Raw genomic sequence first — 115343 nt, 5'->3', positions numbered from 1 at the left:
ATCACTGATGCCAATACATCTTCACGGTTGTGTTCGATCATCTCGCTGATATCGTCAGAGCTCATCAGTTCATCACGAAGCTCATAAACCACTTTACGTTGGTCATTGGCTACATCATCGTACTCAAGAAGCTGCTTACGAATATCGAAGTTACGACCTTCAACTTTACGTTGTGCTTTTTCAATTGAGCGAGAAAGCATCTTAGATTCGATCGCTTCGCCTTCGTCCATACCACTTTGGATAAGACCAGCCATACGATCCGATGTGAAGATACGTAGCAGAGAATCTTCCATTGATAGGTAGAAACGAGAAGAACCCGCATCACCTTGACGACCAGAACGACCACGTAGCTGGTTATCGATACGGCGAGATTCATGACGCTCAGTACCAATGATGTGCAGACCACCTGACTCAAGCACTTTATCGTGGGTTACTCTCCAGTCAGCTTTGATCTTCTCGATCTGCTCTTTGGTTGGATTCTCTAGCTTCTCAACTTGTGCCTGCCAGCTACCACCTAATACGATATCGGTACCACGACCAGCCATGTTAGTTGCGATAGTTACCGCACTCGGCATACCAGCTTGTGCAACGATCTCTGCTTCCATTTCGTGGAATTTAGCATTTAGAACGCTGTGCTTAATTTTTGCTTTTTTCAGTGCGTTAGACAGTAGTTCAGACTTCTCGATAGAAACCGTACCAACCAATGATGGCTGACCAGCAGCTACACGGTCTTTGATGTCTTCAATGATCGCATTGAACTTGTCTTCTTCGGTACGATAAACCACATCTGGCATATCGTTACGAACCATAGGCTTGTTGGTTGGGATAACCACTGTTTCTAGGCCGTAGATAGACTGAAATTCGAAAGCTTCTGTATCGGCTGTACCTGTCATACCTGACAGTTTTTCGTATAGACGGAAGAAGTTCTGGAATGTAATCGATGCTAGCGTCTGGTTTTCATTCTGAATCTTCACACCTTCTTTAGCTTCAACAGCTTGGTGTAAACCTTCAGACCAACGACGACCTGGCATAGTACGACCAGTATGTTCATCAACGATAACCACTTCGCCTTCTTCAGTAACGATGTAGTCGACGTCTTTCTCAAACAGTACGTGTGCACGCAGCGCTGCATTAACATGGTGCAATAGGCTGATATTAGTTGGAGAGTAAAGCGTGTCACCCTCTTCCATCAGGCCGTTTTTGACCATTAGCTCTTCTACAAATTCTTGACCGTTTTCAGTCAGGTGAACCTGTTTCGATTTCTCGTCCATGGTGTAGTGACCTTCACCACGGTACTCTTCAGAATCTTCTTTATCTTGGCGCTCAAGGTTAGGGATCAACGTGTTAATACGCGTGTAAAGATCTGAACTATCTTCAGCTGGGCCAGAGATAATAAGTGGAGTACGAGCTTCATCGATTAAGATTGAGTCAACCTCATCGACAACAGCAAAGAAGCGCTCACGTTGAACACGATCTTCAGCACGGAAAGCCATGTTGTCACGTAGGTAATCGAAGCCAAACTCGTTGTTTGTTCCGTATAGGATATCCGCTTGGTACGCTTCTTTCTTCTCTGGTGGAGCCATGTTTGGCACGTTTACGCCAACAGTCATACCAAGGAATTCAAATAATGGGCGGTTTGTTTCCGCATCACGCTTCGCTAGGTAGTCGTTCACCGTTACTACGTGAACACCTTTGCTAGGTAGGGCGTTAAGATAAGCTGGTAGGGTTGCTGTAAGAGTCTTACCTTCACCAGTACGCATTTCTGCAATTTGGCCAGCATTTAGAACCATGCCACCAATCATTTGCACGTCAAAGTGACGCATGCCGTAAACACGCTTAGACGCTTCACGTACCGTAGCAAATGCTTCAGGTAGAAGTTGGTCTAGCGATTCACCTTTATCTAAGCGCTCACGAAATTCAACCGTTTTTGCTTTTAGTTCTTCGTCTGAAAGTGCTTCAAACGTTGGTTCGAAGTTATTAATTTCTTTTACAATTTTTCTAAGGCGGCGCAGTGTTCTGTCATTGCGACTGCCAATTACCTTTGTCAGCAGCTTAGTAATCATGTGCTTGGAATCTCTTCGTTCTCAGATCGTCCGCGATCTATTTTAAATGCCGTCAGTGTCTCTACTAGCTATGAACTAGTCTTCAGTTACTAACCAAGGATACTGAGATAAATCTAGTATCTTTGATATTGTACTTGAGAGTAGAGTTTTCAAGGCTTGAGTTAAAATTAATGCCCTTTAGTGTAAGTAATTTTCACACCAACAACCATTTATAACCCCATTTGTTTGATGTGCTTGGAACTTTTCTTTCTAATTGCTGATGGATTAGCCAGACTGCAGCTCATTGGGAGACAACTTTCGGATGTTGACGACACTGTATCTGGAAAATAGATACAAAAAAACCAGGTCAATGACCTGGTTTTCGAAATCTTATATTGCTGTAAACAACAATTACGCTAGAACCATTCCTGGCTCAGCAAATGCAACAGGAGAGCCTACTTCTTCTTCGAATGTTGCCCATTCCCAAGCTTCTGCGTCAGCAAGTACTGCACGTAGTAGTTGGTTGTTTAGGCCGTGACCTGATTTGTATGCACGGAACTCACCAATAATAGCGTGTCCACACATGTACAAGTCACCAATCGCGTCTAGTACTTTATGAGTTACGAACTCATTGTCAAAACGTAGACCTTCTTCATTAAGAATTCGGTATTCGTCCAGTACGATAGCATTATCAAAGCTACCGCCAAGTACTAGGTTTTGAGATTGTAGATACTCAATGTCGCGCATGAAGCCGAAAGTACGAGCGCGAGAAATTTCTTTCACAAAACCTTGTGAAGAGAAATCAAACAACAAACGTTGCTCATCAGATTCAATAGCTGGGTGGTTAAAGTCGATCTCAAAGTCCATACGGAAGCCGTTAAATGGAACAAATTCTGCCCACTTATCGCCATCTTCAAAACGGATAGGCTTTTTGATACGAATAAAACGCTTCGCTGCATTCAGTGTTTCTACACCCGCTTGCTGTAGCAAGTATACGAATGGGCTTGCGCTACCATCCATAATTGGGATCTCAGGTGCATCTACTTCAACAATAATGTTGTCGATGCCCATACCCGCTAAAGCTGCGTTAAGGTGTTCCACTGTAGAGATACGTACGCCTTCGTCATTAACAAGAGCTGTACATAGCATAGTGTCACGAACTGACGCTGGATCAGCTGGGAAATCTACAGGTGGATTTACATCTGTACGACGATAAACAATACCTGTATTTGCAGCTGCCGGGCGAAGAGTAAGTGTGACTTTACGACCAGAGTGGAGACCCACACCAGTTGTTTTCACAATTTCTTTCAGAGTACGTTGTCTGATCATCTGCTTGCCTCGTTATCAGTGCTACAAATCACGGTCAGTATTTACCGACCGCGAATTTTACCATTAATTCGACGATAGTCAAATTTTGGGTATTTGTTAATCAGCCTGACGTCGTAAGAATGCTGGAATATCTAAGTATCCACTCTCTTTCTCAGCCTTAGGTGCTGCACTTTGGCTAGCGCCTGTACCTGAAGAAACAGGTGACGTTGTTGGTTGCGGCTTAACTTGAGGTTTAACCTCAGTTTTTTCTTGCAATGGTTGTGCCACTTTCTCTTCCACTTTTGGTGCAGTTTGAGCCGCTACCTGTGGTTGAGGAGTTGGTGCAACCTTAGCTTTACCACCAGCAACTAATGTAATGTCTGGTTTTTTCTCTGTGCCGATACCTGTTGCAACAACAGTTACGCGGATTTCATCTGTCATATCAGGGTCTAGAGAAGTACCAATCACAACTGTTGCATTATCAGATGCGAATGCCTTAACTGTATTACCTACTGTTTCGAACTCATCTAGACGCATATCTAGGCCTGCAGTGATGTTCACAAGAACGCCACGCGCGCCAGCTAGGTCGATGTCTTCTAGTAGTGGGCTAGAAATTGCTGTTTCAGCAGCTTCTTCAGCACGGTCTTCACCTTTTGCGATACCGCTACCCATCATTGCATGACCCATCTCAGACATTACGGTGCGAACATCCGCGAAATCGACGTTAATCATACCAGGGCGAGTAATTAGCTCAGCGATACCTTGTACAGCGTTTTTAAGTACATCATTGGCACTTGCGAAAGCTTCTAGCAGAGTTACGCCGCGGCCAAGTACTTTAAGTAGCTTTTCATTTGGAATCGTAATTAATGAATCCACATGTTTAGAAAGCTCTTCAATACCTTGCTCAGCAAACGCTAAACGCTTTTTGCCTTCAAAGCTAAATGGCTTAGTTACAACAGCAACCGTCAGCACACCCAACTCTTTCGCAACTTCAGCAATAACTGGAGCAGCACCTGTACCAGTACCACCGCCCATACCAGCTGCGATAAATACCATATCGGCGCCAGTTAGAACTTCTTTAATTCTTTCTCGATCTTCGAGAGCTGCATCACGGCCTACTTGTGGGTTTGCACCAGCGCCCAAACCTTTAGTGATATCACCACCAATTTGGATCACGCTGCTCACGCTTGTTTTACGAAGTGCTTGTGCATCAGTGTTAACACTGATGAATTCTACGCCTTCGATTGATTCACGTACCATGTGCTCAACAGCGTTACCGCCACCGCCACCAACTCCAACGACTTTAATTACTGCATCGTCAGACATTTCCATCATCGGTTCAAACATGTGTTATCTCCGTTTTTTCCTGCAACTCAGGTTAAAACTCTTTTTGTATCCAATTACGCAATTTGCCAAATAAACCAGACATAGAAGGTGCTGAACGCTTAGGTTCGCTGTAATCACCTTCATCACTGATCTGACAATCTCTTGCGTAATGAAGTAAACCAACCGCCGTAGAATGATACGGCTCTTTAACATAGTCAGTTAAGCCACTAACTTCTAACGGCTTACCAACTCGAACTTGATTGCGGAAAACACGTTCCGCACACTCTACCAATCCGTCAATTTGTGCCGCTCCACCAGTGAGAACGACGCCAGCTGCAAGGTGGTGTTTAATACCTTCATCTCGTAGCTGTAATTGAACCGTATCAATAGTTTGGTTAACGAGACCCATAAGTTCAGTGTAACGTGGTTCAATCACTTCCGACAAAGTTTGTCGTTGCAAACTTCTCGATGGGCGACCACCAACACTTGGGACGTTAACAGAGTCATCCTTGCTTACGAGTTCACTCAGAGCGCAACCATGGTTTACTTTTATCTCTTCAGCATCGCTCACTGGCGTGCCGAAAGCGAAGGCAATATCACTGGTTACTGCATTTCCTGCGTAGGAAAAGACTTCTGTGTGTCGAAGTGCGCCGCCAGTCCAAATGGAAATATCCATTGTACCCGCACCGATATCGACAACACATACTCCAAGCTCTCTCTCGTCTTCAGTAATTACCGCATTGCTTGAGGCAAGTCCTGAAAACACGATTTGTTCTACTGTGAGACCACATCGTTCAACAGCTTTAATAATGTTTCTCGCCATGTCGCTATGGCAAGAAATTAGGTGAACACTGACTTCCATTCGAACACCAGATAAGCCAAGTGGGTTCTTAATCCCTTCTTGATAATCAATGGTAAATTCTTGTGGGATCACGTGCAGAATTCTCTGCTCATCACCTATTTTAATTGATTTCGCGGTATGGATCGCTCGATCCATATCGTCTTGAGACACCTCTTCATCAGAGATAGTGCCCATGCCTTTTTCAATTCGGCTTGCGATATGTTTACCCGATAGCGAGATAAATACATTGCTGATTTGGCATTCCGCCATCAACTCTGCTTGATCAATAGCTCGCTGAACCGACTTAACTACCGACTCTAGGTCGTTTACACCACCTTTATCCATACCTCTGGATGGGCTTTGCCCAGAACCAATGATATTGATTTGACCATCAGGCAATATTTCACCAACCAGAGCTGATATGGTCGCAGTGCCTATATCAAGACCAACGATTATGTTGTCATCTGCGGTCTTAGTCATCTGTGCTCTCTTCTAACTCTTGCTCTGGAAACCAGCCTACAGCGGCTCCCGTATCATACCTGAGGTCGATGTAGCTCACTTGATTCGCTTTACTACCAAGTTCGTTGTAAAGCGAAATGAAGCGTTCAACACGCTCATCTAAAGAATCTTTACCTAGTTCTAAACGGATACCGTTATCTAGGATTATTTGCCAAGCGCGACGCTCATTGAGAACGAGAGAGGTAACGGTTAACCCTAGACTGTTAATCAAAGGGGTTATCTGTCGCCACTTTTCTATCACTTCTTGGCTGGTGCCGTCTGGGCCGTAAAGCTTAACTCTATCGCCCTTCAACAGGCCGATATCACCATTAAACACCTGACCATCGTCATTCAGCAGCATGTTACCGTTCCAGATTGCTGCCGCATGGTACTCAGTCAAAAATACTTTTATTGTGTCTGGCCACTGCTTACGAATGGAGACCACTGAAACCCAAGGTAACGCTTCTAAACTGTCTTGCAACACACCGATGTCTTGCGACATGAAGGTTCCAATGTGCTCTAGCTCGCTAAAGGCATGTTGAACATCACCAGCGGTTACGTAAGTTAAGTCGCCTTGAAGTACTATTTTGGAGAGAGGCAATCGCTGATCGTCCCACATCCAAGTTAGTGTGGTATAGAAAAGAAACCCAATGAATAGCAATACCATGACAAAAAAAGACCCGCCTAAGGCGTGTTTCTTGAGCGACGGTAAACTGAATAGGTGGCGGTTTTCGCTAAAAGTACTTTCTACCAAAGCCCGCATTCCCTGTCGTTGGTTCGCAATTCTATTCCCTATCTTCGTAATAGAGGTAAAAGCACTTACTTTAACCTATGAATTATACTGAGCAAAATCAAACTATCAAACGTTGATAATAAGATTTTTGGTCAATTTTAGGTCAATCGCAAGAAGTGAGCGATTGACCACAGTCTGTAGACAGTATTCTGTTACGCGTTCTGCATTTTATTAATGTCTAACTGTAACGATTCCAACTGCTTCGCTACTCGACCAACATCGCCTGCACCCTGCGTTAAAACAAGGTCACCGCCTTGAATTACGTTGGCTAAAGCCGATGGCAGTGCGTTGATATCGGCAACAAAGATTGGGTCTATCTTACCACGCCCACGAATAGTTCGACTTAATGAGCGTCCGTCAGCCCCTGCAATAGGTTTCTCACCTGCAGAATAAACATCTAACAGAATTAGGACATCAACCTGCTCAAGAACGTTCGCGAAATCATCATACAGATCGCGAGTACGGCTATAACGGTGCGGTTGGAAGATCATAACAAGACGTTTATCAGTCCAGCCACTACGAGCAGCTTGAATCGTCACATCAACTTCGGTTGGGTGATGACCGTAATCATCGACCAGCATTGCAACGCCTTTACCTGTTTCATACTCACCTAGGTGATCGAAACGGCGACCCGTGCCTTCCGTTCCCGCCATCGCTTTGAGAATCGCTTCATCGCTGATGTCATCTTCTGTTGCAACAGCAATCGCAGCCGATGCATTCAATGCGTTGTGGCGACCTGGAATGTTCAACGTGATATCTAAGTTAGCTTTACCTTCACGTACAACCGTAAACTTGCCTTGTTGACCTTCTTGTACGTAGTTTTCAATACGAATATCTGCGTCTTCAGATAAGCCGTAAGTAATCACTTGGCGGCTCACCTGAGGGATAAGTTCACGTACAACAGGATCATCTACACACATCACAGCCTGGCCGTAGAACGGCAGGTTGTGTAGGAAATCGATAAATGTCTGCTTTAGCGTTTCGAAATCGCCGCCGTAGGTATCCATATGATCCGCTTCAATGTTAGTTACGATACTAACCATAGGTTGCAGATGTAAAAATGAAGCATCACTCTCATCGGCTTCAGCGATAAGAATACGGCTTGAACCTAAACGTGCGTTAGTGCCAGCACTTTTAACCAAACCACCGTTTACGAAGGTTGGATCTAGGCCGGCTTCCGAGTAAATCTGTGTCACTAGCGCAGTCGTGGTTGTTTTACCGTGCGTACCTGCCACAGCAATACCGTGACGAAAACGCATCAGCTCAGCCAGCATTTCTGCACGACGAACGATCGGTGTGCGCGCTTCACGAGCTGCAATAATTTCTGGGTTTTCTTCGTTGATAGCGGTTGAAACAACCACCACACTTGCGTCGGCAACGTTACTCGCTTGGTGACCGATATAAACGGTCGCACCCTTGCTAACTAAACGATCAGTCACTGGGTTTTGAGCAATATCAGAACCCGTGATCTGGTAGCCTTCATTTAGCAAGACTTCAGCAATCCCGCTCATTCCGGCACCACCAATACCAATGAAGTGGATAGATTTAACACGGCGCATCTCTGGCACCATTGCACGGATTTGCGCTAAGTCTTGGGTATGTTCAATCGTCATCAATTCAATCTCATTATTTTGCTAAAGCTTTAATCGCTTCAGCGACGGTCACATCAGCATCAAGCTTGGCGGCTTGACGAGCTTTTGTTGCCATCATTTTTAATTCATTTCTATCAAGCTGCGTGATAGTGTTCGCTAGCTTATCAGCCGTTAGTTGAGGCTGTTCAATCATTAACGCTGCGCCACATTCAACTAAATGGTCGGCATTCAACGCTTGTTGTCTGTCTTTGTGCATAAACGGAACGAAGATAGAACCGACACCTGCCGCAGACACTTCTGATACGGTTAATGCACCTGAGCGACACACTAATAGATCTGCCCACTCATAAGCTTGCGCCACATCATCAATAAATTCAGTCACTTGAACATTACCAACAGAATGTGATTTGTATTGCTCAATAACTTGTTGTTGATTGTTCTTACCCGCTTGGTGCATCACAGTGAAGCCTTCACCAAGCTGCGCCATCGTTACTGGCAAGGTATCGTTTAGGATTTTTGCGCCCTGACTGCCGCCCATAACCAAGATGCGGATGTCACCATCACGCTCAGCCATGCGTTGCTCGGGTTCAGCTAAGGCAACCACATCTTCGCGTACTGGGTTACCCACCACTTCTGCGGTAGGGAAAGCACCAGGGAAAGCTTGGAAAACCTTTTTAGCAATCTTAGACAGCCATTGGTTGGTTAAACCTGCCACTGCATTTTGTTCATGGAGAACCACTGGAATGCCAGACAACCATGCCGCGATACCACCCGGGCCACTCACGTAGCCACCCATACCAAGTACCACATCAGGCTGCCATGCTTTGATGTGTTGCCTTGCTTGAAGTATGGCATTAATAATCTGGAACGGCGCTTTAATTAACTTGCTAATGCCTTGACCACGCAGGCCTTTCACTTTGATGAAGTCGATTTCAATGCCATGCTTTGGCACTAAATCCGCTTCCATTCTGTCTGCTGTGCCTAACCAGCGAATTTCCCAACCTTGTTGCTGAAGCTTTTTCGCTACTGCTAACCCTGGGAAAACGTGACCGCCAGTACCACCAGCCATCACTAAAAGTTTTTTGTTTTGTTTCATCACGTTAGATTCTTATTCTACTAATTCGTTTTGACTATCAGCTTGTTCTTTTTGTTGCATTCGGCATTCGTGGTCAATGCGCAGCAGCATTGATACCGCCACAGACATAACAATTAAACTCGAACCACCATAACTGATTAGCGGTAGGGTTAGACCTTTGGTCGGAACGATGCCAGATGCAGCACCTACGTTAACAAGCGTCTGAAACGCAAACCAAATACCAATACCAAAAGCCAGATAGCCGCTGAACACTTGATCGTGTTCAAAGGCTTTTTTACCTATCAGAATGGCTTTTAACACCAAGCTGAAGATCAACATTAATACTAAGGTAACACCGACAAAGCCAAGCTCTTCAGCCAACACAGCAAATACAAAATCGGTATGCGCTTCTGGTAAGTATTCGAGTTTTTGAATCGAGTTACCAAGCCCTTGCCCCATCCAATCACCACGGCCAAACGCCATCAATGACTGAGTTAACTGGTAACCACTGCCGAACGGGTCGTTCCAAGGTTCCCAGAATGAGGTAACACGTCGAACACGATAAGGTTCTATAACAATCAAACCGACGACCGCGGCAATACCTGCCACCATCAAGGCGATAAACTGTGAAAGCTTGGCACCAGCAATGAATAGCATGCCGAACAGGGTCACTAGCATTACGACCACAGTACCTAAATCGGGCTGGCCTAGCAGCAGCACGGCAAAAGCGCCGAATACCATGATCGGTTTACCAAAACCACCGAAGAAGGTTTTTCTCACTTCATCTTGCTTCCGAACCAAGTAGCCCGCCATAAAGATAAACAGCGATAACTTGGCGACTTCAGCGGGTTGTAAGTTAAATAGCCCTAATGGGATCCAACGCGATGCGCCGTTAACCGACTTACCGACGGCTAATACCACAATCAGCAAGAAGAAGGACAAGCCCAGTAGATACATACTGTATTGAAACCAGCGTTGCATCGGGATTTGCAATATGACGCTAGAGACACCTAACGCCAATACAAGGAAGATGGCATGACGGAACATAAAGTGAAACGGCTGATCGGTTAAACGAGCACTGATGGGGAACGAAGCAGACGTCACCATCACCAAACCTGTCAGCATTAGCCCAAGAGCAATCCACACCAATTGACGATCGTAAAGCGCCTCGGGAGTAGCACGGTTTAGCCACTGCCAGATGGATTGATTAATCTCTTTGACTCTTTGCACTGAATGTTAGTCCTTCAACACGTTAAGCATACTCATGAGCAAGCTCAGTGAACGCATCACCTCTTGCCATGAAATTATTAAATTGATCGAAGCTTGCGCACGCCGGAGACAGCATCACCATATCTCCAGCCACCAGCTGTGGCGAGATAGATTCGATTATCTGCTGCATGGTATCGAACTTTTGTGCCGATGGGTGCAGAGGCATGAATTGATCTGCATCTTCACCGAAACAACACAGCTGAACACGCTCAAGTTGCGCCAATACTGGTTCAAGCTCACTAAAGTCAGCACCTTTACCAACGCCGCCAACCAAAAGATATAACGTACCTTGATACTCCAACCCAGACAGGGCTGCCAATGTGCTGGCTACATTTGTTGCTTTGGAGTCATTAACCCATTTGATTTCGCGCTTGTCAGCCACGACTTGGCAACGATGCGTCAAACCGTTATAGGCCTTCAAAGCATCAAGACTTTTGCTGTAGTCGATACCAACTTGCTTCAATAGTGCAAGTGAGACTAACGCATTCGCCACATTGTGACGTCCAACCAATGTTAAATCTTGGGTAGCAAGGACAGGTTTACCGTGATCGACCAACCACTCAGTACTATCAATCGTTGATACACCAAACTCTTGGTTATCTAGGCCAAAAGTCAACAATGGCATTGTCTGGTCAGGGTAAGTCTCTTTGTCTTCACGATTAACAGTCGCACACTGCGCGTTATTAAAGATTCTTAACTTGGCCTCACGGTAATCAGCCATGCCTTGATAGCGATCCATATGATCTTCAGACAGATTTAAGAATGCCGCAGCGGCAAGTTTTAAATTCGATGTAGTTTCTAGCTGAAAACTTGAAAGTTCAAGGACATATAAATCCGCATCAAGTTCTAGAAGGTCTAGGGCAGGAATGCCAATATTGCCGCCAACGCCAACATTAAGCCCAGCAGCCTTAGCAAGCACACCAGTCAAATCCGTCACGGTACTCTTACCGTTTGAACCAGTAATCGCCACAACAGGCTTATCTACAGCCCAACCAAACAGCTCGATGTCGCCAACGACAGGCGTACCCGCTTGAAGCACATCTTGAATTTCTGGCGTCGCTAAAGCAATGCCTGGGTTAGCAACCACCAGATCAGCCTCAGCTAGCCATTGGCCATTCCAGCTTCCAGAATGCAGCTCTACCGACTCAGGCAAAGATTCCTTTCCTGGCGGTAGCTCTCGCGTATCAATGACCTTCACATGCGTATGAGGTTGATATTTTACGAGATGTTTAACGACAGAGAGCCCGGTAATACCGAGCCCCACAACCACTACATTTTGAATATTTTGCCAACGTTCCATTTAAACAAGATGCTCTTAATAGTTTTAAAGAACCTCTAATACAGAGGCTCGCATAGGATTAACGAACTTTCAGTGTCGCTAGGCCAATCAGTACCAATACCATTGAGATGATCCAAAAGCGCACGATAACACGCGGTTCTGGCCAGCCTTTCAGCTCATAGTGGTGGTGAATCGGTGCCATACGGAAAATACGCTGGCCACGCAATTTGTAAGAGCCCACCTGCAGGATTACTGACAAGGTCTCCATTACAAACACACCACCCATGATCACTAGTACCAACTCTTGACGAACGAGTACCGCAATCACACCTAACGCACCACCCAGTGCTAGAGAGCCAACATCGCCCATGAATACTTGTGCTGGGTAAGTGTTAAACCATAGGAAGCCAAGGCCTGCACCAACGATAGCAGTACATACCACAACCAGTTCAGAGGTGTATGGGATGTATGGAATGTGTAGGTATGCTGCAAAGTTAACGTTACCTGTCGCCCAAGCGATAACAGCAAAACCCGCTGCAACCATAACCGTTGGCATAATCGCCAAGCCATCTAGGCCATCAGTTAGGTTTACCGCGTTACTGGTACCCACAATAACAAAGTAAGTTAGAACAATGTACAGTAAACCAAGTTGTGGCATCACATCTTTAAAGAAAGGCACCACTAATTGTGTTGCTGCAGTGTCTTGCCCGTGAGCATACAGAGCAAATGCCACTACCAAAGCAATCGCCGACTGCCAAAAGTACTTCCAACGAGCAATCAGACCATCAGTGTTCTTACGAACAACTTTACGATAATCATCAACAAAACCAACTGCACCGTAACCGCCTAGCACGACAAGTACGGCCCAAACGTAAGGGTTTGATAAGTCAGCCCAAAGTAAGACCGTAATGATGATCGCAGCAAGGATCATCACACCACCCATGGTTGGTGTACCACGCTTACTGAAGTGAGATTCTGGGCCGTCATTACGAACAACTTGGCCAATTTGCAGCATTTGCAGACGCTCAATTAAACGAGGTCCCATCCACAGCGACAGACATAAAGCCGTCAAAATGCTCGCGATTGCACGAAACGATAAGTATTCGAACAAACGGAAAAAAGAAAAGTGTGGCTGTAGTAGCTCTGCAAGCCAAATTATCATGAAAAGTTCTCCTTTAAAGCAGCGGCTATTTTACTCATTCCTGCACTATTGGCGCCTTTTACCAACAAGGTATGTGGCGCGTTTTCTGGCAAGCTCAAGTGCTGCTCTATGTGCGCGATCATCGCTTCATGCGTTGCAAAGTGAGTGCCGTTACACACTTCACTAATCACCTTGGTATCATCACCGTAAGTGAGTACATGCTCAAAAGCGAATGGGGCAGCATATTCACCGACTTGACGGTGAAGTGCAAGGCTTTCATCGCCTAACTCAGCCATATTGCCTAAAATCAACCAACGCTGACCTTTGAAGCTCGACAACAATTTAGCTGCAGCCTTCATTGCCGGTACACTGGCGTTGTAACTGTCATCTATCAGCTTGATATTCTGACTTAATTGTTGAACCTCAACTCGGCCTTTAACTGAGATAAGATTCGCTAAACCGCTTTTAATTTCTGCAAGCGTGGCACCGAATTGAATGCTCAGTGCTGCTGCGGCTAATGCGTTGGCTACATTGTGCTGACCAATAATGCCAAGTTCGACATCGATAGCGCCTTGCGGGGTCTGCATATCAAAGCAAGCTTCACCCTGCTCGTTGATGCGAATATTCGTCGAAAAGTAATCCGCCGTGTCATCACTTTCAGAAAAGGTCAGTACGTTTTTGTCTGCAAGCACATCTTTCCAGAAGTCACCACCATTGCTCTCTAGGTTAACAATAGCAGTATCACCAGCAGCAAGCCCCTGAAAAATTTCGCCTTTCGCTTGTTTAACACCATCAATTGAGCCAAAGCCCTCTAGATGCGCGGCAGCAACGTTATTCACTAAGGCCACCTGTGGTTTCACAAGCTGCGTGGTATAGGCAATTTCACCAATGTGGTTCGCGCCCAGTTCTATCACGGCATAGTCGTCATTGGGTTCACTGCGCAGCAAGGTTAGTGGTACTCCAATATCATTATTGAAGTTACCCGCTGTAAACAGCACTTTGCCACGTTGTTGTAGAATACTCGCGACCATCTCTTTGACGGTCGTTTTGCCACAGCTTCCTGTTATCGCCATGGTTGGCACGTTACATTGTTTGTGGATCCAAGCACTTAGCTGACCTAAAGCAAGTTTAGTGTCTTCAACAACAACTTGAGTAATATTTAGGTCAAGTTTTCGTTGAACTAATAACGCACTCGCATTGGCCTCAACAGCCTGACCACAAAAATCATGCGCATCAAAACGTTCACCTACAAGAGCAACAAACAGTGCACCTTCTTCAACGGTGCGAGTATCGGTAGAAACCGCATTGATCAAACTATTGCTCGATTTGCCAGCCTCTATCAGCTGACCGTACACCGCTGAGCAGATCTGCTCGAGTGATACATCAATCATTATGAAATACCTAAAAGTTGTAGTGCTGACTCTCGATCCGAATAGTGGATCGTTTTGTCTTTCAATACTTGGTAATCCTCATGGCCTTTACCTGCCAGAAGAATAATGTCGTTATTACCCGCCTGCTCTAGAGCAAACTTAACCGCCTGAAAGCGATCGTGTTCAACAAAGGCGACTTCAGGCTCACTTAAACCTGCCAGCATGTCTTTAACAATCAATGCCGGGTCTTCACTGCGAGGGTTGTCATCTGAAATAATAATGTTATCGGCGAACTGCTCTGCGGTAACCGCCATCATAGGGCGCTTGCCTGTATCTCGATCACCACCGCAGCCAAAGATTGCCCATAGCTTTCCAGAGCAATGTACACGTAGTGCTGCCAATGCTTTCTCTAATGCGTCAGGTGTATGCGCGTAGTCGACAACCACTTTCGCTTTGTTCGGCACTTGGAACAATTCCATACGGCCAATCACAGGTTGCAATTGAGGTGCTGTGTCGATCAAGGTTTGCTTGTCGATGCCTAGTACAAGTAGGGTCGCGAAAGCAACCAATACATTTGATGCGTTGAACTGGCCAATTAAAGGAACAGACAGTTGTCCCTGCCCCCAGCTACCATCAAAAGCGAGTTTGATACCCGTCTCTGCATAAGCAACATCCGATGCCCATACTGACTGCTGGTAGCCCGATAACGGAAGCAATGACACAGCTACTGCATTGGACAGATCAGCCATCCAAGCTTTACCGACTTCATCATCAACATTAATCACAGCGTGCTTACACTTATGCTGAGTAAACAAGCTCTTCTTAGCCAGAGCGTACTCTTGCATCGTGCCGTGGTAATCCAAGTGGTCACGGCTCAAGTTAGTAAATACACCAGCCTCAAAATCCAATGCCTTAACTCGGCCTTGAACCAAACCATGAGACGAGATTTCCATCGCGGTATAAACAGCGTTTTCTTCAGCCAACTCACTCAGCGTACGTTGTATTTCAATCGCACTACCGGTCGTATTCGCCGCCGTTTTAAGGTTGTCTAGAAAACCGTTACCCGTGGTGCCCATTACCGCAGAGCGTTGGCCGACTAAATCTAGCCACTGAGCAATCAATTGGGTGATAGTGGTTTTGCCATTGGTGCCGGTAACACCAATCAGCTTAGTCGCCTGAGACGAGTAAACACGACCGGCCAACTCAGATAACACCAAGTTAAGGTCTTTAATGTAAACAACCGGAACAGCATCCAACCACTCAATCAGACCATGGGCCTTTTCAGCATCAGCTTGTGCGATAACGGCATTGGCTCCCTGTGAGACCGCTTTGTCAATGAAACGACGGCCATCAACAGCATGCCCAACTACAGCAACAAAAATATCGCCGTCTTTGATGGCACGACTATCCAACTCCAACTGTTCAACGGCAATCGCATCCAGCTCAGGTGAACTAAAGTCACTCCAAGGAGAAAGTAAAGATGACAGCGTGAGGCTATTACTCATATTGAATCCTGATTGGCTCTATTCTTGAAACTTGTTTTCATCAGCAGGGACATTCAGTATTTGCAATGCACCCTTCATGATTTCAGAAAAAACGGGGGCAGCAACTGAACCGCCATAGTAAAGGTCACCTTGAGGCTCATTGACCACAACAACCAGCGCGACTCTTGGGTCACTAACCGGGGCAAAACCTGCAGTAATCGCAATGTATTCGTCGCTGTATCCGCCAGCTTCAGCCTTACGAGAAGTACCCGTTTTTGCTGCAACTCGGTAACCAGGAACGGCCGCTCTTGTTGCTGTGCCGCCTTTTTGAGTCACCCCTTCGAGCATATTCAAAACCAGTTCAGCGTTCTCGCGCTTGATGATCTGCTTAGAAAAGTCTTGGTCGTTACTCTTAATAATATGAATCGGTTCATACATGCCTTTGTTGGCTAGCGTCGCATACGCATGGGCCAACTGCATCGGTGTAACAGACAAACCGTAACCGAATGATAGTGTTGCAATTTCAAACTTAGACCAGCGACGACGATTCGGGAAAATACCGCTCGTTTCACCGATTAAGTTCAGCCCAGACATTTCGCCCAGACCAACAGAACTGTACATCCCTAGCAGAGCTTCTAAAGGCATGTTAAGTGCCAACTTCGCCACACCTATGTTACTCGACTTCTTGAGGATCAGCGCTAAATCAGCCTTACCGACTTTAGACGAGTCTCGCACACGACTGCCACCGATCTGCATGATGCCGTTGCCAGTATCAATAACGATATCTGGATCAGCTGTACCGTTCTCTAGCGCTGCTAAAACCACAAAAGGTTTCACGGTAGAACCGGGCTCCATCGCATCGGTAAGTACGCGGTTACGCATCTTAAAGCTTTGTAAGTCAGCACGATTGTTCGGGTTATAAGAAGGCGCATTAACCATCGCCAACACAGCGCCGGTTTTTACATCCAACAAAATCGCTGAGCCAGAAGTCGCCTTGTGATCGGCTACCGCCTGTTTAATCGCTCGATAAGCGATGGCTTGTAAGCGCTGATCGATGGTCAATTCGAGTGGTTTACCTTCTTCACGCTCTTCTAGTGCAATGTTTTCAACTACTCGCCCGTAACGGTCTTTACGGATTGTACGTTTACCTGCTTCACCCGTGAGCCACTTATCGTAGCTGCGCTCGACACCTTCTAGGCCGTGTCCATCAATTCCGGTCACACCAATAAGATGCGCGCTGACTTCACCGGCTGGGTAATAACGACGTGATTCTGCTTTAAGACCAATACCCACCAGCTTTAAGTCGCGGATGTATTTCGCCATTGCTGGGCTAACTTGTCTTTGTAGGTAGATAAAACGACGAGATTTGTCGCTGGAGATCTTGTTGATCATCGATTGTCGATCTAAGCCAAGTACATCAGCTAGCGCATACCAACGATCAATTTGGGCCATGCCATTTTTATCGAAAATCGTTTTAGGATCGGCCCATACCGCCTCAACAGGCACACTGACGGCAAGTGGTTCGCCATTGCGGTCTGAAATAATACCGCGGGCAGAAGGAATAGCCTTAACACGTACAGAACGAAGGTCGCCCTGACGAATTAAGTTATCTGGTTCAATGACTTGGATGTAAGCCACACGACCTACTAGTACAGAAAAGGCAACCAACACAAAAGCAATAACGACGTTGAAACGCCATTTAATCAGAATTGGATCCGAGTCCTTTTCGCTCTTCACTCGCTCTTTCGTTGGTTTCTTAACGGCTTTCGCGGGGGCTTTTTCCTTTTTTCCGGTCATTTCAGTGTGATCACAACTTCTTTGTCGGAGTCTGGACGTTTCATGTCTAGCTCTCGTTTTGCCGATGCTTGAACGCGGCTATGTTCAGCCAGAGCCGTCTCTTCAAGCATTAAATTTCGCCATTCATTATCAAGCTGTTCACGCTCACTCAATGCCATGTCTTTTTGCGTGATTGCCTGACGTGACATGTGTGTCGTGAGAACGACCCCCATCGCGCTCGCGAAGATACAGATAAGCAGCACCAATGGGACTTTACCCACGGAGATCAAATCAAAAAATATTATCTTGGCTAAGTTAGGTTTGGAGGTCTTCATTGACTATAGCTTTTCTGCGATTCGTAATACTGAGCTGCGTGAACGAGTATTTTCATCCACTTCACCTTTAGAAGGCTTGATCGCTTTACCAATTGGTTTTAGATCGGCACTGCCTAAAGCTTTAATTTGATCTTCTGTTAATGGTAAACCATGAGGTACCTGAGGGCCTTGACTCTCTTTACGGATGAAGCGCTTCACCATACGGTCTTCAAGAGAGTGAAAACTGATAACAGAGATACGACCTTGGGGAGCAAGAATACTTGCAGCGCCTTTCAGTGCGGTATCGATCTCTTCAAGTTCACTATTAATGTAGATACGAAATGCTTGGAAAGCACGTGTCGCTGGGTGCTTTTTCTCTTTAAAGTTCTTTGGAGCGACATCAGAGATAAGCTTAGCCAATTGGCCAGTACGTGTTAACGGTTCGTTCTCTTCGTTCTCTTGATAAGCAATGATGCCCTTCGCGATACGACGAGCGTGTTTATCTTCACCGAACTCACGGATAACCCATGTGATGTCATCAAGATCCGCATCAACTAGCCACTGAGAAACCGGAATACCCGTCGTTGGATCCATACGCATGTCTAGCGGGCCGTCTTTCATGAAGCTAAAGCCACGTTCAGCATCATCTAGCTGTGGTGAAGACACACCTAAATCCAGTAAAACACCATCCACTTTACCCACTAAGTCATAACGCTCTGCATATTCAGCCATACCTGAGAATGGGCCGTGAATAATCGTAAAACGGGGGTCATCAATCTTCTGAGCTTCAGCAATTGCTTGTGGATCGCGGTCGATACTAAAGAGTCTTCCATTCTCGCCCAGTTTAGACAGGATTGTACGGCTGTGCCCACCACGGCCAAAAGTACCATCGATGTAGGTACCGTCAGGTTTGATCGCAAGTCCGTCAATAGATTCGTTAAGCAATACTGAAATATGTTTGAATGCTTCTGTCATAGTCTTCTCAGTGAGTGGATTGAGCCATTAGTTCGGCAATAATTTGTTCTATTAACGTTTTAGTGTACTGATTTCACGCTGTATCTCCACCATATTGTGTATAGGCATTTGGAATTTTTGACCCAAGCTTATATCAGGGTGAAAGATTTTAAGGAAATCTAAATAATTTACGTCAATATAAAGCAAAAAACCCATCACTACGGTTAAGTAATGATGGGTTCTTTATATAGGTGGAGTTGACACATACGCCGGGTTCTGTTCCGCTTGCGCGGTGGTAACCATTCGTCTAGGCCTGCAATCGCTCACAGGCTCAAGCAATCTACCCGCCCCCATACGCGAGCAACGCAATGTGAGGGCCTATTTGATCTTGCTCCGGGTGGAGTTTACCTTGCTACGAACTGTTGCCAGTCGCACGGTGCGCTCTTACCGCACCCTTTCAGCCTTACCTGTGCCCCTTCCGAAGAAATGAGGCCATCGGCGGTCTTCTCTCTGCTGCACTTGTCGTGGGCTCGCGCCCCCCAGACGTTATCTGGCACCCTGCTCTATGGAGCCCGGACGTTCCTCCCCTCTACCAGTCTCCCGAAGGACTTCAACGTCAGTTTCCCGAAGGACCTCAACGTCAGTCTCCCGAAGGACATCAGCAAAGCAGCGATTACCCGTTCAACTCCGAGGGCGGATTGTATAGAGATTAGAGTGCAGTGTCTAGCGAGATCACAAATATGCTGCAAACCGCTAAGTAAACGCATGAATTTCACACAATCCAGACAAAAAAAGAGGAATGAAGGGACGACCTTCATTCCTCACAAGCTTTAAAATAGCACTCTAGCGACTTATACACTGAGCAGCTATTTATCTATTCAGCGTTAACCATCTAGGTGCTCAAGGCCCCACTTGTACAGCGCGTTCTTTTTCAGGTTGTAGATTTCAGCTGTCATTGCCGCCGCTTTTTTAAGAGGCAACTCTTTAGTTAGGATACCCAGAGTACGAGTCGCTTCGTCTGGCAGTTCTGTGCTCGCTTCTTCACGATGACCATGAATCAGTAACACCATCTCACCGCGCTTACGGTTCGAATCTTCTTCAATCCACTCAATCAACTCACCCAGTGGCAATCCTTGAATTGTTTCGAATGTCTTAGTCAGCTCACGTGCCAAGACAACTTCACGGTCTGGGCCTAAGATCTCAAGCATATCTTGTAGAGAATCTGAGATTCGATGTGGTGATTCGTAGAAGATACACGTGCGCTCTGCTTTCGCGATCTCTAGGAACTTATCTTTACGACCTTTGCTCTTTGGCGGTAAGAAGCCTTCAAAGCTGAAACGATCCGACGGCAGACCTGACGCACTGAGTGCGGTAATTACAGCACAAGCACCGGGAAGTGGCACAACTCTCACACCCGCTTGACGACATTGTGAGACAAGATGGTAACCTGGATCACTGATTAAAGGAGTACCCGCATCAGAGACTAATGCGATAGACTGACCTTCTAATAACCTTTCGACTAGAACTTGTGCTTTAGTTTGTTCATTATGATCATGTAAAGCGAACGTTCTGGTTGATATATTGAAGTGAGCAAGCAGCTTACCCGTGTGGCGTGTGTCTTCGGCTGCAATAACATCGACACTTGATAAAATTTCAATTGCTCTTTGAGTGATATCTCCCAAATTTCCGATTGGGGTTGGCACAATGTAGAGAGTTGGGCTCTCTGTGAGCAAGGTTTTGTTATCTGTCATTTGTTTACCATCACTTCAACGATTAATATAGATACAAATTTATACGGAATTTAAAGAACTCATGGCAACGATGAACCATAAGAGACTCAGTGTACCACGCTTACTAACTCCAATTGCATTAGCAATTACATTGGCGGCTTGTTCTTCAGGTCCTCAAGCACCAACGAGCGTTGATATTACACTAGATCCAGCGCAATCAACTGAAAGTTATATGATGCAGGCGGATAGTAGCAAAGGAAGTCTACAAAACGACTGGTTAATCATGGCGCTTAAGGCTTCTGTGCAAGTTGGAAAAACCGATCAAGCAACTCTGCTGATTAAACGCTTAGCAAAACAAGAGCTGAGCGAAACGCAACAAGCGGAATGGCAATTAGCGCGCGCTCAACTGCTGGTGAATAACTCGCAGCCTGAACAAGCTTATAGCCAACTGAACTTCCAGCCTTGGTGGAAACTTCCGAACGAGCAGTGGAAAGATTATCACGAGCTACGCGCGAACATTTCTGAAATGCAAAGCGAGTATTTTGAAGCAAGCCGTGAGTTAGTTCTTTATTCAGAATATCTAGACGCTGACGACGAGCTCCAACAGCAAGCTGCTGACCGTATTTGGCAGAACCTAAATAGCTATTCTCAATATGAGATTCTAGAGCTTAAGACGTCGCCTACAGAAGACGTTCTTGCAGGTTGGTTACAGCTGGCGATTTACATGAAGACGCTGAATTCAAACCTTCCAAACCTGCAGGAAACCCTGTCTGATTGGCTAGCAGAGAATTCTCAGCACCCAGCAGCAACATATACACCTCAGGCGATCACTGACATCTTGGCGCTAGAGATCAACAAGCCAACCAGCACTGCACTATTACTGCCTCTAACCGGTAAGTACGGCAAGCAGGCACAACTTGTGCGTGACGGTTTCATCTTTGCGATGATGAATGACAAAGAGCGCGAAGAAGATGCAACGCTGACGGTAATGGATACCAACGTGCAAAGTGCCGCTGAGATTAAAGCGACACTGGAAGAGAACAATGTTGATTTCATCGTTGGCCCGCTGATCAAGAGTAACATCACTAAACTTCAGCAAGCGCAGAAAAACCACGAGAATTCGATTCCAGCTTTAGCTCTGAACATTCCAACACAACTAGAACCTGATACTAACATTTGTTATCTCGCTCTATCGCCAGAACAAGAAGTTGCTCAGGCAGCGAAACACCTATTTGCTCAAGGCTACAAGTATCCGCTTATCCTTGCGCCAAGAGGACGTTTAGGTGAGCGTGTTGAGCAAGCGTTTAAAGAAGAGTGGAAAAAATACAGCAGCAACGATGTGGCTATCAGCTTATTCTCTGACAAACGCCAACTGCAACGTAATGTGAATCAGGTATTCGGCCTGCAAGAGAGCCAACAGCGTATCGCTCAAATGGACGGGTTACTGAACCTAGACCTAGAAACAGAGCCACGCAGCCGTCGTGATATCGATTCTGTTTACATTGTGGCTAAGAACTCAGAGCTAACGCTAATCAAACCCTTCATTGAAGTTGCAATTAACCCTGATGCTAGCCAGCCCGCTCTTTTCTCAAACTCACGCAGCAACAGCGGTGATAAGCAGTATGAAGACCTAACCGGCGTGTTCTACAGCGACATCCCACTATTGGTTGAGAACAAAAACGAGCTTAATAAAGAGCTAAACGACCTATGGCCTGCACACTCAAACGGCCAAAAGCGTCTGCAAGCACTGGGAATGGATGCATACTACCTAATGGATGCACTGCCACAGATGAAAGCCGTACAGGGTTACAGCATTCCAGGTGAAACGGGTGTGCTAACCATCGATAACAACTGTGTGGTTCAACGTGAAATCAGCTGGGCAGAGCATGGGGCTTTTTAGCCGAAAGTTCCTATCCAAACCAACCATCACCCACAAACAAGTGGGTGATAAATACGAGGCCGTGGCAAAATCTTATCTGATTAACCACGGTTTATCGTTAATAGAAGAAAACTTCATAGCAAAATGTGGCGAGATTGATCTTATAATGCGCCATAACAATACGGTTGTGTTTGCTGAGGTAAAATACCGCAAGCAAACCCGCTACGGACATGCCGCTGAAATGGTGACTGCCAAGAAGTCACAGAAACTGCTCAAAACAGCCAATGTTTGGCTTATGCAGCAAGGATTGTCGGTGCACTCTACAGATTTCAGGTTTGATATTGTTGCCATTGAAGGGCCTAATGACACTATCGACTGGATTCAAAACGCGATTACCCAAGGATAAACATGCTAGACAGCATTAAAGAAAGTTTCACAGAAAGTATTCAAATCCAAATTGCGGCTGCAGAAGCTCTGCCTGACGCAATCACGCATGCCGCTCAAGCAATGGTTGCGACCTTGCTTAACGGAAACAAAATTCTTTGTTGTGGTAATGGTGGTTCGGCGTCGAATGCTCAGCAATTTGTATCGTGCCTACTCAACCGGTTTGAAACAGAGCGCCCTAGCCTTCCAGCAATGGCACTCACAGCAGACAACACCACGCTAACGGCTGTGGCTAACGACTACCACTATGAAGAGATCTTCTCTAAGCAGGTGCGTGCATTCGGTCAAACTGGCGATATTCTGTTGGCTATCTCGACTAGCGGTAACAGCAAGAACATCATCAAGGCAATGGAAGCGGCGGTAACTCGCGACATGACCATCATCGCCTTTACCGGTAAAGATGGTGGTGAGATGGCAGGTTTGCTTGGTGAACACGATGTAGAGATTCGTATCCCGTCACACCGTACAGCGCGCATTCATGAAGTACACATGGTGACACTGCACTGCCTATGTGACCTAATCGATCAAGTACTCTTCCCTGCCCACGAAGAGTGATATACGGAGCATCACAATGAAATCATTAACCTCTATGAGGCTGTTTAAGCTGATTAATGTTTCGCTACTTACACTGTCTCTGTCTGGTTGTGCTGGCATTTTCATTGCTGGTGCTGCAACTACTGCAAACCTAGTCACGGATACGCGAACAACCAAAGAGATTTGGAACGACAACAACATCGAATTTGAAGTTGCAGCGATTACCAATAAACAACCATTCCGTGGCAATGTACGTGTCACCGCAAGCTCATACCGAGGTTCAGTGGTGTTGATGGGGCAAGCAACCACAGATTCAGAACGTCGCGCTTTTGAAAACCAAGCCAAAGAAGTGGCTGGCGTTGAGAGCATCCACAATCAAGTTCGAGTGAAAGAACCTTTGTCTGTAAGTGCTATCAGTAAAGACAGCTGGATTACCACTAAGGTGAAATCAGCTCTGCTTGCGAATGCTGAGCTTAACGGCATCAAAGTAAAAGTGATTACTGAGGATTCTGAAGTATTCCTACTTGGACTCGTGACTAGAGAGCATGCCGATATCGCGACAGAAGTTGCGCGTAACATATCTGGCGTAAAACAGGTTATTCGAGCGTTTGAATACGGTGAAGAAGAGACGGCTGTTAACTAGCCGTAAGCCAGTCAACTAAATGCGATATAGCAGAAAAGAAAAAGCAGCGACGAGTCGCTGCTTTTTTATTTGGTTCGTTATCTAATACCAATCGTAGTAAATAATCTATCATTCTAGCTTGTTAAAAATCTCGATAACTGCGTTAGAATTTTTGATTGTAGAATAACTACTTATCAAAAAATTCCGCCTTGCTCTCAAGCTTTTTTCCTGCGCTATTTCTGATCACTTACTTACTGTGATTGGTATAACTAACGTTATTTGATAACACGAAGGCTTGGGCGACCTTTCGCTGGACGAGGTGGCTCAGGATCTGAGTCTGGCTCTTCAGCATCTACGTCTGCCGTTGCTACGCTCAAAGATGGGCCTTTTTCTGGTTCTTCAAAAGGACTTTCTTCAATCCCTTCTTCAAACGCTTCCATGTAAGCCTCTTCAGGTTCAAACATGGTACCAGCACCATTTTCACGAGCATAAATCGCTTGTACTGCGTAAAGCGGAACGATCACAGAGTGTGGACGACCACTAAAGCGAGCACTAAACGTCACAGCTTCGTTACCCAGTTCAAGTTGTCCAACCGCACGAGGCGCGATGTTCAGAATGATCTGACCATCTTGAACAAACTCTTCTGGAACTCGCACACCCGGTAATGTTGCTTCAACAACAAGGTGTGGAGTTAGTTCGTTATCAACCAGCCACTCATAAAATGCACGAAGCATGTATGGTCGGCGTGGAGTCATATTAGAAATATCCATAAACGCTTAGCGAACGAGTCGCATCTCACGCTCAGCTTCAGTTAGAGAAGCTAGGAATGAATCACGTTCGAATACGCGGTTCATGTAAATCTTAAGCTCTTTAGAACCAGGACCAATTAGTTCGATACCAAGCTCAGGTAAACGCCATAATAGCGGAGCTAGGTAACAATCAATTAGGCTAAACTCTTCGCTCATGAAGTATTCATACTCAGCGAAGATAGGAGCAAGAGTCAGTAGGTCGTTGCGCAGTTTAACGCGAGCTGCTTCAGATTCTTCAGCGTTGCCTTTAACGATCTTCTCTGCAACTGAATACCAGTTACGCTCAATGCGGTACATCATTAGACGGCTGTTACCACGAGCAACCGGGTATACAGGCATCAACGGTGGGTGAGGGAAACGCTCATCTAGGTATTCCATGATGATCTTCGAGTCATATAGAGCAAGCTCACGATCAACAAGAGTAGGTACTGATTTGTACGGGTTCAGTTCAACAAGCTCTGCTGGTAGATTTTTTTCATCAACCAACTCAACTTCAACACTTACGCCTTTTTCAGCAAGAACGATGCGCACCTGATGGCTATACATATCAGAAGCACTTGAGAAAAGAGTCATTACAGAACGTTTATTGGCAGCTACAGCCATGGAGCCCTCCAGTACACTTTAAATAAAAACAATGGAGGCCTAAAGCCTCCATTGAACATTAACATAATTTGGGAATTAGCACGGTATTATAGCACAATTAGTGCACATCACGCCAATACTCTTTCTTCAGCAAAATCACGATGATAGTGAAGATTACTAAGAAGGCCATTACCCACCAACCCATAGCGTGACGCTCAAGTTGAACTGGGTCGCCCGAGTAAACCAAAAAGTTAACAAGGTCACGAACTGCTTCGTCGTATTCACCAGCACTTAATTCGCCAGAGCCGTCAGTCTCAGTGCCAACAACAACCGTCACTTCCTCGCCATCTACCATATGAGTATCGTAGATTGGTGTTGGGATACCTTGCAGTTCTTCAAGAACGTGCGGCATACCAACGCTTGGGAAAACAATGTTGTTCACGCCAAATGGACGAGACGGATCTTCATAGAAAGTACGAAGGTAAGTGTACAGCCAGTCTGCGCCACGAACACGAGCAACCAATGTTAGGTCTGGTGGCGGAGCACCAAACCAACTTGCCGCTTGATCAGAAGGCATAGCATTAACCATCAAGTCACCGATTTTAGCTTCAGGGTCGAAAATCAGATTTTCCTTCATAAGATCAACGGGGATCTCTAAATCATTCGCAACACGTTCATAGCGCTGGTACTGCGTTGAGTGACAAGCGAAACAGTAGTTCATGAACATCTTAGCGCCATTTTGCAATGAAGCTTTGTCTGTTAAATCATTGTTCGCTTTGTCTAATGGTACGTTTGCACCCGCTGCCATCACCAGTGACGGCAACATAGCAAATAAAATTACAATCCACTTTTTCATTTGAATGTCACCCTTTCTGGTAATGGTTTCGTCGCTTCATTTTTACTGTAGAACCACAGTAGAACGAAGAACATGAAGTAACCTAAGCTAAAGATTTGAGCCAGTAGCGTGTATGTTGGCGTTGCTGGAAGCGCACCAAGTACACCAAGCGCAATAAAGCTTATTGTGAATTGGATGATGTTAATCAAATGCAGTTTGCTACGGTAACGGTAAGAACGCACTTTACAACGGTCGAACCATGGTAGTAGGAATAGCACAACAATAGATGCGCCCATTGCTACAACACCTAGCAACTTATCAGGAACAGCACGCAGAATTGCGTAAAACGGCGTGAAGTACCATACCGGAGCGATGTGCTCTGGTGTTTTCAGTGGGTTAGCAGCTTCAAAGTTTGGCGGCTCAAGGAAGAATCCACCCATCTCTGGGTTAAAGAACAGCACATAACAGAAGAAGAATAGGAAACCGGCCACACCAACCATATCTTTCACGGTCCCGTATGGGTGGAAAGGAATAGAGTCAATGATGTCGTATTTCTTAGTGTAATCCTTGTGGAATGGGAACTGCGTTTTGTAGTCGTCGCCCATTGTGCCTTTAGGAAGTTTCGTCTCAATACCGTCTGGGTTGTTCGAACCCACTTCGTGCAGTGCTAGTACGTGAAGTACGATAAGCAGCAGAAGTACAATTGGTAGAGCGATAACGTGCAGTGCGAAGAAACGGTTCAGCGTTGCACCAGAGATGATGTAGTCACCACGGATCCAAAGCGTTAGGTCATCACCGATAACAGGGATCGCACCAAACAGAGAAATGATTACCTGAGCACCCCAGTAAGACATTTGACCCCATGGTAGTAGGTAACCCATGAAAGCCTCAGCCATAAGCACTAAGAAGATCAACATACCGAAGATCCAAAGTAGCTCACGAGGCTTTTGGTAAGAACCATAGATTAGGCCACGGAACATGTGCAGGTAGATAACAACGAAGAATGCCGAAGCACCTGTTGAGTGCATGTAACGTAGTAGCCAACCGTATTCCACATCACGCATGATGTATTCAACAGAAGCAAATGCACCCTCACCTGACGGTACGTAGTTCATTGTTAGCCAAATACCCGTAAGGATTTGGTTAACCAATACCAACATTGCCAAAGAACCGAAAAGGTACCAAAAGTTAAAGTTCTTAGGCATTGGGTATTCAGATAAATGCTTTTTATACGCATTCATCGCGGGTAGACGTTTCTCTACCCAATCAAGCAATCCTTGCATTACGCGTCTCCCTCGTCCACACCGATCATGATCTTAGTGTCACTCAAATACATATGCTTTGGTACAACAAGATTCAATGGAGCTGGTACGCCTTGGAATACTCGACCTGCCATATCAAACTTTGAACCATGACAAGGACAGAAGAAACCAGACTTAACACCCTGAACTTGTTCTGCAAAAGAATCCGGCAGGTAAGTTGGAGAACAACCTAAGTGCGTACAGAAACCAACAGCAACGAAGAATTCCGGCTTAATTGAACGGAACTCGTTCTGTGCGTATTCTGGTTGTTGTTCAGCTTCAGATTGAGGGTCACGAAGTTGACCACCGATCGATTTTAGGTTTTCTAGTACCGACTCAGCACGGCGTACAACCCATACAGGTTTACCTTGCCACTCGACACGAACCATTTGTCCCGGTTCTAACTTACTGACTTCCACTTCCACCGGCGCGCCCGCAGCTTTCGCCTTGGCACTCGGATTCCATGATTTAATAAAAGGCACGGCTACAGCAGCTGCTCCTAAACCACCAACAACGGCTGTTGTTGCGGTTAAGAAACGCCTGCGACCGTTATTTAAAGGCGCGTTGCTCATCCAAACATTCTCCCATTTGCTCCTTGTGGATTGAAATAATTCCGATTAAAGAGCATGGCTAACAAAATATGTATTTAGTTCTATTTATTGACGGCAAATGATAAATAAAACCCTACTTTTTGACAAGATAAAGCTACCTTTTTGTAACAATCATGAGGCAAAGCGCACATTGGGTTACAAAAGCTTTCAAAATATAAGAATTTGGAAATAAAACGAGGAAGGGAAAGCGTTTAGAGGGGGTATAAAAACAAAAAGCCCGGCATATAGCCGAGCTTTGAACCACAATTCCAGTCGTAAAACTGGGGGCGTGTACTTTTTCGTAAAGAAAAATTAACGCTTAGAGAATTGAGGTTTACGACGTGCTTTACGTAGACCAACTTTCTTACGTTCAACGCAACGAGCGTCACGAGTAACGTAGCCAGCTGCACGTAGAGCAGGACGTAGAGTTTCATCGTACTCCATAAGAGCGCGAGTGATACCGTGGCGGATTGCGCCAGCTTGACCAGAAATACCACCACCAGAAACAGTGATGTAAAGGTCAAGTTTCTCAGTTAGTTCAACTAGCTCAAGAGGTTGCTTAACAACCATACGAGAAGTTGGACGACCGAAGTAAACATCAAGGCTACGCTTGTTGATTACGATCTCACCAGAGCCTGGTTTGATGAAAACACGAGCTGCTGAGCTTTTGCGACGACCAGTGCCGTAGTATTGATTCTCTGCCATTTTCATAATCCCCTTAGATGTCTAGTACTTGTGGCTGTTGAGCAACATGGTTGTGCTCAGTACCAGCGTACACTTTAAGCTTACGGTACATCGCGCGGCCTAGAGGACCACGTGGAAGCATACCTTTAACTGCTAGTTCTAGAACCATTTCTGGTTTCTTAGCAATTAGCTTTTCAAAAGTGATAGTTTTAAGACCACCTGGGAACTCTGAGTGACGGTAGTAAACCTTACCCTTAGCTTTGTTACCAGTTACAGCAACTTTCTCAGCGTTAACAACGATGATGTAATCACCAGTGTCTACGTGAGGAGTGTATTCTGCTTTGTGCTTGCCGCGTAGGCGAGAAGCGATTTCACTTGCTAGACGGCCAAGAGTTTTGCCTTCAGCGTCTACAACATACCAGTCGCGTTTTACAGTTTCTGGTTTAGCAACGAAAGTTTTCATGCTAATAATTACCTATTTAAAAAATTTACACTTAAGGAATACTCGCGTATTCCCACTGTCTAAGAGTTACCATTCATCACCCCTTCGAGTGTTGGAAAACTCTTGGCATAACGTGATTTTACTCATCGCTAGAGGCCCGCAGTAACGGTAGGTCGCAGGATTATAGAGAAGAGCGAAGAAAAAATCACCTCTTTTTGAACAAAATCACGATTTTTTTAATTCTATTTCTTATTCGAGATAATCAAAGCTAACTTAAGTGTTCTTTTGCCAAATATTCATGGCTCTGCATTTCAATTAAACGCGACTGACAACGTTTAAATTCAAACTCTAGCTGACCATGGGTGTATAGCTTTTCTAGCTCCACTTCCGCTGAAATAATCAGCTTCACATTGCGCTCGTAGAACTCATCAACTAATGCAATGAAGCGCCTCGCAGCGTCATCTGAAGTCGCGCCCATTTGCAATACATCCGCCAATAGAACTGTGTGATAAACCCGAGACAACTCAATATAGTCGTTCTGGCTACGAGCCGACTGACAAAGCTGAGCAAAGGTGCCATGCAGTACGCCATCACTCGCTTCGACTACATCTAATTGACGGTGGTTAACCTCTATCTGCTTAAGCTTCTCTTTATCTTCACCAACGAGCTGAGCGTAATACTTTTCGAGATTAATATTCGCTTGGCTATCTAGCGGGTAATGGTAAATCTCAGCCTGTTCTAAGGTACGTAGACGATAGTCAATACCACTATCGACATTAAGGATATGACAGTTGTCTTGAATGAGCTTGATGGCAGGTAAGAAACGCGCTCGCTGTAACCCGTTGCGATACAGATCCGCAGGTGGAATATTAGAGGTCGCAACCAAGATAGCGTTTCGAGCGAATAACTCTTGGAACAAGGTTCCTAGGATCATCGCATCGGTGATGTCTGAAACAAAGAATTCGTCGAAACAGATAATGTCCGCTTCTTCCTTCAACTTGTCTGCGACTAAAGGCAATGGATCACTCACATTACCTAGCGCCTTTAGCTCATCATGAACTCGATACATAAAACGGTGAAAGTGAACACGCATTTTTTTAGTGGTCGGTAAGGCATCATAGAACGTATCCATTAGGTACGTTTTTCCTCGCCCTACGCCACCCCAAAAATAGAGACCTTTCGGTGGTTGTGGCAGTTCTGGCTTTTTGCCTAGTAATTTCTGGAAGCGAGTCAGTTGAGGAATGGGCGTATTCATGTAATCTTGAAATTGATGAAAGAGTTCATCTAAAGATTTTACGGCTTGCTCTTGTGCTGGATCTCTTTGAAATCCATGTTCTTTTATATCTTGTTCGTATTTTTTAATGGGATTCATGACGACATTTCCACAATGAAAGCAATATCAGACAACAACTAAAAATGAGCCCAAACAGTACGAGGAATAACGTGATGTGGTGAATAATGCAGCATCAAACTGCTAACTAGCGCACACGCATTTCTCTTTATACTGCGGCTTTCTCATAGTACCATGGAGCCGTATCACGTGTAACTAAGCAGTAACAAACATGTTAAAAAACAATAATAAGGAGCTGTTATGCCTTGGATGTATGCCGTTGCCGGTTTACTAGTCGGAGTTATTTTAGGGGTCGCTATTTCTCGTCTCATGACACCTGAATACAAAAAACAAAAGAACGTACAGAAAGAATTGGATAGCGCAAAGTTTGCCCTTGAGCAGCAGCGACAAGAGCTGGCTGATCACTTTGCGAAATCAGCAGAAATGTTGGACACATTAGGTAAAGACTACACAAAACTGTACCAACACATGGAAAAAACAAGCTCAGAGCTGATTCCTAACCTGCCAGAGCAAGATAACCCGTTTGTGAAAACAGCCGCTGCCCATTCGGACAAGCCACAAGAGAAGCCTTCAGTAAAAGAGGCGACACTTGAGGAACAACCGAAAGATTACGCTAATGGCGCAACCGGTTTATTTACAGAGCAGAAGAAAGAAATCATGAATGCTCCCGATGTTGTTACAGCAAAAGTATCGTAAACATTTAACACTTCTGTGAACTTTACAAAGGTTTTTGAGTCATAACTTTCACTCAGGTCATTTGAAACTTATCATACTTATTAAACGTATAAGAGGGTTAAGACCTTAACTAGAGAGGAGTTTATGATGAAAAAACCTTTGCTTGCTTTATCAGTGCTAACTTTAAGCTTAAGTTCAATCATCACCCCCATTAAAGCAACAGCCGCACTGCCATTAAGTGTGGGTAATGAACAATTACCGAGCCTTGCTCCTATGCTTGAACAAGTGACCCCCGCTGTGGTTAGTATTGCCGTAGAAGGCAAACAGGTACAACGTCAGCAAATCCCTGAACAATTTCAATTCTTTTTTGGTCCAGAACAAACACGAGAGCGTCCCTTCCGCGGATTAGGCTCTGGTGTCATCATTGACGCCGAGAAAGGTCATATCGTGACCAATTACCATGTCATTAATGGTGCGGACGATATCAAAGTAAAACTGCATGATGGTCGAGAGTACGATGCTGAGCTAATCGGCGGCGACCAGATGTCTGATATCGCACTGCTAAAATTAGAAGAAGCCAAAAACCTGACCCAGATAAAAGTCGCAGACTCAGACAAACTAAGAGTTGGTGATTTTAGTGTCGCGATCGGTAACCCATTCGGACTTGGGCAAACCGTGACATCAGGTATTGTTTCTGCACTCGGCCGTAGCGGCCTGAATCTAGAAAACTTTGAAAACTTCATTCAAACCGATGCAGCAATCAACAGCGGCAACTCTGGTGGTGCGCTAGTGAACCTTAACGGTGAGCTAATTGGTATCAACACCGCCATTCTTGGCCCTAACGGAGGTAATGTCGGTATCGGCTTTGCAATCCCTTCTAATATGATGACAAACCTGACAGAACAAATTCTCGACTTCGGTGAAGTAAAACGCGGCATGCTTGGCGTTCAAGGCGGAGAAGTGACCTCTGAATTGGCAGAAGCACTCGGTTATGAATCAAGCAAGGGCGCCTTTGTTAGCCAAATCGTCCCTGACAGCGCAGCCGATAAAGCAGGACTGAAAGCGGGCGATATTATTGTCTCTATTAATGGCAAACGCATTGATACCTTCAGCGAGTTAAGAGCTAAGGTCGCAACACTCGGCGCTGGTAAGCAGATTGAACTGGGTGTGGTTCGTGACGGTAAGAGCAAAACCTTTGATGTGACGCTTGGTGAATCCACCAATAATAAAACACAAGCTGAGAAGCTCCATGAAGGACTAGCTGGTGCTGAGTTAACCAACACAACAGAGAGTGACTCTGCAACGGGCGTCAAGGTATCGAATGTTGCTCAAGGTTCACCAGCCGAAGCCTATCAACTCCTGAAAGATGACATCATCATCGGAGTAAACCGCCAGCCCGTTAAGAACCTTGCTGAGTTTAGAGAGATTCTTGAAAAACAACCTGGTGTACTGGCGCTTAATATCCAGCGAGGCGACCGAACTATCTATCTTGTGATTCGATAGTCTTACGTCAGCGCAATTACAGGGAGGCTCAGTAAGTTTGCTTTAAACTTACTCAGTCTCCCTTTTCTTTAGATCAATCAAAATGCTATGCTTCACTTGTAATCAAATCAGTCATCCATTGATGGAGGCTTCACACCTTACTTGTTGAAGAGGGAAACATGCTGTCCTTTCTATTTCGTTCTATTTCCCTTGGACTCGTTTCAGCGGCGCTTATTCTTCTCGCCTTCCCGAGCTTAAGACCAGCGATTGTCGCTGACGTCACTAGCCCTAAAGTCGATAATATTGGCTCTCTTCAGATTTCATTTAACCAAGCAGTTCGCCGCGCGGCGCCTGCAGTGGTTAACATTTATAGCCGTAAATACGCTGAAAGCGATCGAAACAAACTGCTCACACAAGGTTTGGGCTCTGGGGTGATTGTTAGCGAGAAAGGCTACATCATTACCAACTTCCATGTGGTGGCTCAAGCAGACCAAATAGTTGTGGCACTTCAAGATGGCCGAGTAGCAGCTGCGCAACTTGTCGGTTCAGACAAACGCACCGATATCGCGATACTTAGAGTCAGCGGTGATAATCTACCGGTGATCCCACTCAATCCTAATTACAAAGCCAATGTCGGTGATGTTGTACTGGCTATCGGTAACCCATACAACCTAGGTCAAACAACAACCTTTGGTATCATCTCTGCAACCGGCCGTTCTTCGATCAGTGCCGATGGCCATCAAGCCTTTATCCAGACCGATGCGGCAATCAATGAAGGTAACTCAGGTGGCGCACTGGTGAACTCACAAGGTGAGCTAGTCGGTATCAATACCGCCTCTTTCCAGCAAGCTACCGACATGGAAACCTATGGGATCTCATTCGCTATCCCCTATCCGCTTGCTAATAAAATCATGGAAAAGATCATCGCCGATGGTCGTGTGATTCGTGGCTATATTGGTATCGATGGACAAGACATCAACTCAGTCACCTCACGCATGTTGGGTACTAAGAATATCGGCGGGATCGTTGTGTTGGGGATAGACCCTAATGGTCCGGCTGCCGATGCGGGTTTTGAAGCTCAAGACATTATTGTCAGTATCAACGATAACCAAGTAAATGGTCGCCAGAGTGTAATGGACATCGTTACCGACCTGCGACCTGGTACAGTTATCGATGTGGGTATATTGCGCCAAGGTGAAAGCAAAACCTTAAAGGTGACCATCGCCGAAGATACTCGCCTGTAGAGCAAACTCTGTAAGCAATGATTCAAGCTGCTAATACACAAGTACAAAAAACCCAGCTCATAGGCTGGGTTTTCTTTTATCTAAAGATTGTTTCAAGTATCTCTACGATTCACTTTGCTCTTCGATATCGATGCGAGTCACTCGCTGTAGTCCTCTAGGCAGTAGACCACCACGACGACCACGTTCACCACGGAAGTTTTCAAGATCCGCAGGTTTCAAACCAAGCTTACGTTTACCAGCGTAGATAGTCAGCGTCGCATTCTCTGGGATAGCCATAAGATGTGAGACAAACTCTTCACGCTCTTTTGCTTTCGCAGAAGGGATGTTGATGATCTTGTTGCCTTTACCTTTGCTCAGCTGAGGGAGATCTTTAATCGGGAACAACAACATACGACCTTGGTTAGTAATCGCCAGAATCTGATTACTGTCCAAGTCAGCAATAGGGCTTGGCATCATCACTTCAGAAGCTTGTGGCAAGTTAACCAAGGCTTTACCGCTCTTGTTCTTGGATAGCAGATCGCTACCCTTACAAACAAAACCATAACCTGCATCAGAACCGACTAACCATAATTGTTCATTCTCTCCCATCACCACTTGGCGAATAGAAGTACCTGGGCTGACGTTCAAGCGGCCTGTAATTGGCTCACCTTGGCTTCGCGCCGACGGTAATGAATGTGACTCAAGGGAGTAGCTTCGACCATCACTGCCGAGGAACACCGCTTGTTGGTTACTCTTACCCTTAGCACTCGCTAAGAATTTATCACCCGATTTGTAGTTCAAACCTTCAGCGTCAACTTCATGCCCCTTGGCATGACGAATCCAACCTTTCTCAGACAACACAACCGTGATTGGTTCGCTTGGTACTAAGTCGCGCTCTGTTAGCGCTTTCGCTTCAGCGCGCTCAATCAGAGGTGAACGACGATCATCGCCGTATTTATCCGCATCTGCTTGGATTTCTTTCTTGATCAGCGTATTCAAGCGACGCTCTGAACCGAGTAGCTTTTCAAGCTTCTCACGTTCAGCTTCAAGCTCTTCTTGTTCCGCTCGGATTTTAAACTCTTCTAACTTAGCTAAGTTACGAAGTTTAATATCAAGAATCGCATTGGCTTGAATTTCAGAAATGTTGAAACGGCTCATTAGGACAGGACATGGTTCGTCTTCTGTACGAATGATCTCAATCACTTCATCGATATTAAGATAAGCAGCAAGCAAACCTTCTAAGATGTGCAAGCGTGCCAGTACTTTATCTAAACGGTACTGCAAACGACGGCGAACCGTTGTGCGACGGAACTCGATCCACTCTTTCAGGATTTGAACTAAGCCTTTAACTTGAGGACGATTATCTAAACCAATCATGTTCAAGTTAACGCGGAAGTTTTTCTCTAGATCCGTCGACGCGAACAGGTGACTCATCAATTGGTCACAGTCGATACGATTCGAACGAGGAACGACAACGATACGCGTTGGGTTCTCGTGATCCGATTCATCTCGCAAGTCGTCAACCATTGGCAGCTTCTTAGCGCGCATCTGGTTAGCGATTTGCTCAAGTAACTTCGCACCTGACACTTGATGAGGTAAAGCCGTGATAACAATATCAGAGCCTTCCTTGTGCCAAACCGCGCGCATCTTGATGCTGCCACGTCCAGTACGGTAGATCTTTTCGATGTCCGATTTCGGGGAGATAATCTCAGCTTCAGTCGGGTAATCTGGACCTTGAATGAAACCCATCACGTCTGAAAGCTCAGACTTAGGCGTATCAATTAGGTGAATGGCTGCATTAGCGACTTCACGCACGTTGTGTGGTGGAATATCGGTCGCCATACCTACCGCGATACCTGTAATACCGTTAAGTAGGATGTGAGGTAGGCGAGCAGGCAACATTTGAGGCTCTTTCATCGTGCCATCAAAGTTTGGTTGCCAGTCAACAGTGCCTTGACCTAGTTCACCTAGAAGAACCTCAGCAAACTTAGATAATTTGGCTTCGGTATAACGCATCGCAGCGAACGATTTCGGATCATCAGGAGCACCCCAGTTACCTTGACCATCTACCAATGGGTAGCGGTAAGAGAAAGGCTGCGCCATCAATACCATCGCTTCGTAACAAGCAGAGTCACCATGTGGGTGATACTTACCTAATACGTCACCAACGGTACGTGCTGATTTTTTGTATTTCGATGCAGCCGATAAGCCTAGCTCAGACATCGCGTAGATAATACGACGCTGTACTGGCTTCAAGCCATCACCGATATACGGCAATGCACGATCCATGATCACGTACATTGAGTAATTTAAGTAGGCATCTTCGGTGAACTTGCGCATTGGCAGCTGTTCAACGCCATCATATGTAATTTCGTTAGACATCCATTATACCTCGGCCATATCACCGTTAGTCTGTAGCCATGTACGGCGATCATCTGCACGTTTCTTACCAAGCAGCATGTCCATCATCTCGTTGGTTGCTTCGCTGTCATCAATCGTTAACTGCACAAGGCGACGAGTGTTTGGATCCATGGTGGTTTCACGCAACTGAAGTGGGTTCATTTCACCCAGACCTTTGAATCGTTGCACGTTGATCTTGGCTTTCTTCTGCGATAGTCGCTCAAGCACACCGTCTTTCTCTGCGTCATCGAGTGCGTAGAACACTTCTTTACCGCAATCGATACGATACAGAGGAGGCATTGCCACATAGATATGACCCGCTTCAACTAATGCATGGAAATGGCGAGTAAACAAAGCACACAGCAGTGTCGCGATATGAAGACCATCCGAGTCCGCATCGGCAAGGATACAGATCTTACCGTAACGCAGGCCGGATAAATCATCGTTGTCCGGGTCGATGCCTAGAGCCACCGAGATGTCGTGCACTTCTTGCGAAGCCAATACTTGGTCTGCTGACACTTCCCATGTATTTAGGATCTTACCGCGAAGTGGCATAACTGCTTGGAACTCACGATCACGTGCTTGTTTAGCAGAACCACCCGCCGAGTCCCCTTCCACGAAGAAGATTTCGGTACGGCTTAAGTCTTGAACTGAACAGTCAGTTAGCTTACCCGGCAGTGCTGGGCCTGAAGCGATTTTCTTACGCACAACCTTTTTGCTTGCGCGCATACGGCGGTGGGCATTCGCAATACAAGCTTCTGCTAGCTGTTCTGCCAGTTGTGGCTTTTCGTTCAACCACAGGCTAAACGCATCTTTTACCACACCAGACACAAACGCAGCAGTTTGACGTGAAGACAAGCGCTCTTTTGTTTGACCAGCAAACTGCGGATCTTGCATCTTCACCGACAGTACGTACGAACAGCGATCGAAGATATCGTCGCCCGTTAGCTTAACGCCACGCGGCAGCAAATTACGGAATTCACAGAACTCACGCATTGCATCAAGAAGACCTTGGCGAAGACCGTTTACGTGTGTACCACCTTGTTTAGTCGGTACTAAGTTCACGTAACTTTCGGTGATCATGTCGCCGCCTTCTGGCTGCCAGATGATCGCCCAGTTTGCCATTTCTGTTTCAGCAACGAATTCGCCAACATACGGTTCTTCAGGCAGCAAGGTGTAACCTTTCACGCCTTCGGCAAGGTAGTCTTTTAGACCATCTTCATAGAACCATTTATGCTCTTCACCACCGACTTTGTCGATAAAGGTAATTTCTAAACCTGGGCAAAGCACTGCTTTTGCACGTAGGTTGTTAATCAGACGAAGTGTCGAGAATTTAGGGCTATCGAAGTACTTAGGATCAGGCCAGAAATGTACTGATGTACCACTGTTACGATGACCACAAGTGCCCGTCACAGTAAGCTCTGTTACTGCATGACCGCCTTCAAGTGCGATCTCGTGAACCTGACCTTCTCGGCGTACGGTCACTTCAACACGTTTTGACAGCGCGTTTACAACCGAGATACCTACACCGTGCAGACCACCAGAGAACTTATAGTTGTTATTCGAGAATTTACCGCCAGAGTGGAGCTTAGTTAAAATCAGCTCAACACCTGAGATCCCTTTTTCAGGGTGGATATCGACAGGCATACCACGGCCGTCATCGGTAACTTCTAACGATTGGTCTGCATGAAGTACCACTTTGATCTTCTTAGCGTGTCCCGCTAGTGCTTCATCGACCGAGTTATCAATGACTTCTTGGGCAAGGTGGTTAGGTCTTTCTGTCTCGGTATACATTCCCGGGCGGTGTCGCACAGGGTCGAGACCTTCAAGTACCTCGAGGTCTTTTGCATTATATTGTTCAGTCATAATACGGAGTTTACTCAAAAAGTTTGCGTCAGTTCGCTGGCTCCAGTTTCACTAAAGCAGAATCATTACTATGAACCGTCATAGTAGAGCGAACGAGCGAAGTATTGGGGAATATAGTCTGGAAGCTGAGTAATGATGTCAAGCTAGTTCAAAAACTAAGACATCAAACTATGATATTTCACCATTGATAGATGAAATAACAGGCAAACAAGAGAAAATCACTTGGTTGGTGGAACAGATTAAAGATTTAGAAAGGTGATGATTTGTTGTGGGTAGCGTTCAAAATCAACAAAGCTATGATCCCCGCCCTCTTCTACTGTCTGTGTTGCACCTTGGTACTTCTCTACCGCTTGTCGGTAATCCAGAACTTCGTCTTCCATTTGCTGAAGTAACCAGAAGTCGCTCGGCTTAGCGATAGCCGAAACCTCTAACGCCTTCAGTTCATCAATATGTTTTGTTTCCAGTACATATCGTTCATCTGTGTATGGGTTTACTTGTTCACCTAAATAGTCAGCAAGAAGCTCATACGGCTTCACTGCTGGGTTTACAACCACCGCTTTAAAACCATAGTGGCTATTCAGCCATGTTGAAAGATAGCCACCCAGCGAGCTACCGACCAACGCTATTTGATATTGCTCTTTGTATTGCTCCACCAGCTGCTGTAAATGAAGTGCCGCTTGTTGAGGGAAACTCGGCAGTTGAGGGGTTACGACTTTAATATCAGCGCGATGCTCCGCACAGTAATCTGCCATCACATTCGCTTTATGAGAACGTGATGAGCTGTTAAATCCGTGAATATAGAGAAGCAGCGATGGCTTATTAGCTTGTTGATTAGAGCCTGGCATCAATAACCGCCTTCATTAGTAACCAGCAGCCTTAAAATCAGGCAAGAACTGCCCATGAGGCAGACGACGAACTTGCGTGCTAACGGTACCGTCTTGATGTAATTCAATCTCTCTCCAGCCCGGAGACAAAGTATCAACCGCGAAGTCATCTGAGTTAGGTTTGAATTGCACACAAGTCGACGGTGTTGCCATGACTTGTACACCATGATGATCTCGGTTCATGTCTTGATGAACGTGACCACACAGTACGGCTTTAACATTGGTGTGCTGTTGAACCACATCCCAAAATTGATCGGCGTCTTTTAGGTTATGTTGATCTAACCATGCGCTGCCAACCAACAATGGATGGTGGTGCAATAGAACCAAGGTATTACGTTCAGGGAACTCCGTCAGCTTCTGTTCTAATAGGTCAAGCTGTTGATCGCTGAGGCGACCATGAGGCACACCAACCACCTGCGAGTCTAGCATCACCATCTGCCAGTTATCGCCTAGCAAGACATGCTCAACACACTGTATTTGTGGTGATGGTAAAACACTGCCCATATTAGGCTTAAAGTCATGGTTCCCTGGCAGCCAATAGCATGGCTTTTCCAAAGGCTGAATCCCTGACTCAAATTTCTGGTACGACTCAGCACTGTGATCTTGAGATATATCACCGGTTGCTAAAATCGCTTGATAGTCAAAGCCCTGACTAACAATGCCATCGACTACAGCACGAAAGCTATCTTGAGTGTTGATGCTTAATAAGCTGCCATTGCTCGGCGCAAATAAATGCGTGTCCGTTAGCTGCACAAGCTTAATAGTGCTCTCATCAAATTTTGAAGTGTGTGATAATTCCAAAATAACAAATCCAGATACGTTACTGTTTAGACTTTAAAAGTGTTGATAAATAGGCTCAATTAAAAGGCAATTGGGGTTCGGCTGATACCCGTTTTTAAACAAAACGTTAACCATTCCCCAAGAAATTTATTCAATTGAAATTTCTCGTCCTTTTGCAGAAGCTTAGTGTTGGGGTAGTCATATTTCGCTTTGACTCGCGAAAAATCCCCGCTAGCGCACACTTCTGCAACTCGAGCGTCGTGATATAGCCTGACAGACATTTTTGGCAAAGGAAACACTGGCATCGCATCACTCTGACATATATCTATTAATGTGGTGTATTTTGTGACCTCATTCACTGTCAATTGATACACCATATTAACGGCTTGGTAACAGCGAACGTCACCAACCTCATGCCCAACCGGTAACAAAGCGTTCAGTTTGGCATAGTTAGTCTCGTAAACTCGCATCAATTCAGCAAGATCAACATGATACGGTTTTTTGACCGCGATATTTGGCATGACGTTAATCTATCCACTCTGACTGTAATTCTTGGTAGTTCAATTGTAGCCACTGTAGCGCAATGATCGTGGCTCCATTTTCAAATACACCATCTTTTACCAACTGATAAGCAGCTTCGCGACTCATCACTTGTACACGAATGTCTTCACCTTCGTAGTCCAATCCGTGTACCCCTTTGGCTGTCGTTGCATCAACACAGCCAACAAAGACGTCGAGCTTTTCAGAGCAACCACCAGATGAAGGATAATACGAAGTAATAGGCAATACAGATCCGACTTCGACTCCGGCTTCTTCCATTGCTTCACGACGAGCGACGTCTTGTGGCGATTCGTCCGTATCAATGATCCCAGCAACAATTTCGTATTGCCATGGGTTCTCATGCTCTAGGGCTCCGACACGGATCTGTTCGACGATCACCACTTCATCACGCACAGGATCATAAGGTAGCAAAGCGGCAGCATGTCCACGCTCAAACATCTCACGCTCTATTGGTTGGCTCCAGCCTCCCTCAAATAGTCTATGTTTAAATGTGTACTTGACCATTTTGAAAAAACCACGAAACAGCGTCTCTTTTGAGACTATTTCCACATCTTGAGGAGTAAACTCGTGTCGTTGATTATCATACTGTTGCATTTGGTACCTCACTAAGTGATCTTTATAGTTTACTCATTGTCCGAGTTAACTACCAAGGATAAGGTTCAACTTTTTGTATAAATTTTATAATTAAAGTTAAGTTTTAAAAAATAAATATTGCACAAGTGGACAGTTAAATGTAAAAAAGTGCAAAGTTTCGAGTAAATTACCATCAAACTGGGTTAAACTCTTTCAGAGAAAATTCTATTAAAGGCAGGAATAGGAAAATGAAAAAACTGCTTCCACTATTTATCAGTGCAGCAATTGGCAGCCTGAGTTCGTCAGCTTTCGCTGATACGCTAGCTGAAGTTTACGACCAAGCAAAACAGAACGATCCACAACTTCTTCGTTCAGCAGCGCAGCGCGATGCCGCTTTTGAAGCAGTAACGTCAAGCCGTAGCTCTTTATTACCGCAAATCAATTTGACAGCTGGGTACAACCTTACTCGTGGTGATACAGATTTCGATTCAGCATCGACTCGCGATAATGACCAGAATGCTCTAACAGCTGGTATTAGCTTTTCTCAAGAACTATACCAACGTTCTTCTTGGATCACGCTAGATACAGCAGAAAAAACAGCTCGTCAATCTGATTCAGCGTATGCAGCAGAGCAACAAGCTTTGATCCTGCGTGTAGCAACAGCATACTTCGAAGTACTGCGTGCTCAAGATAACCTAGAGTTCGTTCGTGCAGAAAAAGCAGCGGTTGCGCGCCAACTAGAACAAACAAAACAGCGCTTTGAAGTAGGTCTTTCAGCAATCACCGATGTACATGATGCGCAAGCTCAATACGATGCCGTTTTAGCTGATGAAGTTTTAGCAGAGAACACTCTGATTAATAACTACGAAGGTCTACGTGAGATTACAGGTCAAGAACACTCTAACCTAAGCATCCTAGACACTGACCGTTTCTCAGCAAGCAAATCTTCTGAGTCTGCGATTGCACTGGTTGAACAAGCTGAGCAAAAAAACCTTAGTCTACTTGCTGCGCGAATCTCGCAAGACATAGCTAAAGACAACATTTCACTACAGAGCTCAGGTCATCTACCATCTCTAACTCTTGATGGTGGATACGACTATACTGATATTGGTTCAAGTGCTACTTCTGACGGTACCACAAACAACTTCAATGTTGGCGTTAACTTAAATGTACCTCTATACACGGGTGGTAGCACAACTTCTTTGACTAAACAGGCTGAATACAACTACGTTGCAGCAAGTGAAGATCTAGAAGCGACTTACCGTAGCGTTGTAAAAGACGTACGTGCATTCAACAACAACATCAGTGCTTCGATCGGTGCTCTACGCGCTTACGAACAGTCTGTAGTTTCTGCTCAGTCTGCTTTAGAAGCAACAGAAGCTGGTTTTGATGTTGGTACTCGTACTATCGTTGACGTACTAGATTCGACTCGTCGTCTATACGATGCGAACAAAAACCTTTCAGATGCTCGTTACAACTACATCCTAAGTGTACTTCAGCTTCGTCAAGCGGTTGGTACGCTAAGCGAACAAGACATTGTTGATGTAAACGCAGGTCTAAAAGTAGCAAGTAAGTAACTCTTAATTACTCAAGTTACCGTTACAAAAATGCCGCTCATTGAGCGGCATTTTTATTATCGATTAAAGCGAGATTTACTGCCTAACTAAAAGCTTAACGCCAAAAACTAAAAACTAGCCTCGACCACCTTTAATCGCTTTAATGATTTCAGTGGTAGAGCAACCATCTTCAAAGTTAAGTACTTTCACTTCACCACCAGCAGCAATCACTTCCGCACCACCAGCAATCTCTTCAGGCTTGTAATCACCACCTTTCACAAGAATGCTTGGCAGTACCTCAGAGATTAAACGTTGAGGGGTATCTTCAGAGAATGGCACAACCCAATCAACTGCACCTAAGCCAGCCAATACCGCCATACGACGATCAGTTGGGTTCACAGGGCGACCAGGGCCTTTCAAGCGTTTCACTGATTCATCGGTATTTACCGCAACGATCAAACGATCGCCCAGCTCAGCCGCGTGATTCATGTAAGAAACATGACCAGCATGTAGAATATCAAAGCAGCCATTGGTCATAACTACCTTCTCGCCTTTCGCACGAGCACGCTTCACCGCTTCAACCAGTGCCGCTTCTGAGATCACACCGTAGTCTGTGTCTTGACTGCCGTGAATCGCTTCAGCTAGCTCTATCGTGGATAACGTTGACGTACCTAGCTTACCAACAACGACACCAGCTGCAGCGTTCGCTAATGCACACGCCTCATCCAATGGCTTACCAGCTGCAACAGACGCAGCCAGTACTGAGATAACCGTATCACCAGCACCAGTTACGTCGTACACTTCTTTCGCTTGGGTTGGCAAGTGGAATGGTGCCTGACCTTTACGTAATAAAGTCATACCATTTTCACTGCGAGTCACCAATAGAGCTTCAAAGTCATACTTCTCGATCAAGGCAATACCCTTCTCGATAAGATCTTCTTCTGATTTCACTTTACCTGCAACCAGCTCAAACTCTGCCATGTTTGGTGTAAGTAATGTCGCACCACGGTAGCGCTCTAAATCCGCGCCTTTGGGATCGATGAATACAGGAACATTGGCTGCGCGTGCTTTTTGAATGAAGCTCTGTACATGCTCTAATGCACCTTTCGCGTAATCTGACAAGATAACCGAACGTACATTTGGAAGCGCTTGCTCCATGCGAGACAAAATAAGCTCAGGGTCTGTATTCTCAAACTTGTCTTCAAAATCAAGACGGATCAGCTGCTGACCACGGCTCATTACACGCAATTTAGTAATGGTTGGGTAATCTTCTAACTCAACGAAATCACATTTAACCTTTAGTGCGCCTAAGGTATTTTTTAACACCTCAGCAGGCTCATCTTTGCCAGTTAAACCAACAACATGAGCGTGACCACCGAGAGACGCAATATTCATTGCTACGTTGGCAGCACCACCAGGACGCTCTTCGTTATTTTCTACTTTAACAACGGGCACAGGTGCTTCAGGTGAAATACGGCCAGTTGGGCCATACCAGTAACGATCAAGCATGACGTCACCGACAATAAGAACACCTGATTGGCTGTAGTCAGGTAGAATTGGTTTCATTATTGATCTCCAAAAATCAAATCTGGCTAGAGTCTAGCACACTGATTACAGTGGCTAAACTATAGATAAATGGGTAAAAGCTTATCAAGATAGACACAGCAGCCACTACGCAATGGCTGGGTTACGCTTCCATCCACTGCTTCCATGCTTGCACGACATGCTCTCTTTCCATTTCAAACTTATCGATCGCCACATCCGCATCAAGGTTAAGTAGATTACGGTGGTGGATTTCATCCCTTAATGTGGTGTACGCATTGGTCAATGCCATACCTTGTTGCTCGTCCATTATCCCTTGCGACAACAAGCTTTCAAAGATTCTCACATTGTCACACCAACGAGTAAGCTTAGGTTTCTCGTTGCTGTATCTCAGCACTAAGTATTGCGCCAAGAACTCAATATCAGTAATACCGCCCGCATCTTGTTTAAGCATGAATCGATCGGCTTTTTTACCGCCTAAATGGCCACGCATTTTTTCACGCATATCCACAACTGACTTTTTGAGTGTTGCCTCATCTCGTGGCAAGCACAAAACCTCATGCCTAGTTTTGTTAAACGCAGATCCCAATAAGTCATCACCGTAAATCATACGAGCACGAGTGAGGGCCTGGTGCTCCCATGTCCACGCGTCATTGTGCTGATACTCGTCAAAGGCATCGGTTGGACTCACCAATAGACCAGATGCACCAGAAGGGCGTAGGCGAGTATCGACTTCGTACAAAATGCCAGAAGCAGTTCTGGTCGAGAAAATATGAATAATACGCTGCGCTAATCTTAAGTAGAATTGGCGTCCATCGATCTCTTTCTTTCCATCAGTATAGATGTGTACCGGGCAGTCGTGCATGAACACGATATCGAGATCGGAGTTATAACCAAGCTCCCAACCACCGACTTTGCCATAACCAACGACAGCAAAACCGCGACCTTCGCGATCTTTAACATGGGTCGGTTCACCAAACTTGGCGGATACTTGTAACCAAGCTTGATTGACCCCCGCCTCCACAATGGCTTCTGCTAAGTAGGTCAGGTGATCACTGACCTTCATGACAGGTAGAGCACCCGCAATATCCGCGGCTGCAATTCTCAATATACAGGTCTGCTTAAACTGACGCAGACCTTCCATCTGTTGCTCCATATCATCTTCAGGGATACGGGCTAGATAATCACGCAACTCGGTCTTGTAAGACTCTAAAGGCACGGGATTGTAGAGTTGCTGAGGGTCGATAAGTTCATCTAACAGAATTGGATAACGACCCAACTGCTCCGAAATCATCGGGCTTGCCGTACACAGGCGAACTAGCTGAGTCAACGCGGCAGGGTGTTCATCTAGTAGTTCAAGGTAAGTGGTACGCGTAACGATTTTATGCAGCAGATGCAGTACTCGCGACAAACCAAACTCGGCATCCTTAGCGGTGTACAGCGCTTGAAACACTTTCGGCATCAGTCGATTGAGGACTTCCCGCCCACGAGGGCCAAGAGTCTTTTTAGCCAAATCGGCTTTAAACTGAATGATCGTTTTCGCCGCATCAGGCGGGCTCGCGACCGCAATGTCGTGTTCCAACACGTGCTCAATTACATCGGGTTTATGGGCCATATCCCACAACTCGCTAAAGTGGCTCGCGATCGGATTAGCGTCATCTTCATCAACGCCAATTAGGTCTTCGAACACGGTATGTACATTCGCCATATGGGCGCGAGTTGCCACAATCAAGCTATCCCAATCGGAAAATTGCATGGCAACCGCAAGCTGCAGTTGTTCGAATTCACCGTCAGGTAAGGTTTGAGTTTGCTTATCAGCCATGGCTTGTAACAGGTTCTCAAGGCGACGCAAAAACAGATAAGCTTCACGTAGGTGCCCCACCTCTTCAGACTCTAGCAGATGAAGGGATTCAATCGCACTTAAGGTTTCGAGTAACCCTCGACCGCGTAAGCTAGGCTCGCGTCCACCACGAATCAATTGGAAGACTTGTGCGATAAACTCAACTTCACGAATACCACCAGAGCCAAGCTTGATGTTGTTCGAGAGACCACGACGACGCACTTCGCTGCTGATCATAGACTTCATTCGGCGCAGAGATTGAATCGCACTAAAATCAATATAACGGCGGAACACAAACGGGCGTAGCATTTGGCGAAGCTCTTGATACTCAGGGTACATCTCACTGCCCATCACACGCGCTTTGACCATAGCGTAGCGTTCCCAATCGCGACCTTGTTCTTGATAGTAATCTTCTAGCGCAGCGTAACTCATGACCAGTGGACCACTCTCACCGAATGGACGCAGGCGCATGTCTACTCGATAACAGAATCCATCGAAGGTTTGCTGATCAAGCGCCTTAATAATACGTTGCCCGAGACGTGTAAAGAACTGCGCATTGGCAATGCTGCGTCTTGCACCTTGGGTTTCACCATTCTCTGGGTAGGTGAAGATCAGATCGATATCGGAAGAGAAGTTAAGCTCACCGCCCCCTAGCTTGCCCATACCAATGATCAACATCGGCTGTGCTTCGCCTTGTTCATTACAAGGTGTGCCCCACTCTTTACAACAAATATCGTACTGCCATTGGTAGGTTTCGAAGATCATCGCCTCAGCCAACATCGATAGATGATTTAGGCTCTGCTCTAGCTCCCACGAACCCATAAAATCACGCCAAGCAATGTAGGTCATTTCTCGATTTCGGAATTGACGCAGCACGCGCTGACCGCTCATTTCATCGGTGCAACTAGAAAGTAATTCAGCCAAGCGTTCTCGGTATCCTTCAGCGCGTTCTTCGCATGCCAACATATTAGGTAAGTCACCACATAAAACCGTATCACGCTGCAGGCAATCACCAATAAAACAGCTTAAACCGAGTACACGTTTAAGATCTTCAGTCAGTGGCTCAGACCAAGTATTGATGGCTTCACTTTGATGCTCTAATAATTGCTCAAAAGCAGACTGGGAGTGAGTGATGAGTTGAGAAGGCAATGGCATGTTTCTTCCTTGTATAAGCTGCGCGCCGAACAATCGGTTTATCGATTCAGTTCTTCAATAACGAGTTTTCATAACTAAAGATAAGTTATACCAAAGTTACGCCAATAAAAAACGCCCACATTAGCAATGTGGGCGTTTTATCGATTAACTTATCTGGTTGAGCTTACAACCGAGAAACAGTCTCTGGGAATTAGCCTTTGACGGATGAAGATTGGGTGCTGAGGACTAAACCTTAAATTGCTTAATCTTACCGTCGAGTTCTTGCGCGTTACTTTCCATAAGCTGAGAGGTCTCGAGCAGTTCACCAACCACCACAACTGAAGCTTCAACAAGCTCGCGTACATTGGTCAGGTTGATGCTCATCTCTTCAGCAACACTGCTCTGTTGGCCTGCAGCGGTCGCGATCTGGAAGTTCATATCATTGATTTGATTGACTTGGCTTACAATGCCGTCAAGCTCACTTCCCGCGTTAGTCACCAGATCAACACCTTCAGCCGCTTCAACAACACTCTTCTCCATCAGTTCTACCGCAGAGTTAGCGCTGCTTTGTAGATGACTGATCATGTCTTGAATCTCTACCGTCGCTTGCTGAGTGCGCTGTGCAAGGTTACGAACCTCATCAGCAACAACCGCAAAACCACGACCCGCTTCACCGGCACGTGCCGCTTCAATTGCAGCGTTCAATGCTAGTAGGTTTGTCTGTTCTGAAATGCCTTGGATAGTACCAACCACACTGCCAATTGAGTCAACGCGTTCTTCTACTTGGTTTACCGCTGCTGCAGATGCTGCGATATCTGAAGATAGCTCACTCATCTTAGACACTGATCCTTGAACGAACTTCTGACCAGTAAGAGCTTGGCCTGATGCCTGTTCAGTCAATGACGAAGCGCTTTGTGCATGCTCAGCGACAGTTTGCACCGTCGACGTCATCTCACTCATTGCTGTTGCCAACTGATCGATCTCGTTGAACTCTTCTTGAGCTGACTCTTTGGTTTCAGACATGCTGATGGTCATCACTTCCGTCAGAGCAAACAGCTCATCAGAAGAGGCCACCTGAGTTTTGATCATATCGTTCAGTTGAACGCGAGTTTTTTCGAGTTCACGTGCCACATCGCCGTATTCATCTTTACAGTCCATTTGAATCGGCACTGATAAGTTCTTGTCGGCCATGGTTTTAATGGCGTCATTAAGGTATTGAGTCTGACGCAGCATAACGCGCGCCGCTGCTAATAGAAGAACCACAAACACAATGATCATCAAGGCTGTTTGCCAAGCCACTTGAACTAGGTAAGTCTCGTAATGCTGCTGTGCCACTTGCGCATTGTTGGTTACAGCAAGCAATGAATCGTAAAACGTACTTGCGTCCCAAAGCTGCTTCGAAATGATCAAGATAGTGCTGAATATCATCAGCATGACCATTTTTGGAACGAGACGAACGTCAGAGATTATCCTTTCCCACGGCTTGAATGACAGTTTAGTCATTGTCAGTTCTCCATTAATTCTTATATATTGATGGCTTCTATATCCGCGAGGTGGCTATGTCAGCCAAAGTTCGCGATTTATTTTGAGCCTCGTATGAATGTTGAATAATACCAAAGACGCCACCAAGCCGATGAGCTTATTGTCACTGATTCTCTCTTTCTTAGCGTTATTTGTGATCTCAGGCTTATTGTTCGTACCGATCGATAAAGAATCGAAACAAGTCCTTATCGGCCTCGATTTTATAATCTGTAGTGTTTTTCTTTTTCAGCTCACAATTGATCTATTTAGATCACAAAACAAAAAAGAATTTCTAAAAGTACACTGGATCGATTTCTTAGCAAGTATCCCAATGATCGAGCCTCTTCGTTTCGCCCGTATTTTTCAAATTCTGCGAGTCATCTTAGTTCTGCGTTCAAGTAAACGTATTTTCAGAGAGTTATTTCGTAATAGGAAAGAGACCACTTTCGCTTCCATCATTCTGCTTTTGGTGATCTTACTGACTATCGGTGCTGGCACGATCCTGCTATTGGAACACAAAGATCCGAACGCCAACATCACTACAGGTCATGATGCTTTATGGTGGGCGTTTGTGACCATCAGTACTGTGGGTTATGGCGACCATTACCCAGTGACAACTTCCGGTCAGTTAGTGGCTTCAATGGTGATCATCTGTGGTGTCGGTGTGTTTGGTATGATTTCAGGCTTGATTACTTCTTTGATCACCTCCCCAACTCATCATGAGAATCTACGAGCGGAAAACAAAGAGAAACACCTTGAGAAGATCATCGAGCAGCAACAGAAAATCTTAGAGCGACTCGAAAAACTTGAGCAACAAACAAAAAAATAGGGCCGGAGCCCTATTTTCAAATTCATACTTCTATTGATACAGGTATCGAGTTTAGTCTTGCCAGTATGGCTCAACCTCAACACTGATTTGGCGTGTCTGTTCCATCGCATGCAGAATGGACACTTCTTGACGAGCCAACCAGCGCTCTAGCTGAACCTTCTCATCGCCTTCTAACTTCTCAGTTAACGGCTCTAATGTTTTAAGTGCCAGCAAATCATCAATACCTTGTACCATGTCAGCCCATGGCAAACGGAAGCTGTTACGCTCTTCATCGTCATACAAGCTCGCAAAACCCACACCAGAGTATAGATTGCGCATCAAACGGTATTGCTGATCAATATACGCTTGGCTAGTCATCACACGTTCAGGTGGGAAAGCTTCCATCAAGTCCGCCCATGTGCGATCAAGCTGCTTCACCGAAAACCATTCGATACCACTAGCCATTTGCTCACGTGCTTTTTCATCTAGGAAAGGCTGCCAACCACGAGACAGAATCCAACGGCTCAGGTCTAGCAATAAACCTGTGTAACGAGCCGAACTCAGCAAGGTAAGCAGCTCTTCACGATCTGGAAGTTGCTCTTGCATCTCTTTCAGCTCAGCCACTAAGAACTTACGCGCATCGAGTTTACGCAGCACATGGCCTTTATCTTCCAGCAAATCTTCGAAGTGGTCATAGCTTTTTAGCCACTCAAGCTCTTGCTCAAGCCACTTTAACTCTTGACGTAAAATCGCACTTGCTCGTCTTGGAACAATGCCGCCATAGATAGTGAAAGTTTGGCGAATAAAACTCAGCGAGTGACTGATCTCATGCAAAGCTTCAATCGATTGACGCTCTGTGAAAATCTGCTCGTGATAGTGCCAATGAGCGAGAGCATGCTCTAAAGATTGAATAAAACACGATTCAACGGTATCACTTTTGTCAGTATCAACTAAGGTCAAAGGAGTAACTTCATCTCCTTGATAACCTTGAGCAAGACGGTAACCCTTAGCTGCTTTACTTAGGTTACCCAAACGCATGCCACCTTGTTCGCAGAATTGGCGAGACAATGTAAATAGCGCATCCGTTTGACCGGATTTAAGTTCCAATTCGACTTCGCAAATCGGTTCTTGCAGGTCGCCTGATTCAACAAAGCCTTGATCGAATGCGACCTCGACTTGGCTACCATCAGGCATACCAATCAACCACTGCTCACGCGTGAAGTTGGTAGAGAACAGAGGAGTCAGCTCAGCTTGCAACGTTTCGATGTCTTTACCTGCTGGCCAGATATCCTCTGGGTGCAGGGCTAACTTAGGTTCGTTGCTGTCGTGTTCTGCATTGTATTCAGGCCTTTGATGCAGGCCAGCAACCACACGACCAGCAGTCTTTACGGTTTGTACAAATACGTCATCAAAGCGTCGAATGCGTAAGCCTGTATCGTGCTTACGTAGCCAGTTGTCAGCGGTGTCAAAGTAGATGTTACCTAGCTCACGACAACTGTGCTGAAGTACTTTAGTTTCAGCAATTTTATTGCGTAAAGTCTCTGAAAATTCAGGAGAAACAAAAAACTTCAGTTCTATCTCGGTTTCCATAGTTATACCTTTCTGTGAAGATAGGGACAGGATATTGCCAATTTGAAAAGTCGGCAAGTCAGAAATATCGCCCTTATGATGATCTAAAACAGTTTTAATGAGAGATTGATTAGGTTAACATGCGCGACTTTGTAGCCATCGCTTAACATTTCACCATGAATATGGTGTATGTTGTTTTAAGGTTATTATTTATTAGGTTGGATGACCATGCCAGTAAATACAATTATGGGGTTATTTGCAAAGTCCCCAATTAAACCTTTGCAGCGTCACGTAGTATGCGTGAACGAATGTTGTTCTCACCTAGTTAATTTCTTTGAAGTTTCTTCAAAAGGTGACTGGGAAAAAGCATCAGAAATTCGAGCTCAAATTTCTCACCTTGAGAAAGAAGCTGACGTACTAAAACGTGAAATTCGCCTTAAACTTCCTCGTGGTTTGTTTATGCCAGTTGATCGCACCGATATGTTGGAGCTATTAACGCAACAAGACAAACTCGCAAACCTAGCGAAAGACATTGCTGGCCGTGTATATGGTCGTCAACTTGTCATTCCTGCTCCTATGCAAGAAAACTTCATCGCTTACGTTAAACGTTGTCTAGATGCAGCGAACCAAGCACAAAACGTAATCAATGAATTAGACGAATTACTTGAGACTGGCTTTAAAGGCCGTGAAGTAACACTCGTTGCCGAAATGATTCATCAATTAGATGTAATTGAAGATGACACGGATGCGATGCAGATCGAACTACGCCAACAACTAATGGCAATTGAAGGCGATCTGAATCCAGTTGATATCATGTTCTTATACAAAATTCTTGAATGGGTTGGTGGTATTGCAGATCAAGCACAGCGTGTAGGCGCTCGTCTTGAAGTAATGCTTTCTCGATCTTAAATCATACGTTAACCATATAACGAAGAGCATTTTTTGAACAAACCACTTATGCGCTGAGTATTCCTCTCGCTGAGCGGTTTTTTGCGTCTAAATTTGTTCCGCTTGTTATCAAACAACTAGGTATTACGATGGATATCCTTGCTAACTACGGCACTGTCCTGATTATTGTTGCAGCAGCTTTCGGTTTCTTGATGGCTATTGGTATTGGTGCAAATGACGTTGCGAACGCAATGGGCACCTCAGTAGGCTCTAAAGCTTTAACCGTTAAACAAGCGATCATTATCGCAATGATCTTTGAATTCGCAGGTGCTTACCTTGCGGGCGGCGAAGTAACAGACACGATCCGTAAAGGTGTTATCGAAACGTCTCTATTCGCTCATCAACCAGATGTACTTGTGTACGGCATGATGTCAGCACTTCTTGCTGCGGGTACATGGCTACTTCTCGCTTCTTACATGGGCTGGCCGGTTTCTACGACTCACTCAATCATCGGTGCAATCATCGGCTTCGCTTGTGTGTCTGTAGGTACTGAAGCGGTAGACTGGAACAGCGTTCAAGGCATTGTGGGCAGTTGGATTATCACACCGGTTATTTCCGGTTTCTTCGCTTACGTCATATTTGTAAGTGCTCAACGACTGATTTTTGATACAGAGAACCCGCTATTTAACGCGAAACGCTTTGTACCGGTATACATGTTCATTACAACAATGGTAATTGCACTTGTAACCATCAAGAAAGGCCTTAAGCACGTTGGTCTTCACCTAAGCAACACTGAAGCATGGGTTTGGGCTGCTGGCGTTTCTGCGCTTGTAATGATCGGCGGTTACCTATACATCCAGAAGAAATTCGCTAACCGCGAAGAAGACCACGGCTTTGCAGGTGTTGAAGGCATCTTCTCTGTACTCATGGTTATCACAGCTTGTGCGATGGCATTTGCACACGGTTCAAACGACGTTGCGAACGCGATTGGTCCACTGTCTGCTGTTGTATCAACCGTTGAGCACATGGGTGAAATCACAGGTAAGAGTACTATCGCATGGTGGATTCTTCCTCTAGGTGGATTCGGTATCGTTGTTGGTCTTGCAACAATGGGTCATAAAGTAATGGCAACCGTTGGTACTGGTATTACAGAACTAACACCAAGCCGTGGCTTTGCTGCACAACTTGCAACTGCATGTACGGTTGTACTAGCTTCAGGTACTGGCCTTCCAATCTCTACTACACAAACACTCGTTGGTGCTGTTTTAGGTGTTGGTTTTGCTCGTGGTATCGCAGCACTAAACTTAGGCGTTGTACGTAATATCGTGGCTTCTTGGATTGTGACACTACCTGCAGGTGCTCTACTTGCTGTTGTGTTCTTCTACGGAATTCAAGCTGCGTTTACTATGTAATCGCGACTGCGTTAGTGAATACTAGCGTCAGAACAGTGTGAGCTTCAGTAACGATATGTAAATGCCATGTCATTATTGACTCAAACGCACAGAAAGGGAGGCTTTGCCTCCCTTCTTTGTTGCACCGCATAAAGAAACTAAATATTATTTGCTGATTGAGGCTGACTCATACGCCTACCCAATTTGAATCGTTAAGGGATTTACTGTGAAAAAACTGATTAGCTTAGTTTTGTTCGCAATGCTTGCGGCTCCAGCTGCCTTTGCACAAGACCGTTATATTGCTGACAAACTATTTACTTATATGCATTCTGGCCCAAACAACACATTCCGTATCATCGGTAGTGTTGATGCTGGTGAAAAGATTACATTTCTACAAACTAACAAGAGTACGGGTTACACCCAAATTCAAGACAACCGTGGCCGTAAAGGTTGGGTTGAAAGCAAGTTTGTAAGCACTCAAGAAAGCATGGCACTGCGTATGCCTAAGCTAGAGAAAGAGCTGACGGAAGTTAAAGGCAAGCTAGCGAATGCTCGTCAGAGTGCTGACAGCGAAAAAGCTGGCCTAGCAAGCTCTCTAGATTCTCGTAACAAGCAGATTGCTGAACTAGAACAGAACTACAGTGAAATTAGCCAACAGCTAACGAGTTCTCAAACAGAGAACCGTGAACTGCGCGCTAAGCTAGACACTCAAAAAGACGACCTACTATTGAAGTACTTCATGTACGGTGGTGGTGTTGCGGGTATTGGTCTACTTCTAGGCCTTGTTCTGCCACACATCATGCCTCGTCGCAGAAAATCACCAAACGGTTGGGCGTAGACTTAACGCTTGTATCAGGTACAGTAAATTCAGTATCGAATATCAAAAAGGAGCACCGAGGTGCTCCTTTTTATTTGTCTGTTATCTAAATACGTATAGAAATCGCTAACCTTTCCACTCGTACAGAGCCGGGATTTCTATCTTCTGTTGATTGAACTCTATGATCACTGATTGTGGCTTAATCTCTAGTAATTGAATGTCTTGTCCAATCCAATCTCCTTGCGCCACTTCTTGGCCGTTCACTTTTACCCAACGTTTGGTCTCGCTGCTCGAGTACATATGAGTTTGTAGGTCTAACTTAGGAAGGACTCCTGATAAGCTATTGGTGTGCGTTTCCAACTCAATGACCTGAGAACCCCTTTGCCCTGAGGGTCTAGAATCCATCGGCTCAGGAGCGCTTTGTTGCTCCCCCATAATGGATTCAAGCTTCAATGCCAAATCAGGTGGCAACTCACTGAGGTCTAGCCCTTGCAGCAGATCACTGTCCGATTGTAAGTCACTATTTGATTGCTGATCAGTGCTTGATTGCAGAGCAGTCGTTTCATCACTCGCGCCTGGCTGAACGGATGACGATTCAGAACTGGCTGTCATTTGAGTGTTGTTATCAGCATTAGCGAAGATCACTGCTGAGCCACCAGCGGTGTTTGCACGATTAGCGCCAGAATCAATCTGTGCATACATCTCTTGGCGTGGCAATGCTTTCAACGGTTGGCTCGCCGGTGCAGGGCGAACGGTGAACAAGGCATCTTCTTCCTCAGACACGGCATCCATGCTTGCTATATCAGCATCCGCAATTTCAGGCTCAATGTCTGATTCAGTTTTAAATTCTGGCAGAGCGACATTGGCAGCTTGGTTCGCGGCTTCTTGTTGTTGGATATACGATTGATAAGCCAAGACGCCACCCACCAACAAAGAAGGAACCAAGATTAAGAGTAGCCCCATCGCTAACGATGAACCTCGCTTGTTGCTCATCCCTTTTGCAGAATTAGGAACATGATGATTCTGGTAGCCTTTGAAGCTTGGTTTGCTAAGAGAGTGCTGATTAATAGAAGATGGCTTGTGAGACGGCTGTTTAAGTTCGTGCATAATACGTGACATTAGCTTTCGCCCCCTTCTAGTGACATCAGCTTAGGCGAATCGAGTTGAGCTAATCTCTGCAATCTTGCTAAGGTGCGCTTACCTGCAATGCCATCAACAGACATACCTTGCCACGTTTGAAATGCTTCGATTTTCATTTTTAACTCATAATCAAATACATCACTACCGGAAACAACCTCTCCTAATACTTCAGAAAGCAGTAGATCAAGCAAAGCAACCGCTTCACCTTGATAGCCCTCTTTAAGGGTCTCTCTGAGTGGCTGTTTCCAAATCGCGACATAATCACCTTGCCAGATTTTCTTTAAGGTACGCTTAGGCATCACCAAGAGCTTTTCGTTAACGAGGAGCTCGACAGACTCCTCAGACGCACCATAAAGCACAGCAAACACTGGTTCTTGATCGATATCCAGATTAAGGACCACGGGTACGCCAAGCTCTAACAATGTATCCAAATTTGACTGTTGTTGCTCGCACACAAAGACACTTTGCGGCTCACTTAAGCACAAGCCATCACGCAGTGAAGACTGATACCCCCAGAGCGTATACAAGTCCTTGATAGCGAGAGAACGATTGATTCCCTGCATCAAATGTTGTTGAATGTGTTGTGGCAATTCAAACTTGGCAGGTTTTGGCTCAGCAACCAACTTAGGAACATCTAATACCAAAGAACGCTGAGTACGTGCTAACACTTCCGTCTTTGCTTCATTTGATGCATCCGTAGGCAACCAAGCATTGATATAGCTTGGAGCGAAGTTAAAGGTCGCTATTGCAAGACCAACGCTTAACGTCGCAATCCCTGCGTATTGGAATAACTTAGGCGCGACACGAGAAGTTAGAGCTTTCTCGACGTGATACACATCGGCCTGAAAGGACATAACCTGCTGACACGCTCGGTTAACCGTTTCATTGCTCGGTAGCTGCTCACCGTCATGAAAAGCCAACTGCAGTGCTTTATCACACACCAAGTTAATGAGCCTTGGAATACCATGCGTATATTGAGCAATCAGCTTGATAGAACGGTTCGAAAACAACATCTGCTCGCCACCCGCCGTCTCCAAACGAAACGCGATGTACTTGCCCGTTTCTTCGGTATTAAGAGGCAGTAAGTGATAACGACCAGTAATGCGCTGTGCTAGCTGACGTAGCTGCGTGGTTTGTAAGTGCTGTTGTAATTCCGGCTGGCCGACCAACAGTACTTTTAACAGCTTACGATTGTCGGTTTCCAAGTTTGTTAGAAGGCGTAACTGCTCCAACACATCGGCAGCGAGGTGTTGGGCTTCATCGATCACCAATAGGGTTTGAATGCCTTCGGCATGGCTATCAAGTAGAAAATAATGAATAGCCTGACTGAGCTGTTTCAACGATGCTTGTTCTGGGTACTCGACCTCAAACTCATCGCAGATAGCTTCTAGTAAATCCGTATTTGAAAACGTAGGGTTAAGTATAAGGCCAGCCTGAGTATGACTATCCAATGAAGACAACATCGCCTTAGCGACCGTTGTTTTCCCTGTACCAACCTCACCAGTAAGCATCGCAAAGCCCCCACCCTCGCCTAAACCGGCTTGTAGGTTCTGCATCGCTTCTTGATGGCGCTGACTCAAAAACAAGTAGCGAGAATTTGGTACAATCGAAAATGGCATCTCAACGAAGCCAAAATATTCCTTATACATGTGCTGCCCTATAATTACGATTAATGGAAAGTACCATTGCTTGCAGTAAAGTCCAGCAGTGATAAAACATTTCGAGGTGATAAGTTGCAAATTTACGATAGCCTACCAAAAGACAACGGGCTACAACGCTATCTAGTCGGTGGAGCAGTGCGCGATAAGCTGCTCAATATTGATAGTTATGATAGAGATTGGGTCGTGGTAGGGAGTACCCCTCAAGAGATGGAAAACCTTGGCTTTACTGCTGTGGGAAAAGATTTCCCGGTATTCTTGCACCCAAAAACCAAAGAAGAGCACGCACTGGCTCGCACTGAGAGAAAATCAGGCTCTGGTTACACAGGCTTCGAATGTTACTTCGCGCCAGACGTGAGTTTGGAAGAAGACCTGATGCGTCGAGATCTGACCATCAACTCTATAGCTCAAGATGATAAAGGCCAACTTCACGATCCTTATCATGGCCAGAAAGATCTCTCGGATCGTATCTTAAGACACGTTTCAGACGCTTTTGTTGAAGACCCTCTTCGTGTACTGCGTGTGGCTCGCTTCGCCGCCAAGCTTCACCATCTTAACTTCACGGTTGCACCTGAAACCATGGATATGATGAGTGAGATCGTCCAATCTGGTGAGCTGGCACACCTTACTGCAGAGCGAGTTTGGCAAGAGTGGCATAAGTCTCTTAGTACACCGCACCCTGAAGTGTTCCTCTCTGTATTGAAAGAGTGTGGTGCATTGGCAGTCGTATTACCTGAGATTGACGCTCTATTTGGCGTCCCTCAACCTGAAAAATGGCACCCTGAAATCGACACGGGTATTCACACTCTGATGGTTGCTCAGCAAGCCGCACTATTAAGCCCATCGCTACCGGTACGCTTTGCAGCTCAAGTGCATGACTTAGGTAAAGGCGTCACACCACAAGCTGAATGGCCAAGCCATAAAATGCACTGCCACACAGGTGTTAAGATAATCAAGAAACTGTGTGAGCGAGTGAGAGTGCCCAATGAGTTCAGAGACCTTGCGTTGTTAGTGTGCGAGCAACATTCTAATATCCACCGCGCAGGCGAGCTCAAACCAACCACCTTTCTCAAGGTTCTCAACAAGTTCGATGTTTGGCGTAAGCCAGATAGGCTCGACGATATACTACTTTGCTGCCAGGCCGACCACGCAGGCCGAAAAGGATTAGAAGATCAGCATTATCCTCAAAAAGCGCGCTTTGAAGTCGCCTACCAAGCGGCGCTTCAAGTCGAAGTAAAAGCGATCATTACCGATGGTTTTAAAGGCAAAGATATTCGAGAAGAACAAGAGAAACGCAGAGCCATCGCAATTGAAAACGCCCTATCAGAACTCGCTAGCAGTTAATCGTCGCCGCTCTACCTAAAACGTATAAAAAGCCCGCAGTTAAGCGGGCCTTTTGTTTCAATTCTTACAGCGAGACCGTTGCCTGTGTCTGTTACTGCATCATTAAGAAAGCAAACAGACCACAACCTAGAATCAGGCGGTAGATAACGAACGGTGTCATGCCCATACGAGAGATAAGCTTCAAGAAGAAGTGGATACAGATGTAAGCACTGATGAAAGACACCGCAACGCCCGTTAGCAAAGTGCCAACATGGATTGGATCACCGCTTGTCACCAACTTAAGACCTAAATAACCACCAGCCAGAGTGATGATTGGGATAGACATCAAGAAAGAGAATCGAGCCGCCGCTTCACGTGTGAAACCAAGGTAAAGCGCCGCGGTAATGGTTGCGCCAGAACGAGACGTGCCCGGAATGATCGCCATTGCTTGAGCAAGACCAATAAACAGCGCCTTTTTCCAACCCGCTTGGTATTCGTCATCGCGCAGGCTTGAGTTCTTGTCCACCCACCATAACAATAGACCAAAGATAATCGTTGTCGTCGCGATCACCCACGCACTGCGTAAGTAAAGCTCAACAATATCTTTCATCAACAAGCCAAAGATACATGCAGGAATCGTCGCGAGAATGATCATCCACGCTAACTTCGCTTCTTTACTGCGATCGCCTTTAAACACTGAACCAAAGAATGCGCTCAACAGGGAGACCACTTCTTTACGGAAATAGATAACCACGGCTGCCAAAGTACCAACGTGGACAGCCACATCAAAAGCCAAGCCTTGATCTTCCCAGCCTAAAACAGCAGAAGGAAGGATTAGGTGTGCAGAACTGGAAATAGGTAAAAACTCAGTAAAGCCTTGCACCAACGCCAATATAAATGCTTCAAAATAACTCATTACTTACCTTAAAAATTATAGTTTTATATCTACGACAGAGAGCGAGTCTAATTGCTGCATCTTCTGCCATATTTCACTGACGGTTCTTCCGTCTTGCGGGATCACTCTCGCAGGACAAAGATCATAAAGCGGTTGTGTTACAAAAGGATATTTGTAGATATCACTGCGTGGTAATTCTGGTTCACGCTCAGAAACCTCCTCTCCAAACAGCACAATATCAAGATCGAGCTTTCGATCTTGTAGTTTGTGCGCATCTTGAGAGCGACCCCATTTAAACTCAATTTTACGCAGCTGCTGTGAAAATTCAGTCAATGAGAGTGACGTGTCGAGCTCTATCACAAAGTTATAAAACGGATGGCTATTAAAACCCACGGGCTCACAGTGATAGATTTTAGAGCATTTAAGGTTAGTCCCTAACGATTGAAGCTCTGTCCATGCCACCCTTGCATGCTTATCGCGGTCTATGTTCGTGCCAACACCAACATAGGCTACTGTCATGCTTGACCTCGTTCGATGATCACGCCAACGGCTTTTGCTTGTGGCACTGCGCCAGGTTTCGCTAAGCGGATTTTAATCCACGGCACAGAGAATTGAGTCATGATCAATTCAGCGACTTCTTCTGCGACACGTTCAACCAATAGAAATCGGCCATTCGCAATGTGCTCAAGCACGGCAGTACTCACAGTCGAGTAGTCCAAAGCATCAACCACATCATCACTCTTACCTGCTGGGCGGTTGTCATGAGCCATTTCAATATCAAGCACAAGTTTTTGTTTAATCTCTTGTTCCCAATCGTAAACACCGATCGTTGTAATTACTTCTAGCTGTTCAATGAAAACTTTATCCAGTGCCATGACTTGTCCTTTTAGAGGTCGGATACCCATATAGGGGAAAAAAACGTATTATTTGCGTAATTCGAGATATGATATCAATTACTCTTGGATTGAGCATTATTTTCCCATCGTTAGGCTTATAACCGTTTAAGGAAAGACATGACCCCATTGGCACTAATCATGATCATTGCAGCCTATTTGCTAGGTTCAATCTCTAGTGCGGTCTTGATATGCCGAGTTTTGAGGCTCCCAGATCCTCGAACAGTAGGTTCTAACAACCCAGGAGCAACCAATGTCCTGCGTGTTGGCGGTAAAGGCGCAGCAGCTGCCGTCCTTTTGTGTGACATGCTGAAAGGCACTATCCCTGTCTGGCTTGGCTACTACCTCAAGATCGACCCAATCATTCTTGGGGTTGTGGCAATTGCGGCGTGTCTTGGCCATATGTATCCGATCTTCTTCCACTTCAAAGGTGGTAAAGGCGTGGCAACCGCACTTGGCGCTATCGCCCCAATAGGATTCGATCTAACCGGAATGATCATGGCGACTTGGTTAGTGGTCGCGTTTTTGTTTCGTTACTCTTCTTTAGCGGCACTGGTTACTGTGCTACTTGCCCCTTTCTACGCTTGGTTAGTCAAACCTCAATACACATTGCCAGTAGCCATGCTGTGCTGTTTGATCGTGTTACGTCACCACCAGAATATCCGCCGCCTACTCGATGGCAGCGAACCAAAACTCGGGCAAAAAAAATCGGCTTAAACTGTCATGTCTAAGCCGAACCATTTTAAAACCGAGATACGTTTAAAGCGACGTAAGTATGAGTCGATCAATCATACTCAGTATTTTAGAGCTTACAGCAGATGTTTATCTAAAAACGTCTTCAGCATAGCGTTAACAAACTCTGGCTGCTCTAGCGAACTAATATGACCCGCCCCAGGAATCACCACTAACTCACTGCCTGTAATGCAATCGTGCATTAAGTAAGATTCCAATGCTGGACGTGGCTTATCTTCTTGTCCAACGGCAATCAAAACTGGCAATGCAAAGTTCTCTACCGATTCAATCATATCGCGACGTCCAAACACCATTCGACCAATTCGTGCCACTTCTTCAGCGTTGTCGCCCTCAAGAGCTGATAACTGCTGAGTAAAACCTTCAACTAAAGCTGGCGTGTTGGTTTGAGCATCATTAGCAAAGAACAGTGGAACAACCGCTTCAACAATTGGTTGAGGAACCATCTTAGTTTGAGTGATGGTGTCTAACATGCTGAAGTACTTAGCGTGAGCAACCTCTGGTTCTAAACCCACAAAAGTATCCATTAGAACCAAAGACTTAATACGTGCAGGTGCAAGTTCCGCTAACTCTGTTCCCCACATACCGCCAACCGATAAGCCAACCACTGAGAATTCTTCGATCTCTAAATGATCAAGCAGAGCCAAAACGTGCTGAGCGTAATCTTTCAAGTTACGCATCGAAGCGGGTGCAGCTTGAGACTCACCGTGAGACCAAAGCTCTGGAACAATACAGCGATACTGAGTTTTTAACGCTTCGATCTGCGGCTTCCACATTGCACTATCCCAAAGGTAGCTGTGGCCGAGTACAACAACAGGGCCTTGACCTTCATCTAGGTACGCCATCGATTGATTGTCTACTGTGAACTTGTTCATTTTCTTCCCTAATCTCTATCAGCAATTATTTATCGACATACAGTCGGTAAGCTAGGATATAAAAACGGCCGCACAAGGCGACCGTTTATCGAAACACTATATTCAATTACGCAATTGGCTCTAGCTGGTCAATAGGCCAACGCGGTGTGGCATGAACAGACAAATCAGCCGTTTCGCCATTCTTTAGGCGCTGCATGCCCGCATAAGCGATCATCGCACCATTATCTGTACAGAATTCTGTGCGTGGGTAGTACACCTCACCACCGACTTTCTTAGCAAGAGCTTCAAGCTCAACACGCAGTTGTTTGTTGGCACTTACACCGCCAGCAATCACTATACGTTTCATGCCCGTTTCAACCAAGGCTCGCTTACACTTGATTACTAAGGTTGCACAAACAGCTTCTTGGAATGCATAAGCGATATCAGCGCGAGTTTGGTCATCATTATCGTTATCGCGAATGGTATTCGCTGCGAACGTCTTCAAACCAGAAAAGCTCATATCTAGACCCGGACGATCGGTCATTGGACGCGGGAACTTAAAACGACCCGGAGTGCCTTTTTCCGCCAAACGAGATAACAGTGGACCACCAGGGTAATCTAAGCCCATCAGTTTCGCGGTTTTATCAAACGCTTCACCCGCTGCATCATCAATCGATTCACCAAGGATTCGGTATTCACCAATACCTTTCACTTCTACCATCATGGTATGGCCGCCAGAAACCAGCAGAGCCACAAATGGGAATGGTGGTGGGTTATCTTCTAGCATTGGCGCAAGAAGGTGACCTTCCATATGGTGAACAGGCACTGCAGGCACTCCCCACGCATAAGCAATACTGCGACCAATCGTTGCACCAACCAGCAGTGCACCCACTAAACCAGGGCCAGCCGTGTAAGCCACACCATCAATGTCTTTCGACGTTAGGTTCGCTTCAGCTAATGCCGCTTTAATAAGAGGAATTGTTTTTTTCACGTGGTCACGTGAAGCTAGCTCAGGTACCACACCACCGTAATCGGCGTGCAGCTTTACTTGGCTATATAATTGATGAGAAAGCAGCCCTTGCTCATCATCATAAATCGCGATTCCTGTTTCATCACAAGAGGTTTCAATACCAATAATGCGCATAATTTTCTCGGCACGCTTTCGTCTAAAATGGGAAATTAGCGCAATATTACCCTGCCTAAGCTCTTCAAACAAATATTGTACAGACTATAATCGACAAAGTGCTTTACAAAGCCACTGTGATCGGATTAAAATTCCGCACCATTTTTGATCAAGCTGGTTAATGGCCAAACGCGAATAGAGAGTTAGCTCGATGGGTAACTTCTCTGATTTGGTACTGAGTAGCCAGCGATAATGAATAACCCCTGAGGTGAAAGGCATATGCCAATAGTTAAAGTACGTGAAAACGAACCGTTCGACGTTGCACTACGTCGTTTCAAGCGCTCTTGTGAAAAAGCAGGTATCCTTTCTGAAGTTCGCCGTCGCGAGCACTACGAAAAGCCAACTACAGTTCGCAAACGCGCTAAAGCAGCAGCTCAAAAGCGTCACGCTAAGAAGCTAGCTCGCGAAAACGCACGTCGCGTTCGCCTGTACTAATAACTTAATCCATAAGGACTGAGTTATGGCTCTTATTGAACAACTCAAAGAAGAGCAAAAATTAGCGATGAAAGCCAAGGACAAACCGCGCCTTGGCACTATCCGCTTAGCTCTTTCAGCAATTAAGCAACGTGAAGTTGACGAACGGATCACTCTGAACGATGACGACATTCTTGCTGTATTAGTTAAAATGGTTAAGCAACGTCGCGATTCTGTTGCTCAATATGAATCAGCAAATCGTCAAGATCTTGCTGACGTGGAAAAAGCAGAAATTACGGTACTTGAAGGCTTTATGCCTCAACCGCTAACTGATGAAGAAGTTATTGCACTACTTGATAGCGCAATCGCTGAAGCTCAACCAGCGGGCATGCAAGACATGGGTAAAGTAATGGCTATCTTGAAACCACAAATTCAAGGGCGTGCAGATATGGGTAAAGTTAGTGGTTTAGTTCGTTCTAAACTCGCTTAATCCCAAATCAAATTGCAACAAGCCGTGCAATCCTTCGGAACGCACGGCTTGTTTGTATCTGTAACCTATTCAAACTATTATTATCCACACTCTCAGTTAGTGCATTTTTCTAAGGTTTTATGGCAGGACACATCCCGCGTAGTTTCATTGATGATCTCCTAGCGCGTCTCGACATTGTCGACATAGTGGACGCACGCGTGAAACTTAAGAAAAAAGGCAAAAACTATGGTGCTTGTTGCCCATTCCACAACGAAAAGACCCCTTCTTTTAGCGTAAGCCAAGAAAAACAGTTTTATCACTGCTTTGGTTGTGGCGTACACGGTAATGCTATCGACTTCATTATGGAGTTCGAACGTCTCGATTTTATTGAAGCGATTGAAGAGCTTGCCTCTTTCTTAGGCCTCGATGTTCCTAGAGAGCAACGTAGCGGCGAGATATCAACAGCACCAAGAGCCAACAGCGAACAAAAACGTAACCTCTACGATTTGATGGGCGGCATCAGTAATTTTTACCGCTCTCAACTGAAAATATCAGCCAACAAACCTGCGATTGATTACCTAAAGAATCGTGGCCTTTCGGGCGAGATCGTCCAGAAGTTTGGCATTGGTTATGTGGCCGATGAGTGGGACTTAGTTCGTAAGAACTTTGGCCAACAGAAAGAAGCCCAAGACATGCTCGTAACTGGCGGCATGTTAATTGAGAACGATAAAGGTAACCGATACGACCGATTCCGTGGACGCGTAATGTTCCCGATTCGCGATCGTCGTGGCCGTGTGATTGGTTTTGGTGGTCGTGTATTAGAAGACGGTACTCCAAAATATCTCAACTCACCAGAAACGCCTATCTTCCATAAAGGTAAAGAGCTTTACGGCCTTTATGAAGTGCTGCAAGCCTACCGTGAACCGCCGCAAATACTTGTGGTTGAAGGTTACATGGATGTCGTGGCATTAGCGCAATATGGTGTTGATTACTCAGTAGCATCACTGGGCACATCGACAACCGGTGACCACGTTCAAATGCTGTTCCGCCAAACCAGCACAGTGGTTTGTTGTTACGATGGTGACCGAGCAGGTAAAGAAGCCGCGTGGCGCGCACTAGAAAATGCCCTTGAGTACCTGAAAACCGGTAACACACTCAAGTTTCTATTCTTGCCCGACGGTGAAGACCCAGACAGCTATATAAGAGAACACGGCAAAGCCGCTTTCGAACAGCTTGTTCAAAATGCGACACCGCTTTCGACCTATTTGTTCGATAACCTGATTGAAATACACAAGTTAAACTTGGGAACAACCGAAGGGAAATCGGCACTGCGCGCACACGCTAGCGCATTGATTAACAAAATCCCTGACAGTTACTTCCAAGAGTTGCTCGAAAAATTGCTCGATGAGCGCACTGGATTTGATAACCAATTGAGGCGAGCGCGTGTTCATACACAGAACCCGATACCTCAACCGCATAAAGAGCTGAAACGCACTCCAATGCGTGAAGTTATCGCTTTGCTTATCCAAAATCCGAGCTATGCTGATATGGTACCGGATTTATCAAGTGTCAAAGGCTTACAGCTGCCTGGACTAAGTTTATTCGTCGAAGTACTTGATAAATGCCATGCGCATCCCCATATCAACACAGGTCAATTATTAGAGCATTGGCGACACAATAAACATGAGGCTCTTCTGTCTCGTCTCGCGAGCTGGGAAATCCCCCTCGACGAAGACAATCAAGAAGACATATTTTTAGACTCATTGGACAATATACTTGCCCAGTGCGTTGAAAAACAAATTGAAAACCTGCAGGCCAAAGCAAGAAGCGTCGGTTTATCAGCCGAAGAAAAAAGGGAGCTACTAGCTTTAATGCTAGATCTAAAAGCGTAACCCTGTTTGATTAGTCAGCATTTAATAAATTTGTTAACATAATTGGTTTGCATTTGAGAATGCAACGTCCTTCACCAGACCTGAAGTTGGATATCATCTATGGATCAAAATCCGCAGTCACAGCTTAAATTACTTGTTATTAAAGGCAAGGAACAAGGCTATCTGACCTACGCCGAAGTAAACGACCACCTACCTGCAGAAATCGTGGATTCTGAACAGGTAGAAGACATCATTCAAATGATCAACGACATGGGTATCAAGGTAGTTGAAACTGCACCTGATGCTGATGATCTAGCACTTAATGATGACGATGCCAATATAGATGAAGATGCAGCCGAAGCTGCAGCTGCTGCGCTTTCAAGCGTAGAAAGCGAGATTGGCCGTACTACTGACCCAGTTCGTATGTACATGCGTGAAATGGGTACGGTTGAACTACTGACTCGTGAAGGCGAAATCGACATTGCGAAACGTATTGAAGATGGTATCAATACAGTTCAACTATCGGTTGCTGAGTACCCAGGCACTATTCCATACATCTTGGAACAGTTTGACCGCGTACAAGCAGAAGAGATTCGCTTAACAGACCTAATCAATGGCTTTGTTGACCCAGACGACGATGGCACAGCTGCGCCAACGGCGACTCACATCGGTTCAGAACTTGCTGAAACTGATCTGGAAGACGAAGACAAAGAAGACGCTGAAGACGACGAGGAAGAGGAAGAAGAAGATACAGGTATCGATCCTGAGCTTGCTCTTGAGAAGTTCACAGCGCTTCGTACTAGCTACCAGAACCGTCAGCTAGCGATCAACGAGTACGGCCATGAAAGCCCGAAAGCAACGCTTGCAACGACAATGATGCAAGACGTATTCAAAGAGTTCCGTCTAACACCAAAACAGTTTGATTACCTAGTAAACGAACTGCGTAACTCTATGGATCGCGTACGTACTCAAGAACGTCTAATCATGCGTCAAACGGTTGAGTACGGCAAAATGCCGAAGAAATCTTTCATTGCTCTATTTACTGGCAACGAATCTAGCGAAGCATGGTTGGATGAAGTTCTTGCTTCAGACAAGCCATACGCAGAAAAGATCAAACGTAACGAGCACGACATCCGTCGCTCTATCCAAAAACTGGATATGATCGAACGTGAAACGTCTCTTACTGTTCAAAGCATCAAAGATATCAGCCGTCGTATGTCCATCGGTGAAGCGAAAGCTCGTCGTGCGAAGAAAGAGATGGTTGAAGCGAACTTACGTCTAGTAATCTCGATTGCTAAGAAGTACACAAACCGTGGTCTACAATTCCTGGATCTAATCCAAGAAGGTAACATCGGTCTGATGAAAGCGGTAGATAAGTTTGAATACCGTCGTGGTTACAAGTTCTCTACTTACGCTACTTGGTGGATCCGTCAAGCAATCACTCGTTCGATTGCCGACCAAGCTCGTACTATCCGTATTCCGGTTCACATGATCGAAACGATCAACAAACTAAACCGTATCTCTCGTCAAATGCTACAAGAGATGGGTCGTGAACCACTTCCGGAAGAACTGGCTGAACGCATGCAAATGCCTGAAGACAAGATCCGTAAAGTACTGAAAATCGCTAAAGAGCCAATCTCAATGGAGACACCAATCGGTGACGACGAAGATTCGCACCTAGGTGATTTCATCGAAGATACAACGCTAGAACTACCTCTAGACTCTGCAACGGCAACCAGCCTACGCGGTGCAACTAAAGACGTTCTTGCAGGCCTAACACCTCGTGAAGCTAAAGTACTGCGTATGCGTTTCGGTATCGACATGAACACTGACCACACTCTTGAAGAGGTTGGTAAACAGTTCGACGTAACTCGTGAACGTATCCGTCAGATCGAAGCAAAAGCACTGCGTAAACTTCGTCACCCAAGCCGCTCAGAAACTCTGCGTAGCTTCCTAGACGAGTAATCGCACACTCAAGTGTGGTTAGCTTTTAAGCATAAATAAGAAAAGGTGAGCGTTGGCTCACCTTTTTTTTATCTGTGTGATTTAAGTGGCTAAGATGTAAGCGGAATTGCCCCTTATAGTGTCTAGACACCATTGAACGCTTCCCCTATAATCTATGCCCTACGGCCCCTTAGCTCAGTGGTTAGAGCGCACGACTCATAATCGTTCGGTCCCCAGTTCAAATCTGGGAGGGGCCACCAAATTAGAAAAGCCAGAACAGTTCATGCTGCTCTGGCTTTTTGCTTTTCTAAATCTGTACAACTTACGCCCTGCATTTCCTAACCAATAACGAAACATCCCGCACACAATTCCAATTGCCTCTCTGTGACTAAACATACTTTTCTTTTATAAAAAAATCGGCAATATGAGTGTACACAAATCATTCAATAGTTCAGGGAAGAAACATGAAAGACGAAACACTCTCGATTCACTTCGGTTACGACACTGATCCAACAACCAAATCGGTTGCCACTCCAATCTACCAAACCGTCGCTTACGAATTCGATGACGCACAACATGGCGCCGACCTGTTTAACCTTGCGGTGCCAGGTAATATCTACACACGGATAATGAATCCAACCAATGATGTGTTAGAAAAACGCATGGCAGCCTTAGAAGGGGGGATTGCAGGCTTAGTGGTAAGTGCGGGCAGTGCTGCGATCAACTACGCGATTCAGACGTTGGCGCAAATCGGTGACAACATTGTCTCAACGCCTCAGCTTTACGGTGGTACTTACACCCTATTTGCTCACATGTTGCCAAACCAAGGAATTGAAGTTCGTTTTGCTAAAGACGACAAACCAGAAAGCTTAGCGGCACTGATCGATGAAAAAACCAAGGCGGTTTACTGTGAAAGTATCGGTAACCCAGCAGGTAATATTATCGACTTAGAGCGTGTTGCTGAGCTTGCTCACGCACAAGGTGTACCTGTGATTGTCGATAACACGGTGGCGACACCTGTGTTGTGTAAACCTATCGATTTTGGTGCCGATATTGTGGTGCACTCGCTAACCAAATACGTTGGTGGTCACGGAACGACGTTGGGTGGTGTTATTGTCGATTCAGGCAAATTCCCATGGGCAGAGCACAAAGATCGCTTCCCGGTCTTTAATCAACCAGAACCTTCTTACCACGGTGTGGTGTATACCGAAGCCTTTGGTGAAGCCGCATTTATTGGCCGCGCTCGAACCGTTCCATTGCGTAATACAGGCGCAGCACTGTCACCCATGAATGCCTTCATGTTGATGCAGGGTCTAGAAACGTTGTCGCTACGCATGGAGCGACACACCGAGAATGCACTGAAAGTAGCAGAATACCTTAAGCAACATGAGAATGTGAGTTGGGTAAGCTACGCGGGGTTACCAACCTCTGAGTTCTACCCATTGGCTGAGAAATACATGCAAGGTAAGCCGTCTGCCATTTTATCTTTTGGCTTGAAAGATGGTTATGAAGCCGGTGTTCGTTTCTATGATGCGCTGCAAATCTTCAAACGTTTGGTCAACATTGGCGATGCAAAATCTCTCGCTTGTCACCCTGCTTCTACAACACACCGTCAATTAAGCGAAGCGGAACAAAAGCAAGCAGGTGTGTCACCAGAGATGATTCGCCTCTCAGTAGGTATTGAACACATTGACGATATCTTGGCTGACCTAGAGCAAGCACTTAATGCTTAATGCTTAATGCTTAACGCTTAACGCCGTTAAAGCTAGCTCTAACACTGATCGTTAACTAACAGACATAAAAAAGCCCATCACAGGATGGGCTTCTTATTATCTATATCTTAGGTAAGCTGTCGATTACTCAACCGTTACCGCTTTCGCTAGGTTACGAGGTTGGTCAACGTCGGTACCTTTTATTAGTGCGACATGGTAAGACAGCAGCTGCATCGGTACTGTGTAGTAGATAGGCGCTGTTACTTCACTTACGTGAGGCATCTTGATGATCTTCATGTTCTCATCGCTTTCAAAGCCCGCATCTTCATCAGCGAATACGTAAAGTAGACCGCCACGAGCACGCACTTCTTCAACGTTCGATTTCAGCTTCTCTAGCAAGTCGTTGCTTGGTGCAATAACGACTACAGGCATATCTGCATCGATAAGAGCCAAAGGACCGTGCTTAAGCTCACCAGCTGCGTATGCTTCTGCGTGGATGTAAGAGATCTCTTTCAGTTTAAGAGACGCTTCCATCGCGATTGGGTAGAACTCACCACGACCCAAGAACAGTGTGTGATGCTTATCAGCAAAATCAGGTGCCAGTGCTTCAATTTCTTTATCGAACGCTAATGCTTTCTCGATATCAGCAGGCAGTTGGTGAAGTGCTTGAACGATTTCCGCTTCTTTTTCTTCATTGATACGACCTTGTAGACGACCAATTGACGTTACCATCATCAGCATCGCTGCTAGTTGAGTTGTGAAAGCTTTAGTAGAAGCAACACCGATCTCTGTTCCTGCGCGAGTCATGAAGGCAAAATCAGATTCACGAACCAGTGAAGAACCCGCAACGTTACAGATAGTCATTGCAGACATATAACCCTTCTCTTTTGCAAGACGAAGTGCAGCAAGCGTATCCGCCGTTTCACCAGATTGAGACAGAGTCACCAATAGGCTGTTCGGACGAACAACGAAATCACGGTAACGGAATTCAGAAGCAATCTCTACGTCACAGCTTACGCCAGCTAGAGATTCAAACCAGTAACGCGCTGCCATGCCTGAGTTGTAAGACGTACCACATGCGATGATCTGCACGTGTTCAACCTTGCTTAGGATCTCTTCAGCTTTAACGCCGATCGCGTTAGTGATAACCGAAGTGTCAGAGATACGGCCTTCCATTGTATTGATCAGCGCTGTTGGCTGCTCGAAGATCTCTTTCTGCATGAAGTGGCGGTATTGACCTTTGTCACCTGCGTCGTGTTCAGCGTTTGACTCAACGATTTCACGCTCAACACGCTCACCCGCTACATCAAATACCGTAACATCACGACGAGTTACCTCAGCAACATCACCTTCTTCTAGGTACATGAAGCGACGAGTTACGCTCAGTAGCGCCAGTTGATCAGAAGCAAGGAAGTTCTCGCCGACACCAAAACCGATAACGATCGGGCTACCAGAACGAGCTACAACGATACGGCTAGGATCTTTACGATCAACCGCAACCGTGCCGTACGCACCGTCTAATTGTTTTGCTGTTTTCTGTAGCGCTTCAACCAAAGAAGCTGAAGTGCGAAGTTCCCACTCAACTAAGTGAGCAATAACTTCTGTATCCGTTTGTGAAGTAAATACGTAACCACGCTCTTGCAGCATAGCGCGCAGTGCTTCGTGGTTTTCGATAATGCCATTGTGTACAACGGCAATATCACCAGACATGTGTGGGTGTGCGTTCGCTTCAGACGGCTCACCGTGTGTCGCCCAACGTGTATGAGCGATACCTGTACCACCAATCACTTGTTGCTCTTCTACTGCGTCAGCTAGCTCTTGTACTTTACCTAGGCGGCGTACACGAGTTAGGTTAGATTCAGTATCGACTACAGCGACACCAGCTGAATCGTAGCCACGGTATTCTAGACGACGAAGGCCTTCTACTAAAATTTCAGCTACATCACGCTGTGCTACTGCACCAACAATTCCACACATAGTTTCACTCCATCAATTTTGTTTTATTCCTATTGGCAGCAAGCAAAGGCCAAATCTTCATTAAGATCAATTATAGGAAGGTAAATGCATAACACTTAAATTTGTTTTTACGCTGGATCGGTCAGGATCACTCGAACATCATGTGATTCGATACTTGCTTTGGATTCTTCGCCTAAGTCTGTATCGGTAATTAAGATGTCAATGTGTTCCCATGCCAGCTCTAAGTTAGGGATCTTTCGTCCCACCTTTTCCGACTCAACCATCACGATCACTTCTCGTGACACTTCAGCCATTACTTTGCTCAGGCCAACCAGTTCGTTAAACGTGGTTGTGCCTCTATCGAGGTCGATACCATCAGCCCCAATAAATAGTTGGTCAAAATCGTAAGCACGAAGTACCGACTCTGCAACTTTGCCTTGGAAAGAGTCCGAATGGGTATCCCAAGTGCCGCCAGTCATTAATAACGTCGGCTCGCTTTCAAGCTCATTAAGCGCATTAGCAACGTGCAATGAGTTGGTCATAACAACCAAGCCACGCTTAGCATTAAGCTGCTGAATTAGAGCACCGGTCGTACTGCCACTATCGATCACGATGCGGTTATGGTCGCGAATTAAATCTGCAGCGGCTTTTGCCAATGAAATCTTTCGAGTCGAAACTTGTTGACCCAGTTCTTCGTTGACAACCTCTTTCGGTAACGAAATCGCACCACCATAACGGCGTAAAAGCTGACCGTTTTTCTCTAAAGACGCCAAGTCCTTTCTAATAGTGACTTCTGAGGTTTCGAACTTAGCGGATAATTCATCAACACTAACCTCCCCTTTTTCATTCACTAGGTTAGAAATTGCATGTCTTCTGAGCTGGGTGTTTCGTTTCGACATTTAAAAAAGGCCATTAAGTTTCGATGTGAAACATATTATAGTTACAACGAAACTATTTAGTCCATTTATTTTGATCCAAAAAATTAATAAATAGCGATAAAACCTTGTCCTAAGACAATTGTTAAGCAGTGATATTGAACTCATTAGGTGGTAGAATCCGCACCCGAAAAGAAAAAAAATTACAAAACTGACTGTTATTTTTTTGCAACTTACCCCCTATATAGTGGGGTAAGTCACAGAAAACCGATATTGAATCAAAATCTTTTAGTCATAAAATGACTAAAATTGATGAAAGACTTACAACTCTGAAGGACATATTGGAAGTCCCGCGCTTTTACACAACAGGCACAAAATGTTGATGTAGCGGACCAATCTTCAGAACTTAAATAAATTTCAAATTGTAACAATACTTACCGGAGAGTACCTTCCATGAAAAAGACCAAAATCGTATGTACGATTGGCCCTAAAACTGAATCTGTAGAGAAGCTAACTGAACTAGTAGATGCTGGCATGAACGTTATGCGTCTTAACTTCTCTCACGGTGATTTCGCAGAGCACGGCACTCGTATCGCGAACTTCCGTAAAGTAATGGAAAACAAAGGTGAGCAACTTGCTATCCTTCTAGATACTAAAGGTCCAGAAATCCGTACTATCAAACTTGAAGATGGTAACGACGTAGATCTAGTAGCTGGTCAAGAGTTCACTTTCACAACTGACGCAACAGTTGTTGGTAACAAAGACGTAGTAGCAGTAACTTACCTAGGTTTCGCTAAAGACCTAACAGCAGGTAACACTATCCTTGTTGATGACGGCCTAATCGAAATGGAAGTTATCGCAACAACAGAAACTGAAGTTAAGTGTAAAGTTCTTAACAACGGTGCTCTAGGCGAAAACAAAGGTGTTAACCTTCCTGGCGTTTCTGTTCAACTTCCTGCTCTTTCTGAGAAAGACAAAGCTGACCTTAAGTTTGGTTGTGAGCAAGGCGTAGATTTCGTTGCTGCTTCTTTCATCCGTAAAGAAGAAGACGTTAAAGAAATCCGTGAGCTTCTAAACGCTAACGGCGGCGAGAACATCCACATCATTTCTAAGATTGAAAACCAAGAAGGTGTAGATAACTTCGATTCAATCCTTGAAGCTTCTGACGGCATCATGGTTGCTCGTGGTGACCTAGGTGTTGAAATCCCAGCTGAAGAAGTAATCTTCGCTCAGAAGATGATGATCGAGAAGTGTAACCGTGCACGTAAGATGGTTATCACTGCAACTCAAATGCTTGACTCTATGATCAGCAACCCACGTCCAACTCGTGCTGAAGCGGGTGACGTTGCGAACGCAATCATGGATGGTACTGATGCAGTAATGCTTTCTGGTGAAACTGCTAAAGGTAAGTACCCAGTTGAAGCTGTTACTATCATGGCTCAAATCGCGAACCGTACTGATTCAGCTCTTAAAGCTGAGCTAGGTTCTCGTCTAGACAGCCCACGTCTACGCATCACTGAAGCAGTATGTAAAGGCGCTGTAGACACAGCAGAGAAGCTAGCTGCTCCTCTAATCGTTGTTGCAACTGAAGGCGGTAAATCTGCACGTTCAGTACGTAAGTACTTCCCAACTGCAAACATCCTAGCTCTAACAACTAACGAAAAGACAGCTGCACAGCTAGTTCTTACTAAAGGTGTTAAGCCAGTTCTTGTTGACTCTATCGAGAACACAGACGCGTTCTACATCAACGGTAAAGAAATCGCTCTACAATCTGGCCTAGGTAACAAAGGCGACATCGTAGTTATGGTTTCTGGTGCTCTAGTGGCTTCTGGTACTACAAACACGGCATCTGTTCACGTTCTATAAGAATGAACCGATTCGCATAAAATATAAAAGAGGGCTTCGGCCCTCTTTTTTTATGAAACAAAATCTTGCCTAACTTTTCAGTACGCTGTATTATCAATCAAAATAGAACTACGTACTGTTAACCTCCAACTGACTCTTTCTAAGAGACGGATTAGCAGACTAGAAATCATATATAGATGAGGTTTGTAATGTCTAGTCCTACGCTCACTGACAAAGTATCAAAGATGATTCGCCAAGATATTCTTAATGGTGAGTTAACCCCAGGCCAAAAGCTTGTTGTTGCTGATCTAAAAGCACGCTACAACGTTGGCGCATCCCCTATTCGCGAAGCCTTGGTACAGTTATCTTGGAGCAAATACGTAAAGCTAGAGCCACAAAAAGGCTGCTGGGTATCTCCTGTATCAAAGAAAGAACTGAATGACCTATACGAAAGCCTTCGTGTTGTATCATCGGTTCTGCTTAAAAAAGCGATTGCAGCAGGTGATGAGAGCTGGGAACTGGATGTACTAACGTCTTACCATAAACTATCGCGAGTACAGTACGTATCTGAAGAGTTTGACTGTGTAGAATGGGAAGAGCGCCACCAGCAATTCCATGTCGCACTGCTTGAAGGTGCAGATTCAGAGAACATGTTTAAGTTCTTTGATGACCTAATTAACCAAGTGAAACGTTACCGCTTCCTCGCTATGTCTGCAGAAAGCGCATCTGATGATCTGTTCAATATTGATGAGCACGAAATGATCATGAAACTAGTACTCTCTAAGAATGTAGAACAAGCAACAGAACTGCTTGATCAACACTTACTAGGTTCAATGAAACGAATTGAAGAAGTTATCGAAGCGGCATGATGCCAAGATAGATTCTAACCAAATAAAAACGGAGCCCAGCGGCTCCGTTTTTTTGTTTCCAGTACCACGACTGAACTACCACCCAAAAAACTCTTTGTGATGAGTATTGAGCAGCACAACCATAGGTAAAAAATACAATGCACTAAGTTGAAAGCCAAGAATGGCTAATGTGCCTATGGTTAACCTAACTAAAAAATCGACAAACATACCACGCCTCTTTTAACCAGACTGTATGATCCCCAAACTCTTGCTCCAGCTAACCTAATTCTACTGCTGCCTTTCAAGTTATTGATAAGGCTAGCTAACCAGCTGAATTAAGTTAACGGTGTCATCCTTTTACATCTGGTAAACACTCTATTTATTGCATCGTTTAACACGATGTAATCTGAAGCAAAGTAGTTTACTTACTGTTCATTTTAGCTCAAATTTTCACCAATATTAGACTTTAGTCTAACTGTATAGATTTTGTGACATAGGTCGCTCAAAAGTGAGATTCCTAATAAAAAGAGGGGAAGGAAAAAGGAGTCGGGCCGCGACTTGAAGAGGTGAAGGAAATAGAAGACAGGACTAGATAGAAGCGAACCTAAGCGACATCATCGTAGCTAGGACACATAGAGACCGTATTACGACCAGACGATTTAGATTCGTAAAGCGCAACATCGGCACACTTGTATGAGCGAGTACTGTTACTTGTTAAATCAGTAAAGCCAACACTCACCGTTACCTTAGTTCCGGCTGCCAGTTCAATCTCTATTCGCAAGCGATCCAATACGCGCTTTGCTTCTGGCAGAGACGTGTGTGGCATCAAGAGTGCAAACTCTTCTCCTCCGACACGTGCAACAAAGTCCGTCCCACGAAGGCTATCTTGCAGAAGTTTAGCAACACCAGCGATCACACGGTCACCTTCGTCGTGGCCAAGCTCATCATTGATTCGCTTGAAGTTATCGATGTCCACCAAGGCTAAGCAGGTGGTCGCTTCGATCGGGTAACGCTCAACTAAGCGAGAATAGTAGGCCAGCTGCTCTTCGAATTTTCGTCGGTTCCAGAGATTACTCAAAGAGTCACGTTCACTTAAAATCCTCAAACGTACCTCAAGCTCCTTCCTTACGGAAATATCAACCAACGAGGTGATGTAGTAACTGACTTTGCCTGAATTGTTTTTGACCGCATGCACTCGCATGATCGCAGTAAAAGGAATACGCAGCTTGTTCTTACACTGAACCTCCCCTTCCCATACTTCTTCTTGCTCTAAATGACTCCAAATAGCCGAGCTTGAGAGCACTTGGTCGGTATTCTCAAGCAGCAACTGCAATGCATTTTGACCGATCACCTGTTTTTTGCAGTACCCAGTCATGTTCTCAAATTCGTTGTTGATCATCATTGTGCGGTGCTGCTTGTCAGAGATCATCACTGCCGACATACCATTCAATGCGGCTCGTGCCAATTTACTCTCTAGGCTTCGGCGTCGGCAGTGCGTCACCAGGTAAGCAAACGGGAAAGCGAATATCAGCACCGTAATCAGAACAATGATCTCTTCATGGGCCAAATCATCTAGATCACGCTCAGCCCGATCCATCAGTTGCTTTTGATTAAGTTGAATCAGTAAATGGACCTTTTGACTGTTCGCGAGCATAACCGTGTTAAAGGCAAACAAATTACCATCTTCAAAAACGTATCCCACCTGATCATTGGAGATCGCATCCCACGTCTTCGGCGCGATATTTTTCAGGTTATAGCCTTTTCTTTCAGGAATAGAGTCTCCGAACAACTTACCGCTGTTGTTACTCGCGATGAAGTAACCCGCGTCATTGAGAACTTCTGCTCTAAGATCGTTATCTGGTGAAAAGCTCAGACGCGACGATAAGCCCCATACATCAAGATTGATGACGAGGTAGCCTACTCTTTCGTCAGGGGTTTCTACTGGGGTAAAGACACGGATTACCGGCGAATAAGGGAAGGTGACTTCACCATGCTCAGTTTCAAGCTCAATACCCCAACCGCCAATCTGTTCGGCTTCTAGTTTTTGAGCGTATTGGAAGTAGTTAGAATCCGACCTATCTTGCAGCTGTTGAGGAAACGTCACTCTACCGGTATCAGAGGAGTAGTTAACACGCACCAATTCTTTGCCAGTGACATCTAACAGATGGATTTGTGTATACCACTTCTGGTTCACGAGAACAGATTGCCAGACCTCTTCAAGTAGATGTTTGGTTTGGTCTGAGGGAGAGGAAGCAAAGTTAACCAAGCTCTGGCTATGACTGAGTAGCTCCATGACCGAGACTAACTGAGTCTTGAGAAGATCATAATCTCGCTTGGCATACACTAACTGATGAACGGCTTGCTTAGCTGAGTAGTCAAAGCTCTGCTGTTTTACTTCTTTGTAGCGCTGCAAATAATACAGACATACTGCAGAAGACAATATGATAGAGATAATCAGCAATGTAATTATTGATTTTTTATTTCGCATTGCTAACTCAGATGAATGGAAGTGCAGCGCGGGATTATAGCACTCTAAAAAATTAACAAAATAAAAGCCGCTTAAAAAAGCGGCTTTAAAGTTATTTTTTAAAGACTTATCGTCTAGGCTTTCAACGCACGTTCGCCTCGTGCGATGCCAACAACACCACTTCGAGCTACTTCAAGCACTTCCGTCACTTCAGACAGCGCCTGAATGAAGGCATCCAGTTTCTCGCTAGTACCCGCCATTTGAACCGTATATTGAGAAGCCGTAACATCAACGATCTGACCACGGAAGATATCCGCTGTGCGCTTCACTTCCGCACGAGCAAAGCCGCTCGCACGTACTTTTACCATCAACAGCTCACGTTCAATGTGTTCAAGTTCAGACACTTCTTGTACTTTAAGTACGTCGATTAGCTTATGCAGTTGTTTCTGAATCTGCTCAAGCTGCATTTCGCTCGAGTTAGTAGTGACGTTCAAACGAGACAGCGTCGGATCATCGGTTGGAGATACGTTCAAAGACTCGATGTTGTAGCCACGCTGAGAAAACAAGCCAACCACACGAGAAAGCGCACCAGGTTGGTTTTCCATTAGTAGTGAAATAATGTGTCTCATATTATGTTCTCTCCGTTTTGCTTAGCCACATGTTATCCATACCCTCGCCTTTGATCTGCATTGGGTATACGTGCTCGGTGTCATCCACACTAATATCGACAAATACCAAACGGTCTTTCATCGCCAGTGCTTTTTCCAAACCTGATTCCAATTCATCCGGAGATGAAATGCGCATACCAACGTGGCCATAAGCCTCAGCGATAGCAGCAAAATCAGGAACAGAGTCCATATATGAGTTAGAGTAACGGCCTTGATAAACAATGTCTTGCCACTGTTTTACCATGCCTAGGAAACGGTTGTTAAGGTTAATAATCTTAACCGGGATATTGTATTGCAGCGCAGTCGACAGCTCTTGGATATTCATTTGAATGCTGCCGTCACCGGTTACCACAACCACCTCTTCATCTGGCTTAGCAAACTTAACGCCCATACCAGCAGGCAGGCCAAAGCCCATCGTGCCTAGACCACCAGAGTTAATCCAACGACGTGGCTTGTTAAACGGGTAGTATAAAGCAGCAAACATTTGGTGTTGACCTACGTCAGAAGCAACATAGGCATCGCCATTGGTTACTTTATGCAGTGTTTCAATTACTTGCTGTGGTTTGATGCGCTCAGACGATTTCTCGTAAGCTAGGCAGTCACGCTCTTGCCACTGCTTGATTTCACTCCACCAGCTTTCAATCGCTTCTGCATCGTTAGTGCCGCCTTGCTCAACGAGCAAGTTCACCATGCTCTCTAGAACCTTTTCAGCAGAACCTACAATCGGTAGATCCACTTTTACGTTCTTAGAGATCGAAGATGGGTCGATATCAATGTGCATGATCTTCGCATCAGGGCAGTACTTATCTAGGTTATTAGTCGTTCGATCATCGAAACGTACGCCAATACCAAAGATCAAATCCGCATTGTGCATCGCCATATTGGCTTCATATAAACCATGCATGCCTAACATACCCAAAGAGTTCTTATGGGTGCCAGGGAAAGCGCCAAGCCCCATTAGGGTGCTTACCACAGGTAAATTCAGTGCCTCTGCTAATTTTAACAGCGGCTTATCTGCCTCAGAAATAACCGCACCACCACCGACATAAAGTACCGGCTTCTTCGCTTCAAGAAGGGCTTTTAGCGCCTTTTTGATCTGACCTTTATGACCCGTAACCGTTGGGTTATACGAACGCATTTTGAGCGTTTCTGGGTATTCATAAGGAAGCTTGATTTGTGGGTTTAAGATATCTTTCGGCAGATCAATAACCACAGGACCGGGACGCCCTGTCGTTGAAATATAGAATGCTTTTTTAACGACTTCAGGGATATCTTCCGCTTTCTTAACTAAGAAGCTGTGTTTAACGATCGGGCGTGATACACCCACGATGTCACACTCTTGGAAGGCGTCATTACCAATGAGGTTATTTGGTACGTTACCAGAAATAACAATCATTGGGATTGAGTCCATGTAGGCTGTTGCAATGCCAGTAACGGTATTGGTCGCACCTGGACCAGAACACACAAGTACTACGCCCGGTTTGCCGGTAGAACGAGTATAGCCATCTGCCATGTGGGTAGCAGCTTGTTCGTGTCGTACTAATACGTGTTTGATTTCAGCAGTTTTAGCATGCAGCGCATCGTAGATATCAAGTACAGAACCACCTGGGTAACCAAAGATTTGTTCTACACCCTCTTCAATTAGAGACTGCACCACCATCTCAGCGCCGGATAACATTTCAGCGCCGGATGACATGGCTGTTTCAGGTTTTGTTGTCATATTGCTCTCCTCACCAGTTTCCAATCATATTTGGTGAACATGTTGGGCTGGTTTTTCATAGTCTAGGGCTTATTCGTAGCCTAATTCGAAATACTTCCACTTTTTCGGCTATGGCTGTCTGTCGTGATAACAACAAACAGTAATACGAAACAACTTTAACGCTTTATTATCATCTGGTCTAACACCTGTTATTCGGCAACTATGCCAAAAAACCAACTATTAGCTCAAAGCATTAAATAAAACCCAACCCAGCCCTCCACGCTAGGTTTAAACACTAGTTAGCGAACAAAAAAAAGCACTTAATATTTTAATAGATCGCTATTTATCGATAAACCACGAGCTTGCTGGTGTGCGCTTTCGCACATTGTGCTGTGTCATTAGATACAAAAAATCCCCCTAAAAATGCAATCACATTCGTAGGGGGATTTTTAAACAACTGAAAATTTATCTAAGCAGAAAACTACTTATCTTTAGGCTTTTCGTTGTACATTTCTTCGATTTCGTCTTGATACTTATCGTTGATAACTTTACGACGCAATTTTTGAGTTGGTGTCAGTTCACCATCATCCATAGAAAATGCTTTTGGTAGCAGTTTGAATTTCTTCACTTGCTCAAACTTAGCCAGTTCTTGCTGTAGGTCATTCACACGCTTTTCTAGCATCTCGACGATTTGGTGATGCTTAACCAGCTCAACGCGATCGTGATACTTGATATTAAGCTCTTTGGCGTACTCTTCTAGCGAGTCATAACAAGGAACAATCAGCGCAGAAACGAATTTGCGTGTATCAGCGATAACAGCAATCTGTTCGATAAAGTGATCTTTACCAATCGCGCCTTCAACCACTTGCGGTGCAATATACTTACCACCAGAGGTTTTCATCAGCTCTTTGATACGATCAGTAATGAACAGGTTACCATTTTCATCAAAATGACCCGCATCACCGGTTTTCAAGAAACCGTGCTCATCGAATGTCTTAGCTGTCTCTTCTGGCATCTTGTAGTAGCCACGCATCACCATTGGACCGCGAACAAGAATCTCGTCCTTAGCACCAATTTTTACTTCTGCGCCCGGCATCGACATACCAATCGAATCAGGGTTAAAACAGCGATCATCCCAACAAGATACTGTTGCCGTGGTTTCTGTCATGCCGTAGCCAAGTTTTACGTTGATGCCGATAGCATGGAAGAAACGACCGATGGTTTCATCTAACTTAGCTCCACCACAAGGCATGAAGTTGATGTTACCGCCGAGTAGAGCGCGCAGTTTAGATAGCACAAGCTTATCAGCTAGCGCATGGCTCTTCTTCAGCATCAACGATGGAGTACGACCTTCTTGGTGACAAACTGAAAGCTTTGCTCCCATGTTCACCGCCCAAGTAAATAGCACTTTACGAATAAATGGTGCTTTAGATACCTTCTCGTGAATCGCAGAGAAGATCTTCTCGTAGAAGCGTGGAACCGCACACATTACAGTAGGTTTCACATCACTTAGCGCATCACGCACTTGCATCGTATCTTGCAGGTAGCAGTTGGTTGCGCCTTTATAAAGAACGTAGAACGTCCAAGCACGCTCAAATACGTGTGATAACGGTAGGAAACACAATGAGACATCGTCTTTGCTCAGGCTAAGGCGCTCATCGTGGCCTTCTAACTGGTAGCCAATGTTGGTGTAATCAAGCATTACGCCTTTTGGCTGACCTGTGGTACCAGAGGTATAGATAAGAGTCAGCAGGTCGTCCATGCTTGCATCAGCAAGACGCACGTCAAGTTCAGCTTGTTGTGCTTCAACGCCACGCGCCATGAAGTCATTCCAAGATACGGCAAAGCTGTGTCCTTGCAGGTCGATGTCATCAGACATAGCCACAACAACTTCTAGCTGCTCGCACTCTTCAAACAGGCTAACCGCCGCATCGAATTGAACTTGCTCACCAACGAATAAGATCTTCACATCTGCATTTTGGATGATGTAAGAAGACTGTGCTGCTGTATTCGTTGGATAAATCGGCACAGTCACAAGGCGTGCTTGTAACGATGCAAAATCTGCCACGGTCCATTGAGGCATATTGTTCGAATAGATACCGATCTTATCCTGAACTCTCAGTCCTTGAGCCAACAGTGCTAATGAAAGCGTATCGATTTGTTGTCCAAACTGCTGCCAGCTAATACCTTGCCATACATTATCTACTTTGTGCTTCAAAGCTGTACGGTTGCCGCCTTGGGCAATTTGGTCACGAAGTCTTTTTACGATATGAAAATCTAAATTGGCCATCTCTTTACCTTTGGCTTACACCTGTAAGCTTTTTTGAGCGCACAAGTGTACCTCTGATCATGGAAAAGGCAACTGATGAAGCTCAAAGTTATAAGTAATAGTACGTATCACGCTAAGTTTTCTATCAACAAAAATAGCAGGTACAAAAAAGCCCCAAGCCAGACTCCCAGCTTAGGGCTTATAAATCATAGAGTTTAGTGCTTAGTTAAGCGCCACTACTTCGCCACAGATCATCATTAACTGATCTCGTAACCAAATGTGTCCTTTGTCCTTTTCACTTGATTCGTGCCAGCTTAGGAAGCCTGAAATTGCCGCATTATCACATGGGAAATCTAGAATCTGAAGCTGCTCTTTGTTTGCTGCATGTTCTACCATCCAACGAGGAGCAATCGTTACTAGTTCAGACTGACCTACAACGTAAAGAACGTTGCTTAGGCTCGTGCCTTCGTAGAAAGGCATGCAGTCTAGGTCACGGTAAGCTTGCTCAGAGAAGCTACGTTGACCGTGAATGCGAGACAATTTCGCGTGCTTTTCGTTAAGCAGCTCTGCCGCTGTTACTTCACCGTTAATGCGTGGGTGAGAAGCAGAAGCGACAACAACCAACTCATCTTGGAAGATTTCAGTGCTTGAGAAACCTTGCTCATCAAAGCGAGCGTAATCGATCACGAAGTCGATTTCTTGGTAGCGCATGCGCTCAGAAAGTTGACGATCGAATTCAGCATCCATGTGCAGTTTCACGCTAGGTGCTTGCTCGTTGATAGTCGACATAATCTTAGGTGCAAAACGCATGTCACAAGGGCTGCAAATCGCAAGCTTGAACAGGCGAGAAGAAGACTCTGGAGAGAACACAGAACTTGGTAGTTCGTTGCGTACTAATTGTAGCGCTTGGCGGATAGGACCAAACAACTGACGTGCACGTTGAGTCGGTTGAATACCACGACCTTGGCGCATGAATAGTTCGTCGTTAAACATCACTTTTAGACGAGCAACAGCGTTACTTACAGCAGGCTGAGACATACCCAGATTGTGAGCTGCACGTGTAATGTTTTGCTCTTGCATAACTGCATCAAATACAGTCAAAAGATTTAAGTCGACTCCACGAAGTGTGCTTTCCATTCTGTAGCTTGCAATAGCACTCATTGCGTCTTTCTTATCTAACATTCAAGTTGCCTCTTGTCGGTTCGACAGCGTTAAATTGGTAATGGTATGAGAATAGATAACCACTAATTCTTATATTTATCAGACCGATGTTTTTCGGATTGACATTACTATTAACCAATGCATCTCGAGCTACCAACAAGATTGATAAAGAATAATTTTATTTTACCTTAATGATTAAACAACATCTAAAAATCAATTATTTATAGAGTTATAAAAAAACATAAAATGCGTCACTTATGAGTTTAATTTCGACTTATTTAGCTGTTCTATCGTTTGGTTACATTTGTTACAATTTATTGAACCCGTGAATTGTTCAACCGGTCAATTTAGAAATAGCACTTATGAGTTAGGTGAGCGATGCATAACTTGGAAAGTCGACCTTGTCCCAAAGTTGCTTTCTTAAATCATCTTGATTAGACCAATTCCCTGCTAATACCCACTCAACGAGTGCACTTGCCACGTCTGGATAGGTGACCACTTCGGCCTGTTTTTCACTGAGCCAAGCGCGCAAGATAGCCGCATCTAAAAACGTCATGGTTTGAGCTAACCCAAGGGCCTCTAGCGTCGCCACATTGCTCTGTTGTTCGAACTGTCCTTCGAGTGGTTTGAGAAGCAATTTCTTCCCCAAAGTTAGGGCTTCAGATGGCAATTCAAAGCCGCCATTTGCGACCACACCAGAGCACTGATTGAGGTCGAATTGAAAGCCCGCATGACTCAGTGGTTTGAACTCAATATTTTCAACTCGGCTATGCTCAATCACATCCGGGTGGTAACAGACAAAGTTTTGCGAAATGAACTTCATCAGCAGCTCTGAGATCGACTCAAGATCCTCAAATGGCAAATAGACCAACGTAAAATCTTGTGTTGTTTTTATTTGTTGATCACCAACCAGCGTGTGAACGATAGGCGGCAAAATCGGCTGTTCAAAGTGATACCAGTGCAAGCCAATAGAGTGCTCGGTTGGGGCGAAATGTTGAATCACTGAATGTTCAATCCAGTTGCCCCCTTCTTTAGGTACATCATAACGAAACGCATTCTGGTGGCTTATCCCAATGCATGACACACCTTGTCTCTTAGCCGCCCATGCAGTGACAGGCTCAAAATCATTAATCACTAAGTCATAAGGCGTAAGATCGATCTGGTTAATCTCACGGAGAAATCGCCAGATGTTGTTCTTCATGAATGTTTTGCCGTATTTAACCTGCCCCTGCTCGCTGTAAAAAGTTAAGCCGCTGCGGGTCTGATAGTTGCCAAACGCTTCCATCGAAAAGTATTTGCTCTCATCTCGCCCAGAGAACAGAAAATCGACATCAATATTTTGCTGACGAAAAGCGACGGCCATTGCTCTCGCTCGAGCGATGTGCCCATTTCCTGTGCCTTGTACGCCATATAAAATTTTCATGCATGTTCCTTTAAATTTACCACTTAAGCTCGGCAGTGGTTGCCAACAAAATAATTACAGGATGAAGCTGATAGCTAGGCTGGTACAAGCGATGCCCAAGGCTGCGCCAATCAGTACGTCCGTTAAAAAGTGCACACCGAGCAGGATTCGAGAGCCTGCAATCGCAGTTGCCCACACCAAGCTAAAGAGGTACAAGCTCGGATAGAAATGCCCGATTAGGGTCGCCATAACAAAAGCAGCAGCGGAATGCCCTGAAGGCAGACTGTATTTATCGGATGGCACAATATGAGAGTGAAGTAGTGAAGAGAATTCAGCTGGTCGACGGCGCTTGAGGGTATTTTTAGCAAACCAGTAAATAGGCAGTTCGATTGCGAAGGCGGTTAAGCCCACCAAAAGAAAGTCTCGACCGGTGTTGCTATCGACCAGCAGTGCAATCAAGGCAATCAAAACATAAAGGTGTCCATCTCCAGTATGAGACACCGCTTTACTGAGCGTTGCATGTTGCCCGCCATAGCGGTTGTTTAAACAGAAAACAGAAAATGCCACATCCCAGCGGACAATAGGTTCGATAGTACGCATACGATCTCCTTAACAATCCTTATTCAGTTAAGGCTCAAGTTATGCTCAACAAATGACAGTTAAGTGACATTTTGAATGAACTAAAATGAAATTTCCCATGCTTGATAGGCTGGTCAATGGATCAAGTCAGGATGGCGATAGAAGCGACCGATAAAAATAAAGCGACCCAAGGCCGCTTTATTCTTCTATGTTTTCAATTCTTTATATAAGCAAGCAAACGCTACTTCTATCGTGTTAATGGTTATAGCGTTCGCTAATGATAATAGAGCTCGCAAATAATTAAACGCTAAAGGCTATAGCGCTAGTGGCTCGTGCTTTTTAACCAAACCGAAATCCGCCAATATCGCGTAAGCAGCAGGGGTCATAAACAGCACCAGTAAGGTCGAGGCAAATATGCCGAATACGATCGAAATAACCAATGGCTGGATAACCTGAGCCTGTAAGCTGGTTTCCGTCAACAGCGGTAGCAAACCTGCCGCAGTCGTCATTGAGGTCAAGAATACCGCTCGGAAACGCTCGCGACTGGCTTTCACCACCGAGTCATGCACGCTATCTCCCTCATCGACATGGTGACGAATGTACTGCACCAACAAGATGGAATCATTAACCACAATTCCGGCAAGCGACACAAAGCCCATCATGCTTGGCATACTCAAAGAATGGCCAAGTATCCAGTGACCAACGACCACCCCAATAAAAGCGAGTGGAATCGCTAACATCACGACCACAGGCTCTAAATAGCTTCTGAACTGATAGCTAAGAATCGCAAACACGCCGAATAAGCCGAGCAAGAATCCTTTGCCCATCGAAGCGCCAGTCTTGGCTGCATCCTTGGCCTCCCCTTCGAAATCAAAGCGTAAACCCGGGTACTTCTGAATAAGTTTGGCGGCTTCATCTTTTTGGAACTGAGCCAAAATCGCGGATGAACTCGCTTTCTTATTATCAATATCACCAAAAATACTGATGGTTCTCAGCCCATCAATACGCTGAATTCGCACGTAGTTACGCTGGAAATCTAATGTCGCCAACGTTGCTAGCGGGATCTGACTGCCATCTGCGGTAATGATTGGGAAGTTAGCTAGCTGCTGTATGTCGCCCGCTTGTTCCTTATCAAGACGCACTTCAATCGAGATATTTTCAACGCCGATTTGAATCTCATCCGCCGTTTGCCCAAAGAAAGCCGCTCGTAACTGAGACGCAATCATCTGCCCATTCACATTGTAGGTTTCGGCTCCAGGGCGCAGCTTAACCAAAATCTCTTCTTTACCCATGCGCATATCATCAAGCACGCCGTGCACCCCATCGAACTGATTAAGGTACTCCTGAATATCCAAAGAAGCGGATTTCAATGCGCTCAGGTCATCGTGTTTGGCGCGGATTTCAATAGCACGACCGCCCGGCCCCATAGTCGGTTGCTTGAACACCAATGAAATAGGATCCGCTAAATCGCCAATATCCTCTCGCCACGCATCAATGAAATCATCGATAACCGTATTACGACTCTCTGCTCCGCGTAAATCTAAGCGCACTGTGGCTAAGTGCGGGCCGGATTCATTGGCATCGGCGTTAGCATTGAATTGGCTAGTTATGTGCTCGACCAGTGTATTGCCTTCTTCAACCTCTTCGCTCCATTGCTTGTTCAAACGCTCAGCAGACGCGACAATTTTGTCGACCACTTTCTCGGTTTGAGACAGTGATGCGCCCGGCGGAAGAATAATACGCGCCTCAGCAATATCACCATCCAGCTCTGGGAAAGGTTGAAACTTAACAACACCACCAGCAATCAAGGCGACTGAAAGCAACAACAGCGTAATCACTCCGCCCATAAAGGCGTAGCGGAAGGTCACGACTTTCTCAACCATGTTCATCAAAGTGGTATTACGGAAGTTCTCAAACTTCTCAAGCAACACCACTTTAAAGCGCAACGCTGGCTTATCATTTTTTTCTTTATGTAATGAATGAGATAAGTGATTAGGTAGAATCAGGAAGGCTTCAATCAAGCTCAACGACAGCACCAAAATCAATACTTGAGGAACGGCCTTAAGCACCGCGCCCATCTCGCCATCAAGAAACAGTAAGCTACCGAAAATACACACCGTGGTTAAGAAAGAAGACAGTACTCCGGGAAGCACTTTCTTAACGCCGTTGTACACCGCATCATCGACGCTTTGTCCCCTATCTAAGTGGGAGGCTATCGATTCGGCGATCACGATGGCGTCATCCATCATAATACCGATTGCCATCAACAACCCGACCAGCGACATAATGTTGATCGACAAACCAAGGTTGGCCATTAAGAACAAGCCACCAAGGAAGGCCACTGGCAACCCTGCCGCCACCCAAAATGAATAACGTAAGCTGAAGAACAGCCACATGGTGGCGAACACCAGCACAATACCTTGCCAGCCATTGCTCACCATCATGGTTAGACGATCCCAAAGCACAGATGAGAGATCGTTGGTCATTTGTAGTGTCACGCCATCAGGAGCAATCGCGCTTTGATCTTCAACGAATCGTGTTACGTTCTCTTTGATTCTCAGCGCATCGTCTTCTTTGTTCTTACTGATCTTAAGCAGCGCTGAAGGCTTGCCATCAAATAGCACCTTTTGCTCATCAAGCTCAAAGCGGTCGGTTATTTTGGCTATGTCTCTCAAACGAATCACCGAGCCATTAGGCGCAGATCCAACCACGATGCTTTCCAGCTCAACAGGCGTAACTCGTCTCTCGTCGAAACGAATCAGAAAGTTTTTGTCTGGTGTTTCAACGTTACCACTCGGCAGTTTTACATTCTGTCGACCAATTTGATCCGCGATATCACCGACACTCAAACCCAACTGACGAATAGCTTGGGTATCCAGTTCCACTCGATATTGATGATCCGAGAAGCCGCTAACCTCGACCAAAGAGACATCGTAATCAAGCTTCATGGTGCGCTTAAGATCTTCCGCGTAGGCCTTAAGTTCTGGCCACGACGTTTCGGCTGTTATAGCGATATCGACAACCGGTTCATTCCAATCTAGCTCTTGAACAACAGGCGATTCAATCTCAGTTGGGAAATCATTGATCGAGTTGATCTGGGTTTGCACATCCACCAGCATTCGGCCGATGTCCGCTTTTTCATTTAACTTTAGAATTAAACGAGCGCTGCCTTCGATGGCTTCACACTGAGTTTCTTCAATGTTGGCTAAGCCGTCTACTGCATCTTCCATTCGCACACACAAGCTCTCTTCCACTTCTTGTGGAGAGGCGCCGGGATAAACAATCGCAGCCATAATGTAAGGCGGATCGTAAGCGGGGAAGGTTTCACGTTTGATGGTTGATAGTGAGCTTATACCCAAGATCAACAACCCAAGCATCAACAAGTTTGCTGCTGTTGGGTGCCGAGAGAAAAACTTGATCATGACGCACTCTCCTGAGTATCTGATTCAAGCTCAGCCTCTTCAGAGTTGGACTCTCTCAGTAACATGCCTTCTATTGCTGGCAGGACATCATTGAGAACCAGTTTATCTCCAGTTTGTAGCTCTCCACTCACAACCACTTGATTGTCTCTGCGATAAAGCACTTCAACATTGACCACTTGCAAACGCTGGTTGTCATCCATCAGGTAAACCTTATCACCATGCAGTGCTCGCTCTGGAACCACCCAACTTAGATTCGCGACACCCTCAATCTCGGCTTTGACAAACATACCGTTAACCAAAGGCGTTGCGCTGTCTGGTTGCAATTGCGAGTAATCTTGAGCGATCTCGAGAATAATCCCCGCCGTCGCTTGGTTTTCATCAACCGTTTCACTGATTCTTGCCACCTTCGCAGGCCAACTGAGGTTAAGGTTGCCACTGTTAAGTTGAATGCTTGCTTTGATTGGCGCTTCATAAGGATTAGGGATTCCTGCAGCATCGCGAGGAAATTGGTTAAAGCTGGAGGCTAAAGTTTGCATATCGTGAATAGAAAGTTGCGCCTCTACTTCCATGACATTAATCCCGTGAGCAATAAACATCTCCTGCTGAAGGTTAACTACTTGATTTTGTTCGATATCAACCTGAGCAATTCGCATCGCTCTTGGCAAAGTGATCGTGGTCTTATCGAGAGAGCGCTGCGCCTCTTTTACCTTAGACACGTTGACCTTAATCACCGCTTCCGCAACACGCTTTTCATCTGGCATCAACGCGATTTGGTTCGCGATATCTAATACCAACTTCTGCTGAGACAATGCGCTTTGTTGTTGCAGGTCGACATCCGATTGAGAGGTGAGCCCTTTCTTACGCAGATCCTGTTTACGTTGTAGCTCTTTATTGCTGATCACCAAACGATTCTTTTCGATCTTAAGAGTCTTATTAAGGTTGTCTTCTTCTTGATTCAATTTCGCTAATGAGGTTTGGCTTGATTTTAGATCCGCCTCTGCTTGTATCAGTTTCAATTCGTAATCCAATGGATCAACCTTGAGCACGACCGTTCCTGCAGGGATCACCTGGCCTTTTTCAAGATCTGGATGTCGATACACGATCTGTCCTGTCACCTCAGCAATCGCTTTCCATTCAACTTTAGGCACTACTTTGCCAAAGCCGACCGCTAACGGCGCTATCAGTTGTTGTTCTAGGCTCACAGTATCAACTAAGCGAGCCCTATCACCCGCAGGTTTGGTTGGAAGATCCGGCTTCAAGTTAATCGCGGCGACAAGGCCAATAACACCAACCGCAAGTGCTGGAAAGAAGAGTAGTTTTTTATTTATTTTCATTATCTTTGGTCCTGCACGGAAGAAGGGCTCGGTGCGTTAATAAAGCCTTCAGTCATCAATTGAATGTTGTGTTCGATTAAACGATTAAGAAATTCTTCATTAATCTCAATCCCATGAATTGCCAATAAAGGCGGCGGAGCGATGAAAGGAAACACCATCAAGCTTACATACGAAATACGGCACAATTTTGGATCCATGTTCTGTTTTAAGATGCCTTGTTCAACCAACTTTTCAAAAATGACATCTTGGGCTGGCTTTGCAACATCGAGGAAAACCTTTTCGAGCAACTCTCTTTGCACTTCAGAGGGAGGCATATTCATCACTTGGGCTATCAAGCGAGGAAACTTCGGCACTTTGACCATCTCTTTGTAGTAAGTCCGCATTAAATCAAGAAAGTTCTCATGACTGCTTTCATCAACGAGTCTCTGCATTTGTAATTGCATAGGGCGTAATGTTTCACGCAGCATCGCCTCAAACAATCCGGCTTTACTGCCAAAGTAATAGCGAATCATCGCAATATTCACACCCGCTCGCTCAGCAACTAAGCGAGTCGATACCTTGTCGTACGGTTGAACCACGAACAGATCTCGAGCGTGCTCAATGAGTAACTGCCGTACATCTAGATTCTGTTGAGGTCGCCCTGCTTTACGCGCTGCCATCACTGAGACCTATCCCTATAATTAATCACACGATTAATTATAGGGATAAATCGACATGGTTGTAGAAGATTAATTACTCACTATTTAATCAAATGATTAATTAATTTAGCCACCCTTTTAATTTTATTGGTGAATCGTTCCATCAAAAAGATTTACTACAAAGTTTTAACCTACACATCAGCCAAACGATAAACTAACCGCCCAGTACAAAACACTCAATCAGCTGATAACACCAGCAAACAACACGCAAGCAGCACAAACCAAAAAAAAACACCGCCAAAGCACGCTGATATTGGATTTTCTTGTTTGACGCTCAGAATAAATTGCGGTAAATATGGTGTTAACAGTTTATTTACGGATATTTGTGTAATGATTTTTTCTTCTTCTCGACTGCTGAAACTTCTCCTTATCGTGAACCAATCGCGCGGGTAAGTTGTGGGTCAAGAACTACACAAATATTAAAACCCGCGCTGAGCGGGTTTTTTTGTAACTGGCACTTTTAAAAGAACATCATTCTTAATAATAATTTGGATAGCAATCGATTCATTATCGATATAAGGAAGCACCCATGAACGATCAAGTGATAATTTTTGACACGACCTTACGTGATGGCGAACAAGCGTTGGCTGCAAGCTTAACGGTAAAAGAGAAATTACAGATCGCTTATGCACTTGAACGACTGGGTGTAGATGTTATTGAAGCGGGCTTTCCGGTGTCATCACCAGGCGACTTTGAGTCAGTACAAACCATCGCAAAAAATATTAAAGACAGCCGAATCTGTGCACTTTCTCGTGCTGTAGCGAAGGATATCGATGCCGCTGCAGAAGCGTTAAAAGTCGCTGAGCAGTTCCGTATTCACACCTTCATTTCTACATCAACGGTTCACGTGCAAGATAAATTACGCCGTAGCTACGACGATGTTGTCGATATGGCAGTAAAAGCGGTAAAGCATGCGCGCAACTACACAGACGATGTTGAGTTCTCTTGTGAAGATGCAGGTCGTACGCCTATCGATAACCTATGTCGTATGGTTGAAGCGGCAATCAACGCGGGCGCGAAAACCATCAACATTCCAGACACAGTGGGCTACACAGTACCTAACGAGTTTGGTGGCATTATCAAAACGCTATTTGATCGCGTTCCAAACATCGACCAAGCAATCATCTCTGTTCACTGTCACGATGACTTGGGTATGTCGGTTGCTAACTCAATCGCAGCGGTACAAGCAGGTGCTCGCCAAGTTGAAGGTACCATTAACGGCATTGGTGAACGCGCGGGTAACTGTTCTCTAGAAGAGATCGCAATGATCATCAAGACTCGTCAAGAGTTATTAGGTGTTCATACCGGCCTAGATCACCAAGAGATCCACCGTACCAGTAAATTGGTGAGCCAGCTTTGCCACATGCCGATTCAAGACAACAAAGCAATCGTTGGTGCTAACGCATTCAGCCACTCTTCAGGTATCCACCAAGATGGCATGCTAAAGAACAAGAACACTTACGAGATCATGACACCTGAGTCTATTGGCTTGAAAAACAAAGCATTGAACCTAACAAGCCGCAGTGGTCGTGCAGCCGTTAAGAGCCACATGGACGCAATGGGCTACAAAGACAATGAGTACAACCTAGATTCATTGTACGAAGACTTTTTGAAACTGGCTGACCGTAAAGGCCAAGTATTCGATTACGACCTAGAAGCACTAATGCACTTCGCAAATCTACGTGACGAAGATGACTTCTATAAACTTAACTACCTAAGCGTACAATCTGGTAGTGTTATGTCTACCACTAGCATCAAGCTGCAATGTGGTGATGAAGAGAAATGCGAAGCGGCTGTCGGTAACGGACCTGTTGATGCTTTATACCAATGTATCTACCGCTTAACGGGTTACGAAATTGCATTGGATAAATTCGACCTTACCGCGAAAGGTGAAGGCGAAGATGGCTTAGGCCAAGCTGATATTATTGCTAACTATAAAGGCCGTAAGTACCACGGTACGGGCGTTTCAACGGATATCGTTGAGGCCTCTGGTCAGGCGCTACTGCACGTTATTAATAGCATTCAACGCGCAGACACCATTGCTGAAATGAAACAGCAAAGAATCGCAACAGTTTAAACACCCAATAACAGAGCCCTAGAGCCGATGTTATTGGCTTTAGGGACAAAATTTAAAACGAGCTAAATAGCTCAGTAACAAAGAATTAAAGGATTAACATGACTGATAAATCATACAAAATTGCCGTACTACCTGGTGATGGCATTGGCCCAGAAGTAATGCAACAAGCGCATAAAGTGCTAGACGCGATCGAAAAGAAGCACGCGATTAGCTTTTCTCGCGAAGAGTATGATGTTGGTGGTATTGCAATTGATAACCACGGCTGTCCACTTCCAGAAGCAACAGTCACTGGCTGTGAAGAATCTGACGCAGTACTTTTTGGTTCTGTTGGCGGTCCTAAATGGGAACACCTTCCACCGAACGACCAACCAGAGCGTGGTGCCCTACTTCCTCTCCGTAAACACTTCCAACTGTTCTGTAACCTACGTCCAGCTCAAATCCATAAAGGTCTAGAGTCTTTCTCTCCTTTACGTGCTGACATCTCAGGTAACGGTTTCGACATCGTGGTAGTCCGTGAGCTAACAGGCGGTATCTACTTCGGCCAACCTAAAGGCCGTGAAGGCGAAGGCGCAACTGAAAAAGCTTTTGATACAGAGGTTTACCACCGTTACGAGATCGAACGTATTGCCAAGATTGCGTTTGAATCTGCACGTCTACGTAACAAAAACGTTTACTCAATCGATAAAGCAAACGTTCTGCAGAGCTCTATCTTATGGCGTGAAGTGGTTGAAGAAATCGCAAAAGATTACCCAGATGTCACGCTAAACCACATGTACATCGACAACGCGACCATGCAGCTAATCAAAGACCCATCTCAGTTTGACGTAATGCTATGTTCAAACATCTTTGGTGACATCATCTCTGATGAGTGCGCAATGATCACTGGCTCTATGGGTATGCTTCCTTCTGCAAGTTTAAATGAAAGCAACTTCGGCCTATACGAACCAGCAGGTGGCAGCGCACCAGATATCGCAGGTAAGAACATCGCAAACCCAGTCGCGCAAATCCTTTCTGCAGCCCTAATGCTTCGTTACAGCCTAGGCGAAGAAGCGGCAGCACAAGACATCGAAGCAGCGGTTTCTAAAGCACTTTCTGCAGGCGAGCTAACGGCAGACCTTGCTGGCAAAAACCAAGCGCTGACTACCTCTGAAATGGGTGACAAGATCGCTGAGTACATCTTAGCTTCATAAGCTAAAGGCTCCGATTAGAAGCAAGTACATAAGAATAATATCAAGCCAAGTCAGCGTAAACCGCATGACTTGGCTCGAAACAAACACTGGGACTGATGCTCCCAAGGAAGAAAAGCTATGTCGACAAACCAGCACGCAAAAACCTTATACGAAAAAGTTTATGACGCTCACGTTGCGGTTGCAGCGAAGGGCGAAACACCAATTCTTTATATCGATCGTCACTTAGTTCACGAAGTAACGTCACCTCAAGCCTTTGATGGCCTACGTGAGAAAGGCCGCAAAGTTCGCCAAGTTGGCAAGACTTTCGCGACCATGGATCACAACGTATCGACACAAACTAAAGACATCAACGCTTCTGGTGAGATGGCTCGTATCCAAATGGAAACGCTATCGAAGAACTGTGAAGAGTTTGGTGTCACGCTTTACGATCTAAACCACAAATACCAAGGTATTGTGCACGTAATGGGCCCTGAGCTAGGTATTACGCTACCGGGCATGACCATCGTATGTGGTGACTCGCACACGGCTACACACGGTGCATTTGGTTCACTAGCATTTGGTATCGGTACTTCAGAAGTGGAGCACGTTCTAGCTACGCAAACGCTAAAACAAGCTCGCGCTAAAACCATGAAGATCGAAGTAAAAGGCAAGGTTACTCCTGGCATCACTGCAAAAGACATCGTGCTAGCGATCATCGGTAAAACAACGGCTGCTGGCGGTACTGGCTACGTAGTTGAATTCTGTGGTGAGGCAATTACCGACCTTACGATGGAAGGTCGTATGACAGTATGTAACATGGCAATCGAGCTTGGCGCTAAAGCAGGCTTAATCGCTCCAGATGCAACGACATACGAGTACATCAAAGGTCGCAAGTTCTCTCCAGAAGGCGAAGACCTAGAAGCAGCAATCGAATACTGGGATACGTTAAAAACCGATGCTGATGCAGAATTCGATGCAGTTGTTACATTAGAAGCGGCAGACATCAAACCACAAGTCACTTGGGGTACCAACCCAGGTCAGGTTATCTCAGTAGACACACCAATCCCTGCACCAGAAAGCTTCGCAGACCCTGTAGAAAAAGCATCAGCTGAAAAAGCGCTGGCTTACATGGGTCTTGAAGCCGGTAAATCTCTATCTGATTACAACGTAGATAAAGTGTTCGTGGGTTCTTGTACTAACTCTCGTATCGAAGACATGCGTGCAGCAGCAGCGGTAGCGAAAGGCCGTCAAGTAGCGAAACATGTTCAAGCGCTTATCGTTCCGGGTTCAGAGCAAGTTAAAGCACAAGCTGAGGCTGAAGGCCTAGATAAGATCTTCATCGAAGCAGGCTTTGAATGGCGTTTACCGGGTTGCTCTATGTGTCTTGCGATGAACAACGACCGTCTAGGTCCACAAGAGCGCTGTGCTTCTACATCAAACCGTAACTTTGAAGGTCGCCAAGGCCGTGATGGTCGTACGCACCTAGTTAGCCCAGCAATGGCAGCCGCAGCGGCTATCGCTGGTCACTTTGTCGATATTCGTGAACTTTAATTAGAGGGTTTAACATGTCAGGTTTTCAACAACACACCGGATTAGTCGTTCCTCTAGATACGGCCAACATCGATACTGATGCGATCATTCCAAAGCAGTTTCTACAGAAAGTAAACCGCATCGGTTTTGGTAAGCACTTGTTCCACGATTGGCGCTTCCTAGACGATGCAGGCCAACAGTCAAACCCTGAGTTTGTAATGAACGAAGCTCGCTACCAAGGCGCTTCAATTCTTTTAGCTCGTGAAAACTTCGGTTGTGGTTCATCTCGTGAACACGCACCTTGGGCGCTTGCCGATTACGGTATCCAAGTAATGATCGCACCAAGCTTTGCCGACATTTTCTACGGTAACTCGATCAACAACCAAATGGTGCCAGTTCGATTGACTGAGCAAGAAGTGGATGAGCTATTCCAATTCGTTGAAGCGAATGAAGGTGCAGAAATTACGGTTGATCTAGAAGCAATGAAAGTCAGCGCGAACGGCAAAGAGTACTCGTTTGAAATTGATGAGTTCCGTCGTCACTGCTTACTGAATGGTTTAGATAATATCGGCCTTACACTTCAACATGCCGATAAGATCTCAGAGTTTGAAGCTAAGATTCCTAGCTTCCTAAAATAATGAGACGTTTCTGAATAAATCTAAAGGTTGGCCAAGTGCCAACCTTTTTTATTTGGCTAAGCTTTTAACTTAACTTCATATGTTTATTTAAATGAAGGGCAATGAAAGAAAATGGTAAGCCTTAAGGTCTTAGTAGTCAGTCATCAGGAGAATGCCATGAAACAACTACTTTTTATTGTCAGCCTACTTTTCTCAACCTTAGCTTGGTCTGCGCCTAAGTCCGATCTTTGGCCATACTGGAACCAAAGCGACGAAACCAAACTAGAACAGGTATCTCATCAAGATTGGCAGCAATTCCTCGATAGCTACTTGGTTAAACAGGGGCAAAATACGTTAGTTCGCTATAAAGCAGTGAACACCGCCGATAAAACAAAGCTTAAACAATACATCAAGCAACTCGAACAGGTGAATCCGCTCGACTATTCAAAAGCGGAGCAGTATGCCTATTGGGTTAACCTATACAACGCCGTGACTGTCGATTTGATTCTTGATGCCTACCCGATCAAATCCATAACTAAACTTGGCGGACTATTTAGTTTCGGTCCGTGGGGAGATGATGTGGTAGTCGTTAATGGGAAATCACTGACACTCAATGACATTGAACACCGAATCCTAAGACCAATTTGGCAAGATCCTCGCACGCATTATGCAGTGAACTGTGCCAGCCTAGGTTGCCCTAACTTACAACCTGACGCTTTTACCTCTAAAAATACTGAAGCCTTGCTAGAGCAAGCTGCAACTGAGTTTGTAAGCAGTGACAAAGGCGTGATGGTTACAAACAATAAGCTTCAACTATCATCGATTTACGAATGGTTTGCTGTGGATTTTGGTACGAAGAAACAGCTTATTCAGCACTTAGAACAATATCGAATTGAAGCAGTAACCAATACTCAAAACATCAGTTATGAATACGATTGGTCGCTCAACCAAGCAAACTAGCTCTAAGGCTAAAGTTGATCACTAAAGTAAAAAAGAGGCGAGAGGTTTTTATTAACCTCTAGCCTCTTCTCAATTCTTTGACCGTATTTCTACAATTAAAAGCTTGAGCTCGGTTGCTGCAAGAACTCAATCTCTTCGGGAGTCGAAGCTCGCCCTAACACCTCATTACGGTGCGGATAGCGACCAAATCGCTCAATGATAACCTTGTGCTTAAACTCAAAGTCCAGATTATGCTCTAATCCCGTTTGAGAAAAGAGTTCCACGGCTTGTTCATGGACTAACAAAGATTCACTGTGCATATAAGGCATATACAGGAAGCTTTTCTGTTGCTCGTTAAGCTGGTGATCAAAACCACCCGCTACCGCCTCTTGGGCTAGAGCCAACGCCATCGGATCAGCAGAAAATGCTGTCGGACTTTTTCTACCAATATTTCGAGAAAACTGATCAAGTACGATAATCTCAGCCAATCGTCCTTGCGCAGTTTGGCGCCACTCAAATAGCTCGCCTTGAATGGCTGCTTTATGCAATTCAGAAAATCGAGACTCTATCAAAGTGTCAATCTCGGCGCCGCCAGTAAACCAATCTTTAGGCGTCAACTCATCGAACCAAAACTCTAGAACATCCTGATACGTTACCGTCATATAATTCCCTTTAATAAAAAACCGAGTAACTTTGTTATTACTCAGTTTAGTGTTCAATTACTTAAAACCTTTTACTTTCTTTATCAGGTCATAAGCATTCTGAATTTCTTGCGATTTCTCTTTCGCAACATTCATCATCTCAGGCGGTAAGCCCTTCGCCATCAGTTTATCTGGGTGATGTTCATTCATCAGCTTGCGGTAGGCTTTCTTCACCTCTTTACCGTCAGCACTTTCACTCACACCAAGAACCTTATATGCGTCGCCAAGTTGGTTCTGTTGCGAAGCCTGTTGCCAACCTGATGATTGCCCATGCCCCTGATGGCCACCAAAGCTTCCACCTTGCTGTTGGAAACGGAACGCAGCTTCTTGCATCTGCAAGCGGCGTTCTAGTTGTGCTGCCGAAAACCCAAGCCCTTGCGCTATTTTATGCAGAACTTGACGTTCACTCGGGTGCAAACTTCCATCCGCAAATGCGGCAGATACCTGAAGCTCTAGAAAGAACTGCAGAAGATCAAAACGACCACCCGATGAGATTTTAACTCGCTCAAGTACGTCGTTCAGAGGGAAGTCGCTCTCTTTGCCGTCACGGAATGCATCTTGCGCTGCTTTACGCTGTTCGCCATGCAGGTTCATACGCTCCATCATGGTAGAAGCGAGTTGAATCTCTTCTGGCGTTACCTGCCCTTTCGCTTTAGCAACGTGCCCCATAACCGCAAAAGCGGATTTAAAAAACTCGTTCTGTCTTTCTGCTTGGCTTGGACCTCGACCAAAACCAGAGCTATTGAAGCCTGATTGGTTCAATCCGCGAGCTTTATCGAATTGGTGTCCTAAAAACAGACCAAAAACTAAACCGAGTGGCCCTCCAAATAAAAAGCCAAAAAACGCGCCCAAAATTTTGCCAAATATTTGCATTATGTGTTCTCTATCTATGAATTTTATCTGAGTAATGCTGTCTGATGATGCTGAATGCTATTATTTCCTTTATCATAAGGAAAATGCTTTATTAATTGGATTGATACTAGATCAACCCTTCATCTAGTGACACAGGATAGTTCAACTTCATGCAATCTTTTTCCCGCACCTTGTTAGCCGCGTCTATAAGTACGGCGTTATACGTGTCGACAACTCAAGCTGAAACAATCACCGATAGTAGTGTGCAGGAAATGCCCTCTATAGATCAATGCTTGATCGAGCCCGCTGCAGAAAACGAGACACAGCTACCCGCTCATGTTGAGTCAGATCGCTTAGAAGCTATCAATGGTGACAAGGCAATATACTCAGGTGACGTAGTCGTTACGCAAGGGAACAAGACCATCCTTGCAGATAACGTAACCCTGCACCAACAAGAAAATATCGTTGTAGCTGAAGGCAACGTAAACTTTAGTGATGGTCAAATCAAATCTATCTCAGACAGAGCGACCAATAATCTGACTACAGATGAAATGACGCTTGAGAACACCGATTACGAATTCCTTTGCGAGCCCGGTCGCGGAGATGCTGTTTATATAGCAAAAACAGGTAAAGCGGTTTATGAGATTGAAGATGGCTCCATTACCTCTTGCCCTATCGGCGATAATGCTTGGCGTCTAAGAGCATCGAGCATCAGTGTCGACCAAGACGAAGAACAAGCCACTTTTTATAATCCACGTTTTGAAATCCAAAGTGTTCCCGTCTTTTACTTACCTTACTTAACAGTACCGGTGGGTGATACACGTAAAACCGGTTTCTTGTACCCAACAGTTTCGTATGGTTCAAGCGATGGTTTTGAAGCTGAAATTCCTGTTTATTGGAACTTAGCACCAGACTACGATTTGGAAACTACCTTCAAGTACATGCAAGAGCGTGGCACTCAACTCAACAGTAAATTCAGATATTTAAGCGATTTTGGTTCCGGTAGTATCGAGTCTGAATATTTACCAGACGATCAAAAGTACACTGATCTAGGCGATCGTTGGGGTTTCCAACTAGAACATTCAGGAATATTCCAACAATCTTGGTTATTCGAAATTGATTACTCTAAAGTCAGTGATATTGACTACTTTTCGGACATGAGCTCAAATATCGGTAACCGTGAAGATGGACAACTGCTTCAAGAAGGGCAAGCAACATACCGTTCTCAAAATTGGGATGCGTCTGTACTTGTTCGAGACTTCCAAGTTCTTACCACCAGCAATAACTTGCCTTATCGTCTAATGCCACAACTCGAGTATAACTACTATGCTCCAGAGGTAATGGATTACCTAGATTTTGACTTAATCAGTCATATATCAATGTTCGATACCGACGCATCAGGCAAACCATCAGCCACTCGTGTTCACGTTGAACCTGGTATTACAATCCCAGTAGGTAACACTTGGGGCACTTGGACAACCGAAGCACGATTACTTGGTACATACTACCAACAGGATCTGAATGACATTGATAGTGAGTATGAAGATTTAGAGGAATCAGTAACACGTGTAATACCTGAGTTTAGAAGCCACGCAGGTATCGTTCTTGAACGTGATACAAAAATTGTAGGTAATTACACTCAAACACTCGAACCTCAAGTTCAGTACCTTTACGTGCCAGAAGAAGATCAAAGCGAAATTGGTCTTTACGATACAACACTACTACAGACTGATTACTATGGCTTATTCAGAAGCCGCAAATACAGTGGTGTAGACCGCATTGCGTCAGCAAATCAAATTAGCTATGGCGCATCATCTCGCTTTTTTGATGATGAGTACCGAGAGCGCTTAAACATATCTTTTGGTCAAATTTTCTATTTTGATAAAGATACAAAACAGACTTTAGACAACGACGACTCTAATAAGAAAACTAATTATTCGTCTTGGGCTATTGAAATGGATTTCAACTACGATGATTACCTTTTCTACCATGGCGGTGTGCAATACGACATTGATTCATCTTCGATGCAACTTGCTAACAGTACCATTGAGTACCGTTTTGCCGGCGGCTATATACAAACCAACTACCGCTATGTAACAGAAGAGTACATAAATGAAACTGTAGATTTTGACGTATCATCCATAACTAGAGATGGTATCTCACAAGCAGGCTTACTTGGTGCTTACCAGATTTCGCGGAAGTGGAATGCCAGTGCTCAATATTTCTATGATTTAACCACACAAGAAAATCTAGAATGGTTGGCTCGCTTGAACTATAAATCGGATTGTTGGTATATCGGATTTACGTATAGTAACCAGCTGACAAATAACATTAGTGATCCAAATGTCACGCCTGAATATGAAAATAACTTTGGTGTGAATTTCGGTATTATCGGCTTTGGTACTAACTTAGGCTCTGATTCAGGCGCTGTTGGGGATAGCAGTTCTGATAACTCATTGAGCTACGGTCGCCCATTCTTCTTAAACAACTAATTTTCTTTACTGATAAGAAATCAGTAAATTTAAAGGATTACACATGACATTGTGGAAACGCACATTAATTGCTATTGCAGCGACTTGTACTTTATCAACAAGCTTTGCAGCACCGGTTGAGCTAGACAGCGTAAAAGTTATCGTTAACGAAGGCGTTATCTTACAAAGCGACATCGATGCTTCGATGAAGACACTGCGTGCCAACGCAAAAAAAAGCGGTCAAACACTGCCATCGCAAGATGTGCTCAATGAGCAAGTACTAGAAAAACTGATCATCGATACTATTCAAACTCAAGAAGCAGAACGTATCGGTGTTCGTATTGATGATGCTCGACTTGATCAAGCAATTGAAGGTATCGCTAAAGACAACAACCAAACGGTAGAACAACTTACCGCATCGGTTGCTGAAGAAGGCCTTAGCTACAATGCATTTCGAGAGCAAGTAAGAAAAGAAATTGCGGCAAGTGAGGCTCGCAATGCTCTAGTTCGCCGTCGTATTAACATCCTTCCTGCAGAGGTCGATAACCTAGCGGATATCTTAGCGCAAGAGACTAACGCAACCGTTCAATACAAGATTGGACACATTCAACTTCGCTTCAATGATGACCAAACCAAAGAAGAGTTAGAAGCTCAAGCTACTGAACTGGTTGAAGAACTGAACTCAGGCAAAGATTTCAGCACCATGGCATATACTTACTCTAAGGGTCCTAAAGCGCTGCAAGGTGGTGATTGGGGTTGGATGCGTAAAGAAGAGATGCCAACCATTTTTGCTGACCAGATCAAAATGCAAAATAAAGGCAGCATCATCGGTCCTTTCCGTAGCGGTGTAGGTTTCCACATTCTAAAAATTGAAGATGTGAAAGGCTTAGAAACCGTAGCAGTAACGGAAGTGAATGCTCGTCATATCTTGATTAAGCCAACCGTAATCTTGAGTGACGATGGCGCGAAAGAACAACTTGAAGAGATCACGCGCCGCGTAAACACAGGTGAAGCGAGCTTTGGCGACCTTGCACAGCAATACAGCCAAGATCCAGGTTCTGCAGTACAAGATGGTGAGCTAGGCTACCAAACACCAGATTTGTATGTACCAGAATTCAAACACCAAGTAGAAACGCTACCAGAAGGCAAAATCAGTGCGCCATTCAAAACCGTACACGGTTGGCACATTGTTGAAGTACTAGACCGTCGCGAAGTCGACCGTACCGATTCAGCTTTGAAAAACAAAGCTTACCAAATTCTATTTAACCGTAAATTCAACGAAGAAGCTGGTGCTTGGCTACAAGAAGTAAGAGCAAGTGCCTTTGTTGAGATGGTTGAGGACGACCAAGATGACAACAACTAAACGTATTGTCATAACCGCAGGTGAACCAGCAGGGATAGGCCCAGATTTAACTTTGGCTCTATCTCAAGAAAGTTGGCCTCATCAACTCGTGGTTTGTGCTGATAAAACACTGCTATCCGAGCGAGCTAAAATTCTTGGTATCGAAGTCGATCTTCTGGACTACGATGCAAATGCAGCTAAGCAACCGCAACGCGCTGGCACACTGGTAGTGAAACACGTTCCACTTGCTGAAACGGCAGTTGCAGGTCAACTCAATGAGGCTAATGGTCATTACGTATTAAATACTTTAGAAACCGCAGCAATTGGCTGTATGAATGATGAATTTGATGCTATTGTCACCGGCCCCGTTCACAAGGGTGTAATTAACCGAGCTGGCGTTGCTTTTAGCGGCCATACCGAGTTCTTTGCAGAGAAGTCCAATACACCACTGGTGGTGATGATGTTGGCAACTGAAGGGCTGCGTGTTGCGCTAGTAACAACGCACATCCCACTAGCTTATGTATCTCAAGCTGTGACCGAAGACAGATTAGAGCAAATTATTGCTATTCTAAATAAAGACTTGGTTGAAAAATTTGCTATTGAGAAACCAACTATCTATGTGTGTGGCTTGAATCCACATGCTGGTGAAGATGGTTGTTTAGGGCGTGAAGAGATTGAAACTATCACCCCGACGCTAGAAAAAATTCGCCAAAAAGATGGCATCAATTTAGTTGGCCCATTGCCAGCAGACACCATCTTTAATGAAAAATATTTGCAAGATGCAGATGCTGTTTTAGGTATGTATCACGACCAAGTACTCCCGGTATTGAAATACAAAGGGTTTGGTCGCTCAGTGAACATCACGCTTGGCTTACCGTTTATTCGCACATCAGTCGACCACGGTACCGCCTTAGACTTGGCAGGGAAAGGCCAAGCCGATACAGGGAGCTTTAGAACAGCGCTCACGCACGCCATTGAATTAGTAGAGAAAAAGCAATGAGAAATGATGTCCACTTAGGGCACAAAGCGCGTAAACGTTTTGGTCAAAACTTCCTTAACGATCCATACATTATTGATGGCATCGTATCGAGTATTAACCCACTACCAGGTCAAAACTTGGTAGAGATCGGTCCTGGTCTAGGCGCAATTACTGAGCCTGTGGGTAAGCTTGTCGATAAATTTACTGTTATCGAATTGGATAGAGACCTTGCAGAACGTCTTCGTAACCATCCAGATCTTGCGGACAAGCTAACGATCCGTGAAGGCGATGCGATGAAGTTCGATTTCCAAGAACTGGTTAAGCCAAACAATAAGCTACGCATCTTTGGTAACTTGCCATATAACATCTCTACACCATTGATGTTCCACCTTTTTGAATTCCATAAAGACGTGCAAGACATGCACTTTATGCTTCAAAAAGAAGTGGTTAACCGTCTAGCTGCTGGCCCTGGCAGTAAAGCTTACGGTCGTCTTACTGTAATGGCTCAATACTACTGTAAAGTAACGCCTGTGTTAGAAGTTCCACCAACGGCCTTCGTTCCGCCACCGAAAGTAGACTCAGCAGTCGTGCGCCTACAGCCATACGAAGTGCTGCCTTATCCGGCAAAAGATCTGAAATGGCTAGATCGCGTCTCTCGTGAAGGCTTTAACCAACGTCGTAAAACAGTTCGTAACTGCTACAAGAGCTTAATCGATAAGGAAGTGCTTGAAGAGCTAGGTATCAACCCAAGCATGCGTCCTGAGAACTTAACGCTCGAGCAGTTTGTCGACATGGCAAACTGGTTGTACGACAGTCATAACGCTGACAAATAAATAAAAAAGGCTCCTACACTTCGGTTAGGAGCCTTTTTTATGTAATACTTTAATTACATTAAGTATATCAACAACAAAAGGTGCGAATATGGATATATCTACGCCTTGTATCAAATGCCAGGTTCACTCTAAGTACATAGAAGAACAATCTGAGCCAACGAAGAATCGTTATGTCTTCGCCTACATTATTACCATCAAAAATCTAAGTAAAACAACGGTGCAACTTATGTCTCGCCGCTGGTTAATTACCGACTCTAACGGCAAGCAGCTCACCATTGAGGGTGATGGTGTAGTTGGCCAACAACCCGTGATTGAAGCCAACGACGAGTACACCTACACAAGTGGTACGGTCATCGAAACCCCTGTTGGCGTTATGCAAGGTCACTATGTGATGACCGATAACAAGGGCATTGATTTTATTACCGAAGTTGACCCATTCAGACTCGCAATCCCTAATATTCTTAATTAGCCGTACATCCGTATCTATAGGAAATTATTGTGTCGAATTATATTGTCGGAGACATCCAAGGGTGCTTCGACGAACTTCAATTACTGCTTGAAAAAATTAACTTTGATAAACACCAAGATACTTTATGGGTCGCTGGAGACTTAGTTGCTCGAGGCCCTAAATCATTGGAGACGCTACGCTTTATTCGTAGCCTTGGTGACGCAGCTAAGGTTGTATTAGGCAACCACGACTTACATCTTTTGGCGGTGTCCTTAGGGCTATTTCCAGCGAAACCAAAAGATAAGACTCTAGCGATTCTTGATGCTGAAGATCGTGAACTGCTACTCGAATGGTTAAGACAACAGCCTTTGCTGCAGGAACATCCAGAGTTCGTGATGTGCCATGCGGGTATCTCGCCGCAGTGGAACCTAGAAAGAGCACGCATTGAAAATCGAGAGATCGTATCCTTGCTGAAGTCGGACAGATGGCAATGGCTAATCGAAAACATGTACAGCAACACGCCTGATTTATGGCATCAAGATTTACATGATATTGAGCGCTATCGCTATGCGATCAATAGCCTGACAAGAATGCGCTTCTGTTTTGAAGATGGCCGACTCGACATGGCATGTAAGCTACCACCGAATGAAATTACCGATGAACCATTAGTGCCGTGGTTTGACCTTCCTCAACGCATAAAGCTTGATAAAACCGTTGTTTTTGGACACTGGGCTGCGCTTGAAGGCTATAACGGAAAAGACGTAATTGGACTCGATACTGGGTGCGTCTGGGGAGGAGAATTAACGATTCTTCGCTGGGAAGACAAACAGTTTTTCACTCAGAAAGCGCTATAAAAATACGAGATACGAGATACGAGATACGAGATACGAGATACGAGATACGAGATACGAGAAGCTTGCGCTACTGGTGCAGTAACGCAAGCATTTTTCAGAGACTAGCTATTGATAGCCACAGTTAACGCTCGAGAATCACAAACTCCATGTTGTGTTTGTTTTTCTCGTCAGCTTGATAGCTCTCGTTAAAGCTCTGCTTCCAACCTTCACCCCAGTCAGGAAATTGTGTATCTCCATCGACGGCGAAATCGATGTAAGTCAGATACAACTTGTCCGCTTTAGGTAAGCAGCTCTCATAAATAGAGCCGCCACCAATGATCATCACCTCTTCAACATCACTGAGTAGCTCTAGAGCCTGTTCAATAGAAGTTACCGTCGTTACACCTTCAATCTTTAAACTCTCATCACGGCTGATTACGACATTCAACCGACCCGGCAAAGGGCGTCCAATAGAATCGTAGGTCTTACGTCCCATCACGACTGGTTTACCCATAGTCGAGCGTTTAAACCATGCAAAATCCGCAGGTAAATGCCAAGGCATCTGATTGTCTTTACCAATTATACGGTTGTTTGCCATTGCCGCTATCATGCTGATGATCATAAATCGAAAGTCCTGTCCCTAAAAAGAAAATTAACGCTAAACGATAGGTCTACGGCGATAGAATAACAGCCCTGGCACAGCTAAGCCAACCGCCAACCCTGCGATAATGAACATCGATTTTAAAAAGTTCTCCATCAACATTGCCAACAACTCAGGCGTGTAGCCTGCCCTGTTAATCTCCACCATCGCAATCATCGCCTTGAAGGCGAACACACCTGGCACCATAGGAATTAGAGCTGCAACCGTAAACACCTTCGGATGTGCTAACAGTTTATGTGACCAATGAACCCCTATCATACCAACCACGGTTGCGGCGAAGAACGTCGCCCATTCGATTGGAATACCAAAGTGCATCATCAGATACCGGCTACCATGACCGATAGAACCACCGAGTGCACAATAAATTAAAGCTCGTTGCGGAACGTTAAACACCAATGCAAACCCAACCGCAGGAATAGCGGCGAAAAACATATCGTTGAGCAGACCTAAAAACAGTTCGAAAATACTCATTAGCTTGCCCACCCCCAAACATCTGATAGACTCATCGCCGCGACAATGCCCAAGCTCGTCGCCAGAGTTAATAAGCTGGCCATGGTAAAGCGCGCTAACCCCATATTAATATGGCCTTTAAGCATATCAGCGACGGAGTTAATCAGAGGAAAACCAGGTACTAACATTAATACAGATGAAGCCATCACGATCGTGGGTTGGCCGCCAATATTGTAAAGTACGGCTTGAGCTGAAATGGTCGTGGTAACGAATGCTGTGATAGCAAAGTTTAATAGCGGATTGAAATGGCGGTGCCCAATCTCTTGCCTGACGATCATACCGCAAGCTGAAGCAATAAAAGTCATCATGAAGACTTGCCAGTCTCCGCCCGCAAGGTGGCTAAAAGAGGCGCACGACAACCCTATCATCACAACCACTAACCAACGGCTGTAGCGCTCGGGGCTGATGTTTTGAATCTTTTTATACGCCAAATCATAATCGAGAATTCCCTTCTCCATCATGATGCAAATGCGTTGAATGTCGGTGATAACCTGCATGTTAATGCCACGATCAGCACAACTTCGAGTAGTGGTAATACAGTGATCATCCATTACGGTAGTTACAACAAGCGCATTGGCTGACAGTGCGACTTCAACCTCATTCACCCCACAAGCAATACCGATGCGACGCATGATATCGCCGACCAGTGTGCTCTCTGCCCCGTGCGCCAATAACATTTGTCCTGATTGAGCGACGAGTCTTGAGATCGCTCTTTGCTTTGATGCCATGATTTCCTTCCCATAGGCGTTAATTATCTAAAGATAAATTTTGCATAAAAAACAGTAAGACGTCATGATTTAGATACAAAAAAACCGCAATTTTCATTGCGGTTTAATAAAACTATCAGTGTACTTGTAAGAAGCGACCGATGCGTTATGAGAAACTAAGAGGATTAGTCACGAACATAGATAACATGGCCGTCATCCTCTTCGTCATCCCAATCGTCCCAATCGTCGTCATCTTCAGTAACGACATTCTTACCGCTCATCGCATCTTTATGGTAGTCATCCCACATAAAGTCTACTTTTTCTTCTTCTTCAACTTCTACAACTTCACGAGGTAGGTTTTCCATAAACTCACCTAGTTTGAAGCAAAGATCTTTGGTGCCGATTTTATTCACAGCAGAGATCTTGAAGTACTCGCCTTCCCAGCCCAAAGCATCGATGATTTCTTGAATCTTTTCGTCTGCTTCGTCTTCTGGCATTAGGTCAACTTTATTGAACACTAACCAGCGAGGTTTTTGTGAAACTTTTTCACTGTATTGCTCAAGCTCATCGATGATCGTTAGTGCATTCTGAATAGGATCAGATTGATCGATCGGCATAATGTCGATCATATGCAGAAGAACACGACAACGCTCAAGGTGCTTAAGGAATCGGATACCAAGGCCAGCGCCATCAGCTGCGCCTTCGATTAGTCCTGGGATATCGGCAACAACGAAGCTCTTTTCAGGGACAACACTTACCACACCCAAGCTTGGGATCAAAGTAGTGAACGGGTAATCAGCCACTTTTGGTTTCGCAGCAGATACTGAACGAATAAAAGTAGATTTACCTGCGTTTGGTAGGCCAAGCATACCAACGTCAGCTAATAGAAGAAGCTCTAAACGCAGTTCACGAACTTCGCCTTTAGTACCCATTGTCTTTTGACGAGGGGCACGGTTAACAGACGATTTAAAACGCGTGTTACCAAGACCGTGCCAACCACCTTTACCAACCATTACTTTCTTGCCGTGTTCAGCAACTTCAGCAACGATTTCGTTGGTGTGGATATCAACCGCACGAGTACCTACAGGCACTTTCAGTGTAATGTCTTTACCACGTTTACCAGTACAGTTACCACCGCGACCGTTCTCACCACGCTCTGCGTTGTAAAAACGTTGGAAACGATAATCGATCAGCGTGTTTAAGTTCTCATCCGCTTGGATGTAAACATCACCACCGTCACCGCCATCACCGCCGTCAGGACCACCTTTAGCGACGAATTTTTCGCGCCAAAAGCTAACTGTACCATTACCGCCATCACCGGCTTCTATTTTTACTACCGCTTCATCAACGAATTTCATTTTTTAACTCCGCACTTACGTTGCGTTACCACTCATCAAGGAGTGATATAAATTCTAGCAGATCCGTGTTTAGATCGATCACCTAAGATCTAGGCCGACCTGCAACCAAGGAACAAATAAGGAGAGGTTCTTTGCTTTCTATTTCTTTTAAAACAAACGGCTTCTTAAAAACCAAACTGTTTATCAAAAAATAAAACGGCTTCTCAAAACCAAAACAAGAGCGTCTGCTTTTTTATTCTTGCTATAAATAAAAAACCCTGCCGAATCGGCAGGGCTTTTGAATTCAGCTTGAAAGCTAATAAAATAATCTAATTAAAGATTAAATTACTCAGCTTCGATGCTTACAAACTTACGGTTTTTAGGACCTTTAACAGCAAATTTCACTTTACCTTCAGTAAGAGCGAAAAGAGTGTGGTCTTTACCGATGCCAACGTTTGTGCCAGCGTGGAACTTAGTACCACGTTGACGAACGATGATGTTACCTGCAAGAACAGATTCACCACCAAAACGCTTAACACCAAGACGTTTGCTTTCTGAATCGCGGCCGTTATTAGTAGAACCGCCAGCTTTTTTATGTGCCATTGTTAAACTCTCCTAATACTTAAGCGTTAATGCCAGTGATTTTCACTTCAGTGAACCACTGACGGTGACCAGCTTGCTTACGCGAGTGCTTACGACGACGGAACTTAACGATTTTTACTTTATCGCCACGACCGTGTTGTACTACTTCTGCAGTAACCTTGCCACCTTCAACAAGAGGTGCACCAACAGCGATTTCTTCGCCGTTAGCAACAAGAAGAACTTTATCAAATTCAACAGTTGCACCAGTTTCAACGTCTAATTTCTCTAAACGAAGTGTTTGACCTTCGCTTACTCGGTGTTGTTTGCCACCAGATTGGAAAACAGCGTACATATTTTACTCCGCTTTTTCCGCACAGCCTATGGTTGTTAATTGTACAACTCGGGTGTGCGCTAAACTAATCAATAGGGCGCAGATTCTACGGGAATCATGGCGCTATGACAAGCCATATTTTTAAAAAATTGGCGAAAACCTGTTCGCCAAAGAAAAGTGCGGCAATCATGCCCTTTAGCGATGTATTAATCAACGTTTTTTAGTGTATTATTCAACAATTGAATACAACGTATAAGCCTTACAGGGTCTAACTTCAGCCGGATGAACAATGGATTTTAAAGCTATCCAAACGCTTACTGCCAATGATATGGCAAAAGTGAATGAAACAATTCAAGCCCAACTTAATTCTGACGTAAGTTTAATCAACCAGCTTGGTTTTTATATCGTTAGCGGTGGTGGAAAGCGCCTACGCCCTTTGCTAGCTCTTTTATCTGCCCGCGCACTTGGTTACCAAGGTGAAGCTCATATCACCTCTGCAGCCTTTATCGAGTTTATTCACACCGCAACCCTGCTTCACGACGATGTTGTCGATGAATCAGACATGAGACGCGGTAAAGCGACGGCCAATGCCGCTTTTGGTAATGCCGCTAGCGTTTTGGTGGGTGACTTTATCTACACACGCTCATTCCAAATGATGACAACGCTAGGATCTTTAAAGATCCTTGAGCTAATGAGTGAAGCGGTAAACGTGATTGCCGAGGGTGAAGTTCAACAATTAATGAACTGCAATAACCCAGACACCACAGAAGAAAGCTACATGCAGGTGATCTACTCTAAGACTGCTCGTTTGTTCGAAGCTGCGACCCAAATCGGTGCGATTCTTACTGAGTCATCACCAGAGATCGAAACAGCAATGCAGAACTATGGTAAATACCTAGGCACCGCTTTCCAACTGATTGACGATGTGATGGATTACACTGCAGATGGTAAAGAGATGGGTAAAAACGTTGGTGACGATCTAGCCGAAGGCAAACCAACACTGCCTCTACTTTACGCAATGCATAATGGCTCTCCTGAACAAGCAAGCATGATTCGTGAAGCGATTGAGAAAGCGAACGGCATGGAACGTCTTGACGATATTATGGCTGTAATGAAAGAGACAGGCTCTTTAGAGTACACAACAAATAAAGCCTACGAAGAGGCCGATAAAGCCATCGCTGAACTTTCTGTACTTCCTGACTCAGAATATAAGCAAGCGCTAACCACGCTCGCACACTTAGCTGTTAAACGCAGTAAGTAAGCAGGTTAATAGACAACTCGCTTCTAGCTTCTAGCTTCTATATAAATAACAAAAAGAGCCTCAGGGCTCTTTTTTTTGGTTTTCAACAAATATTTGTAGGTGAGCCAAATTCAATATCGACTGGCTTCTAATGATAACGGCAGTTGTGCTTCAATCTCTTCAAGCTCTTCCATTGGCACCGCGTACTGCTCATGCCCGTTGTAAGTCTCTACTAGCGCGTACTGCTCTTGCTCATCAATTACCAATACTTTTCCTAAGTGCCCCAAATATTCGACATTCATACCCTTCTGAACAGTAGCCATAACATTTACCTTCACATTAATTGTAAAGCTAAATACGAGTAGCTTGAACTTCAGGATCAAAAAAGCCGATCATAATGACCGGCCCTTATTAATTAGCTTAAGTCTGAGTTAAATAGCGTTTCGCTTATTTAGCGAATTCAACACCAATCTCGATGTCACCATTTAGCGTTTCAAGCATGCTATCTAAAGCGTTACGTTCGAAGTCACTTAGCTCACCGTAGCTAAGGATCGCTTCAGCGCCCTCTTTACCTAGTTTAACTGGCTGTGCGAAGAATGGAGCGTGCTCGCCTTCACCTTCAACGTATGCACATTCAATCACGTTTTCTTCACCTTGAAGTGCTTTAACTAGTGCAAGACCGAAACGACAAGCCGCTTGACCCATAGACAGTGTCGCACTGCCGCCGCCAGCTTTAGCTTCTACTACTTCAGTACCTGCATTTTGGATGCGAGTCGTTAGCGCTGCAATTTCTTCATCAGTGAACTCAACGCCTTCAACTTGAGAAAGTAGAGGAAGAATCGTTACGCCTGAGTGACCACCGATAACAGGAACACGGATGTCGCCTGGATCTTTGTCTTTTAGTTCAGCAACGAACGTTTCAGAACGAATCACATCAAGAGTCGTAATACCGAATAGACGACGCTTGTCGTAAACGCCCGCTTTCTTCAGTACTTCAGCCGCGATTGGCACCGTTGTGTTTACTGGGTTAGTAATGATACCAACACAAGCAGTCGGACAAGTAACTGCGATTTTCTCTGCAAGAGACTTAACAATGCCAGCGTTCACATTGAAAAGATCCGCACGATCCATACCAGGCTTACGAGCAACACCCGCTGAAATAAGTACAACATCCGCACCTTCTAGTGCTGGTGTTGGATCTTCACCCGCGTAACCTTTGATCGAAACAGGCGTTGGGATATGGCTAAGATCGGCAGCAACACCCGGTGTTACCGGAGCGATGTCGTAAAGTGCAAGATCTGAACCAGCAGGTAGGCGGTTCTTAAGTAGTAGGGCTAGGGCTTGACCGATGCCACCAGCGGCACCAATAACAGCTACTTTCATTGTTATTCTCCTTGAGAGCTTTCTCTTATAGATTCTTTGTAGGGTAATTCTTGAGCTAAATCTAAGTTAAAAAACTATATTAATCACAAAGTGATTACAATCAATTAACGCTAGCTTTGCGACTTCGCGCAAGTCAATAAAACCGTGCTACACAGCAAGTTCGCATTATGGCGATAATCGACTGAAATAACAAAATAAGTCGTCGCAAATAACACATTATTCTATTAAATATTTACAGTGATATGACTAACAAATTACAGGGATGTTTTGGCTAAAATTGAATATGTATGCGAGAATATGCAAACATCTTTGTTAATGAATAAGAATGACATATGCGCAATACAGAAAAGCAAGACAACTTAGTTCGTGCATTTAAAGCCTTACTAAAAGAAGAACGTTTTGGCTCACAAGGCGAAATTGTTGATGCCCTAAAACACGAAGGTTTTGAAAGCATCAACCAGTCTAAAGTCTCGCGTATGTTAACCAAGTTTGGTGCCGTTCGAACTCGTAACGCAAAAATGGAGATGGTTTACTGTCTTCCTGCTGAGCTAGGTGTTCCGACCGTTTCTAGCTCTTTACGAGAATTAGTACTAGATATTGACCACAACAATGCATTGGTGGTGATACACACAGGTCCTGGTGCGGCGCAGCTGATTGCTCGTTTATTAGACTCACTAGGTAAGTCGGAAGGTATACTGGGCGTAGTCGCAGGTGATGACACTATCTTCATTACTCCAACGTTATCGGTTACCACTAAGCAACTGTTTGATTCAGTGTGCGAACTGTTTGAATACGCTGGATAATTGATCTCTGTTTCATAACTATCAGCCTTATTAATGGATCACGAGCATCTATTCGCTTCGTGATCCAAATCACATCCTCGAATATCCATACCTCCCTTCCAAAATCACACTAAACTATTGATTTTAAAAACTCAGCAGTAAATCAAACACGAGATCCAGACATCATTTGTTAGATTTTTCAGCTATATCTTTTAACATTCGAGTAATTTTCTGCCAATTTTTGATATTATTCAGCCACTTTTTCATCACATGGATTGAAAAAGGTGCCGTTTCCAAATAGGAAACTCCTGAAGCAACTACACTTGTTTCAGGGTTAATAATGAATAAAGGAAGGGAAATTCATGGCATTTACCAAACTTATTAAAGTTGGTGCTATTGCAGCTGCTGTAATGGGCGCTGGCGCTGTTAACGCTCAAGAGTTCATCACGATTGGTACTGGTTCAGTTACGGGTGTTTACTACCCAACTGGTGGTGCGATTTGTAAGCTAGTGAACAAGGGCCGCAAAGACCACAACATTCGTTGTTCTGTAGAGTCTACTGGTGGTTCAATCTACAACGTTAACACCATCCGTGCTGGTGAACTAGATTTCGGTGTTGTTCAATCGGACTGGCAATACCACGGCTACAACGGTACAAGTAAGTTCAAAGATCAGGGCGAATACAAGAAACTTCGCGCGATGTTCTCTCTACATACAGAACCGTTCAACATCATCGCTCGTACTGATGCTGGCATCAACAATGTGTCTGACCTAGCAGGTAAGCGTGTAAACATTGGTAACCCAGGTTCTGGTGACCGTGCAACGATGGGTGTTGTAATGGACGCTATGGGCTGGACTAACGACAGCTTCAAGCTTGCTTCTGAACTTAAAGGTTCTGAGCGTTCACAAGCACTTTGTGATAACAAGATTGATGCATTCATCTACATGGTTGGTCACCCGAACGGATCAATCAAAGAAGCAACAACGTCTTGTGATGCAAAACTGGTTTCAGCAACAGGTCCACAGATCGACAAGATCGTAGCTGAAAACCCATACTACGCTTACAGCACAGTTCCTGCTGGTATGTACCGTGGTACTGACGCTGACGTAAACAGCTTCGGTGTTGCAGCTACTATGGTAACAACTTCAGACGTTTCTGAAGAAGTTGCATACAACGTTGCTAAGGCAGTATTTGAAAACTTTGACACTTTCAAACGCCTACACCCAGCATTTGCTAACCTGAAAAAAGAAGACATGGTTAAAGCGGGTATCTCTATCCCTCTTCACCCAGGCGCAGCAAAATACTACAAAGAAGTGGGCCTTCTAAAGTAACTCTACTTTAAGCCTACTACACCAATAAGGAGGCTAGCCCTCCTTATTGGCTTTTCACGTTTTATAAAAATAATTTAAGTGAAAAGAACAGCCCTTTAAGTTTCTCCAATTTGGAGGACTTACCTTCGTATCAAGCCTAAGACAAAGACGAACAAAAAACGCATTTCCCTATCCATTCACTACACTAGATAGGAAATAAATAACGTTTGGTTGTTCGTAAGAAAAGGCAGACCATCAATAATAAGGATAAAGTACATGACGCAGACAACATCACCGTCTCCAGATGTGCAAGAAATGGTGGCACAATCAGATACTGGTGCGCGTAGCCCTCGTGGTATCCAAGGCCGTATTTTATGGTTTGTGCCTCTATGTTGGTCACTGTTCCAACTTTGGTATGCATCTCCGCTGCCGTTCATTTTTAACTTCGGAATTTTAAACGATACCGAAGCTCGAGCAATTCACCTTACCTTTGCTATTTTCCTAGCATTTACCGCTTATCCAGCTATGAAGAACTCGCCGCGGGACCATATCCCGGCAGTCGACTGGGTATTAGCGCTTGTAGGTAGTTTTTCAGCTTCTTATATCTATATTTTCTACACTGAACTTGCTGAGCGATCGGGCGCACCAACAACATTCGATATTGTTGCGGCTGTATTCGGTATGGTTTTACTGCTTGAAGCAACACGACGCGCTTTGGGTCCACCTCTTATGGTTGTGGCAGCAGTATTCCTACTTTATACCTTTGGCGGCCCTCACATGCCGGACGTTATTGCCCACAAAGGTGCGAGCCTGAACAAGGCAATGTCGCATCTGTGGCTAACAACTGAAGGTGTATTCGGTGTGGCACTTGGCGTATCAACGTCATTCGTATTCTTGTTTGTACTGTTTGGTGCAATGCTAGAACGTGCTGGCGCCGGTGCTTACTTTATTAAAGTTGCATTCTCACTGCTTGGTCACATGAAAGGCGGCCCAGCGAAAGCAGCC

At 45.0% G+C, this 115343-nt stretch carries 99 protein-coding genes, 1 tRNA gene and 1 other RNA gene (2 of these 101 cut by a window edge); 37 read left to right on the top strand and 64 right to left on the bottom strand.

Going from position 1 to position 115343, the window contains the following annotated elements:
- The 17 genes from secA to rsmI all read right to left on the bottom strand — a co-directional run.
- Positions 1 to 2063 carry the 5' portion of a preprotein translocase subunit SecA gene (gene secA / locus ACED41_RS02335; RefSeq protein WP_371724409.1) on the bottom strand. The gene continues 664 nt to the left of window position 1, outside the view, so only the first 2063 of its 2727 coding nucleotides appear in the window; it begins with the start codon at positions 2061 to 2063; its stop codon lies off the left edge, out of view.
- A 390-nt stretch (positions 2064 to 2453) separates the two neighbouring features.
- Entirely contained in the window at positions 2454 to 3371 is a 918-nt protein-coding gene (gene lpxC, locus ACED41_RS02330; protein WP_010434751.1) for a UDP-3-O-acyl-N-acetylglucosamine deacetylase, read from the bottom strand.
- Positions 3372 to 3467: 96 nt separating this feature from the next.
- Positions 3468 to 4697, bottom strand: a complete 1230-nt coding sequence (gene ftsZ / locus ACED41_RS02325) for a cell division protein FtsZ (RefSeq protein WP_017059291.1) — start codon at positions 4695 to 4697, stop codon at positions 3468 to 3470.
- A gap of 31 nt (positions 4698 to 4728) precedes the next feature.
- Positions 4729 to 5997 (bottom strand): cell division protein FtsA, encoded by a 1269-nt coding sequence (ftsA, locus tag ACED41_RS02320; RefSeq protein ID WP_010434747.1) that lies wholly within the window; start codon positions 5995 to 5997, stop codon positions 4729 to 4731.
- Positions 5990 to 6682 (bottom strand): cell division protein FtsQ/DivIB, encoded by a 693-nt coding sequence (locus ACED41_RS02315; RefSeq protein ID WP_017059290.1) that lies wholly within the window; start codon positions 6680 to 6682, stop codon positions 5990 to 5992. Before ACED41_RS02315 ends, ftsA begins: the two co-directional genes overlap by 8 nt.
- Before the next feature lie 278 nt (positions 6683 to 6960).
- Positions 6961 to 8421, bottom strand: coding sequence for a UDP-N-acetylmuramate--L-alanine ligase (gene murC, locus ACED41_RS02310; RefSeq protein WP_371724408.1), 1461 nt, complete (start codon positions 8419 to 8421; stop codon positions 6961 to 6963).
- Positions 8422 to 8434: 13 nt separating this feature from the next.
- Positions 8435 to 9496, bottom strand: coding sequence for an undecaprenyldiphospho-muramoylpentapeptide beta-N-acetylglucosaminyltransferase (gene murG / locus ACED41_RS02305; RefSeq protein WP_017059287.1), 1062 nt, complete (start codon positions 9494 to 9496; stop codon positions 8435 to 8437).
- Positions 9497 to 9508: 12 nt separating this feature from the next.
- Complete coding sequence (gene ftsW / locus ACED41_RS02300; RefSeq protein WP_065584711.1) at positions 9509 to 10705, bottom strand: cell division protein FtsW; 1197 nt, start codon at positions 10703 to 10705, stop codon at positions 9509 to 9511.
- A 22-nt stretch (positions 10706 to 10727) separates the two neighbouring features.
- The gene (gene murD, locus ACED41_RS02295) at positions 10728 to 12044 is read right to left on the bottom strand and encodes a UDP-N-acetylmuramoyl-L-alanine--D-glutamate ligase (RefSeq protein ID WP_371724407.1); all 1317 of its coding nucleotides are present in this window, start codon (positions 12042 to 12044) and stop codon (positions 10728 to 10730) included.
- Between the two features lie 58 nt (positions 12045 to 12102).
- A complete protein-coding gene (mraY, locus tag ACED41_RS02290) occupies positions 12103 to 13185 on the bottom strand; it encodes a phospho-N-acetylmuramoyl-pentapeptide-transferase (protein WP_008223690.1) in 1083 nt (360 codons plus the stop codon).
- Positions 13182 to 14555 carry a UDP-N-acetylmuramoyl-tripeptide--D-alanyl-D-alanine ligase gene (murF, locus tag ACED41_RS02285; protein ID WP_017070828.1) on the bottom strand — a complete coding sequence of 458 codons (1374 nt, stop codon included), beginning with the start codon at positions 14553 to 14555 and terminating at the stop codon, positions 13182 to 13184. The genes mraY and murF overlap by 4 nt, the downstream gene beginning before the upstream one ends.
- Positions 14555 to 16039: a UDP-N-acetylmuramoyl-L-alanyl-D-glutamate--2,6-diaminopimelate ligase gene (gene murE, locus ACED41_RS02280; protein WP_102332770.1), complete on the bottom strand. Its 1485-nt coding sequence runs from the start codon at positions 16037 to 16039 to the stop codon at positions 14555 to 14557. Before murE ends, murF begins: the two co-directional genes overlap by 1 nt.
- Positions 16040 to 16057: 18 nt before the next feature.
- Positions 16058 to 17815, bottom strand: a complete 1758-nt coding sequence (locus tag ACED41_RS02275) for a penicillin-binding transpeptidase domain-containing protein (RefSeq protein ID WP_371724406.1) — start codon at positions 17813 to 17815, stop codon at positions 16058 to 16060.
- A complete protein-coding gene (gene ftsL, locus ACED41_RS02270) occupies positions 17812 to 18129 on the bottom strand; it encodes a cell division protein FtsL (protein WP_017062901.1) in 318 nt (105 codons plus the stop codon). Before ftsL ends, ACED41_RS02275 begins: the two co-directional genes overlap by 4 nt.
- 3 nt (positions 18130 to 18132) lie before the next feature.
- Positions 18133 to 19083, bottom strand: a complete 951-nt coding sequence (rsmH, locus tag ACED41_RS02265; RefSeq protein WP_010434714.1) for a 16S rRNA (cytosine(1402)-N(4))-methyltransferase RsmH — start codon at positions 19081 to 19083, stop codon at positions 18133 to 18135.
- Between the two features lie 228 nt (positions 19084 to 19311).
- An RNA gene (rnpB, locus tag ACED41_RS02260) (RNase P RNA component class A) lies at positions 19312 to 19751 on the bottom strand.
- 195 nt (positions 19752 to 19946) lie between these two features.
- On the bottom strand, positions 19947 to 20813 hold the full coding sequence (gene rsmI, locus ACED41_RS02255; RefSeq protein WP_017062903.1) for a 16S rRNA (cytidine(1402)-2'-O)-methyltransferase: 867 nt from the start codon (positions 20811 to 20813) through the stop codon (positions 19947 to 19949).
- 61 nt (positions 20814 to 20874) lie between these two features.
- Between rsmI and ACED41_RS02250 the strand changes: the two genes are divergently transcribed.
- From ACED41_RS02250 to ACED41_RS02235, 4 genes are read left to right on the top strand one after another with little or no spacing between them, the layout of a single operon-like run.
- On the top strand, positions 20875 to 22692 hold the full coding sequence (locus ACED41_RS02250) for a penicillin-binding protein activator (protein WP_371724405.1): 1818 nt from the start codon (positions 20875 to 20877) through the stop codon (positions 22690 to 22692).
- Positions 22679 to 23077 (top strand): YraN family protein, encoded by a 399-nt coding sequence (locus tag ACED41_RS02245; protein WP_017059277.1) that lies wholly within the window; start codon positions 22679 to 22681, stop codon positions 23075 to 23077. Before ACED41_RS02250 ends, ACED41_RS02245 begins: the two co-directional genes overlap by 14 nt.
- Before the next feature lie 2 nt (positions 23078 to 23079).
- Positions 23080 to 23670, top strand: a complete 591-nt coding sequence (locus tag ACED41_RS02240; RefSeq protein ID WP_004729817.1) for a phosphoheptose isomerase — start codon at positions 23080 to 23082, stop codon at positions 23668 to 23670.
- A 16-nt stretch (positions 23671 to 23686) separates the two neighbouring features.
- Positions 23687 to 24292 carry a BON domain-containing protein gene (locus ACED41_RS02235; RefSeq protein ID WP_017062905.1) on the top strand — a complete coding sequence of 202 codons (606 nt, stop codon included), beginning with the start codon at positions 23687 to 23689 and terminating at the stop codon, positions 24290 to 24292.
- A 254-nt stretch (positions 24293 to 24546) separates the two neighbouring features.
- Here the strand turns inward: ACED41_RS02235 and sspB are convergent, their stop codons facing one another.
- The 8 genes from sspB to zapE all read right to left on the bottom strand — a co-directional run bounded on the left by sspB (position 24547) and on the right by zapE (position 30886).
- On the bottom strand, positions 24547 to 25041 hold the full coding sequence (gene sspB / locus ACED41_RS02230; protein WP_017072808.1) for a ClpXP protease specificity-enhancing factor: 495 nt from the start codon (positions 25039 to 25041) through the stop codon (positions 24547 to 24549).
- A 6-nt stretch (positions 25042 to 25047) separates the two neighbouring features.
- On the bottom strand, positions 25048 to 25683 hold the full coding sequence (sspA, locus tag ACED41_RS02225; protein ID WP_009848943.1) for a stringent starvation protein SspA: 636 nt from the start codon (positions 25681 to 25683) through the stop codon (positions 25048 to 25050).
- A 97-nt stretch (positions 25684 to 25780) separates the two neighbouring features.
- Positions 25781 to 26518: a cytochrome c1 gene (locus ACED41_RS02220; RefSeq protein ID WP_017061436.1), complete on the bottom strand. Its 738-nt coding sequence runs from the start codon at positions 26516 to 26518 to the stop codon at positions 25781 to 25783.
- On the bottom strand, positions 26515 to 27780 hold the full coding sequence (locus ACED41_RS02215; RefSeq protein WP_017061435.1) for a cytochrome bc complex cytochrome b subunit: 1266 nt from the start codon (positions 27778 to 27780) through the stop codon (positions 26515 to 26517). Before ACED41_RS02215 ends, ACED41_RS02220 begins: the two co-directional genes overlap by 4 nt.
- Entirely contained in the window at positions 27780 to 28370 is a 591-nt protein-coding gene (petA, locus tag ACED41_RS02210) for a ubiquinol-cytochrome c reductase iron-sulfur subunit (protein ID WP_017061434.1), read from the bottom strand. The genes ACED41_RS02215 and petA overlap by 1 nt, the downstream gene beginning before the upstream one ends.
- Before the next feature lie 330 nt (positions 28371 to 28700).
- A complete protein-coding gene (gene rpsI / locus ACED41_RS02205; RefSeq protein WP_004740758.1) occupies positions 28701 to 29093 on the bottom strand; it encodes a 30S ribosomal protein S9 in 393 nt (130 codons plus the stop codon).
- Between the two features lie 13 nt (positions 29094 to 29106).
- A complete protein-coding gene (gene rplM, locus ACED41_RS02200; RefSeq protein ID WP_010434689.1) occupies positions 29107 to 29535 on the bottom strand; it encodes a 50S ribosomal protein L13 in 429 nt (142 codons plus the stop codon).
- A 247-nt stretch (positions 29536 to 29782) separates the two neighbouring features.
- Positions 29783 to 30886, bottom strand: a complete 1104-nt coding sequence (gene zapE / locus ACED41_RS02195) for a cell division protein ZapE (protein WP_017061433.1) — start codon at positions 30884 to 30886, stop codon at positions 29783 to 29785.
- 219 nt (positions 30887 to 31105) lie between these two features.
- Here zapE and zapG point away from each other — a divergent pair, with 219 nt between their 5' ends.
- The 3 genes from zapG to degS all read left to right on the top strand — a co-directional run bounded on the left by zapG (position 31106) and on the right by degS (position 34266).
- Positions 31106 to 31561, top strand: coding sequence for a Z-ring associated protein ZapG (zapG, locus tag ACED41_RS02190; RefSeq protein WP_371724404.1), 456 nt, complete (start codon positions 31106 to 31108; stop codon positions 31559 to 31561).
- 126 nt (positions 31562 to 31687) lie between these two features.
- Entirely contained in the window at positions 31688 to 33043 is a 1356-nt protein-coding gene (locus tag ACED41_RS02185) for a Do family serine endopeptidase (protein ID WP_017061431.1), read from the top strand.
- 158 nt (positions 33044 to 33201) lie between these two features.
- Complete coding sequence (degS, locus tag ACED41_RS02180) at positions 33202 to 34266, top strand: outer membrane-stress sensor serine endopeptidase DegS (RefSeq protein ID WP_017061430.1); 1065 nt, start codon at positions 33202 to 33204, stop codon at positions 34264 to 34266.
- 102 nt (positions 34267 to 34368) lie between these two features.
- Here degS and parC read toward each other — a convergent pair whose 3' ends face one another.
- The 6 genes from parC to nudF form a co-directional block, all read right to left on the bottom strand.
- Positions 34369 to 36627: a DNA topoisomerase IV subunit A gene (gene parC / locus ACED41_RS02175; protein ID WP_017067236.1), complete on the bottom strand. Its 2259-nt coding sequence runs from the start codon at positions 36625 to 36627 to the stop codon at positions 34369 to 34371.
- Positions 36628 to 36630: 3 nt separating this feature from the next.
- Positions 36631 to 38511 (bottom strand): DNA topoisomerase IV subunit B, encoded by a 1881-nt coding sequence (parE, locus tag ACED41_RS02170; RefSeq protein WP_017061428.1) that lies wholly within the window; start codon positions 38509 to 38511, stop codon positions 36631 to 36633.
- 239 nt (positions 38512 to 38750) lie between these two features.
- Positions 38751 to 39356: an esterase YqiA gene (gene yqiA, locus ACED41_RS02165; protein WP_371724403.1), complete on the bottom strand. Its 606-nt coding sequence runs from the start codon at positions 39354 to 39356 to the stop codon at positions 38751 to 38753.
- Positions 39357 to 39371: 15 nt separating this feature from the next.
- Positions 39372 to 40196 (bottom strand): 3',5'-cyclic-AMP phosphodiesterase, encoded by an 825-nt coding sequence (cpdA, locus tag ACED41_RS02160; protein ID WP_017061426.1) that lies wholly within the window; start codon positions 40194 to 40196, stop codon positions 39372 to 39374.
- Between the two features lie 59 nt (positions 40197 to 40255).
- On the bottom strand, positions 40256 to 40696 hold the full coding sequence (locus ACED41_RS02155) for a DUF1249 family protein (RefSeq protein WP_008222561.1): 441 nt from the start codon (positions 40694 to 40696) through the stop codon (positions 40256 to 40258).
- A gap of 4 nt (positions 40697 to 40700) precedes the next feature.
- A complete protein-coding gene (nudF, locus tag ACED41_RS02150) occupies positions 40701 to 41330 on the bottom strand; it encodes an ADP-ribose diphosphatase (RefSeq protein WP_017061425.1) in 630 nt (209 codons plus the stop codon).
- A 227-nt stretch (positions 41331 to 41557) separates the two neighbouring features.
- Here nudF and tolC point away from each other — a divergent pair, with 227 nt between their 5' ends.
- Positions 41558 to 42886, top strand: coding sequence for an outer membrane channel protein TolC (gene tolC, locus ACED41_RS02145; protein WP_371724402.1), 1329 nt, complete (start codon positions 41558 to 41560; stop codon positions 42884 to 42886).
- Between the two features lie 114 nt (positions 42887 to 43000).
- Here the strand turns inward: tolC and hldE are convergent, their stop codons facing one another.
- The 3 genes from hldE to ACED41_RS02130 all read right to left on the bottom strand — a co-directional run bounded on the left by hldE (position 43001) and on the right by ACED41_RS02130 (position 48884).
- The gene (hldE, locus tag ACED41_RS02140; RefSeq protein ID WP_371724401.1) at positions 43001 to 44431 is read right to left on the bottom strand and encodes a bifunctional D-glycero-beta-D-manno-heptose-7-phosphate kinase/D-glycero-beta-D-manno-heptose 1-phosphate adenylyltransferase HldE; all 1431 of its coding nucleotides are present in this window, start codon (positions 44429 to 44431) and stop codon (positions 43001 to 43003) included.
- Positions 44432 to 44552: 121 nt separating this feature from the next.
- Entirely contained in the window at positions 44553 to 47402 is a 2850-nt protein-coding gene (gene glnE, locus ACED41_RS02135) for a bifunctional [glutamate--ammonia ligase]-adenylyl-L-tyrosine phosphorylase/[glutamate--ammonia-ligase] adenylyltransferase (protein ID WP_371724400.1), read from the bottom strand.
- 225 nt (positions 47403 to 47627) lie between these two features.
- On the bottom strand, positions 47628 to 48884 hold the full coding sequence (locus tag ACED41_RS02130) for a methyl-accepting chemotaxis protein (protein ID WP_371724399.1): 1257 nt from the start codon (positions 48882 to 48884) through the stop codon (positions 47628 to 47630).
- Positions 48885 to 48981: 97 nt separating this feature from the next.
- Between ACED41_RS02130 and ACED41_RS02125 the strand changes: the two genes are divergently transcribed.
- Positions 48982 to 49731: an ion transporter gene (locus ACED41_RS02125; RefSeq protein WP_017061420.1), complete on the top strand. Its 750-nt coding sequence runs from the start codon at positions 48982 to 48984 to the stop codon at positions 49729 to 49731.
- 51 nt (positions 49732 to 49782) lie between these two features.
- On the opposite strand, the gene ACED41_RS02120 is transcribed toward ACED41_RS02125, so the two are convergent.
- Positions 49783 to 51300 carry an inorganic triphosphatase gene (locus ACED41_RS02120; RefSeq protein WP_017062915.1) on the bottom strand — a complete coding sequence of 506 codons (1518 nt, stop codon included), beginning with the start codon at positions 51298 to 51300 and terminating at the stop codon, positions 49783 to 49785.
- Positions 51301 to 51507: 207 nt separating this feature from the next.
- Here ACED41_RS02120 and ACED41_RS02115 point away from each other — a divergent pair, with 207 nt between their 5' ends.
- From ACED41_RS02115 to ACED41_RS02105, 3 genes are all read left to right on the top strand, one after another.
- Positions 51508 to 52188: a TIGR00153 family protein gene (locus ACED41_RS02115; RefSeq protein WP_010434644.1), complete on the top strand. Its 681-nt coding sequence runs from the start codon at positions 51508 to 51510 to the stop codon at positions 52186 to 52188.
- 128 nt (positions 52189 to 52316) lie between these two features.
- On the top strand, positions 52317 to 53579 hold the full coding sequence (locus tag ACED41_RS02110; RefSeq protein WP_017062916.1) for an inorganic phosphate transporter: 1263 nt from the start codon (positions 52317 to 52319) through the stop codon (positions 53577 to 53579).
- Positions 53580 to 53784: 205 nt separating this feature from the next.
- Positions 53785 to 54396, top strand: coding sequence for a TIGR04211 family SH3 domain-containing protein (locus tag ACED41_RS02105; RefSeq protein WP_017062917.1), 612 nt, complete (start codon positions 53785 to 53787; stop codon positions 54394 to 54396).
- 105 nt (positions 54397 to 54501) lie between these two features.
- Here ACED41_RS02105 and ACED41_RS02100 read toward each other — a convergent pair whose 3' ends face one another.
- Together ACED41_RS02100 and ACED41_RS02095 are read right to left on the bottom strand one after the other, a co-directional pair.
- On the bottom strand, positions 54502 to 55494 hold the full coding sequence (locus tag ACED41_RS02100; protein WP_371724398.1) for a general secretion pathway protein GspB: 993 nt from the start codon (positions 55492 to 55494) through the stop codon (positions 54502 to 54504).
- On the bottom strand, positions 55494 to 57164 hold the full coding sequence (locus ACED41_RS02095; RefSeq protein ID WP_371724397.1) for an AAA family ATPase: 1671 nt from the start codon (positions 57162 to 57164) through the stop codon (positions 55494 to 55496). The genes ACED41_RS02100 and ACED41_RS02095 overlap by 1 nt, the downstream gene beginning before the upstream one ends.
- 36 nt (positions 57165 to 57200) lie before the next feature.
- Here ACED41_RS02095 and ACED41_RS02090 point away from each other — a divergent pair, with 36 nt between their 5' ends.
- Entirely contained in the window at positions 57201 to 58517 is a 1317-nt protein-coding gene (locus ACED41_RS02090; protein WP_371724396.1) for a multifunctional CCA addition/repair protein, read from the top strand.
- 91 nt (positions 58518 to 58608) lie between these two features.
- Here the strand turns inward: ACED41_RS02090 and ACED41_RS02085 are convergent, their stop codons facing one another.
- From ACED41_RS02085 to folB, 3 genes are read right to left on the bottom strand one after another with little or no spacing between them, the layout of a single operon-like run.
- Positions 58609 to 59412 (bottom strand): undecaprenyl-diphosphate phosphatase, encoded by an 804-nt coding sequence (locus tag ACED41_RS02085; protein WP_010434624.1) that lies wholly within the window; start codon positions 59410 to 59412, stop codon positions 58609 to 58611.
- A gap of 15 nt (positions 59413 to 59427) precedes the next feature.
- Positions 59428 to 59910 (bottom strand): 2-amino-4-hydroxy-6-hydroxymethyldihydropteridine diphosphokinase, encoded by a 483-nt coding sequence (gene folK / locus ACED41_RS02080; RefSeq protein ID WP_017061413.1) that lies wholly within the window; start codon positions 59908 to 59910, stop codon positions 59428 to 59430.
- Positions 59907 to 60266 (bottom strand): dihydroneopterin aldolase, encoded by a 360-nt coding sequence (gene folB / locus ACED41_RS02075; protein WP_017080233.1) that lies wholly within the window; start codon positions 60264 to 60266, stop codon positions 59907 to 59909. The genes folK and folB overlap by 4 nt, the downstream gene beginning before the upstream one ends.
- 138 nt (positions 60267 to 60404) lie before the next feature.
- Here folB and plsY point away from each other — a divergent pair, with 138 nt between their 5' ends.
- The gene (plsY, locus tag ACED41_RS02070; RefSeq protein ID WP_009847793.1) at positions 60405 to 61001 is read left to right on the top strand and encodes a glycerol-3-phosphate 1-O-acyltransferase PlsY; all 597 of its coding nucleotides are present in this window, start codon (positions 60405 to 60407) and stop codon (positions 60999 to 61001) included.
- Positions 61002 to 61093: 92 nt separating this feature from the next.
- Here plsY and ACED41_RS02065 read toward each other — a convergent pair whose 3' ends face one another.
- On the bottom strand, positions 61094 to 61909 hold the full coding sequence (locus ACED41_RS02065; RefSeq protein WP_371724395.1) for an alpha/beta fold hydrolase: 816 nt from the start codon (positions 61907 to 61909) through the stop codon (positions 61094 to 61096).
- 106 nt (positions 61910 to 62015) lie between these two features.
- A complete protein-coding gene (tsaD, locus tag ACED41_RS02060) occupies positions 62016 to 63032 on the bottom strand; it encodes a tRNA (adenosine(37)-N6)-threonylcarbamoyltransferase complex transferase subunit TsaD (protein WP_017061410.1) in 1017 nt (338 codons plus the stop codon).
- 258 nt (positions 63033 to 63290) lie between these two features.
- Here tsaD and rpsU point away from each other — a divergent pair, with 258 nt between their 5' ends.
- The 6 genes from rpsU (at position 63291) to ACED41_RS02030 (ending at position 69502) form a co-directional block, all read left to right on the top strand.
- Positions 63291 to 63506: a 30S ribosomal protein S21 gene (rpsU, locus tag ACED41_RS02055; RefSeq protein ID WP_004396009.1), complete on the top strand. Its 216-nt coding sequence runs from the start codon at positions 63291 to 63293 to the stop codon at positions 63504 to 63506.
- Positions 63507 to 63531: 25 nt separating this feature from the next.
- Positions 63532 to 63975, top strand: a complete 444-nt coding sequence (locus ACED41_RS02050; RefSeq protein WP_017069475.1) for a GatB/YqeY domain-containing protein — start codon at positions 63532 to 63534, stop codon at positions 63973 to 63975.
- A 119-nt stretch (positions 63976 to 64094) separates the two neighbouring features.
- A complete protein-coding gene (gene dnaG, locus ACED41_RS02045) occupies positions 64095 to 65846 on the top strand; it encodes a DNA primase (protein ID WP_371724394.1) in 1752 nt (583 codons plus the stop codon).
- Between the two features lie 99 nt (positions 65847 to 65945).
- Positions 65946 to 67790, top strand: coding sequence for an RNA polymerase sigma factor RpoD (gene rpoD, locus ACED41_RS02040; RefSeq protein ID WP_017061407.1), 1845 nt, complete (start codon positions 65946 to 65948; stop codon positions 67788 to 67790).
- Between the two features lie 163 nt (positions 67791 to 67953).
- A tRNA-Ile gene (locus tag ACED41_RS02035) sits at positions 67954 to 68029 on the top strand.
- A 204-nt stretch (positions 68030 to 68233) separates the two neighbouring features.
- Complete coding sequence (locus ACED41_RS02030; protein WP_017080208.1) at positions 68234 to 69502, top strand: O-acetylhomoserine aminocarboxypropyltransferase/cysteine synthase family protein; 1269 nt, start codon at positions 68234 to 68236, stop codon at positions 69500 to 69502.
- A 123-nt stretch (positions 69503 to 69625) separates the two neighbouring features.
- On the opposite strand, the gene glmS is transcribed toward ACED41_RS02030, so the two are convergent.
- Together glmS and ACED41_RS02020 are read right to left on the bottom strand one after the other, a co-directional pair.
- A complete protein-coding gene (gene glmS / locus ACED41_RS02025) occupies positions 69626 to 71458 on the bottom strand; it encodes a glutamine--fructose-6-phosphate transaminase (isomerizing) (protein ID WP_017061405.1) in 1833 nt (610 codons plus the stop codon).
- Positions 71459 to 71565: 107 nt separating this feature from the next.
- Positions 71566 to 72336 carry a DeoR/GlpR family DNA-binding transcription regulator gene (locus tag ACED41_RS02020; RefSeq protein WP_017061404.1) on the bottom strand — a complete coding sequence of 257 codons (771 nt, stop codon included), beginning with the start codon at positions 72334 to 72336 and terminating at the stop codon, positions 71566 to 71568.
- Between the two features lie 429 nt (positions 72337 to 72765).
- Between ACED41_RS02020 and pykF the strand changes: the two genes are divergently transcribed.
- Positions 72766 to 74178 carry a pyruvate kinase PykF gene (gene pykF, locus ACED41_RS02015; protein ID WP_017061403.1) on the top strand — a complete coding sequence of 471 codons (1413 nt, stop codon included), beginning with the start codon at positions 72766 to 72768 and terminating at the stop codon, positions 74176 to 74178.
- 176 nt (positions 74179 to 74354) lie between these two features.
- Complete coding sequence (locus ACED41_RS02010) at positions 74355 to 75026, top strand: GntR family transcriptional regulator (RefSeq protein WP_080582236.1); 672 nt, start codon at positions 74355 to 74357, stop codon at positions 75024 to 75026.
- A 583-nt stretch (positions 75027 to 75609) separates the two neighbouring features.
- Here ACED41_RS02010 and ACED41_RS02005 read toward each other — a convergent pair.
- The 10 genes from ACED41_RS02005 to ACED41_RS01960 all read right to left on the bottom strand — a co-directional run bounded on the left by ACED41_RS02005 (position 75610) and on the right by ACED41_RS01960 (position 90665).
- Positions 75610 to 77493, bottom strand: a complete 1884-nt coding sequence (locus tag ACED41_RS02005; protein WP_017068819.1) for a diguanylate cyclase — start codon at positions 77491 to 77493, stop codon at positions 75610 to 75612.
- A gap of 113 nt (positions 77494 to 77606) precedes the next feature.
- Entirely contained in the window at positions 77607 to 78101 is a 495-nt protein-coding gene (gene ilvN, locus ACED41_RS02000) for an acetolactate synthase small subunit (protein ID WP_008219984.1), read from the bottom strand.
- 1 nt (position 78102) lies between these two features.
- Complete coding sequence (locus ACED41_RS01995; RefSeq protein ID WP_017062926.1) at positions 78103 to 79860, bottom strand: acetolactate synthase 3 large subunit; 1758 nt, start codon at positions 79858 to 79860, stop codon at positions 78103 to 78105.
- Between the two features lie 460 nt (positions 79861 to 80320).
- The gene (locus ACED41_RS01990) at positions 80321 to 82129 is read right to left on the bottom strand and encodes a long-chain fatty acid--CoA ligase (protein ID WP_017066937.1); all 1809 of its coding nucleotides are present in this window, start codon (positions 82127 to 82129) and stop codon (positions 80321 to 80323) included.
- Between the two features lie 201 nt (positions 82130 to 82330).
- Positions 82331 to 83290 carry a transcriptional regulator LeuO gene (leuO, locus tag ACED41_RS01985; protein ID WP_017062928.1) on the bottom strand — a complete coding sequence of 320 codons (960 nt, stop codon included), beginning with the start codon at positions 83288 to 83290 and terminating at the stop codon, positions 82331 to 82333.
- Between the two features lie 346 nt (positions 83291 to 83636).
- Positions 83637 to 84692: an MJ1255/VC2487 family glycosyltransferase gene (locus ACED41_RS01980; RefSeq protein ID WP_017062929.1), complete on the bottom strand. Its 1056-nt coding sequence runs from the start codon at positions 84690 to 84692 to the stop codon at positions 83637 to 83639.
- 54 nt (positions 84693 to 84746) lie between these two features.
- The gene (locus ACED41_RS01975; protein WP_017062930.1) at positions 84747 to 85271 is read right to left on the bottom strand and encodes a phosphatase PAP2 family protein; all 525 of its coding nucleotides are present in this window, start codon (positions 85269 to 85271) and stop codon (positions 84747 to 84749) included.
- Between the two features lie 293 nt (positions 85272 to 85564).
- On the bottom strand, positions 85565 to 88672 hold the full coding sequence (locus ACED41_RS01970; RefSeq protein ID WP_017068815.1) for an efflux RND transporter permease subunit: 3108 nt from the start codon (positions 88670 to 88672) through the stop codon (positions 85565 to 85567).
- On the bottom strand, positions 88669 to 90006 hold the full coding sequence (locus ACED41_RS01965; RefSeq protein WP_017062932.1) for an efflux RND transporter periplasmic adaptor subunit: 1338 nt from the start codon (positions 90004 to 90006) through the stop codon (positions 88669 to 88671). Before ACED41_RS01965 ends, ACED41_RS01970 begins: the two co-directional genes overlap by 4 nt.
- Positions 90006 to 90665 carry a TetR/AcrR family transcriptional regulator gene (locus ACED41_RS01960; protein ID WP_017062933.1) on the bottom strand — a complete coding sequence of 220 codons (660 nt, stop codon included), beginning with the start codon at positions 90663 to 90665 and terminating at the stop codon, positions 90006 to 90008. Before ACED41_RS01960 ends, ACED41_RS01965 begins: the two co-directional genes overlap by 1 nt.
- Before the next feature lie 568 nt (positions 90666 to 91233).
- On the opposite strand from ACED41_RS01960, the gene leuA reads away from it, so the two are divergent.
- From leuA to ACED41_RS01935, 5 genes are all read left to right on the top strand, one after another.
- A complete protein-coding gene (gene leuA / locus ACED41_RS01955; protein ID WP_017066940.1) occupies positions 91234 to 92781 on the top strand; it encodes a 2-isopropylmalate synthase in 1548 nt (515 codons plus the stop codon).
- Between the two features lie 98 nt (positions 92782 to 92879).
- Positions 92880 to 93971 carry a 3-isopropylmalate dehydrogenase gene (gene leuB, locus ACED41_RS01950; RefSeq protein ID WP_017061390.1) on the top strand — a complete coding sequence of 364 codons (1092 nt, stop codon included), beginning with the start codon at positions 92880 to 92882 and terminating at the stop codon, positions 93969 to 93971.
- Positions 93972 to 94088: 117 nt separating this feature from the next.
- The gene (gene leuC, locus ACED41_RS01945; protein WP_017062936.1) at positions 94089 to 95501 is read left to right on the top strand and encodes a 3-isopropylmalate dehydratase large subunit; all 1413 of its coding nucleotides are present in this window, start codon (positions 94089 to 94091) and stop codon (positions 95499 to 95501) included.
- A gap of 14 nt (positions 95502 to 95515) precedes the next feature.
- Positions 95516 to 96118, top strand: coding sequence for a 3-isopropylmalate dehydratase small subunit (gene leuD, locus ACED41_RS01940; protein WP_371724393.1), 603 nt, complete (start codon positions 95516 to 95518; stop codon positions 96116 to 96118).
- A 156-nt stretch (positions 96119 to 96274) separates the two neighbouring features.
- Positions 96275 to 97057: a DUF547 domain-containing protein gene (locus ACED41_RS01935; protein ID WP_137001752.1), complete on the top strand. Its 783-nt coding sequence runs from the start codon at positions 96275 to 96277 to the stop codon at positions 97055 to 97057.
- A gap of 95 nt (positions 97058 to 97152) precedes the next feature.
- Here ACED41_RS01935 and ACED41_RS01930 read toward each other — a convergent pair whose 3' ends face one another.
- The gene (locus ACED41_RS01930; RefSeq protein ID WP_017066942.1) at positions 97153 to 97698 is read right to left on the bottom strand and encodes a DUF924 family protein; all 546 of its coding nucleotides are present in this window, start codon (positions 97696 to 97698) and stop codon (positions 97153 to 97155) included.
- A 57-nt stretch (positions 97699 to 97755) separates the two neighbouring features.
- Positions 97756 to 98610, bottom strand: coding sequence for a co-chaperone DjlA (gene djlA, locus ACED41_RS01925; RefSeq protein WP_017061385.1), 855 nt, complete (start codon positions 98608 to 98610; stop codon positions 97756 to 97758).
- Between the two features lie 149 nt (positions 98611 to 98759).
- Here djlA and lptD point away from each other — a divergent pair, with 149 nt between their 5' ends.
- From lptD to ACED41_RS01895, 6 genes are all read left to right on the top strand, one after another.
- Positions 98760 to 101081 carry an LPS assembly protein LptD gene (lptD, locus tag ACED41_RS01920; RefSeq protein WP_102321204.1) on the top strand — a complete coding sequence of 774 codons (2322 nt, stop codon included), beginning with the start codon at positions 98760 to 98762 and terminating at the stop codon, positions 101079 to 101081.
- A 43-nt stretch (positions 101082 to 101124) separates the two neighbouring features.
- Entirely contained in the window at positions 101125 to 102423 is a 1299-nt protein-coding gene (surA, locus tag ACED41_RS01915; RefSeq protein WP_065584690.1) for a peptidylprolyl isomerase SurA, read from the top strand.
- Entirely contained in the window at positions 102410 to 103402 is a 993-nt protein-coding gene (pdxA, locus tag ACED41_RS01910; RefSeq protein ID WP_017062941.1) for a 4-hydroxythreonine-4-phosphate dehydrogenase PdxA, read from the top strand. Before surA ends, pdxA begins: the two co-directional genes overlap by 14 nt.
- Positions 103399 to 104214: a 16S rRNA (adenine(1518)-N(6)/adenine(1519)-N(6))-dimethyltransferase RsmA gene (gene rsmA, locus ACED41_RS01905; protein ID WP_371724392.1), complete on the top strand. Its 816-nt coding sequence runs from the start codon at positions 103399 to 103401 to the stop codon at positions 104212 to 104214. The genes pdxA and rsmA overlap by 4 nt, the downstream gene beginning before the upstream one ends.
- A gap of 88 nt (positions 104215 to 104302) precedes the next feature.
- Positions 104303 to 104683, top strand: a complete 381-nt coding sequence (gene apaG, locus ACED41_RS01900) for a Co2+/Mg2+ efflux protein ApaG (RefSeq protein WP_004735899.1) — start codon at positions 104303 to 104305, stop codon at positions 104681 to 104683.
- Positions 104684 to 104712: 29 nt separating this feature from the next.
- Positions 104713 to 105516, top strand: coding sequence for a symmetrical bis(5'-nucleosyl)-tetraphosphatase (locus ACED41_RS01895; RefSeq protein WP_371724391.1), 804 nt, complete (start codon positions 104713 to 104715; stop codon positions 105514 to 105516).
- 121 nt (positions 105517 to 105637) lie between these two features.
- Here the strand turns inward: ACED41_RS01895 and folA are convergent, their stop codons facing one another.
- The 6 genes from folA to rplU form a co-directional block, all read right to left on the bottom strand.
- A complete protein-coding gene (folA, locus tag ACED41_RS01890) occupies positions 105638 to 106117 on the bottom strand; it encodes a type 3 dihydrofolate reductase (RefSeq protein WP_017062944.1) in 480 nt (159 codons plus the stop codon).
- Between the two features lie 36 nt (positions 106118 to 106153).
- Positions 106154 to 106627 (bottom strand): threonine/serine exporter family protein, encoded by a 474-nt coding sequence (locus tag ACED41_RS01885; protein WP_017062945.1) that lies wholly within the window; start codon positions 106625 to 106627, stop codon positions 106154 to 106156.
- Positions 106627 to 107394: a threonine/serine exporter family protein gene (locus tag ACED41_RS01880; RefSeq protein ID WP_371724390.1), complete on the bottom strand. Its 768-nt coding sequence runs from the start codon at positions 107392 to 107394 to the stop codon at positions 106627 to 106629. Before ACED41_RS01880 ends, ACED41_RS01885 begins: the two co-directional genes overlap by 1 nt.
- 164 nt (positions 107395 to 107558) lie before the next feature.
- Entirely contained in the window at positions 107559 to 108731 is a 1173-nt protein-coding gene (gene cgtA, locus ACED41_RS01875; protein WP_017061377.1) for an Obg family GTPase CgtA, read from the bottom strand.
- Positions 108732 to 109055: 324 nt separating this feature from the next.
- Positions 109056 to 109313, bottom strand: a complete 258-nt coding sequence (gene rpmA / locus ACED41_RS01870; RefSeq protein ID WP_004735905.1) for a 50S ribosomal protein L27 — start codon at positions 109311 to 109313, stop codon at positions 109056 to 109058.
- A gap of 19 nt (positions 109314 to 109332) precedes the next feature.
- On the bottom strand, positions 109333 to 109644 hold the full coding sequence (gene rplU, locus ACED41_RS01865) for a 50S ribosomal protein L21 (protein ID WP_004740823.1): 312 nt from the start codon (positions 109642 to 109644) through the stop codon (positions 109333 to 109335).
- A gap of 268 nt (positions 109645 to 109912) precedes the next feature.
- Between rplU and ispB the strand changes: the two genes are divergently transcribed.
- Complete coding sequence (gene ispB, locus ACED41_RS01860) at positions 109913 to 110884, top strand: octaprenyl diphosphate synthase (protein ID WP_017061376.1); 972 nt, start codon at positions 109913 to 109915, stop codon at positions 110882 to 110884.
- Positions 110885 to 110994: 110 nt separating this feature from the next.
- Here the strand turns inward: ispB and ACED41_RS01855 are convergent, their stop codons facing one another.
- The gene (locus ACED41_RS01855; protein ID WP_017061375.1) at positions 110995 to 111186 is read right to left on the bottom strand and encodes a hypothetical protein; all 192 of its coding nucleotides are present in this window, start codon (positions 111184 to 111186) and stop codon (positions 110995 to 110997) included.
- A 124-nt stretch (positions 111187 to 111310) separates the two neighbouring features.
- Positions 111311 to 112246, bottom strand: a complete 936-nt coding sequence (mdh, locus tag ACED41_RS01850) for a malate dehydrogenase (protein ID WP_009847834.1) — start codon at positions 112244 to 112246, stop codon at positions 111311 to 111313.
- A 332-nt stretch (positions 112247 to 112578) separates the two neighbouring features.
- Here mdh and argR point away from each other — a divergent pair, with 332 nt between their 5' ends.
- The 3 genes from argR to ACED41_RS01835 all read left to right on the top strand — a co-directional run.
- Positions 112579 to 113049 (top strand): transcriptional regulator ArgR, encoded by a 471-nt coding sequence (gene argR / locus ACED41_RS01845; protein WP_004740827.1) that lies wholly within the window; start codon positions 112579 to 112581, stop codon positions 113047 to 113049.
- A 341-nt stretch (positions 113050 to 113390) separates the two neighbouring features.
- Entirely contained in the window at positions 113391 to 114359 is a 969-nt protein-coding gene (locus ACED41_RS01840) for a TAXI family TRAP transporter solute-binding subunit (protein WP_017061374.1), read from the top strand.
- A gap of 255 nt (positions 114360 to 114614) precedes the next feature.
- Positions 114615 to 115343, top strand: partial view of a TRAP transporter permease gene (locus tag ACED41_RS01835; RefSeq protein WP_371724389.1) — the beginning only. 1851 nt of this gene lie beyond the right edge of the window; only the first 729 of its 2580 coding nucleotides appear in the window; its start codon is at positions 114615 to 114617; the stop codon falls past the right edge of the window.

Source organism: Vibrio sp. 1F255 (genome assembly GCF_041439145.1).
Lineage (GTDB): Bacteria > Pseudomonadota > Gammaproteobacteria > Enterobacterales > Vibrionaceae > Vibrio > Vibrio crassostreae_C.
Note: the sequence above shows the minus strand (reverse complement) of the source record. Positions and strands in the feature narration are given on the sequence as shown.

What these genes read in the sequence shown, in the direction of transcription:
- lpxC (WP_010434751.1), bottom strand. Translation starts at nt 3,371, where the DNA reads ATGATCAGACAACGTACTCTGAAAGAAATTGTGAAAACAACTGGTGTG.
- ftsZ (WP_017059291.1), bottom strand. Translation starts at nt 4,697, where the DNA reads ATGTTTGAACCGATGATGGAAATGTCTGACGATGCAGTAATTAAAGTC.
- ftsA (WP_010434747.1), bottom strand. Translation starts at nt 5,997, where the DNA reads ATGACTAAGACCGCAGATGACAACATAATCGTTGGTCTTGATATAGGC.
- ACED41_RS02315 (WP_017059290.1), bottom strand. Translation starts at nt 6,682, where the DNA reads ATGGTATTGCTATTCATTGGGTTTCTTTTCTATACCACACTAACTTGG.
- murC (WP_371724408.1), bottom strand. Translation starts at nt 8,421, where the DNA reads ATGACGATTGAACATACCCAAGACTTAGCGCAAATCCGTGCAATGGTG.
- murG (WP_017059287.1), bottom strand. Translation starts at nt 9,496, where the DNA reads ATGAAACAAAACAAAAAACTTTTAGTGATGGCTGGTGGTACTGGCGGT.
- murD (WP_371724407.1), bottom strand. Translation starts at nt 12,044, where the DNA reads ATGGAACGTTGGCAAAATATTCAAAATGTAGTGGTTGTGGGGCTCGGT.
- mraY (WP_008223690.1), bottom strand. Translation starts at nt 13,185, where the DNA reads ATGATAATTTGGCTTGCAGAGCTACTACAGCCACACTTTTCTTTTTTC.
- murF (WP_017070828.1), bottom strand. Translation starts at nt 14,555, where the DNA reads ATGATTGATGTATCACTCGAGCAGATCTGCTCAGCGGTGTACGGTCAG.
- murE (WP_102332770.1), bottom strand. Translation starts at nt 16,039, where the DNA reads ATGAGTAATAGCCTCACGCTGTCATCTTTACTTTCTCCTTGGAGTGAC.
- ACED41_RS02275 (WP_371724406.1), bottom strand. Translation starts at nt 17,815, where the DNA reads ATGACCGGAAAAAAGGAAAAAGCCCCCGCGAAAGCCGTTAAGAAACCA.
- ftsL (WP_017062901.1), bottom strand. Translation starts at nt 18,129, where the DNA reads ATGAAGACCTCCAAACCTAACTTAGCCAAGATAATATTTTTTGATTTG.
- rsmH (WP_010434714.1), bottom strand. Translation starts at nt 19,083, where the DNA reads ATGACAGAAGCATTCAAACATATTTCAGTATTGCTTAACGAATCTATT.
- rsmI (WP_017062903.1), bottom strand. Translation starts at nt 20,813, where the DNA reads ATGACAGATAACAAAACCTTGCTCACAGAGAGCCCAACTCTCTACATT.
- ACED41_RS02250 (WP_371724405.1), top strand. Translation starts at nt 20,875, where the DNA reads ATGGCAACGATGAACCATAAGAGACTCAGTGTACCACGCTTACTAACT.
- ACED41_RS02245 (WP_017059277.1), top strand. Translation starts at nt 22,679, where the DNA reads ATGGGGCTTTTTAGCCGAAAGTTCCTATCCAAACCAACCATCACCCAC.
- ACED41_RS02240 (WP_004729817.1), top strand. Translation starts at nt 23,080, where the DNA reads ATGCTAGACAGCATTAAAGAAAGTTTCACAGAAAGTATTCAAATCCAA.
- ACED41_RS02235 (WP_017062905.1), top strand. Translation starts at nt 23,687, where the DNA reads ATGAAATCATTAACCTCTATGAGGCTGTTTAAGCTGATTAATGTTTCG.
- sspB (WP_017072808.1), bottom strand. Translation starts at nt 25,041, where the DNA reads ATGGATATTTCTAATATGACTCCACGCCGACCATACATGCTTCGTGCA.
- sspA (WP_009848943.1), bottom strand. Translation starts at nt 25,683, where the DNA reads ATGGCTGTAGCTGCCAATAAACGTTCTGTAATGACTCTTTTCTCAAGT.
- ACED41_RS02220 (WP_017061436.1), bottom strand. Translation starts at nt 26,518, where the DNA reads ATGAAAAAGTGGATTGTAATTTTATTTGCTATGTTGCCGTCACTGGTG.
- ACED41_RS02215 (WP_017061435.1), bottom strand. Translation starts at nt 27,780, where the DNA reads ATGCAAGGATTGCTTGATTGGGTAGAGAAACGTCTACCCGCGATGAAT.
- petA (WP_017061434.1), bottom strand. Translation starts at nt 28,370, where the DNA reads ATGAGCAACGCGCCTTTAAATAACGGTCGCAGGCGTTTCTTAACCGCA.
- rpsI (WP_004740758.1), bottom strand. Translation starts at nt 29,093, where the DNA reads ATGGCAGAGAATCAATACTACGGCACTGGTCGTCGCAAAAGCTCAGCA.
- rplM (WP_010434689.1), bottom strand. Translation starts at nt 29,535, where the DNA reads ATGAAAACTTTCGTTGCTAAACCAGAAACTGTAAAACGCGACTGGTAT.
- zapE (WP_017061433.1), bottom strand. Translation starts at nt 30,886, where the DNA reads ATGAATCCCATTAAAAAATACGAACAAGATATAAAAGAACATGGATTT.
- zapG (WP_371724404.1), top strand. Translation starts at nt 31,106, where the DNA reads ATGCCTTGGATGTATGCCGTTGCCGGTTTACTAGTCGGAGTTATTTTA.
- ACED41_RS02185 (WP_017061431.1), top strand. Translation starts at nt 31,688, where the DNA reads ATGAAAAAACCTTTGCTTGCTTTATCAGTGCTAACTTTAAGCTTAAGT.
- degS (WP_017061430.1), top strand. Translation starts at nt 33,202, where the DNA reads ATGCTGTCCTTTCTATTTCGTTCTATTTCCCTTGGACTCGTTTCAGCG.
- parC (WP_017067236.1), bottom strand. Translation starts at nt 36,627, where the DNA reads ATGTCTAACGAAATTACATATGATGGCGTTGAACAGCTGCCAATGCGC.
- parE (WP_017061428.1), bottom strand. Translation starts at nt 38,511, where the DNA reads ATGACTGAACAATATAATGCAAAAGACCTCGAGGTACTTGAAGGTCTC.
- yqiA (WP_371724403.1), bottom strand. Translation starts at nt 39,356, where the DNA reads ATGCCAGGCTCTAATCAACAAGCTAATAAGCCATCGCTGCTTCTCTAT.
- ACED41_RS02155 (WP_008222561.1), bottom strand. Translation starts at nt 40,696, where the DNA reads ATGCCAAATATCGCGGTCAAAAAACCGTATCATGTTGATCTTGCTGAA.
- nudF (WP_017061425.1), bottom strand. Translation starts at nt 41,330, where the DNA reads ATGCAACAGTATGATAATCAACGACACGAGTTTACTCCTCAAGATGTG.
- tolC (WP_371724402.1), top strand. Translation starts at nt 41,558, where the DNA reads ATGAAAAAACTGCTTCCACTATTTATCAGTGCAGCAATTGGCAGCCTG.
- hldE (WP_371724401.1), bottom strand. Translation starts at nt 44,431, where the DNA reads ATGAAACCAATTCTACCTGACTACAGCCAATCAGGTGTTCTTATTGTC.
- glnE (WP_371724400.1), bottom strand. Translation starts at nt 47,402, where the DNA reads ATGCCATTGCCTTCTCAACTCATCACTCACTCCCAGTCTGCTTTTGAG.
- ACED41_RS02130 (WP_371724399.1), bottom strand. Translation starts at nt 48,884, where the DNA reads ATGACTAAACTGTCATTCAAGCCGTGGGAAAGGATAATCTCTGACGTT.
- ACED41_RS02125 (WP_017061420.1), top strand. Translation starts at nt 48,982, where the DNA reads ATGTTGAATAATACCAAAGACGCCACCAAGCCGATGAGCTTATTGTCA.
- ACED41_RS02120 (WP_017062915.1), bottom strand. Translation starts at nt 51,300, where the DNA reads ATGGAAACCGAGATAGAACTGAAGTTTTTTGTTTCTCCTGAATTTTCA.
- ACED41_RS02115 (WP_010434644.1), top strand. Translation starts at nt 51,508, where the DNA reads ATGCCAGTAAATACAATTATGGGGTTATTTGCAAAGTCCCCAATTAAA.
- ACED41_RS02110 (WP_017062916.1), top strand. Translation starts at nt 52,317, where the DNA reads ATGGATATCCTTGCTAACTACGGCACTGTCCTGATTATTGTTGCAGCA.
- ACED41_RS02100 (WP_371724398.1), bottom strand. Translation starts at nt 55,494, where the DNA reads ATGTCACGTATTATGCACGAACTTAAACAGCCGTCTCACAAGCCATCT.
- ACED41_RS02095 (WP_371724397.1), bottom strand. Translation starts at nt 57,164, where the DNA reads ATGTATAAGGAATATTTTGGCTTCGTTGAGATGCCATTTTCGATTGTA.
- ACED41_RS02085 (WP_010434624.1), bottom strand. Translation starts at nt 59,412, where the DNA reads ATGAGTTATTTTGAAGCATTTATATTGGCGTTGGTGCAAGGCTTTACT.
- folK (WP_017061413.1), bottom strand. Translation starts at nt 59,910, where the DNA reads ATGACAGTAGCCTATGTTGGTGTTGGCACGAACATAGACCGCGATAAG.
- folB (WP_017080233.1), bottom strand. Translation starts at nt 60,266, where the DNA reads ATGGCACTGGATAAAGTTTTCATTGAACAGCTAGAAGTAATTACAACG.
- plsY (WP_009847793.1), top strand. Translation starts at nt 60,405, where the DNA reads ATGACCCCATTGGCACTAATCATGATCATTGCAGCCTATTTGCTAGGT.
- ACED41_RS02065 (WP_371724395.1), bottom strand. Translation starts at nt 61,909, where the DNA reads ATGAACAAGTTCACAGTAGACAATCAATCGATGGCGTACCTAGATGAA.
- tsaD (WP_017061410.1), bottom strand. Translation starts at nt 63,032, where the DNA reads ATGCGCATTATTGGTATTGAAACCTCTTGTGATGAAACAGGAATCGCG.
- rpsU (WP_004396009.1), top strand. Translation starts at nt 63,291, where the DNA reads ATGCCAATAGTTAAAGTACGTGAAAACGAACCGTTCGACGTTGCACTA.
- ACED41_RS02050 (WP_017069475.1), top strand. Translation starts at nt 63,532, where the DNA reads ATGGCTCTTATTGAACAACTCAAAGAAGAGCAAAAATTAGCGATGAAA.
- dnaG (WP_371724394.1), top strand. Translation starts at nt 64,095, where the DNA reads ATGGCAGGACACATCCCGCGTAGTTTCATTGATGATCTCCTAGCGCGT.
- rpoD (WP_017061407.1), top strand. Translation starts at nt 65,946, where the DNA reads ATGGATCAAAATCCGCAGTCACAGCTTAAATTACTTGTTATTAAAGGC.
- ACED41_RS02030 (WP_017080208.1), top strand. Translation starts at nt 68,234, where the DNA reads ATGAAAGACGAAACACTCTCGATTCACTTCGGTTACGACACTGATCCA.
- glmS (WP_017061405.1), bottom strand. Translation starts at nt 71,458, where the DNA reads ATGTGTGGAATTGTTGGTGCAGTAGCACAGCGTGATGTAGCTGAAATT.
- ACED41_RS02020 (WP_017061404.1), bottom strand. Translation starts at nt 72,336, where the DNA reads ATGTCGAAACGAAACACCCAGCTCAGAAGACATGCAATTTCTAACCTA.
- pykF (WP_017061403.1), top strand. Translation starts at nt 72,766, where the DNA reads ATGAAAAAGACCAAAATCGTATGTACGATTGGCCCTAAAACTGAATCT.
- ACED41_RS02010 (WP_080582236.1), top strand. Translation starts at nt 74,355, where the DNA reads ATGAGGTTTGTAATGTCTAGTCCTACGCTCACTGACAAAGTATCAAAG.
- ACED41_RS02005 (WP_017068819.1), bottom strand. Translation starts at nt 77,493, where the DNA reads ATGCGAAATAAAAAATCAATAATTACATTGCTGATTATCTCTATCATA.
- ilvN (WP_008219984.1), bottom strand. Translation starts at nt 78,101, where the DNA reads ATGAGACACATTATTTCACTACTAATGGAAAACCAACCTGGTGCGCTT.
- ACED41_RS01995 (WP_017062926.1), bottom strand. Translation starts at nt 79,860, where the DNA reads ATGACAACAAAACCTGAAACAGCCATGTCATCCGGCGCTGAAATGTTA.
- ACED41_RS01990 (WP_017066937.1), bottom strand. Translation starts at nt 82,129, where the DNA reads ATGGCCAATTTAGATTTTCATATCGTAAAAAGACTTCGTGACCAAATT.
- leuO (WP_017062928.1), bottom strand. Translation starts at nt 83,290, where the DNA reads ATGTTAGATAAGAAAGACGCAATGAGTGCTATTGCAAGCTACAGAATG.
- ACED41_RS01980 (WP_017062929.1), bottom strand. Translation starts at nt 84,692, where the DNA reads ATGAAAATTTTATATGGCGTACAAGGCACAGGAAATGGGCACATCGCT.
- ACED41_RS01975 (WP_017062930.1), bottom strand. Translation starts at nt 85,271, where the DNA reads ATGCGTACTATCGAACCTATTGTCCGCTGGGATGTGGCATTTTCTGTT.
- ACED41_RS01970 (WP_017068815.1), bottom strand. Translation starts at nt 88,672, where the DNA reads ATGATCAAGTTTTTCTCTCGGCACCCAACAGCAGCAAACTTGTTGATG.
- ACED41_RS01965 (WP_017062932.1), bottom strand. Translation starts at nt 90,006, where the DNA reads ATGAAAATAAATAAAAAACTACTCTTCTTTCCAGCACTTGCGGTTGGT.
- ACED41_RS01960 (WP_017062933.1), bottom strand. Translation starts at nt 90,665, where the DNA reads ATGGCAGCGCGTAAAGCAGGGCGACCTCAACAGAATCTAGATGTACGG.
- leuA (WP_017066940.1), top strand. Translation starts at nt 91,234, where the DNA reads ATGAACGATCAAGTGATAATTTTTGACACGACCTTACGTGATGGCGAA.
- leuB (WP_017061390.1), top strand. Translation starts at nt 92,880, where the DNA reads ATGACTGATAAATCATACAAAATTGCCGTACTACCTGGTGATGGCATT.
- leuC (WP_017062936.1), top strand. Translation starts at nt 94,089, where the DNA reads ATGTCGACAAACCAGCACGCAAAAACCTTATACGAAAAAGTTTATGAC.
- leuD (WP_371724393.1), top strand. Translation starts at nt 95,516, where the DNA reads ATGTCAGGTTTTCAACAACACACCGGATTAGTCGTTCCTCTAGATACG.
- ACED41_RS01935 (WP_137001752.1), top strand. Translation starts at nt 96,275, where the DNA reads ATGAAACAACTACTTTTTATTGTCAGCCTACTTTTCTCAACCTTAGCT.
- ACED41_RS01930 (WP_017066942.1), bottom strand. Translation starts at nt 97,698, where the DNA reads ATGACGGTAACGTATCAGGATGTTCTAGAGTTTTGGTTCGATGAGTTG.
- djlA (WP_017061385.1), bottom strand. Translation starts at nt 98,610, where the DNA reads ATGCAAATATTTGGCAAAATTTTGGGCGCGTTTTTTGGCTTTTTATTT.
- lptD (WP_102321204.1), top strand. Translation starts at nt 98,760, where the DNA reads ATGCAATCTTTTTCCCGCACCTTGTTAGCCGCGTCTATAAGTACGGCG.
- surA (WP_065584690.1), top strand. Translation starts at nt 101,125, where the DNA reads ATGACATTGTGGAAACGCACATTAATTGCTATTGCAGCGACTTGTACT.
- pdxA (WP_017062941.1), top strand. Translation starts at nt 102,410, where the DNA reads ATGACAACAACTAAACGTATTGTCATAACCGCAGGTGAACCAGCAGGG.
- rsmA (WP_371724392.1), top strand. Translation starts at nt 103,399, where the DNA reads ATGAGAAATGATGTCCACTTAGGGCACAAAGCGCGTAAACGTTTTGGT.
- apaG (WP_004735899.1), top strand. Translation starts at nt 104,303, where the DNA reads ATGGATATATCTACGCCTTGTATCAAATGCCAGGTTCACTCTAAGTAC.
- folA (WP_017062944.1), bottom strand. Translation starts at nt 106,117, where the DNA reads ATGATCATCAGCATGATAGCGGCAATGGCAAACAACCGTATAATTGGT.
- ACED41_RS01885 (WP_017062945.1), bottom strand. Translation starts at nt 106,627, where the DNA reads ATGAGTATTTTCGAACTGTTTTTAGGTCTGCTCAACGATATGTTTTTC.
- ACED41_RS01880 (WP_371724390.1), bottom strand. Translation starts at nt 107,394, where the DNA reads ATGGCATCAAAGCAAAGAGCGATCTCAAGACTCGTCGCTCAATCAGGA.
- cgtA (WP_017061377.1), bottom strand. Translation starts at nt 108,731, where the DNA reads ATGAAATTCGTTGATGAAGCGGTAGTAAAAATAGAAGCCGGTGATGGC.
- rpmA (WP_004735905.1), bottom strand. Translation starts at nt 109,313, where the DNA reads ATGGCACATAAAAAAGCTGGCGGTTCTACTAATAACGGCCGCGATTCA.
- rplU (WP_004740823.1), bottom strand. Translation starts at nt 109,644, where the DNA reads ATGTACGCTGTTTTCCAATCTGGTGGCAAACAACACCGAGTAAGCGAA.
- ispB (WP_017061376.1), top strand. Translation starts at nt 109,913, where the DNA reads ATGGATTTTAAAGCTATCCAAACGCTTACTGCCAATGATATGGCAAAA.
- ACED41_RS01855 (WP_017061375.1), bottom strand. Translation starts at nt 111,186, where the DNA reads ATGGCTACTGTTCAGAAGGGTATGAATGTCGAATATTTGGGGCACTTA.
- mdh (WP_009847834.1), bottom strand. Translation starts at nt 112,246, where the DNA reads ATGAAAGTAGCTGTTATTGGTGCCGCTGGTGGCATCGGTCAAGCCCTA.
- argR (WP_004740827.1), top strand. Translation starts at nt 112,579, where the DNA reads ATGCGCAATACAGAAAAGCAAGACAACTTAGTTCGTGCATTTAAAGCC.
- ACED41_RS01840 (WP_017061374.1), top strand. Translation starts at nt 113,391, where the DNA reads ATGGCATTTACCAAACTTATTAAAGTTGGTGCTATTGCAGCTGCTGTA.